This is a genomic window from Streptomyces tyrfis, from assembly GCF_037034285.1.
Taxonomy (GTDB): domain Bacteria; phylum Actinomycetota; class Actinomycetes; order Streptomycetales; family Streptomycetaceae; genus Streptomyces.
The window spans coordinates 1-110,136 of record NZ_JBAGJZ010000020.1; the positions used below are offsets into that span (position 1 = coordinate 1).

116 protein-coding genes, 1 tRNA gene and 1 pseudogene (1 of these 118 only partly in view) are annotated in these 110,136 nt (G+C 72.5%); 29 read left to right on the plus strand and 89 right to left on the minus strand.

What is annotated here, in order from left to right:
* The coding region (locus tag WA762_RS17015) for a hypothetical protein (protein WP_335936598.1) at nt 1-439 on the plus strand (439 nt) is incomplete at its 5' end.
* A gap of 278 nt (nt 440-717) precedes the next feature.
* On the opposite strand, the gene WA762_RS17020 is transcribed toward WA762_RS17015, so the two are convergent.
* The 4 genes from WA762_RS17020 to WA762_RS17035 all read right to left on the minus strand — a co-directional run bounded on the left by WA762_RS17020 (nt 718) and on the right by WA762_RS17035 (nt 3,313).
* Nucleotides 718-981, minus strand: coding sequence for a hypothetical protein (locus WA762_RS17020; RefSeq protein ID WP_335936599.1), 264 nt, complete (start codon nt 979-981; stop codon nt 718-720).
* Nucleotides 982-1,218: 237 nt separating this feature from the next.
* Entirely contained in the window at nt 1,219-1,434 is a 216-nt protein-coding gene (locus WA762_RS17025) for a hypothetical protein (protein ID WP_335936600.1), read from the minus strand.
* A gap of 336 nt (nt 1,435-1,770) precedes the next feature.
* Nucleotides 1,771-1,980, minus strand: a complete 210-nt coding sequence (locus WA762_RS17030) for a hypothetical protein (protein ID WP_335936601.1) — start codon at nt 1,978-1,980, stop codon at nt 1,771-1,773.
* A gap of 100 nt (nt 1,981-2,080) precedes the next feature.
* Nucleotides 2,081-3,313, minus strand: coding sequence for a helix-turn-helix domain-containing protein (locus WA762_RS17035; protein WP_335936602.1), 1,233 nt, complete (start codon nt 3,311-3,313; stop codon nt 2,081-2,083).
* Between the two features lie 1,023 nt (nt 3,314-4,336).
* Between WA762_RS17035 and WA762_RS17040 the strand changes: the two genes are divergently transcribed.
* Together WA762_RS17040 and WA762_RS17045 are read left to right on the plus strand one after the other, a co-directional pair.
* A complete protein-coding gene (locus WA762_RS17040) occupies nt 4,337-4,846 on the plus strand; it encodes a hypothetical protein (protein ID WP_335936603.1) in 510 nt (169 codons plus the stop codon).
* Between the two features lie 161 nt (nt 4,847-5,007).
* Nucleotides 5,008-5,436 (plus strand): hypothetical protein, encoded by a 429-nt coding sequence (locus WA762_RS17045; RefSeq protein WP_335936604.1) that lies wholly within the window; start codon nt 5,008-5,010, stop codon nt 5,434-5,436.
* Between the two features lie 59 nt (nt 5,437-5,495).
* Here the strand turns inward: WA762_RS17045 and WA762_RS17050 are convergent, their stop codons facing one another.
* The 31 genes from WA762_RS17050 to WA762_RS17200 all read right to left on the minus strand — a co-directional run bounded on the left by WA762_RS17050 (nt 5,496) and on the right by WA762_RS17200 (nt 31,395).
* Nucleotides 5,496-5,915, minus strand: coding sequence for a hypothetical protein (locus WA762_RS17050; protein ID WP_335936605.1), 420 nt, complete (start codon nt 5,913-5,915; stop codon nt 5,496-5,498).
* Nucleotides 5,902-6,372: a hypothetical protein gene (locus WA762_RS17055; protein WP_335936606.1), complete on the minus strand. Its 471-nt coding sequence runs from the start codon at nt 6,370-6,372 to the stop codon at nt 5,902-5,904. The genes WA762_RS17050 and WA762_RS17055 overlap by 14 nt, the downstream gene beginning before the upstream one ends.
* A 589-nt stretch (nt 6,373-6,961) precedes the next feature.
* A complete protein-coding gene (locus WA762_RS17060) occupies nt 6,962-7,321 on the minus strand; it encodes a hypothetical protein (RefSeq protein ID WP_335936607.1) in 360 nt (119 codons plus the stop codon).
* Nucleotides 7,321-7,554 (minus strand): hypothetical protein, encoded by a 234-nt coding sequence (locus WA762_RS17065; protein ID WP_335936608.1) that lies wholly within the window; start codon nt 7,552-7,554, stop codon nt 7,321-7,323. Before WA762_RS17065 ends, WA762_RS17060 begins: the two co-directional genes overlap by 1 nt.
* Nucleotides 7,555-7,560: 6 nt before the next feature.
* The gene (locus WA762_RS17070; protein WP_335936609.1) at nt 7,561-8,523 is read right to left on the minus strand and encodes an N-acetylmuramoyl-L-alanine amidase; all 963 of its coding nucleotides are present in this window, start codon (nt 8,521-8,523) and stop codon (nt 7,561-7,563) included.
* Between the two features lie 68 nt (nt 8,524-8,591).
* Nucleotides 8,592-9,983, minus strand: a complete 1,392-nt coding sequence (locus WA762_RS17075) for a type 2 periplasmic-binding domain-containing protein (RefSeq protein ID WP_335936610.1) — start codon at nt 9,981-9,983, stop codon at nt 8,592-8,594.
* On the minus strand, nt 9,983-10,921 hold the full coding sequence (locus WA762_RS17080; protein WP_335936611.1) for a hypothetical protein: 939 nt from the start codon (nt 10,919-10,921) through the stop codon (nt 9,983-9,985). Before WA762_RS17080 ends, WA762_RS17075 begins: the two co-directional genes overlap by 1 nt.
* 14 nt (nt 10,922-10,935) lie before the next feature.
* Nucleotides 10,936-12,099, minus strand: coding sequence for a siphovirus ReqiPepy6 Gp37-like family protein (locus WA762_RS17085; RefSeq protein WP_335936612.1), 1,164 nt, complete (start codon nt 12,097-12,099; stop codon nt 10,936-10,938).
* Nucleotides 12,100-12,124: 25 nt separating this feature from the next.
* Nucleotides 12,125-13,117, minus strand: coding sequence for a phage tail family protein (locus WA762_RS17090; protein ID WP_335936613.1), 993 nt, complete (start codon nt 13,115-13,117; stop codon nt 12,125-12,127).
* Nucleotides 13,118-16,990: a phage tail tape measure protein gene (locus WA762_RS17095; protein WP_335936614.1), complete on the minus strand. Its 3,873-nt coding sequence runs from the start codon at nt 16,988-16,990 to the stop codon at nt 13,118-13,120. It lies immediately after the preceding gene.
* Between the two features lie 119 nt (nt 16,991-17,109).
* On the minus strand, nt 17,110-17,523 hold the full coding sequence (locus WA762_RS17100) for a hypothetical protein (RefSeq protein ID WP_335936615.1): 414 nt from the start codon (nt 17,521-17,523) through the stop codon (nt 17,110-17,112).
* Nucleotides 17,524-17,549: 26 nt separating this feature from the next.
* Nucleotides 17,550-17,822: a hypothetical protein gene (locus WA762_RS17105; RefSeq protein ID WP_335936616.1), complete on the minus strand. Its 273-nt coding sequence runs from the start codon at nt 17,820-17,822 to the stop codon at nt 17,550-17,552.
* A complete protein-coding gene (locus WA762_RS17110) occupies nt 17,819-18,502 on the minus strand; it encodes a hypothetical protein (RefSeq protein WP_335936617.1) in 684 nt (227 codons plus the stop codon). The genes WA762_RS17105 and WA762_RS17110 overlap by 4 nt, the downstream gene beginning before the upstream one ends.
* A gap of 105 nt (nt 18,503-18,607) precedes the next feature.
* On the minus strand, nt 18,608-18,793 hold the full coding sequence (locus WA762_RS17115) for a hypothetical protein (RefSeq protein ID WP_335936618.1): 186 nt from the start codon (nt 18,791-18,793) through the stop codon (nt 18,608-18,610).
* 85 nt (nt 18,794-18,878) lie between these two features.
* Nucleotides 18,879-19,529, minus strand: coding sequence for a phage tail tube protein (locus WA762_RS17120; RefSeq protein ID WP_335936619.1), 651 nt, complete (start codon nt 19,527-19,529; stop codon nt 18,879-18,881).
* A 66-nt stretch (nt 19,530-19,595) separates the two neighbouring features.
* On the minus strand, nt 19,596-19,973 hold the full coding sequence (locus WA762_RS17125; protein ID WP_335936620.1) for a hypothetical protein: 378 nt from the start codon (nt 19,971-19,973) through the stop codon (nt 19,596-19,598).
* A 28-nt stretch (nt 19,974-20,001) separates the two neighbouring features.
* Nucleotides 20,002-20,328 (minus strand): hypothetical protein, encoded by a 327-nt coding sequence (locus WA762_RS17130; protein ID WP_335936621.1) that lies wholly within the window; start codon nt 20,326-20,328, stop codon nt 20,002-20,004.
* On the minus strand, nt 20,328-20,882 hold the full coding sequence (locus tag WA762_RS17135; RefSeq protein WP_335936622.1) for a hypothetical protein: 555 nt from the start codon (nt 20,880-20,882) through the stop codon (nt 20,328-20,330). The genes WA762_RS17130 and WA762_RS17135 overlap by 1 nt, the downstream gene beginning before the upstream one ends.
* A 45-nt stretch (nt 20,883-20,927) precedes the next feature.
* Complete coding sequence (locus WA762_RS17140; RefSeq protein ID WP_335936623.1) at nt 20,928-21,194, minus strand: hypothetical protein; 267 nt, start codon at nt 21,192-21,194, stop codon at nt 20,928-20,930.
* Nucleotides 21,195-21,282: 88 nt separating this feature from the next.
* A complete protein-coding gene (locus WA762_RS17145; protein ID WP_335936624.1) occupies nt 21,283-22,512 on the minus strand; it encodes a phage major capsid protein in 1,230 nt (409 codons plus the stop codon).
* 194 nt (nt 22,513-22,706) lie between these two features.
* Nucleotides 22,707-23,570 carry an HK97 family phage prohead protease gene (locus WA762_RS17150; protein ID WP_335936625.1) on the minus strand — a complete coding sequence of 288 codons (864 nt, stop codon included), beginning with the start codon at nt 23,568-23,570 and terminating at the stop codon, nt 22,707-22,709.
* 22 nt (nt 23,571-23,592) lie between these two features.
* The gene (locus WA762_RS17155) at nt 23,593-24,288 is read right to left on the minus strand and encodes a hypothetical protein (RefSeq protein WP_335936626.1); all 696 of its coding nucleotides are present in this window, start codon (nt 24,286-24,288) and stop codon (nt 23,593-23,595) included.
* 3 nt (nt 24,289-24,291) lie between these two features.
* Nucleotides 24,292-25,659 carry a phage portal protein gene (locus tag WA762_RS17160; RefSeq protein WP_335936627.1) on the minus strand — a complete coding sequence of 456 codons (1,368 nt, stop codon included), beginning with the start codon at nt 25,657-25,659 and terminating at the stop codon, nt 24,292-24,294.
* A complete protein-coding gene (locus WA762_RS17165) occupies nt 25,659-25,985 on the minus strand; it encodes a hypothetical protein (RefSeq protein WP_335936628.1) in 327 nt (108 codons plus the stop codon). Before WA762_RS17165 ends, WA762_RS17160 begins: the two co-directional genes overlap by 1 nt.
* An 11-nt stretch (nt 25,986-25,996) precedes the next feature.
* The gene (locus tag WA762_RS17170; RefSeq protein ID WP_335936629.1) at nt 25,997-27,808 is read right to left on the minus strand and encodes a terminase large subunit; all 1,812 of its coding nucleotides are present in this window, start codon (nt 27,806-27,808) and stop codon (nt 25,997-25,999) included.
* A 21-nt stretch (nt 27,809-27,829) separates the two neighbouring features.
* Nucleotides 27,830-28,312: a phage terminase small subunit P27 family gene (locus tag WA762_RS17175; protein WP_335936630.1), complete on the minus strand. Its 483-nt coding sequence runs from the start codon at nt 28,310-28,312 to the stop codon at nt 27,830-27,832.
* Nucleotides 28,313-28,337: 25 nt separating this feature from the next.
* Complete coding sequence (locus tag WA762_RS17180; protein WP_335936631.1) at nt 28,338-28,754, minus strand: hypothetical protein; 417 nt, start codon at nt 28,752-28,754, stop codon at nt 28,338-28,340.
* Nucleotides 28,755-29,147: 393 nt separating this feature from the next.
* Nucleotides 29,148-29,345 carry a hypothetical protein gene (locus tag WA762_RS17185; protein WP_335936632.1) on the minus strand — a complete coding sequence of 66 codons (198 nt, stop codon included), beginning with the start codon at nt 29,343-29,345 and terminating at the stop codon, nt 29,148-29,150.
* Nucleotides 29,346-29,360: 15 nt separating this feature from the next.
* A complete protein-coding gene (locus WA762_RS17190; protein ID WP_335936633.1) occupies nt 29,361-29,798 on the minus strand; it encodes a hypothetical protein in 438 nt (145 codons plus the stop codon).
* Between the two features lie 69 nt (nt 29,799-29,867).
* Nucleotides 29,868-30,113 carry a MerR family transcriptional regulator gene (locus WA762_RS17195; protein ID WP_335936634.1) on the minus strand — a complete coding sequence of 82 codons (246 nt, stop codon included), beginning with the start codon at nt 30,111-30,113 and terminating at the stop codon, nt 29,868-29,870.
* A gap of 319 nt (nt 30,114-30,432) precedes the next feature.
* A complete protein-coding gene (locus WA762_RS17200; protein ID WP_335936635.1) occupies nt 30,433-31,395 on the minus strand; it encodes an Lrp/AsnC family transcriptional regulator in 963 nt (320 codons plus the stop codon).
* Between the two features lie 129 nt (nt 31,396-31,524).
* Here WA762_RS17200 and WA762_RS17205 point away from each other — a divergent pair, with 129 nt between their 5' ends.
* Nucleotides 31,525-32,559, plus strand: coding sequence for an MDR family NADP-dependent oxidoreductase (locus tag WA762_RS17205; protein ID WP_335936636.1), 1,035 nt, complete (start codon nt 31,525-31,527; stop codon nt 32,557-32,559).
* A 102-nt stretch (nt 32,560-32,661) separates the two neighbouring features.
* Nucleotides 32,662-33,111, plus strand: coding sequence for a cupin domain-containing protein (locus WA762_RS17210; protein WP_335936637.1), 450 nt, complete (start codon nt 32,662-32,664; stop codon nt 33,109-33,111).
* A 399-nt stretch (nt 33,112-33,510) separates the two neighbouring features.
* Here the strand turns inward: WA762_RS17210 and WA762_RS17215 are convergent, their stop codons facing one another.
* Nucleotides 33,511-33,828, minus strand: a complete 318-nt coding sequence (locus tag WA762_RS17215; protein ID WP_335936638.1) for a hypothetical protein — start codon at nt 33,826-33,828, stop codon at nt 33,511-33,513.
* Between the two features lie 332 nt (nt 33,829-34,160).
* Between WA762_RS17215 and WA762_RS17220 the strand changes: the two genes are divergently transcribed.
* Nucleotides 34,161-34,535, plus strand: a complete 375-nt coding sequence (locus WA762_RS17220) for a hypothetical protein (RefSeq protein ID WP_335936639.1) — start codon at nt 34,161-34,163, stop codon at nt 34,533-34,535.
* Between the two features lie 161 nt (nt 34,536-34,696).
* Here WA762_RS17220 and WA762_RS17225 read toward each other — a convergent pair whose 3' ends face one another.
* The 4 genes from WA762_RS17225 to WA762_RS17240 all read right to left on the minus strand — a co-directional run bounded on the left by WA762_RS17225 (nt 34,697) and on the right by WA762_RS17240 (nt 38,126).
* A complete protein-coding gene (locus WA762_RS17225; protein ID WP_335936640.1) occupies nt 34,697-35,470 on the minus strand; it encodes a hypothetical protein in 774 nt (257 codons plus the stop codon).
* Nucleotides 35,471-35,753: 283 nt separating this feature from the next.
* Nucleotides 35,754-35,966, minus strand: a complete 213-nt coding sequence (locus tag WA762_RS17230; RefSeq protein ID WP_335936641.1) for a hypothetical protein — start codon at nt 35,964-35,966, stop codon at nt 35,754-35,756.
* Nucleotides 35,967-36,089: 123 nt separating this feature from the next.
* Nucleotides 36,090-37,571: a hypothetical protein gene (locus tag WA762_RS17235; protein WP_335936642.1), complete on the minus strand. Its 1,482-nt coding sequence runs from the start codon at nt 37,569-37,571 to the stop codon at nt 36,090-36,092.
* Between the two features lie 63 nt (nt 37,572-37,634).
* Nucleotides 37,635-38,126 (minus strand): hypothetical protein, encoded by a 492-nt coding sequence (locus WA762_RS17240; RefSeq protein ID WP_335936643.1) that lies wholly within the window; start codon nt 38,124-38,126, stop codon nt 37,635-37,637.
* 136 nt (nt 38,127-38,262) lie between these two features.
* Here WA762_RS17240 and WA762_RS17245 point away from each other — a divergent pair, with 136 nt between their 5' ends.
* Nucleotides 38,263-38,523 carry a hypothetical protein gene (locus tag WA762_RS17245; protein ID WP_335936645.1) on the plus strand — a complete coding sequence of 87 codons (261 nt, stop codon included), beginning with the start codon at nt 38,263-38,265 and terminating at the stop codon, nt 38,521-38,523.
* A gap of 48 nt (nt 38,524-38,571) precedes the next feature.
* On the opposite strand, the gene WA762_RS17250 is transcribed toward WA762_RS17245, so the two are convergent.
* From WA762_RS17250 to WA762_RS17340, 19 genes are all read right to left on the minus strand, one after another.
* Nucleotides 38,572-39,291, minus strand: coding sequence for a DNA-methyltransferase (locus tag WA762_RS17250; protein ID WP_335936647.1), 720 nt, complete (start codon nt 39,289-39,291; stop codon nt 38,572-38,574).
* Between the two features lie 80 nt (nt 39,292-39,371).
* Nucleotides 39,372-40,118: a hypothetical protein gene (locus WA762_RS17255; RefSeq protein ID WP_335936649.1), complete on the minus strand. Its 747-nt coding sequence runs from the start codon at nt 40,116-40,118 to the stop codon at nt 39,372-39,374.
* A 69-nt stretch (nt 40,119-40,187) separates the two neighbouring features.
* On the minus strand, nt 40,188-40,355 hold the full coding sequence (locus WA762_RS17260) for a zinc finger domain-containing protein (protein ID WP_335936650.1): 168 nt from the start codon (nt 40,353-40,355) through the stop codon (nt 40,188-40,190).
* Nucleotides 40,355-40,492 carry a hypothetical protein gene (locus tag WA762_RS17265; RefSeq protein ID WP_335936651.1) on the minus strand — a complete coding sequence of 46 codons (138 nt, stop codon included), beginning with the start codon at nt 40,490-40,492 and terminating at the stop codon, nt 40,355-40,357. Before WA762_RS17265 ends, WA762_RS17260 begins: the two co-directional genes overlap by 1 nt.
* Before the next feature lie 11 nt (nt 40,493-40,503).
* Nucleotides 40,504-40,908: a hypothetical protein gene (locus WA762_RS17270; RefSeq protein ID WP_335936652.1), complete on the minus strand. Its 405-nt coding sequence runs from the start codon at nt 40,906-40,908 to the stop codon at nt 40,504-40,506.
* Nucleotides 40,905-42,101 (minus strand): hypothetical protein, encoded by a 1,197-nt coding sequence (locus WA762_RS17275; protein WP_335936653.1) that lies wholly within the window; start codon nt 42,099-42,101, stop codon nt 40,905-40,907. Before WA762_RS17275 ends, WA762_RS17270 begins: the two co-directional genes overlap by 4 nt.
* Nucleotides 42,098-42,313 carry a hypothetical protein gene (locus WA762_RS17280; RefSeq protein ID WP_335936654.1) on the minus strand — a complete coding sequence of 72 codons (216 nt, stop codon included), beginning with the start codon at nt 42,311-42,313 and terminating at the stop codon, nt 42,098-42,100. The genes WA762_RS17275 and WA762_RS17280 overlap by 4 nt, the downstream gene beginning before the upstream one ends.
* Complete coding sequence (locus tag WA762_RS17285; RefSeq protein ID WP_335936655.1) at nt 42,310-42,642, minus strand: helix-turn-helix domain-containing protein; 333 nt, start codon at nt 42,640-42,642, stop codon at nt 42,310-42,312. The genes WA762_RS17280 and WA762_RS17285 overlap by 4 nt, the downstream gene beginning before the upstream one ends.
* Entirely contained in the window at nt 42,639-42,941 is a 303-nt protein-coding gene (locus tag WA762_RS17290; protein ID WP_335936656.1) for a hypothetical protein, read from the minus strand. The genes WA762_RS17285 and WA762_RS17290 overlap by 4 nt, the downstream gene beginning before the upstream one ends.
* Nucleotides 42,938-44,563 (minus strand): hypothetical protein, encoded by a 1,626-nt coding sequence (locus tag WA762_RS17295; protein WP_335936657.1) that lies wholly within the window; start codon nt 44,561-44,563, stop codon nt 42,938-42,940. Before WA762_RS17295 ends, WA762_RS17290 begins: the two co-directional genes overlap by 4 nt.
* Nucleotides 44,563-45,306, minus strand: a complete 744-nt coding sequence (locus WA762_RS17300) for a hypothetical protein (RefSeq protein ID WP_335936658.1) — start codon at nt 45,304-45,306, stop codon at nt 44,563-44,565. The genes WA762_RS17295 and WA762_RS17300 overlap by 1 nt, the downstream gene beginning before the upstream one ends.
* Nucleotides 45,299-45,757 (minus strand): hypothetical protein, encoded by a 459-nt coding sequence (locus WA762_RS17305; RefSeq protein WP_335936659.1) that lies wholly within the window; start codon nt 45,755-45,757, stop codon nt 45,299-45,301. Before WA762_RS17305 ends, WA762_RS17300 begins: the two co-directional genes overlap by 8 nt.
* A 213-nt stretch (nt 45,758-45,970) precedes the next feature.
* Entirely contained in the window at nt 45,971-46,195 is a 225-nt protein-coding gene (locus WA762_RS17310; protein ID WP_335936660.1) for a hypothetical protein, read from the minus strand.
* A gap of 83 nt (nt 46,196-46,278) precedes the next feature.
* Complete coding sequence (locus WA762_RS17315) at nt 46,279-46,686, minus strand: hypothetical protein (RefSeq protein ID WP_335936661.1); 408 nt, start codon at nt 46,684-46,686, stop codon at nt 46,279-46,281.
* Complete coding sequence (locus WA762_RS17320; RefSeq protein ID WP_335936663.1) at nt 46,683-46,814, minus strand: hypothetical protein; 132 nt, start codon at nt 46,812-46,814, stop codon at nt 46,683-46,685. The genes WA762_RS17315 and WA762_RS17320 overlap by 4 nt, the downstream gene beginning before the upstream one ends.
* A complete protein-coding gene (locus WA762_RS17325) occupies nt 46,811-47,290 on the minus strand; it encodes a hypothetical protein (protein ID WP_335936664.1) in 480 nt (159 codons plus the stop codon). Before WA762_RS17325 ends, WA762_RS17320 begins: the two co-directional genes overlap by 4 nt.
* Complete coding sequence (locus WA762_RS17330) at nt 47,287-47,820, minus strand: hypothetical protein (RefSeq protein ID WP_335936665.1); 534 nt, start codon at nt 47,818-47,820, stop codon at nt 47,287-47,289. Before WA762_RS17330 ends, WA762_RS17325 begins: the two co-directional genes overlap by 4 nt.
* A 79-nt stretch (nt 47,821-47,899) precedes the next feature.
* Nucleotides 47,900-48,160 carry a DNA-binding protein gene (locus tag WA762_RS17335; protein ID WP_335936666.1) on the minus strand — a complete coding sequence of 87 codons (261 nt, stop codon included), beginning with the start codon at nt 48,158-48,160 and terminating at the stop codon, nt 47,900-47,902.
* Complete coding sequence (locus tag WA762_RS17340) at nt 48,157-48,492, minus strand: helix-turn-helix domain-containing protein (protein WP_335936667.1); 336 nt, start codon at nt 48,490-48,492, stop codon at nt 48,157-48,159. Before WA762_RS17340 ends, WA762_RS17335 begins: the two co-directional genes overlap by 4 nt.
* A 220-nt stretch (nt 48,493-48,712) precedes the next feature.
* Between WA762_RS17340 and WA762_RS17345 the strand changes: the two genes are divergently transcribed.
* Both WA762_RS17345 and WA762_RS17350 read left to right on the plus strand, forming a co-directional pair.
* Complete coding sequence (locus WA762_RS17345) at nt 48,713-49,120, plus strand: hypothetical protein (protein WP_335936668.1); 408 nt, start codon at nt 48,713-48,715, stop codon at nt 49,118-49,120.
* Nucleotides 49,121-49,303: 183 nt separating this feature from the next.
* On the plus strand, nt 49,304-49,558 hold the full coding sequence (locus WA762_RS17350) for a hypothetical protein (RefSeq protein WP_335936669.1): 255 nt from the start codon (nt 49,304-49,306) through the stop codon (nt 49,556-49,558).
* Here the strand turns inward: WA762_RS17350 and WA762_RS17355 are convergent.
* The 4 genes from WA762_RS17355 to WA762_RS17370 form a co-directional block, all read right to left on the minus strand.
* Nucleotides 49,555-50,811 (minus strand): tyrosine-type recombinase/integrase, encoded by a 1,257-nt coding sequence (locus WA762_RS17355; RefSeq protein ID WP_335936670.1) that lies wholly within the window; start codon nt 50,809-50,811, stop codon nt 49,555-49,557. The two genes, WA762_RS17350 and WA762_RS17355, sit on opposite strands and share 4 nt — an antisense overlap.
* Nucleotides 50,812-50,921: 110 nt before the next feature.
* Nucleotides 50,922-50,994 (minus strand) — tRNA-His (locus tag WA762_RS17360).
* A 207-nt stretch (nt 50,995-51,201) separates the two neighbouring features.
* Nucleotides 51,202-51,804 (minus strand): oligoribonuclease, encoded by a 603-nt coding sequence (orn, locus tag WA762_RS17365; protein ID WP_335936671.1) that lies wholly within the window; start codon nt 51,802-51,804, stop codon nt 51,202-51,204.
* A gap of 9 nt (nt 51,805-51,813) precedes the next feature.
* Nucleotides 51,814-53,043: a helix-turn-helix domain-containing protein gene (locus WA762_RS17370; RefSeq protein WP_335936672.1), complete on the minus strand. Its 1,230-nt coding sequence runs from the start codon at nt 53,041-53,043 to the stop codon at nt 51,814-51,816.
* A 950-nt stretch (nt 53,044-53,993) separates the two neighbouring features.
* On the opposite strand from WA762_RS17370, the gene WA762_RS17375 reads away from it, so the two are divergent.
* Entirely contained in the window at nt 53,994-54,515 is a 522-nt protein-coding gene (locus WA762_RS17375; RefSeq protein WP_335936673.1) for a universal stress protein, read from the plus strand.
* Between the two features lie 1,021 nt (nt 54,516-55,536).
* Here WA762_RS17375 and glmS read toward each other — a convergent pair.
* From glmS to WA762_RS17395, 4 genes are all read right to left on the minus strand, one after another.
* The gene (gene glmS / locus WA762_RS17380) at nt 55,537-57,366 is read right to left on the minus strand and encodes a glutamine--fructose-6-phosphate transaminase (isomerizing) (protein ID WP_335936674.1); all 1,830 of its coding nucleotides are present in this window, start codon (nt 57,364-57,366) and stop codon (nt 55,537-55,539) included.
* A 125-nt stretch (nt 57,367-57,491) separates the two neighbouring features.
* A complete protein-coding gene (locus WA762_RS17385; protein ID WP_335936675.1) occupies nt 57,492-57,767 on the minus strand; it encodes a hypothetical protein in 276 nt (91 codons plus the stop codon).
* A gap of 109 nt (nt 57,768-57,876) precedes the next feature.
* On the minus strand, nt 57,877-58,968 hold the full coding sequence (locus WA762_RS17390; protein WP_335936676.1) for a DUF4429 domain-containing protein: 1,092 nt from the start codon (nt 58,966-58,968) through the stop codon (nt 57,877-57,879).
* Nucleotides 58,969-59,162: 194 nt separating this feature from the next.
* Entirely contained in the window at nt 59,163-59,504 is a 342-nt protein-coding gene (locus tag WA762_RS17395) for a winged helix-turn-helix transcriptional regulator (RefSeq protein ID WP_335936678.1), read from the minus strand.
* A 96-nt stretch (nt 59,505-59,600) separates the two neighbouring features.
* Between WA762_RS17395 and WA762_RS17400 the strand changes: the two genes are divergently transcribed.
* Together WA762_RS17400 and WA762_RS17405 are read left to right on the plus strand one after the other, a co-directional pair.
* Nucleotides 59,601-60,497, plus strand: coding sequence for an NAD(P)-dependent oxidoreductase (locus tag WA762_RS17400; protein WP_335936679.1), 897 nt, complete (start codon nt 59,601-59,603; stop codon nt 60,495-60,497).
* Between the two features lie 78 nt (nt 60,498-60,575).
* Nucleotides 60,576-61,130, plus strand: a complete 555-nt coding sequence (locus tag WA762_RS17405; protein WP_335936680.1) for a GNAT family N-acetyltransferase — start codon at nt 60,576-60,578, stop codon at nt 61,128-61,130.
* Nucleotides 61,131-61,190: 60 nt separating this feature from the next.
* Here WA762_RS17405 and WA762_RS17410 read toward each other — a convergent pair whose 3' ends face one another.
* Entirely contained in the window at nt 61,191-61,340 is a 150-nt protein-coding gene (locus WA762_RS17410; RefSeq protein WP_335936681.1) for a hypothetical protein, read from the minus strand.
* Nucleotides 61,341-61,392: 52 nt separating this feature from the next.
* Here WA762_RS17410 and WA762_RS17415 point away from each other — a divergent pair.
* A pseudogene (locus tag WA762_RS17415) lies at nt 61,393-61,743 on the plus strand (aminoglycoside phosphotransferase family protein); the annotation flags it as partial.
* 65 nt (nt 61,744-61,808) lie between these two features.
* On the opposite strand, the gene WA762_RS17420 reads toward WA762_RS17415, so the two are convergent.
* From WA762_RS17420 to WA762_RS17435, 4 genes are all read right to left on the minus strand, one after another.
* Nucleotides 61,809-62,978, minus strand: coding sequence for an acyl-CoA dehydrogenase family protein (locus WA762_RS17420; protein WP_335936682.1), 1,170 nt, complete (start codon nt 62,976-62,978; stop codon nt 61,809-61,811).
* Between the two features lie 70 nt (nt 62,979-63,048).
* On the minus strand, nt 63,049-63,987 hold the full coding sequence (locus WA762_RS17425; RefSeq protein WP_335936683.1) for a hydroxymethylglutaryl-CoA lyase: 939 nt from the start codon (nt 63,985-63,987) through the stop codon (nt 63,049-63,051).
* Between the two features lie 76 nt (nt 63,988-64,063).
* Nucleotides 64,064-66,169, minus strand: a complete 2,106-nt coding sequence (locus WA762_RS17430) for an ATP-binding protein (RefSeq protein ID WP_335936684.1) — start codon at nt 66,167-66,169, stop codon at nt 64,064-64,066.
* Nucleotides 66,170-66,176: 7 nt separating this feature from the next.
* Nucleotides 66,177-67,799 (minus strand): carboxyl transferase domain-containing protein, encoded by a 1,623-nt coding sequence (locus WA762_RS17435; RefSeq protein ID WP_335936685.1) that lies wholly within the window; start codon nt 67,797-67,799, stop codon nt 66,177-66,179.
* Between the two features lie 182 nt (nt 67,800-67,981).
* Here WA762_RS17435 and WA762_RS17440 point away from each other — a divergent pair, with 182 nt between their 5' ends.
* The 4 genes from WA762_RS17440 to WA762_RS17455 all read left to right on the plus strand — a co-directional run bounded on the left by WA762_RS17440 (nt 67,982) and on the right by WA762_RS17455 (nt 73,110).
* Entirely contained in the window at nt 67,982-68,599 is a 618-nt protein-coding gene (locus tag WA762_RS17440) for an SACE_7040 family transcriptional regulator (protein ID WP_335936686.1), read from the plus strand.
* A 473-nt stretch (nt 68,600-69,072) separates the two neighbouring features.
* Nucleotides 69,073-70,602, plus strand: a complete 1,530-nt coding sequence (locus tag WA762_RS17445; protein WP_335936687.1) for a glycosyltransferase — start codon at nt 69,073-69,075, stop codon at nt 70,600-70,602.
* Nucleotides 70,599-72,158 carry a DUF6056 family protein gene (locus WA762_RS17450; RefSeq protein ID WP_335936688.1) on the plus strand — a complete coding sequence of 520 codons (1,560 nt, stop codon included), beginning with the start codon at nt 70,599-70,601 and terminating at the stop codon, nt 72,156-72,158. The genes WA762_RS17445 and WA762_RS17450 overlap by 4 nt, the downstream gene beginning before the upstream one ends.
* A gap of 172 nt (nt 72,159-72,330) precedes the next feature.
* Complete coding sequence (locus WA762_RS17455; protein WP_335936689.1) at nt 72,331-73,110, plus strand: phosphatase; 780 nt, start codon at nt 72,331-72,333, stop codon at nt 73,108-73,110.
* Nucleotides 73,111-73,279: 169 nt separating this feature from the next.
* Here the strand turns inward: WA762_RS17455 and WA762_RS17460 are convergent, their stop codons facing one another.
* The 4 genes from WA762_RS17460 to WA762_RS17475 form a co-directional block, all read right to left on the minus strand.
* Nucleotides 73,280-74,017, minus strand: a complete 738-nt coding sequence (locus WA762_RS17460) for an SAM-dependent methyltransferase (protein WP_335936690.1) — start codon at nt 74,015-74,017, stop codon at nt 73,280-73,282.
* A gap of 112 nt (nt 74,018-74,129) precedes the next feature.
* Nucleotides 74,130-75,050, minus strand: a complete 921-nt coding sequence (locus WA762_RS17465) for an acyl-CoA thioesterase (RefSeq protein WP_335936691.1) — start codon at nt 75,048-75,050, stop codon at nt 74,130-74,132.
* A gap of 18 nt (nt 75,051-75,068) precedes the next feature.
* Nucleotides 75,069-76,226 carry an acyl-CoA dehydrogenase family protein gene (locus WA762_RS17470; protein ID WP_335936692.1) on the minus strand — a complete coding sequence of 386 codons (1,158 nt, stop codon included), beginning with the start codon at nt 76,224-76,226 and terminating at the stop codon, nt 75,069-75,071.
* A 243-nt stretch (nt 76,227-76,469) separates the two neighbouring features.
* Complete coding sequence (locus WA762_RS17475) at nt 76,470-76,865, minus strand: peptidase inhibitor family I36 protein (protein WP_335936693.1); 396 nt, start codon at nt 76,863-76,865, stop codon at nt 76,470-76,472.
* Between the two features lie 757 nt (nt 76,866-77,622).
* Here WA762_RS17475 and WA762_RS17480 point away from each other — a divergent pair.
* Complete coding sequence (locus WA762_RS17480) at nt 77,623-79,107, plus strand: lanthionine synthetase LanC family protein (RefSeq protein WP_335936694.1); 1,485 nt, start codon at nt 77,623-77,625, stop codon at nt 79,105-79,107.
* 107 nt (nt 79,108-79,214) lie between these two features.
* Here WA762_RS17480 and WA762_RS17485 read toward each other — a convergent pair whose 3' ends face one another.
* Complete coding sequence (locus WA762_RS17485) at nt 79,215-80,687, minus strand: PucR family transcriptional regulator (protein WP_443080613.1); 1,473 nt, start codon at nt 80,685-80,687, stop codon at nt 79,215-79,217.
* Between the two features lie 338 nt (nt 80,688-81,025).
* On the opposite strand from WA762_RS17485, the gene WA762_RS17490 reads away from it, so the two are divergent.
* The 3 genes from WA762_RS17490 to WA762_RS17500 all read left to right on the plus strand — a co-directional run bounded on the left by WA762_RS17490 (nt 81,026) and on the right by WA762_RS17500 (nt 85,371).
* The gene (locus tag WA762_RS17490; RefSeq protein ID WP_335936696.1) at nt 81,026-82,567 is read left to right on the plus strand and encodes a sodium:solute symporter family protein; all 1,542 of its coding nucleotides are present in this window, start codon (nt 81,026-81,028) and stop codon (nt 82,565-82,567) included.
* A 132-nt stretch (nt 82,568-82,699) separates the two neighbouring features.
* Nucleotides 82,700-83,689, plus strand: coding sequence for an agmatinase (speB, locus tag WA762_RS17495; protein WP_335936697.1), 990 nt, complete (start codon nt 82,700-82,702; stop codon nt 83,687-83,689).
* Nucleotides 83,686-85,371 carry a thiamine pyrophosphate-binding protein gene (locus WA762_RS17500; protein WP_335936698.1) on the plus strand — a complete coding sequence of 562 codons (1,686 nt, stop codon included), beginning with the start codon at nt 83,686-83,688 and terminating at the stop codon, nt 85,369-85,371. Before speB ends, WA762_RS17500 begins: the two co-directional genes overlap by 4 nt.
* A gap of 187 nt (nt 85,372-85,558) precedes the next feature.
* Here WA762_RS17500 and WA762_RS17505 read toward each other — a convergent pair whose 3' ends face one another.
* Complete coding sequence (locus tag WA762_RS17505) at nt 85,559-85,942, minus strand: hypothetical protein (protein WP_335936699.1); 384 nt, start codon at nt 85,940-85,942, stop codon at nt 85,559-85,561.
* Between the two features lie 287 nt (nt 85,943-86,229).
* On the opposite strand from WA762_RS17505, the gene WA762_RS17510 reads away from it, so the two are divergent.
* Nucleotides 86,230-87,162 carry a serine hydrolase gene (locus WA762_RS17510; protein WP_443080615.1) on the plus strand — a complete coding sequence of 311 codons (933 nt, stop codon included), beginning with the start codon at nt 86,230-86,232 and terminating at the stop codon, nt 87,160-87,162.
* A gap of 165 nt (nt 87,163-87,327) precedes the next feature.
* Here WA762_RS17510 and WA762_RS17515 read toward each other — a convergent pair whose 3' ends face one another.
* Nucleotides 87,328-87,795, minus strand: a complete 468-nt coding sequence (locus WA762_RS17515) for a helix-turn-helix domain-containing protein (RefSeq protein ID WP_335936700.1) — start codon at nt 87,793-87,795, stop codon at nt 87,328-87,330.
* A gap of 371 nt (nt 87,796-88,166) precedes the next feature.
* Here WA762_RS17515 and WA762_RS17520 point away from each other — a divergent pair, with 371 nt between their 5' ends.
* Nucleotides 88,167-92,039: an ABC transporter ATP-binding protein gene (locus WA762_RS17520; RefSeq protein ID WP_443080614.1), complete on the plus strand. Its 3,873-nt coding sequence runs from the start codon at nt 88,167-88,169 to the stop codon at nt 92,037-92,039.
* A gap of 76 nt (nt 92,040-92,115) precedes the next feature.
* Here the strand turns inward: WA762_RS17520 and WA762_RS17525 are convergent, their stop codons facing one another.
* Nucleotides 92,116-92,616, minus strand: a complete 501-nt coding sequence (locus WA762_RS17525) for a hypothetical protein (protein ID WP_335936701.1) — start codon at nt 92,614-92,616, stop codon at nt 92,116-92,118.
* Nucleotides 92,617-92,830: 214 nt separating this feature from the next.
* On the opposite strand from WA762_RS17525, the gene WA762_RS17530 reads away from it, so the two are divergent.
* Nucleotides 92,831-93,247 carry a hypothetical protein gene (locus WA762_RS17530; RefSeq protein ID WP_335936702.1) on the plus strand — a complete coding sequence of 139 codons (417 nt, stop codon included), beginning with the start codon at nt 92,831-92,833 and terminating at the stop codon, nt 93,245-93,247.
* Nucleotides 93,248-93,358: 111 nt separating this feature from the next.
* Complete coding sequence (locus WA762_RS17535; protein ID WP_335936703.1) at nt 93,359-94,831, plus strand: S28 family serine protease; 1,473 nt, start codon at nt 93,359-93,361, stop codon at nt 94,829-94,831.
* A 165-nt stretch (nt 94,832-94,996) separates the two neighbouring features.
* On the opposite strand, the gene WA762_RS17540 is transcribed toward WA762_RS17535, so the two are convergent.
* Both WA762_RS17540 and WA762_RS17545 read right to left on the minus strand, forming a co-directional pair.
* The gene (locus tag WA762_RS17540) at nt 94,997-96,871 is read right to left on the minus strand and encodes a glycoside hydrolase family 3 protein (RefSeq protein ID WP_335936704.1); all 1,875 of its coding nucleotides are present in this window, start codon (nt 96,869-96,871) and stop codon (nt 94,997-94,999) included.
* A 225-nt stretch (nt 96,872-97,096) separates the two neighbouring features.
* The gene (locus WA762_RS17545) at nt 97,097-98,005 is read right to left on the minus strand and encodes a LysR family transcriptional regulator (protein WP_335936706.1); all 909 of its coding nucleotides are present in this window, start codon (nt 98,003-98,005) and stop codon (nt 97,097-97,099) included.
* A 181-nt stretch (nt 98,006-98,186) separates the two neighbouring features.
* Between WA762_RS17545 and WA762_RS17550 the strand changes: the two genes are divergently transcribed.
* Together WA762_RS17550 and WA762_RS17555 are read left to right on the plus strand one after the other, a co-directional pair.
* A complete protein-coding gene (locus WA762_RS17550) occupies nt 98,187-99,209 on the plus strand; it encodes an EamA family transporter (RefSeq protein WP_335936707.1) in 1,023 nt (340 codons plus the stop codon).
* A gap of 263 nt (nt 99,210-99,472) precedes the next feature.
* Nucleotides 99,473-100,006 carry a TerD family protein gene (locus WA762_RS17555; RefSeq protein ID WP_335936708.1) on the plus strand — a complete coding sequence of 178 codons (534 nt, stop codon included), beginning with the start codon at nt 99,473-99,475 and terminating at the stop codon, nt 100,004-100,006.
* 140 nt (nt 100,007-100,146) lie between these two features.
* Here WA762_RS17555 and WA762_RS17560 read toward each other — a convergent pair whose 3' ends face one another.
* The 7 genes from WA762_RS17560 to WA762_RS17590 all read right to left on the minus strand — a co-directional run bounded on the left by WA762_RS17560 (nt 100,147) and on the right by WA762_RS17590 (nt 108,496).
* Complete coding sequence (locus WA762_RS17560) at nt 100,147-100,944, minus strand: sugar phosphate isomerase/epimerase family protein (protein WP_335936709.1); 798 nt, start codon at nt 100,942-100,944, stop codon at nt 100,147-100,149.
* Nucleotides 100,945-101,022: 78 nt separating this feature from the next.
* Nucleotides 101,023-101,625, minus strand: a complete 603-nt coding sequence (locus tag WA762_RS17565; protein ID WP_335936748.1) for a GAF domain-containing protein — start codon at nt 101,623-101,625, stop codon at nt 101,023-101,025.
* A 44-nt stretch (nt 101,626-101,669) separates the two neighbouring features.
* Nucleotides 101,670-102,605, minus strand: coding sequence for a S8 family peptidase (locus WA762_RS17570; protein ID WP_335936710.1), 936 nt, complete (start codon nt 102,603-102,605; stop codon nt 101,670-101,672).
* Between the two features lie 2 nt (nt 102,606-102,607).
* Nucleotides 102,608-106,063 carry an adenylate/guanylate cyclase domain-containing protein gene (locus WA762_RS17575; RefSeq protein WP_335936750.1) on the minus strand — a complete coding sequence of 1,152 codons (3,456 nt, stop codon included), beginning with the start codon at nt 106,061-106,063 and terminating at the stop codon, nt 102,608-102,610.
* Nucleotides 106,064-106,212: 149 nt separating this feature from the next.
* Entirely contained in the window at nt 106,213-106,413 is a 201-nt protein-coding gene (locus WA762_RS17580) for an aroma-sacti cluster domain-containing protein (RefSeq protein ID WP_335936711.1), read from the minus strand.
* Entirely contained in the window at nt 106,410-107,153 is a 744-nt protein-coding gene (locus WA762_RS17585) for an iron-containing redox enzyme family protein (RefSeq protein ID WP_335936752.1), read from the minus strand. Before WA762_RS17585 ends, WA762_RS17580 begins: the two co-directional genes overlap by 4 nt.
* 104 nt (nt 107,154-107,257) lie before the next feature.
* Nucleotides 107,258-108,496 carry a radical SAM protein gene (locus tag WA762_RS17590; RefSeq protein ID WP_335936712.1) on the minus strand — a complete coding sequence of 413 codons (1,239 nt, stop codon included), beginning with the start codon at nt 108,494-108,496 and terminating at the stop codon, nt 107,258-107,260.
* Between the two features lie 447 nt (nt 108,497-108,943).
* On the opposite strand from WA762_RS17590, the gene WA762_RS17595 reads away from it, so the two are divergent.
* Together WA762_RS17595 and WA762_RS17600 are read left to right on the plus strand one after the other, a co-directional pair.
* Nucleotides 108,944-109,102: a hypothetical protein gene (locus WA762_RS17595; protein WP_335936713.1), complete on the plus strand. Its 159-nt coding sequence runs from the start codon at nt 108,944-108,946 to the stop codon at nt 109,100-109,102.
* Nucleotides 109,103-109,533: 431 nt separating this feature from the next.
* On the plus strand, nt 109,534-110,136 hold the 5' end (the start) of the coding sequence (locus WA762_RS17600) for an MFS transporter (protein WP_335936714.1). Its footprint extends 840 nt past the window's final position; only the first 603 of its 1,443 coding nucleotides appear in the window; its start codon is at nt 109,534-109,536; its stop codon lies beyond the right edge, outside the window.

Consider the following 110,136-nt stretch of genomic DNA (forward strand, 5'->3'; position numbering starts at 1 on the left):
TGCTGTTGGCATCGCCATGACCGTGGTGGTTCTTTCCGGCTGCAGAGATAACCAGCCGGCACAGCCGGCACAGCCAACCCACAAGATCGTCAGTCATACCTTTTACGGTTATGACCCTGCTGCCTCTGGCATGCGCGAGGTTCTCAGATGGACGTCTCAAGATGACAACGGTCCCATCGACGGGACCTACACGGTGCAGCAGCGGAAGACGGACTCGTCCCCGTGGGAGGATACGTTGACCGACCCTAAGCCGTTCCAGGGCACGCAGCACGGCAACGAGATCAGCGTGCCGGGAGAGCAGCTGGGGCTGACGGGTAGCGACTTGCATTGCACCATCCAGCAAAACAGCCACCGACTTCACTGCAATACCGACCTTGGGATCGAGACGTACGACCTGTACGACTCCCCGTCGACAGGATCGTCCGCCGATAGCCGGTGATCCGTGGCCCTGACGGAAGCAGTTCTCCGGAAGCTGCTGGCCGCTCAGCGGCTGAGAAAGAGGGCCCCCCATCACCGCCGAGATCGGCCGGGACCTGGAGCTGCTGGAGGACGCACGCTGCCGTCAAGGGCGTGGGTCCTCCTCAGTGCAGGGCGTCGCCAGGCGCGAGCAGGCTGGTCAGCTCTGTCCAGCAGGGCGTTGACCGGTGCGAGGCGTACCGCCTGCGTGTTGAGGTCGCCGGCGATGCCGCGTGGGGTGAGGCGGCCCCGGGGGCGCGTTCACGGTGCGGCCCAGGGCCACCCGGGCACGGCCGGGCGGGGGCCCGCCTCCCGCACGTATTCGATCAGGCCGTCGAGGCGGTCCCAGTCCTCCAGGTTGCCCTCGATGTAGCGGCCATCCTGGGCATCGCACAGCTCGGCCAGCAGGGCGGGGGCGATCTCGCCCGTGGCCACGAACCGGCGGATCGGGTCGGCGGTGCCGGGCGGCCCCTGGTGCGGGCGGGCGATCTCGCGCGCCCGCCACGTCGTCATCTCCTGGGGCATGGGGTCCTCTCGCTCGTGGCGGATCGGCGGCCCCGGCTGGCACACGGGGGTGGGTGCTCGGCCGGGGCCGCCGTGCGCACTCCCTCACCGCCGACCGCAGCAGGGGGATGCGCGCCTCGCCGTGCGCGCGGCGAGGGGGTGGTGCCGGCCTCCCCCGCGCGGTGACGGGCAGCGCGGGGGAGGCCGGGTCGGGCCCGCTCCGGTGATGAGCCCCCACCGGGCACCGGAGCGGGAGTCTCAGGACTGCGGGGCGTCCGCCCCGCCGTCCGCGCAGCAGGGTCCGGTCCACACCTCTGTGTCGAGGATGTGGGCGCCGAGCCGGTCGCGGATGATCCCGACCCGGACCGTGCCGGTGGTGAGGGGCTTCTTGCACCAGACGCAGGCCCGGCCCGCGGCCTGGTCCCACGTCAGCGAGCCCGGATCCGGGAGCGGTCGGGTGGCCGGCGCGGTCACCGCTGCTCGCCGTACGGGCGGAGGCCGCGTTGCTCCCGGCACGGGGCGCACGCGTAGCGGGCGTGGCCCGGGCCCGAGCCCTGCTCGACGACCTCGATCAGCACCGCGGTTCCGGACGGGCCAGCGTGCCAGTGGCACCAGCCGGAGCCCACAGGGTCCGGGACCGGCCTCGGGCGGGCGGTCACCGCGGCCCACCCTGGCACCGGGCGCACTCACACGGCGGGAGCGCACTCGACTGGGACACGGTCTTCGCCGGAACCACCTCGGCCTTCGGCCGGATGACCCGCGTCCGCCCGTACCGGTCCACCTCGTACACCTTGAGCGTCATCGACGACATCACGCCACCACGAGGGACGGGCCGGTGAGCAGCATGATCAGGGCGTCGCGGAGCGCCTCGGCCTCCGCCCTGGACAAGACGAGCGGCACTTCGGCTTGCAGCTCGTCGAGGGAGTACAGCGCGACCGGAACGCGCACCTCGCCCGTACTCGGATCGCTGTGCGGCATCGCGGCGCGCTGCGGTGAGGCGTGCCAGGACGTGACGGACATGCAGGAGCCCCCTACGTCGACCGGTTGGTGGGCGATCACGGTAGAGGGCTCGCGGAGGAGGTAGGGGGACAGATTGTCCCCCTGTCCCAGGGCGTCCCCCTCACCCAGTGGCGATGCCGACGGCGGCGGCAAGGCGGCTGGCCTCGCCGCGGAGGGCCCGCGGTGCTGTGCGCCACAGGTCCGATGCGACCGTACGGGCGGACGGGGTGAACGCCACGGTCTCGGCTCCGATCTCGTGCGCGAGCTTCATGACGTGCAGTGCTGCCGTGCGGTCCCCGCGCTGAAGATGCCCACGGGCGACCTCCACCCAGAGTCTGGCCCGCCGCTCGCGGGACGGCATGGCGTCCGGGTCGATATCGTCGGCGGCACCGAGCGCGCGCCCAGCCTTGCGCAAGTCAACATCGACCGACACCGCGTGGAAGTCGACGTTCGCCCGGCCGAAGACCGTGGACGGATGCACGTAGCTGGCCGGCAGCGACTTCGCGACCTGGTCGCCCTTCCCCCAGTACCGCCAAGCATCGCCCTCCCTCCCCTCACGCGCGGCCGTCACCGCGGCGTGAAGCTGAAGCGCCCCGTAGATGCCGCGCCAGTCGTCCGGCGCGCCGTCGAGGTGGGGGCGGATCAGATCGGCGGCTTCGTCGACGACGCGCAGCGCCTCCTCCGGGTATGACGTCTCTCTCAAGATGTTGCCCATGTTCCAGGCGCTCGCCGCGATGGCCGCGGGCTGGTCGGCATCCTGTGCAGCTGACAGCGCGCGGTCGGCCACCACCCACGCCAGCTCGGCCGGGGCGATGTACGCGGTCGCCTGCCCGGTCAGGCGGTAGATGTCGGACAGCGCGACCAGCGCGTCCCGGCGCTCGGCGCCATCGAGCGTGCGCACGGCGGTCTCGCCGTCGCGGATCAGCGTGGGGAGCAGGGACCCGACCTCGGTTCGATTCCGGGCGGAGGCGTGCCACAGCCGCCACGTCTGATCCGCCCGCCCCTGGAGCACGGCGGGAGAGGTGGGCCCCGCGGCCGGAGCCGCGAGGCTCCGTGTCATGACCGCAGCCCAGATGTCCGGCATGACAGGGTGAGAGAGGCGGCCGAGCGGTACCGGCTGCGAGGGGCCGGTCTCAGTGCCGGTGATGACCGACAGGTCGGATACCTGAAGCGCGGCGGCGAGCTTGAGCAGCAGGGTGTGGGAGCGAAGCTCTCGTTCGCCGGTCTCGATCTTCTTGAGCCAGTCCGGGCCCCGGCCGCACAGCTCCGCCAGGACAGGCCGGGTCATGCCTCGTGACTCACGTAGGACCCGGATTCGCTCGCCAGTACTCAGGTCTGATACGGGGTGGTTCATGGTGCCCCTCCGTCTGCCGTCGCGGTTCCGCCAGCGTACGGGCGGGCGACGCATTGAGGGGAGGCCGTGCAACGGCCGGAAGATGGCGGGCTGACTCTGGACGCACGAAACCGCCCCTCCCCGTGCGGTGCGGGCAGGAGCAGCTCAGCAAACGCGGGATTAGGAATCGCTGACGACAGCCCCTCGTCCGCGATCCGATTCGCTCCGCCGAACCAGACAGAGACCACCAAAACGGCATGGGACGCTTTCACCCACGAGATGCCTCGCCGGTCGTGCGTGAAGAAGCCTTCGACAAACCCATCATCACAGGTCACGAGGCAGCTCTTACGTTCCCGCCACACACCTCCCGAGTATCAGACCGGTGGATCGAGGCTTAGAGGCAGTGAGGGGCACCCTTTCTGCATAGGGGCTGTCCCAACCTTGATCCGGCCTTGCCGCCTTGTGGATCAGTGTGTGTGGACCAGGCGTGGACCAAAGGCGAGGCGAAGCAGCAGCTAGCCGCCGCTTCGGGGCTTGGGTGGCGTCCCGGTCCGCGACGCTGATGAATGAAGGGCCGGGCGGGTGGACGGGCCTATGGTTGGCCAATGCCATCACATCCTCAATATGCCTGTCCGCCATCAGTTGCCGTTCCGGCCCGTCGCTGGTAAGGAATTGGCGCCGCGCTGACACGGTCCATCCTGTATCAGAACCATCAACGGGCCAGGTGTCAGCGGCCACGGTAGCGTCAAAATCAATACTGAGATTGACCATTCAACCGCTCAGAATAATCGAACCTTCACCCGCGTGGTCGTCCGAGGTGAGGGTCAGACGCCAAGAGATGTGGGCCCTCTGGGCCGGTACTCCATAGGCGTTGAGTGCTGGGCTTCAAGGTGTGCCCAGCGCCAGATGGTGTGAAGGTGGCGAATATGTCGGGGTGAAGTTCCCCTGACCAACGAACCCGTATATCGCCACACCGAAAGGGTCACTATGACTGCGGTGTCAGAATCCCCTACGCGCGAGCAGGAAGTCGGCGAGGAGGGTGGCGTGAGCCCCCTCATGCTGGCCGCCCTGATGTCTCGCCGCGAAGGGCGCCACGAACCTCCCATCACTCCGCTGCTGCTGGCGGCGCTCGCCCGCGGTCGCAAGGAGCAGGGCGAGGGCCCCATCAGCCCGCTGCTGCTGGCGGCGCTCGGCGGTCCTGCTGCGGCTCCGCCGCCTCCGCCCGCGCCTCCCATCAGCCCGCTGCTGCTGGCGGCGCTCACGGCTGGTCCTGCTGCGGCTCCGCCGCCCCCGCCGGCGCCTCCCATCAACCCGCTGCTCCTGGCGGCGCTCGGCGGTCCTGCTGCGGCTCCGCCGCCTCCGCCCGCGCCTCCCATCAGCCCGCTGCTGCTGGCGGCGCTCGCCCGCGGTCGCAAGGAGCAGGGCGAGGGCCCCATCAGCCCGCTGCTGCTGGCGGCGCTCACGGCTGGTCCTGCTGCGGCTCCGCCGCCCCCGCCGCCCCCGCCGGCGCCTCCCATCAACCCCCTGCTCCTGGCGGCGCTCATGCACCGTTGACACCCCGGCGCCTTTCCGCTCTGACTTCGACATCCTGCTTACGCGGTGAAGTTGCCGGGGAAGAGTCACCGGTAAGGCCGCCAAAAGAGTGTCAATGCTCTGGCAGAAAGGCTTGCCCTCCGCTTGCACCAACAGGCGGAGGGCAGGCTGACTGTCGCCCAATGAACAACCTGACCGCTGAGGAAAGTACCATGACAGCCGATTCTGGAAACGAAGCACACCGAGACCCATTGCAAGAATTCATCGATGATCTCTTCGAGGAGATGGTGCGAGAAACGGATCTCCCGCACAAGACAGCAAGCGAGTACGGGAAAGATCCAGTTGTAATGGCTCTGCTCGAAATGACCACAGCTTCGTTGTCGACGCCGACGCGCATGTCAGAAGTCGAACGACTCCTCTTCAATCAGGCGCTTGCGACTGCGCTGGCAAACGCTCTTGCTCCCGCCCTGGCCAATGCCCTGGCGGCAGAAATCACGAAGGTTCTGCAGGTTCCTTCGGGGTCCGGCAGCAAGGAGTCGGTCAGCACTTCCGGTTCTCAGCCGCATAGTGGATCGGGCGATGGTCCGCACACCTCGGGGAGGAAAAAGTAAGTAGCATAGGAGGCGGGCCACTCCCGGCATCCAGAAGTGGCCCGCCCTACTCGGCGACTTCATCGAGCCTTGTCATCGGCCTCCATGCGGGCCAGCCGCGCATCGAGGACCGTGTACTCCGCCTCTTCGATGGCGGCCAACGCGAATTCGACCGCGGCAACCGCATCCGCCTCAGCCCGGTCGGCCTCGCGGGCCGCGCGAGCCGTGTCGTGTTCGCGCTTGCGGGCCTCGATGTCGCTGCTCACCTTGGCCGTGTGGTCGCGCCAATTCTGCTGCATCTCGGCCCACCACTGCGAGATCTTCGCTTCCGCGCCGCGCGCCGACTCTTGGAGTTTGGCGGCTTGGGCCTGGGCGTCTTCGCGGGCTCTTTCAACCTCGGCTTGCAACTGCTCGCGGCTTTGGGTGGCGGCCTGGGAAGCGTGATCTTCCGCAGCCTTGGCCCGCTCAGCGAGGGTAGTGAGGGTGTCAGACAGGGCCATTGGCTGTCTCCTTCCTGGGACAATCCCCTACTAAAGACGATCCCTTCCGGGTGTCCGCCATGCAACTTCGGTTCAGTGCTGTGCTTTCCTGAGCAAGGTGATTGTTGCTGTCCGGAACGGTCACGCTGTGAGTGACTGGCGCGCACAAGCAGTGATCTGTCCCCGCCGGGGCACGGACCCCTTCGAACACGGTCGGCATCGCACCGTGGCGCAGGACGTCGAGGTCGTCGATGCTGTCCGCCGCTGCGGCCATGCCGCCCACGATGCCGGTGACCTTGGCGTCCGCCGAGGCACCCGCGCCGTTCTTCGTCCCGGTCAGCCTTACCTTCTCCCTCACCAGCCGGGACAGACCGCACTGCTCGGCCAGCCGCATCACCGGAACCAGCCCGGCATGCGCGATCAGGTTCGCGTCATCGAAGACAGCGGAGACCGCCGCCCGCGTGTGGGAAACTTGCATCTCGGAAGTGCCTTGCTGATTGTGCGTGCTGGAAGCCTGAAGAACTCCCAACATCGCAGGTCACAAGGCACTTCTTCGTTCTCCGAGACGTTATCCACAAGGCACGGGTCGGTGGATCGAGGCTTAGGCGCGCCCCCCGGCTAGTGGGTGGACCCCGAGTACGGATCCCGTGCTAGTGCCTGAGCAGTTCGAGGGTAAGTCGAGCTGCGTTCGTCAGGAACGAGCACAAAGCGAGGACCCAACTCGGGGTCCGACGCTTCCACCACGGCGGTTTGGCCTCTTCATCCACCACGCATCTACCTCCTGATCTGGTTGCTGATGAACCAGGGGCAGACGTACATGGGGTGACGCGTCACCACCTGATGGTGAGACTAGGCCGCGTCGCGTGTTCGTGTCCGGAGAATCCGTGCATTCACTCAGGAATGGCATTGGCATATGACAGAGGCTAGTTGGCTGCCCAAGCACTTGAAATGCTTGGGCAGTGGCCCTCCCAGACAGATGCCGCGCTGACTGGGAGGCGGCTTCCTTCGTTCGGTCCAGCACGACGAAGCGCCCCGCCGCCCGGTTGATCGGGCGGCGGGGCGTGGGGTCAGTTGTCGTGGCTGTCTGCTGCGAGGCGCTGCGTGGCGGCGTCGACGCGGTCGACGGCGTCCCGGAGCGACGACCCGCTGTTCGGATGCAGCTCGTGGTCGATGCGGGCGAGGTGGGCGGCGTGCTCGTCGCCCTGCTGCTCGATGCGGGCAAGGCGGGTCATGACGCCGGGCCGCTCCGGCACACCGGGCCGTGAGGGCACCCCGGTCCAGTCGTCCACGAACTCGTCCAGGCGGACGGCGAGACGGCGCGCGCTGCGGGTAGCCCGCCACACCAGGCCCGCCCCGCCCGCGATCGCCGCCGCGGCGACCGCCCACACCACCGCCGTGTCGACGGCCGGCACGCCGGTTTCGCCCATCACACCCCCCGGCTGTGCGACGCCGGGTCGGCGGTGGCCGGCAGCGTGGACGCCGTCCCCTCCCGGCCGAGCCGGGAAGCCACCCAGCCCTTCGCGGAGGCGAGGGCGAGCGCGGCCGGGGCCGCCCACCACGCCGGGAGATCGGCCAGCTCGACCACGACCAGGCCGAGGGCGGCCTGAGCACCGGTCCAGCCCGCGCGCTCGACGAGGTCCAGCAGCAGTCGATTCGTCATCGTCGGTCAGCCCTTCACGTCGAAGCCGTGGGCCTTGCCCAGTCGGGCGAGGCTGGTCTTGCCGGGTATGCCGTCGGCGTCCCGGCCGGTGTAGCCGAGACGCCGCTGCCAGCCGGCATACGCGGTCACGGTCGCGCTGCCGAAGTGCCCGTCTGCGTACTTCTTCGCGAGCAGCCCTTCGGCCGCGAGCGCGTCTTCGACGACCCGAGTGCCCGCGTAGCTCACCGGTGTGCCGGCCTGCGCGGGGTCACGGCGGGCTGCGGCGACCAGCTTCGCCAGGTCGACGACCGGCCGGGCCGGGGCCGGGGACGGCTTCGCCGGGGCCGCCGGAGTGGTCTGGCCCGGGCTCCAGCTCGCGGGGCGCCGCAGCCGCTCGGCGACGTCGGCCCGGAGGTCCGGCATGGTGAAGCCGCGCGGGTCGATCTTGTCGGCGCTCCACTCCAGATGGCCAATCACGGACTTCGCCGTCCAGCCGTGCGCCCGGCAGATCGCGGCCTGCACGCGGACGATGGCGTCGTACTGGGCCTTGGGCCACGGGTCCTTGCTGTCGCCGAGGTTCTCGCACTCCCAGCCGTAGAACCGGGCGTTGCCGTCGACCCCGTTCGCGTTGCCCTTCGTCGGCGGCGTCGGCCGCTCCCCGTAGGACTCGGCGATCACCTGGTCCAGGACGCGGAGGTCGCCGCCCCCGGCGTGGTTCGCGCGGCCCCAGCCAACCAGGTGGACCCGGCCGTCCTTCGCGATCATCCCGTGGCAGAGCGGGCCCGGCAGGGACGCGTACCCGTCACGGACCATGGCCACGGTGGACGCCGTGCCCTTGGTGACCGTGTGGTGCACGATCGAGCCGTTGACCGGGCCCCAGGGCCCCTTCGAATGGCGGTTGTGCGTCCGCCAGTTGCCGACCTCGACCACGGTGACGCCCTCCGCTTTGAGGGCGGTGAGGATGGCGGCGGCGGACAGGGGGGTGGCCATAGGTACCTCCAGGCATAGAGAAAGCCCCGGCCAGGTGCGGCGCGGGGCGGTCGGTGTAGCGGGCGATCTCAGGCCAGAGCGAGAGCCATGATCGGAATGTCGTGGTCGGTGAGCACCCCGGCCGCGGCCTGGTTGAGGCTGCCCGGGGTGTTCGACTGCGAGGTGAGGTACCAGGCACGGGCGAACGGCGGCGTCCCGAAGAAGAAGTTCGCGGCGGCGACCGGCGCTTCGTTCTGGACGTGGTAGAAGCTGTAGTCCGTCGCGGCCCCCGTGGTGAGGACCCACGTCACCCAGTACCGGCCGGGCGACAGGGTGACGGTCGACGGCATCGCGATCGCCGTCGACCCGATGTGGCTGCTGATCATCTGCGGCGGGCTGCCCGCGGTCTGCCCGGCCCCGCCGAGACTCACGGGCGACGCAGTGCTGGTCACCTTCGTTCCGTCCTCGCGGTAGATGCCCGCCGCGAACCGTGCGGCCGAGACGCCGCCGTACCCGCGAGCGAACATGACCACCCTGTTGACCGCCGTCGGTTCCGTGATGTTGATGCCGCACACATACAGCCGCTGCGGCGCCAAGAACTTCGCGACCGGGTTCGCCACCGTGTACGGGTCGCACGTCCACGCCTGAAACCCCAAGCTCTGCGGGGTCCAGGTGTTCCTGGTGACGGCGGCCGGCATCTGCGCGACGGGCAGGCGCGTCGAGCCGTCGAGCGTCGCGACACCGTTCGCCGCGCCCCGCGTGGACATGGCAACCGCGCTGACGTCGGCGGCGACCAGGGCGACGTTCCCAGCCCCGTCCGGAGCCTTGCCGTTGACGGTTTGGACCCCGCCCCCGCTCGTCGCGGGCAGCTGCGCGGCCGGTACCCGGCCGGTGCTGTCGAGGGTCGCGACACCGGATGGTGAACCTGCCGCCGTGGTGGGGATCGCGCCCAGGTCGGCCGCAGCCAGGTCGACGTTCCCGGTTTCGTCCGCGCCCTTGCCGTTGACCGTCTGGAGCCCGGACGATCCGGCCGGTCCGCGCAGGTTCGTCTGGAGGGACCACGTGGCCCCGTCGTAGAAGTACAGGTCGCCGTCATCGGTGTTGAGGTAGAGGTCGCCCGCCACCGGCGTCAACCCGGCGTCCTCCGGCTGGCTGCTGCCGAAGTACCAGTGTGCGCCCGGATTGCCGGGTTCGCCTTTGCCACCGGTGTGCGCGTACAGCCAGGCGCGGCGTCCGCCCCCGGCGTCCGCCCACATGCCGTCCACCCCGTCGGGGCCGGAGAAGCGCGGGAGTTGCCCGTGCTCGTCGCTGGTGACGGAGGTGATCGGGGTCCCGTCAGCGTCGAGGAGGTCGAGGTGCTGGACGCCGTCGAGGGGGGCGTCCCAGAAGGTAATCGGGGCATTGGGGGCGACCATCCAGATGCCGTCCGCCGGCGTTGTCACGAAGTCGGCGATGCCCTGCCCGTAGTCGAAGCGTGCCATCAGGCCACCACCCATGAGATTCCGGAGGTCAGGACCGACGTGTTGGTCGGGATGTCGGGGTGCTGGGTCAGCCACACCTGCCCGGGCCGGTCGGACGCGGCGGACCCGATCGTCAGGCGGCAGACCTGGAGCCCGGACACGTACCCGGTGACGTACTGGTCGCGCACGGGGTGCCGGTACTGGGCGGGGATCAGGACCGGCATGCGGCTCTGCGTCGATCCGTCGAGACGGCCGGCCGTGCGGGTCCAGCTGCCGAGGCGCAGGTGCACCGTCCCGGCCTTGGCCTCCAGCACGGACTGCGTCCCGATGCTCCACCCGGACAGCGTGGCATCGACGTTGACCGAGCGGCGCGGTTCCCATACCTGCTGCCAGGAGGCCCCGTTCCACACGGACAGCACAGCAGCGTCGACCTGGTAGACCAGGTCCCCGCGGGCCGGGGTCGGCGGGAGCGCGTCGGAGAGGGCCGCCCGAACCCGTGTGCCAACGTACAGCTCGCGGCGCTGGACCGTCACGGCCGTCGCACCGTTGGCCACGGCGACCTCCGCCAGCGGGATCTCGTAGACGCCGGTCGCGGCGGTGCTCTGGACCAGGGGCGGAAGCCCGGCGCCGGGGGTGCCCTGGCTTACCACGGCGCGGACGGTCCAGTCGGTGCGGTCGAGCCGCAGGACCACCCGGTCCGTACGCGCCGACCCGCTGCTGTTCGGGGCGATGGTGAGGGAGTCGCCGGTCGTGCCGGACGTCCAGGCGTGCCCCCGCAGCGACGCGATCGTGTTCGCCCGGATTGCCACGGTCAGCCCGACTCCGGCCGTCACCACGGGTACGTCTCTCGGGGTCCCGTACACCCCGTCGTCGGAGAACCGGGCAGCGAGCTGCTCGTACTCCGCGTCGTTGACCGCACGCCCGTTGTGGGCCGGGGACGGCCACGATTCCTGAGCCACGAATCCTCGTCCTCCTATCTGGTTTCGAGCCGGCCGAGTCGGCGGCTGAGGGTACGAATGAGCTGCACGGTCTGCGGGTCGGTGGTGGCCTCCGGCGACCCGATCAGCGTGCTGACGTACTCGCCGCTGTCCGGGCTGGCCTGAAGGTGAATGGACCGCACCAGGTCGGTGACCTCAAGGCCGGTGGGCAGCGCCACAGTTACGCGGTCACCGAGCCCGAAGTCCCGGCCCGCTCGTAGGTCGGGGGTGTCGATCGTGATCGTCGACAGCTCGATCGGGGCGGCACCGTCGGCCAGCTCGACCTTCCCCGCGTTGGTGAGTTCCCCGCTGGTGTCGTCGGCCTCGGAGCTGTCAACGTACTTCTCGACCCGCCACCAGGCCCCGGCCGCCGGGGCGTCGGCGACCTCGACGAACTTCCTGGCCGGTCCCCCGGTGTCGGGCTCCGACCCGGCAACCAGGGCATGCGTCACCGTCGGCGCCGACTGCTTGAACCCCAGGTAGCGCAAGTTCCCGAGCCCCTGGGAGAAACGCGCGGTCGCCGTACGGTCCGCCGGCGCGTAGCAGCCGAACCGGATCTGCCCGCCGTCGCGCCAGGTGCGGAACCCGATGCCGCCACCGGCGAGCGCGACGCGGCGGCAGGTGTCCAGCAGCGGTTCGAACCGGGTGGACACGTTCGTCGACGTCCCGGCCCCCGTCACGCCGTCGAGGACGAGGTTCGGGATGCGCCGGTCGGCGCGCGCGCCCGGGCCACAGTTCTCGGTGACCAGCTGCCGGATGATGCTCTCGCTCGTGGCGGGCCCGAGCGTCCGCCACGCGTTGGGCTGGGCCGTCCAGGCGCTCGCCGGGGCCGGCCACGTGATGTACCCGGCGACGGTGGCGAGGTCGTCGCTGAAGTTGATGGTGACGCGGCCGGGGTCCGGCTCTCCTTCGTCGGAGATCGACCACGTGTAGTCGGTCGGGATCTCCATCGGCCCGCCCATCCAATACGCGCCGTCGCGGATCACCTCCAGCCGGTTGCCGGGCTGCAGCTGCGCCATCACGTTCGGATACGCCGTCAGCGTCACGCTGCCGCTCCCGGGCTGGTTGAACCGCGCGGTCGCGTCGAGGTCGCGCCAGCCGGTGAGCGGGTCTCCCTGCACGACCAGGTTCCGGTTGGTGATCAGGAGCTGTACGGCCACCGAGCACCACCCCCTCTCTGCATGGTCAGGCGGTCTCGTGCCGGGGGTAGAACGTCAGGTCGACCGCCGAGCCGGGCCCGGAGCCGTCGAGCTGGAACGTCACCTGGTTCGGCCCGGGCGCGAGCCCCCACAGCACCGCCGAGGGCCAGTTCAGGGCACCGACCCAGTTCGCACCGTCGGGGCCGCGAACCGTGGGCGGGTCAGTGGACACCGTGACGGTCTCGCCCTCCAGCAGCGCGCCGTGACCGACGGCGGCCGGGCTCAGGCTGAACGCCTCACCGGTCCCGGCGTGCGTGAACGTGATCAGCGACGCCGGACCCGTGATCACCCACGTCGGCCACACCACCACGTCGCCTGGATTGGCCACGGTGGTCGCCCCGAGGACCTGTGAGCTTGACACCGTCGGGTACGGGACGAGGAAGTCGTCGAGGACGCCGGTCTCCCGGTGCACGCCGACGGGGACGGGATCGGTCCAGTACGGGTCCTCGCACCACAGCGTGATCACCGCGGAGTCCGAGGTGATCCCGTACCCCTGCTTGCCCTGCCCCTCGAACCCCTCCTGGTAGAACACCCGGGTCTGGCGGCGGGTGCCGTCCGGCCGGGAGATCTCCAGCACCCCCGGCGCCCGGACCCCGTCCGGGCCCGGACGCAGGGTGCGGGTGAACGCGGTGGCGAGCGCCCGCCACCGCTTCACGAACTCCATGTGCGTGTCGCCGTACACGTACAGCGGCCACACGATCGTGCGCGGCTGCGCCTGGGCGTGCCGCAGCCGGGCACCGCCGCGCGGCTGCGCGTCGCTGGTCAGCACGTACTCCGCAGCACCGAGGCCGGTGACGCCATCGGCGAGGGTGAACCACCCGGCCTCGGTGTCGGTGAGCGGCCACACCGTCCCCGACGGGTCGGTGTAGGTGGCGGTGGCGAACCCGATCTCCGGGAACGGGACCGGTTTACCTCCGCCGCCCCCGCCGGGCCCTCCGAGGTCCGGCGGGGTGGTGGCCGGTGCCGTGATCAGGGGCATTTACCATGGCCTCCCTACTCTGGCCAGGGCGTCCTGGCGGCGCTGCAGCAGCTCCAGGTCGCGGACGGTGAAATCAGCGGTGCGGGCGTTGATCGTGTAACTGGTGGCGGCGCCACCGCTGTTGGTGTTCGCGGTAATGGCGTCCCACTGCCGATCGGTCAGGACCCGCTCCGGCTTGCTCGTGCCGTTGTAGACGGTGCTCAGCCCGGGCGGCAGCAGCCCGCCGGAGTCGTAGCCGCCCGGCCGGGTCATCACCCGGGTCCAGTTGGCCCCGTACCGGTGCATCGCGTAGTTCAGGCCCGCGTAGATGTTGGCGAGCGGGTCCCAGATGCCCCGGCCCCGCATCGGCCCGGCGTAGGCGTTGAACGTGGGGTCGATGACCTGCATCAGCCCCTTGGACGGGATGCCGTTCTTGGCGTTGATGTCCCACAGGTTGATGGCCTTCGGGTTGCCGCCGGACTCCATGTTCATGCGGGTGAGGACCGCGCCGAGGGCGGAGGCCGGGGCGCCGAGCATGGCCAGGACCTGGGAGACGAGCGGTGCCCACCGCTTCACCCCGGACCCGACCGGCCCCGCACCGCCGCCACCGCTGCCGAACAGTCTGGCGGCGGCCTTCTTCACCGTGTCCTTCAAGCCCTTGATCATCATCGTGGGCAGGCCGAGGGCCATCTTCCCGAACGCCGTGCCGCCCAGGTGCTCTCTGGCCTTGCCGAGCAGCGGGTTGAGGAGCTTGGCGGCCGACCCGAGCGGGTCCGACAGGAAGTCGGCAGCACCCTTGATGCCGCCGAGGACCTTACCTCCGGCCTTTTTCAGCCCGCCGATGGCGCTACCGATGATGCCGCCGTCGGCCAGGAGCTGGCCGCCGGCCGCCCGCCACAGCGCCAGGGCGCGGCCCCGGAACTTCGGGTCGGTCGGGATGACGAACTCGGGGTGCGCCGGGTTGCCTTCGCCGACGATCGCCGTGGGCCGGTTGTAGACGCCGGGGGTGGCGGGCTGGCCGAAGCCATCGCCCACCGTGCCGCCGGCGGCAAGCATCTTGAGCTTGCCGAGCTTGGGCACGCCCGGGATCCACCCGGTGATCTTGTCCCAGACCGAGACGATGCCCTCGTTCCAGACAACCCTGAGCACCCAGTTGATCGGCGACTTGGTGGCGTCCTTGATCTTGTCCCAGGCTTTGCCGATGGCGTCCTTCGCGATACGGAACGCGTCGGCCACCCGGCCGATCGCGGCCCGCAGCGCGTCGAACGCGGGCCTGATGGCACCCGTCCACACGGTGCTGATCGTGGTCTTGATCCCGTTCCATACGGGCTTGATCACGCTGTCGTACAGCCACTTGAACGCCGGCCCGAGGGTGGTCCTCACGAACGACACGACTGCGGCGAAAATGATCTTGTTGCCATTCCACCACAGGGAAACCGCTGTGCCGATCCGCGCGAACACGGGCTTGATCACGCTGTCGTACAGCCACTGGAACGCGGCCCCGAGGACCTGCAAGGCTGCCTTGACCGCGTCGAACGCGGGCTTGAACGCCGTGGTCCACAGCCACTTCGCGAGTGCGCCGATCGCCGAGAACACCGGGCTGAGGACGGACTGCCAAAGCCAGGTCGCAACCGCCGCGACGGCCTTGAACAGCAGGATGATCGGCCCGAACACGGTGATCGCGAGGATGATCCCGAGGACCTTGGCCGCCTGCCCGATGAAGCCGAAGACTGGCGACAGGACGTTCTGCCACAACCAGGTGGCGGCCGCCGCGACGGCCTGCAGCACGGCAACGAACCCGTCGAACACCGGCTTCAGCACGTTGTTCCACAGGAACAGGGCACCGGTCTGAATCCCCGACCACACGGCCTGGACCACGGCCCGGAACGTTTCGCTCTTCTGGTAGGCGACGACGAGGGCGGCGCCGAGGGCCACGATCGCCGTGATGATCAGCATGATCGGGTTGGCGGTCGTCACGGCGTTGAACGCGGCCTGGGCGATCGTCGCTCCGCGCTGGACCGCGGTCCACGCGAGGATCGCCGTCCTATAGGCGCTGAACACCCCGGTGACGAGAGTGGCCTGGATGCGCTGTGCCGTGAGCGCCAGGGTGAGCCCGGCGACCGCGACGCCGACAGGCACGAGCCAGGTGCCCATGCCCTGTAGCCAGGACAGGACGGCGGCGCCCGCGGTGACCACGCCGAGCAGTGCGTTGAGCAGCACGCCGCCCACGGTCTGCGTCACGGTCAGCAGGGGCGGGATGACGTAGGACAGCAGCGCGCCGCCGATGGACGCCAGGACGGGCAGGACGGCACCGGTGAGCGTCACCGCGAGGGCCCGGAAGATGCCCAGCACCGGCGGCAAGACGGTTGCGGCCAGGCTGGACAGGGCCGGGAGCACCTTCGTCGTGAATGCATCCCACAGGCCCGTGAGGGCGGGCATCAGCCGCGTGGTGACGGCCTGCTGCACGGCGTCGAACGCCCAGACCAGGCCAGACCGCAGGCTGCCGACGAGGCCGTTGACGAACTCCCGGAACGGCTGGCTGGTGGCGTAGGCGATGCCGATTGCCGCGCCGAGGAGCGTGACGCCGGCGACGACGGCGCCGACCGGGGAGAGCAGGGCCCCGAGCGCGGTGCCGATGCCGCTGATCCCGAACCCGAGCGCGGCCAGCGCCGGGCCCGCCGTGGCGGCCACGAGGGCGACCACGGTCCCGATCCTGAACAGCGCCGGGTCCGCGGCGGACAGCTTCGAGACCAGGCCGGTCAGACCGGCGGTGAGCTGGGTGGCCCAGGCGAGGATCCCGGAGTCCGCGATGGCCAGGGCCAGGCCCTCGGCCGCGGACTGCAGGCCCTTGAGGGAACCGTTGAGGCCCTCCATCTGCACCTTCGCGATCCGCTCGGCTGTCCCGCCGGAGTTCTCCAGGTCCTTCGTCAGCTGGGCCAGGGCGCTGGATCCCTGGGAGACGAGAGCCTGCATGCCCGGGCCCGCCTCGACGCCGAAGATGCTCATCATCTGCGCGGTGTCCGCGCCGGTCTTCTCGAGCTGTCCGACAATGTCGACCAGGGGCCGCATCTTGCCCTCGGAGTCGACGACCGACACGCCGAGCGCCTGCAGGGCCTTCTGTGCCTCCTTGGGAGGCTTGGCCAGGCGGGCGATGGCCATACGCAGCGTGGTACCGGCCTGGGAGCCCTGGATACCCGCGTTGCCGAGCAGGCCGATCGCCGCGCTGGTCTCCTCGAACTGCAAGCCGGCGGACTTCGCGACGGGGCCGACGTACTTGAACGACTCCCCGAGCATCTGCATGTCGGTGTTCGTCGACGTGAACGTCTTGGCCAGGATGTCGTTGACGCGGCCCAGGTCCTCCGCCTGAAACCCATATCCGCTGAGGACGTTGGAGGCGATGTCGGCGGCGTCGGCCAGGCCGATCGCGCCGGCCGCGGCCAGGTCCAGCACCCCGGGCAGCGCCGAGGTGATGTCCTTGGCCTTGAACCCCGACATGGCAAGAAAGCCCATGGCGTCGGCGGCCTCGGACGCACTGAACTGCGTCGTCGCGCCCAACTGTTTGGCCTGGTCACGCAGCTGGTCGAACTCGGTCCCCGTCGCGCCGCTTACGGCCTTGACCTTGTTCATCCCGGCTTCGAAGTCACCGGCGGTCTTCAGTACTCCGATGCCGAGCGCGGCGACCGGTGCGGTGACGAACGTGGTCAGGCTGGTACCGGCGTTCTTGACCTTGCTGCCGGCACCGGACAGGCCGGACGCGAAGCTGTCGCCGGTCTGTCGTCCGGCGGTGGTGGCGGCCTGCCGGACCGCGGGCGCGGCGAGCTGCCGGCGGATCGCGGCGTCCATGCCGCGCATGGACGGGATGATCTGCAGTACGCCGTAGCCGACGGTGGACATGCGCCCTCATCCCCTTTCGTGTGCGGGTCGAGCGCCAGGTCACCGGCCAGGCGCACGAAGAAGAGGGGGCGGGGCGGGGGCGGCGGCCGCAGACTGGTTCGCCTGCGGCCGCCGGGCTGTCAGGCGGCGTTGTCGTCGGCGTCCTCGTCGCTGATGGGGGTGCCGTCCTCGTTCAGCCCGCAATGCCGCTGCCAGGCCGTGAACAGGGCCTTGAGCTTGTACTGAGGCATCCCGACCTTGCGGAAGTCCTCGTACTGGTCGCCGAGCCCGGCCTTGAACGCGCCGAGCATGGCCCCGACTTCGCCCTCGCGGGCGGAGTCGAGGAGCGCCCAGGAGTCCAGTTCGTGCAGTTCGGCAAAGCTCCACCGGGTGCCGCCGAACTGGACCACGAACGGGCGCAGTTCCCGTTCCGGTTCGACCGCATCGAGGTTGAAGTCGAACGGCTGGTTGTCCGGCCGATGGTGGCGCTGGGCGTCGGGCCGACGCCGGTTGCTCCCAGACGGCCTGTTCGACTGGCGGGGGTTGTTGCTCACGGGCGGACTTCCTCTCTGAGGTGGGATTACTGGGGCGGGTACTCGTGGACCTCGAGGCCCACGGCGCGCGCGGACTGGATGAGCACGGCGGCCGGGCTCGGGCGGGCACCGTGGACGATGACGCTGGCCCGCTGCCGGTCGGTGATGTGCGGGCGGAAGGTGACCGTCGCGCGCGGCGGGAGCCGGGTCCGTGCGTTCGCGGCGACCTCGACGGCCAGGCCGTTGACCGCGTCGAGCATCTCGTTGCTCTTCAGGACGGCGGCGATACCGGCGCGGTCCAGCCGGAAGTTCGTGATCACGAGGTACCTCCTCGGTGGCGGGGGCGTATGCCCGTATGGGTGGCGTCGGCGGCATGCGCGGCGTCGGCCATGCTGGGGCGTCCGGCAGTGCGCGCCGCCGTGAGCCGGTCCTTGATCAGCTGGTGCCGGGCACGCCGCCGCTGCTGCCGGATGCGGTCCCGGGCCGTCTGCGGGCGCGGCAGCGGGCGCGGCGGCCGGGCCGGCTTCTTCGCGACGGTGTTGTGGACGGCGGCGATCAGGTCTCCGATCCGGTCGGCGATCAGCGCCAGGTGCTCGACCTCCGGCGTCCACGACGCCAGGGGCGGAGGCCCCGGCTCGGGCTCCGGCAGGGACGCGATGAGGTCGTCATCGTCGGCCATCGCCAGCATCGTGCGGCTGGCGGCGGGTAGTTGCTCGACCAGGTTGAGCAGGAACCGCCACCGCCGCTTGCGCCACAGCCGGGCGAGGTCCCATTGCCGGTCGGCCAGGTCCGCCTCGATCGCCGTGCCGTACCGCTCCAGCAACGCGACCAGGCGGGCCGCGTCCCCGAGCCCGTAGTGCGCCACCCACTCGGCGACCAGGCGGCGCAGCTTCCACACCGGCACCGGGTGCCGGCGGAAAGCGGCGGCCTGGTCTCCGAGCAGGGTGCGCACGTCGCGGTCGATGTCGCCGCCCAGGGCGACGATGTCGCGCCAGGGCACCGTCCGAGGGTCGGCCAAGGCGTAGCGGGCCCCCGCCACGGTCACAGCGAACGGCGGCGCGGCGCCGTCCCGCTCGAGAGCGTCGAGGCTCAACGACATGGCCGATCAGGACTTGGCGGTGCCGCGCGGCGTAGCGGCCACGGCCGCGGGCGCGGGCGCGGGCGGGGTGTTCGCGCGGGTGATCTCCGCGCGCGGCCGCCATCCGGCGGCGCGCAGCCGCACGGCGAGCACCGGCGTGGTCACCACCTGCCGACTGCTGCCGGACGGGCTGACGTATTCAACAGGTTCCATCAGATCTCCCGAGGGTGGTCATGGGCGGGTGAGGGTGGAACCGTGGCGGCCGGCGCCCGCCCATGGTCTGCCGGCCGCCACGGGGTCAGGAGGCGAATCCCGCCTTGGCCAGGAGCGCGGACCAGCCCGGGCCGCCGAAGAAGAACCGCTCGCTGTAGCCGAGGGTGCTGTCCAGGTAGCCAGTGAGGGTGACCGGGTACACCGTCGGGTCGTCGCCGTTGTTGAATGCCTGGTCGCCCTTGTCGGTCACGGACGCGCGGGGCAGGAACCGGGCGGTGTAGATCTCGCCCTCGTCGCCCATGTCCACGCCGATCGTCAGCACCCGCCAGAAGCGCAGCGGCGGCCGGTCGGGCTTGGAGATGGCGACCTCGCCGGACTCCTCGTCGGGCTCCACCGCGCTCATGTCGACCCCGGTGTACAGGCCGAGCGTGTGCTTGTTGGTCTCCTGCAGGGTGACCTGCAGCGTGGTCACGTCCGCGGTGATGTCCCGGCGGGTCGGCTCGACCGCGCCCCAGCTGGTGACGTCGGACGTGGTCACGTCGCCGGAGAACTGCGCGCCGTCGTCGCTGAGCCAGCCGAGGTCGTTGTACCCCTCGGGCAGGGCGAGCAGCGACTTGTCCGGGCCGGTGAGCGTGGTGATCGCGGAGGCGGTAATCGGCGCGATGAACACGCTGCCTTCGAGCTGCTTGCGGATGAGCTCGTTCTGGTGCTTCTTGAGGGTCTCCCACGCGGGCATACCCGTCTCCTTCTTCGTGCGGGGAACGGCGCCCCGCCGTGTGCGGGGCCGGAAAGGGGCGGGCGGTCAGCGGCGGGCGCTGACCCGGTACGTCGCGAGCACGCACCGCACCGCCGGGTTGTCGTGCAGCACACCCCGGAGGCCGACGTCGGTGACGGCGCGGTCCATCACGCCGGCCCCGGGCACACGGAGCGGGCCGGAGATGAGCCGCTGCTGTACCTGCCGGGCCACCTGCCACGCCTGCGCGCGGGTGGCGGCTGCGGTCTCCACCTCGACGAGGGCGGTGTCGGTGCGGCGGTCGTCGCCGCCCCCGATCCGACGAACCCGGGTGAACGGCAACCGGCCCTCCAGGCCGGGTGGGTAGACGGTGCCGGTCCGGCTGAGATCGGCGAGGGCTTGGACCAGGAGGTCCTCGATGTCCGGGAACAGGGCGAGGTCCGCCATGGCTCACCTCCCTCGGTGTCGGGTCGGGTCAGCCGGTGACGCGGCGCAGCTGCACTTCGAGGTGGTGGGGTCGGCCGTTCTCGTCGTCCCACGGCTGCGGTGCGCCGTCGACCTCGTACAGCTCGCCGCGGAACCGGACCTGGTCGGTCGGGCGGATGTCCGTGCCCGGAGGGACGAACCACGCCCAGTCGGCGGTGACGGTGTCGCGGTCATCGAGCCGCTCGCTGGTCGTCCCGGGCTGCATGGACGTGCCCGACACGGTCGTCTCGGTGCCGGGGCCGGGCAGCGGGTCCCCGAACTGGTCCTGGCCGGGCGGCCGGATGATGGTGGCGGTGTGTCCGCCGAGCCGCGCCATCAGAACCCCTCCGGGAGCCGGTAGACGTCCAGGCGCGGGTCGTCGATCGGCCCCACGGCCGCCCGGGCGTCCGCGTACGTGAGAGCGACGCGGCCGACCGTTCGCGACTTCAGCCCTCCGGCGGGGTTGTCCCACGCGCGGCCAACCGTCTCCAGCGTCACGGCGCGGAATGCTCCCGGCACCGCGCCGTCGGCGTAGCCGTGGTCGAACGTCACGGTGACGCCTTGCGGGCGGCACGTCCAGTCGATCGGGAACCCGGACACGACCCGGGTGAGGTAGCCGGTCCGGTAGACGAGGTAGTCGTCCCCGGACAGCTCCCGATGGTCCTCGCGCACCGAGGACACCGCCGTCAGGTAGCGGGTGGGCAGCAACAGCTTCTCGTCGCCGCTGCCGTCCACCACCACGGTGACGTCCTTCTGCTCGGTGATGTGCCAGCCGAGCGCGGAGCGGATCTCGTCGGAGACCACGTCCAGCAGCAGCTGGGCGCGGGCGTCGTCGAGGTCGGGGTCACCGAGGTAGGTACGTAGCTCGTCGACGGTGGCGAACGCATCCACGGGTCCCCCTTACCTGTTCGGTGCGGGTGGCCGGGTCGACGTACATCACGTCTCCTTCTGCGGGGTGTCCTTGGCCACCGTCTTGCTGCGGCGGCCGCGCGGGGCCCGGGCCGGTGGCGCGGGCTGCGCGGCCGGGGCGGGCTCGGGCCCGGCGGCCGCCGGGGGCGGGGGCGTCGGGGCGGTGCCGGAGTCGTTGGGCTCGGGTTCGGCGAGGCCGCGGTCGATGTAGCCGCGGGCCGCCTCGTCCGGGATGTCGTAGCTGCGGCCAGCACGGTGGCCCGTGCCGACGTTGCGGATCATCCGCACACGCATCGGGTGGTCCTCCTTGGGCAGGGTTAGGGGTCGCGGCCGGTCCGCAGGACACCGGGCAGCCGGTGCCCTGCGGACCGAGGAGGCCCGGTCAGACCTCGTAGAAGGCGAACGCGCGGGGGCGGATGACGCCGCCGCCGACGCGGTGGCGGAACAGGAGTCCGACCTTGCCCTCGGTCGCGTACCGCTCCTCGAGGCGCTGCACGGTCAGGCGGCGCCGGTCGGCGACCATGTAGCCCTGCCGCCAGTCGCCGAACACGGCGGCCTTCGCCGGGGTGGTGCCGTCGCTCACGTCGGGCATGCCGTCGCAGGTGTACCAGCGGTACCCGAAGAGCGTCGGCGGCTCCCCGGCGGCGGCGTTGGGCTGCAGGAGGTAGCGGCCCTCCGCGTCCTTCAGGAGCGCGATCTCCCGTTCGGCGGAGGTGGACCCGACGTACACGCCGTTCTTGCGGGCCCACTGCGGCACCTCGTACTGAAGTGCCTTCAGCTCGTCGGGCGTCATCACGCCCGGCTGAGCGGCGGTGATCGACTGGGTGATGGAGGTGTCCGCCGTGACGCCGGTGGGCTGCTTGCTCGCGTCCCCGAGCCCGGCGGCGAACGCGAAGTCCTCCATCTCCGCGATCCGCGCGGAGAGCGCGTTGCGGATGACGGCCTCCAGGTCCCCGTCCGCGTCGTCGAGCTCGTCCACGCCGATCTTCACCAGGGCGTTCAGGTCCCAGACGCGGATGGTCTCCTTCTCCGGGGCACCTCCGAGCCCGTCGGCCACCGTGTCGCCGGTCTCCAGCTTCCCCCAGCCCGCTGAGGCGACCTGGACGACGCCGACCTCGGCCCGGTTGGAGCTGGTCGGCCGGATGAACGCCAGCGGGCGCAGCACGGCGGTGTTCGGCAGGTCCTGAAGGATGGTGCCCACGTAGTCCGCCGGCACCAGCAGCTCGCCGTCACCGTTCTCCACGAGGTCGGCCTTCTGCTCCGCCGGTACGTACCCCTTGCGGACGTACGTCAGGAACGCCTTCTGCTGCGCTTCCTTGCGTTCGCGGTCGGTGGTGAACACCTTCTCGACCCCCGCCGCGGAGAGCGCGCCCGCGCCGTCGCCGGTGGACATGTCGTGCTTGTAGTCCGGTTCGTGCAGGTAGGCGTCGAGGTCCTTCATCTTGGCCTCGCGGTCGACCTGCTTCCGGCAGGACGCGGCCTCACCGAGGAGCACGTCGATGCGCTTGGCGACCTCCGCCGGCATCTTCGTCTTGTCCTCGAACTCGTCGTTCAGCGCGCGGGCCTGCTCGATGCACTTCGCGGCCCTGACGAGCAGGGGGTGGGCTGCCATGGTTCCTCCTGGTGATCAACTGCCCCGGGGTGGGGCTCGGGTGGGGGCCGGAGCGGGGCCGTACAGGGTTCGTCGCCCGTACGCGGCAGGTGTCTCCGGTGGCCGGCCGACTGCTCGTCACAGATCGGTGCGCTCGCGCGGTGGTTCGGAGGCTCGTCGCCGTCCGGGCCCCGCACGGGGTGGTTCGGGTGGGCTCAGCTCGTCGCTGCGCCGGTGGTCGTGAGGTTGTCGGACCAGGTGGTCGCCAGGTCCAGGCGGGCGAGGAGGCCCGCGACCTTCGCGGGGTCGGCAACCGCGTCCGGGTCCAGGCCGGCGAGGAGGTTTTCGGACTGGTGCATAAGCCGTTTGATCTTGTCGGGCCCGTGCTCCTCGGCGGCCTTGGTGTCCTTCGCGGCCGCCGCCTGGTCGTCGCCGTCGTTCGGGGCACGGCCGTCGTTCTTGTCGTCGTCGAGGGTGGCGGCCTGGTCGAGGTCGGTAAGGGCGGCGCGCAGCAGCGCGGCTTTCAGCTCTCGGCTATCCCCGCCGCTGCCCGCCACCGCACCGGCGACCACCAGGTCGACGGTGTCCCGCACGGCGGCCTTCACCGTGCCGACGAGGGCCTCCGGGTTGGCCGGGAACACCACCACGGACCCTTCCAGCAGCTCGACTTCCTTCAGGACCCGCACGCTGGTGCCGTCTGCTTCCTCGCGGTAGGCCCAGTCACGGGGCCGGTACCCGATGGACATCGCCTTGAGGTGCCCGTCGAGAAGCTTCTGCCGGATCGCCTGCGAGTCGGCGTCTGAGGCGAATCGGGCCTTGATCCGCAGGCCGTGGGCGTCCTCGGCCGCCTGCACGATCGTGCCGAGCACGTCCCGCACGGACGGCCGGTGATCGGCCAGCAGCGGAACGCCCGTCTTGTTCAGACGGTTGATCGTCTTCGCGAACGCGCCGCGCTCGATCACGTCGCCTACGAGGTCGACGTTCCCGAACGTGGACAGGTAGCCCTCAAGGGTGCCCGTGTCCGTGCCGTCGTCGGCGGCCTTCCACTCCACGGACGTGATGAGCCGCTGAATGGACATGTGGTCTCTCCTCTTCCTCGGCTCACGCCTCGTTGATGGTCATGGAGCAGTTGCAGCGGGCCCGCTCCCGGGTCGGCAGGATCGAATCCCCCGGCCACCGCGCCCCGTTGGAGAACTTCGAGCGCAGGGGCACGGTCTGGAGGTTCTGCCGGGCGTGGGACGTGCGCGGGTTACGGCCCGTGCGCCACGTCTTCGTGAGTCGCTTCCCGGACTGGCGGCCGGCCTCGTGCGTGCCGAACCCCTGCGCCGCGGTCACCTCGGTCTGTGCGATCTGCGGGGCCCGCTCGACCGCGTAGGAGTCGAACAGCTCCCGCACCTTGCCCGGCTCAACGCCCGCCGCCAGGGCGTCGCGGACCGCGTAGCGGGTGGTCCCGTTGATACCGGCCGCCACCCCGGAGGCGTGCACCTCCAGCCATGCCCGGGTGCGGTCGCTGTCGTACTCGTCGGGGTCCACACCGAGGCCCTTCAGGACCGAGCGGCCGGCCGTCTCGGAGACGGCCAGGGCGATGGTCAGGATCTCCAGCGCCAGGACGCGGTCCCACCGCTGCTGGTCGAACACCTCGTCCAACGTCGCCTTCCGCGCGCGGGGCACCACCGACGTCCGGGTGGCAGCGTCCTCAAGGTGCGCGGCGATGGCGGCACCCTGTACGCGGAAGAACCCGGCCAGGGCCTCCGTGGCGTCGTCCAGCAGCCGTTTGGGCACTTTGGGCGCGGCCATGGATCACCCCGTCAGAAGGTCGGTGAGCAGCCGGTCGGTGATCTCCGCGTCGGTCTCCCCGCCGTCGCGCCTGGCCGAATGGGTGTGCTTGCCGCCCTGGGGCGGGGCGGCGGTGGCACCGTCGGCGGGGGTGCCGTCGGCGTGGGCCGGGAGGACACCGGCCGGCCGCAGGAACACGTCTCCGCCGTCCACGAGCGGCAGGCGGACGATGCGCCGGAAATCGTTGACGGTGATCGCCCCCGCGCGCAGGGCCTGATTCGCACGCTCCCAGACGGCCTGTTCGCTCTCTCGCAGGGCCAGGACCTCGGAGCGGTCCCACTTCACCGTCACCCGCCGCGGCGTGGTGAACGAGGTCTCGTTGACCATGGGCAGCAGCTGCCGCACGATCACGTCGCCGATGCGCCGCTGCAGCGGCATGAGGGTCTCTTCCCAGAACGATCGCCGCGCTTCGCTGTAGTTCGCGAACGTCGACCGGTCGAGGCCGGCCTTCGCGCCGACCAGGATCGGCGGCACCCCGAACACCGAGCAGATCCGCGTCTCGCTGATGGTCCGCAGGTCCGGGAATTCGAGCTTGGTGAGGTCCAGGCCGAGCGTCTTGACGTCCATCCCGGCCTGCAGCACGGCAGGCTCACCCCGCTTGTTCCCGCCGAACTTCTGCTTCCACTTCGCGGTCAGCCGGTCGGACACCTCCTGGTCGACCTTGCGCTGGGTGGTGATGACCACGCCCGGAACGGCATGGTTCTGCAGCAACACCTTCACGAAGTCGGTCGCCTCGTTGTCCAGCGCGACGGCGCGCACCGCCGGCCGCAGCGGCGGCTGGCCGATCAGCGGGTCGACCGGGTTCGGGTACCGGAACGCGAGCACGTCCGTGCCGAGGTCGACCAGGGCTCCACTGCCGGGCAGGGCGTACCAGTACCGCAGCCGCCCGTCGCGCTGCCGGGCGAACCGGACCAGGTCCGGGCGCAGCGGCCACAGCTGGGAGGGGCGGCCGGCGCGGTCGCGGACGATCTCCCAGAACGCGATCCCGGCCAGGTCCATGTGGATGACCAGGAGCTCGAACATCTCGTACTCGGTGAGCAGCGGGTTCGGGTCGGCGAGGAGCTGCCGCAGCGGGTGATTGTCCCGCGGTTCGCCGAGCCCGTCCGGCCCGTACACCCTGAGCGGGGCTTCCGGCAGGCTGGTGGCCTTCTCCATGATGCAGGAGTAGACGAGCTCGTTCCGGCTGAACCCGGCGTTGGAGTACGACAGGAACCCGCGGCCCGGGTAGTCCGGCTCCATGGTGCCGTTCCCGAAGACGCCGAAAGCCTGCGGCCCAACCGACGCCTTGCTCTCCGGGGCGGCCGAACTCCCGGTCCCGTTGAGCCAGCCCATCAGGCGTTCCAGCCGACGAGGAGCGCCACGCCGATGAGCGCGGCCGCCCCGGCGAGCACCGCGGGCCCGGTCCCGGCCATGAGCGCCACCCCGACCGGAATACCGACGGTGCCGGCCGTCATCGCCGTCACGGCGACGAACCATCGCGGCGCCTGGCGCACGGCCTGCCACCGCTCGCGCAGGCTCTCACCGGCCCCGGCGAGCGGGGACCGCTCCCTCGGCGCCAGGGCCCACACCACCGCGCCCAGGGCGAGCACGCCCCAGGCCGGTGACGTCAGCATCCACACGCCCGCTGCGACGCAGCAGGCAGCAGCCGCACGATGCACGGCAAACCTCCTCAGAAGATGTCGGCGGCCGCCCCTGCCTCGTCGTCGATGGCCATCCGGCCGTCGATCGCGAAACACAGGGCGGGCATGCCGTCGATGCGCTTGCCGGTCTTGTGCCGCTCCGGCTTCACCGGCCGGACACGGTCCGGATCGTCCCTCGGCCTCTTGGCCTCCAAGTTGTCCGCCATCCACCGCGCCACCGGGTTCCCGCCATGGCGGAGCTCACGGCCCTTGAGCATCCGCATGAGCTCGGTCATGGGCGCCGTCATGTGCGTGTACGTGGTGCCGGACTCGACCATCTCCAGCCCGGTGCGCTCCTCGATCTCCTGCCGCACCGGCTCACCGGACCACCGGTCATAGGTCACCGAGACGATCTGGTACCGGTCGTTGTCGGTCTCGATGTTCTCGTAGACGGCGTCGTAGTCGATGACCTCGCCGTCCGTGGCACGCACCCACCCGGCGCTCACCCACTCCCCGAACTTCCCGTCCGTGGCCTTGTCCAGCTCGGGGATGACGGCCTCGGGAGCCCAGAACCGCCACACAACCCAGCCGTCCTCGAACAGCAGGCACCAGGCGGTCAGGTCGAACTTCGCGGACAGGTCCAGGCCCGCGTGGCAAACCTGGCCGGCGAGCTGGTCGGTGAGCCAGTCGGGGTTGGCGGCGATCTCGCCGGCGTTCTCGTCCCACAGGTCCATCGCGATCCACCGCGACGTCTGCGACACGCGTTGGTTCAGGCGGAACTGCCGGAACGCGTTCTCTCCGGAGGCGCTTTCGCGGGCCTCGGTGGCGTCCTCACGCAGCGACTGCAGCGACAGGAAGGTGCCGAGGGCCGGGTTGGGCCAAGCCCAGTTCGCTTCGTCCCACGGGTCCGTGGAGACAGGCAGCTCGGGCCGCGCCGGGAACAGCCGCCGGATCCGTTCGAGTTCCTCGACGGTGCGGGGCATTTTCCGCACGAACGCGAAGTGGTGCGGGGCCCGGGACGGGTCCTCCATGACCCGGTCGGCCTCGTCGATGAAATCCGCCCCGAAGCTGTCCGTTCCGGACGTCTCGGTCGTGATCGCCAGCATGAGCGGCTGCGTCCGCGCACCCGCACCGGTCACCATCGCCCGCCACAGCGAGTCATCCGGCTGCGAAAGCACCTCGTCCAGGATGAAGCAGTGCGGCGAGTGCCCGAGCTCGGCCTCGGCGTCCGCGGTGATGATCTCGTAGTGGCTGGACGTCTTCTCATCGACTATGCGCCGCGCGTTCTTGATGTGCCGCAGCCGTCGCGCCAGCAGCGGCGACTTCCGCATCATCTTGACCGTCGGCTCGAACACCTTCCCGGCCTGGCGGGTGTTCTTCGCCGCGCCGTAGACCTCTGCGGACTCCTCACCGTCCGCGCACAGCATGTACAGCGCGATCCCGGACAGCAGCGCCGACTTCCCGTTCTTCCGGGCCATGACGATCGTGGCCCGGGTGTACCGGCGCACGTACCGGCCCCACTGATCAGACCAGTGAACCTCGCCGAACAGCGGCCGGATGATGTCGTTTTCCTGCCACGCCGCCAGGACGAACTTCGTGTTGGCGAGCGCTCCAGCCGGATGGACGAGCAGCTCGGCGAAGAACTTGACGACCTTGTCCGCGCGCGGCTCACAGTAGTGCGCCCCGCGCTTGGTGCACGTCTTGCCGTCGAGGGTGTACCCGCACGCCCCGCCGCGCCGACTGGCCGGCCGCCACCGCTTGTTGTGGTCGACGCGCAGGACCCGCCGTCGCGTCGGACGCCCCGCCGGACGGGTCGATGCCTTGTTGCGGGCCGGCCGCCTGGACGTGGTCGCGGTCGCCATGGCACCTCCCGCGTCACGGCGTCAGGACAGCAGTCGTTCCGCCCCCAGCCCGCCGTCGTCGCCGCCGATCTTCAGCGCGGCGCGGTCGGACGGCGTCAGGCCGAACCGGGCACCGTAGCGTTGGACTTGGGCGTCGGCCTCGGCCAGGACCAGGAGCCACGGGTTCTTGCCGCGGCGGGAACCGGTCACGTCGCCGTTCTTGTTGAACACGTCCGAGTCGACGATCTCGCCTTCGTCCTCGACGGCCTGGGCGGCGCGGCGGCGGCGGGCGACGGCGTCGCACCAGTTCGCGAACGCCTCAACGTCCCACGGCGTGAGGACACCCTTGGTCTCCAGGTCGTCGGCGAGGGCATCCCAGACCGCGAGGGCTTCGTCGCCGAGCCAGTCAGGCGGCTGGACGTCCTCCGTGTCGGGGCGCGGTTCGTCGGTGTTGATCCGGTCCTTCCGGTCGCCGTGCAGCACGCGCAGCGCGGTCGGCTTCCCGGCGGGTCCACGCTTCCCCATGATCACCTCCCGTGGTCACGCTCGGTCACGATGGGGTCACCCCGGTACGGCGAAAGTGAAAACCTGTCCAGGAGAGCAGAGAGTCACCCTGGCGCTCCGGGTGAGATCGTTTCAGCTCGGTGACCCCCTCCCCCTCCCCGAGCAGGGGGCCGGGAAGGGGCCTGTCCGCCCGCCAGCGGCCCCAGCAGAGGTCAGGAGGAGTGATCCCCGGGGGAACCGGCTGATCCTTCTCTCGGGGCGGCAGGGGGATTACGAGTGCGCCGCCCTTGTTCAGGTATTCACCGGCCGCAGTGAGTAGTTCGCCGAGCGCCTTGTGCATCTCGCGCAGGTCGAGGTTGCCGGGCTCGGTGAGGTCGAAGCTGATGGTGCCGATGGTTCCCGTGACCGGTCCGTTCGGCGTGTGCATGGTGATGTCGACGGGGCTGGTGATCTGTGCGGGCATGGTCGTTACCTCTGGTTCCAGCCGCCGGGTTGGTGGCGTGCGGTTTCGCGGCTGTGGCAGGGCTTGCACAGGCCGCGGCCGTAGCGGGGGTCGAGGGGGTCGAGGCCTGCGGCGAGGAGCTGTTTGCGGGAGTGGGGCCAGTGGTCGGCCTCGGTGCTGGGTGCTTGCCCGCAGACGACGCACGTGGGGTCGCGGGCGAGGACGGGTGCACGGAACTTTTCGCGGTGTTCCTGGCCGTAGCCCTGCCGGGTTGCGCTGCCGCGGGCGCGGTTGCTGCGTTCGCGGGAGCGGCGTGCGCAGTGTGGGGAGCAGCGGCCTTGTGCGTCGCGGGGGCGGTGGCAGCGGGAGCAGCGGCGTGCGGCGCGGGTGGGCATGGGCACCTCCGGTCGTACGTCAGGTGTGCCGCCGTCGGGTGCACCAGGTGTGGCCGCAGTCGATCAGGTCGGCGTCGGCGTACTGGTCGACGAAGTGGCCGGCCGGTGGGCTGGGTGTGATGCCCAGCTGGTGTTCGAGCGCGCGGGTTTTTGCCTGGGAGTGGGTGTCGTGGGTGTCGCAGCGTCGGGCGATGCGGCGCAGGATCGCGGTCAGCATGGGCGCGATGCCCGGTCAGGGGGTTTCGAGGGCGGCGATGCGGGCCGCGAGTTCGGCCAAGATGCCCTGGACGTTGGTGGCGGTGCCGGGGCCGATGGCGGTGGCGGTGGTCGAGGTCGCGGTGTGGGTGTGGGTTCCTGCGGCGGCGGTTGTTGCGGTGGTGCCGAGGGTGAGCGACGAGGTGCCGGCGCCGATCGCGGTGCGGGCGGCGGCCTGGTCGGTGGCGGTGAGGACGCTGCGGCCGGTTGTAGTGGCGTCGGTCAGGTCGGCGGCGGTGTGGGTGTGCGCGGCGGGCGGGTACGTGCTGGGCTTGCCGGTGATGTCGGCCCACGCGATCGGCTGTGCACCGCCGTTGCCGAGGCCGTTTTCGATGACGGTGATGTCGACGACGGCCTGGTGCGGATCGTCGTGGGTGCCGGCGGTCAGGCGGGCGTACTTGGGCATCTGCGTCATGGGTGGTGGCTCCTGGCGTGCCGAGGTCCGGCAACGCGGTGCGCGCGGCCGGGTGTGGGTGGTGTGTGGTCAGCCTTCGGGGATGCCGACGAGGCGTAGCGCGCGGGCGCGGGTGGTGCGTTCGGCGGTGGCGACGTCGGCGAGGCGGTAGAGGGGTCGGTCGTTGGGGTCGAGGCCGGTGGGGGTGAGGTGGCCTCGGGTGGCCCAGGAGCGGATGGTGGCTGGTCGGATGCGTGCGGCGCCTGCGCTGAGCAGCTGGCGGGCGCGGTCGGCGTGGGCGGCGGCCTGGGCGGTGGTGAGGAGGTCGGTGTTCACGTAGCGTCGCCTCCGTCCGGGCATGCAAAAACCCCCGACTTGTGGGCGGGGGTTGGTTGTGGGCATATGTGTGGTGCTGGCACCAGTGTTGCGCTACGTGGCGATCTTGTCCAGTCCGGTCTTCAGGGCAGCGGCGGCCGCCAAGGCCTCGACCTCGTCGAGGAGATTCCCGAAATGCCCGAAGACCCACTGAGGTTTTCTCAATGAAGATCACTTCCAGTGCCCGTTGAGCACGAGAGCTGCGCGGGCGACATCGCCAATCCGGCTCGGGCTGAGCGCATGCCCGCGGTGCCAGCGAACCGAGCACGCAGGGGCCGCCTCACTTGCTCATCGAACCCACACGTTTGACGGTTCGGAGGATCGGCGCGCTGTCGATGTCGCGGATGCCGGGAAGGGCGGCGACCCTGTTCGCGATGTAGTCGTAGAGGGCGTAAACGTCCGGGCAGTGGACTGAGGCGAGCAGGTTGGTCGGGCCGGTGGTGGCGGCCGCAAAGGCGATCTCAGGGTGTTGGGCAAGTGCCTGTCCGACAGCGTCCAGTTTGGGGGGAGCGACGGAGATCCACAGGAGCGCCGGGCTGGCGTAACCGAGGAGCCGGTCGTCGACGTCGATGTCAAAGTACAGCGCTCCGCTCGCACGTAGGGACGCGATCCTGCGGCGGACGGTCGCTTCGTGCCATCCAGTGGCCGCTGCGAGTGCCACATGGGTGGCGCGACCGTCATATGCCAGCTCGCCCAGCAGTGCGCGGTCGCCCTCGTCCAGCTCGATCGGCTCGGGCTCCGTACCGAGTGCGGCGAGCGACGGTGCGAGTTGGGCGGCCTGCTGTTCTGTCAGGGCCGAGGCGACCGCTTGCCAACCGGTCGGGCCGCCTTGGAAGGTGTGGATGAAGCAGTGCGCCCTGATTGCGGTCACTGGGCGAGTCGCAGGGAGCTTCTTCAGAAAGAGCGCGTCGCGATTCCGCTCGCTGCCGGTGTGGACATTGCAAACGACCTCGGTGCCACCCGAGGCCAGGCGGACCCAGTGCGTGTCGTCACGCTTGGCAAGCGCCTCGGCGATGGCACTCGAGGCACCCGGTGCGCACTGCAGGCGGATGACCCATTCGACGTGTCCGAGACGGCGAGCATCAAGGCGGCCGAGCACGCGTAGCGCGCCGGTCTGACGCAGCCGGCGGTAGCGGCGGGCGATCGTCTGGTCGGACACGCCGAGCACGTCGGCGATCTGGTTGAACGACGCTCGGCCGTCTATGTGCAGGGCATGAACAAGCTGGTGGTCGAGTGAATCCATGCACGATCACCCTACGCGTGTCGAAAAGCGGCGCAGCTCTGTGGCTGCCTGGAACGACCGAGTTGCCTGATCAATCGTGGACGTAGCCCCTCCGCCTTGCGATGTTCCACCCGATTTGAGGAGCAAGCCATGTCCGACCTTCCGCTGACCTGCCGCGAAGTCCGGCTCGTCGCACACCCCGACGGCCTGCCCGGCCGCCAGCACCTGGAGATCGCTGAGATCCCGCTGCCGGACCCGGGCGCCGATCGGGTGCTGATCCGAAATCGCTTCTTCCGCGTCTCGGCCTCGCTTCGCATGATGATCAGTCAGAGCGCCCCGGCCGTGGAGGGCGTGCCGTTTCCCCCGCTGCGCCCGGGCGACACACTGGCCGACGAGGCTGTTGGCGAGGTCGTCGTGGCACCAGTCGACAGCGGGCTGTGTCCCGGCGACCTGGTCTCACACTTCCTGGGGTGGCGCGAGTACGCGGTCGTGGCCGCGGCGGCCTGCACACGACTGGACGGAGGGCTGCCGGACCCAGTCGCATACCTGGGACACGGGGGGACGGCTTACGCGGCACTGACCCGGGGGGTACACCTCCGGCCCGGCGACACCGTGTTCGTCTCGGCCGGTGGCAGCGCCATCGGCTCGATGGCCGGGCAGATCGCCCGCCTGCTGGGCGCCGGCCGGGTGATCGGCAGCACCGGCTCGTGGAGCAAGGCCGAACGGCTGGTCCGGGAACTCGGCTACGACGCGGCGGTGGTCCGCGGCACCAACGAACCGATGGTCGAGCAGCTGGCCAAGGCCGCGCCCGGCGGTATCGATGTCTTCCTGGACAATGTCGGCGGTGACCAGCTGCGCGCGGCGGTGACGACTGCCCGTGAGGGGGCACGGTTCGTCCTGGTTGGAGCTCTGTCGGGGCAGCTGGCAGCACGCGGTACCGGTAGGACGGCCCCGGTGGAGCTGGACTCCTTCCAGCTCCTCATGAAGAAGATCACCATGCGCGGCTACAGCGCGGACGACAACTCCGAGGTGCATGCGGAGTGGATCCAGCGATTCGGCGACTGGCTGCGCTCCGGCGATATCACCTTCCCCCATGTACGTGTTACCGGCATCGCCCATGCTCCCGACGCATTGCTCGAGGTCATCGAAGGACGCCACCTGGGAGCCGTCATCGTCGAGCTCTAGCCTCGCGTTCTCAAGAGGCGGACTGTCCGGTTCTTGATCGAAAACGCGAGAAGTGTTCTTGAACCGTCTTGAACTGCAACGAAAACCAAGGGAGCTTCCGAGATGGCCGACGATATCCGTGAACCTGTGATGCTGCCGCCCGGAGAGGGCGGTCGCTTCCACGTGCCGGGCCCGTACGTGATCAAGCTCGCGGGCGAACAGACCGCCGGATCATTGGCGGTGCTTGAGTCCACCTTCCCCCCGGGGCAAGGCGCTCCACTCCATCGCCACTGCGGCCATGACGAAACGTTCTACGTGGTGAGCGGCCGGTTCCGCTTCCAGTGCGGGGACCGGGTCGCCGAGGAGGGTCCGGGTGGGTTCTTCCACGTGCCGCGCACCTACCCACATGCGTTTACGAGCGTCGGCGACGAGCCGAGCACAATCCTCGTGATGCTCACACCAGCCGGCTTCGAGAGGTTCTTCATCGAGGCCGCCCGTCTGTCGGCGTCCGGCCGCCCGGATCGGATCGCCATGCAGTCGATCCTGGCAAAGTACGACCAGGAACTGCTCTGACGGGGCGCTTTGTCCCCGGCTTCGGGGTCAGGTTCCGCGCCAGGTTGGGGCGGCTTCGCCGCCGACGTCAGCAGCCGCTGCCGGGAACACCAATGAGGAAGTTTCGTCTTGAAATTACTAGTTACGGAGCTGGTGTGGGTGGTGACTGAGGTTTTCTCAGCGAAATGATCTCCGCGAAGCGGGCTGATCGGCGCATGTCCGGGTGGACCGGGCCGGGCGGATGTGTGCGGCGCCTGCGCTGAGCAGTTGGCGGGCGCGGTCGGCGTGGGCTGCGGCCTGGGCGGTGGTGAGCAGGTCGGTGTCCACGTGGCGTCGCCTCCGTCCGGGCACGCAAAAACCCCCGACCTGTGGGCGGGGGTTGGCTATAGACACACGTGTGCTGCTGGCACCAGTGTTGCGCTACTTGCCGATCTTGTCCAGCGCTGGCGAGAAGCGTTGCCCCTCCCTTACCGGCACGAGCTTGCCGGTAAAAGGATCAGCGATGTAGCCCTGCTGCCCTGCAGAGAGCGGCATCACTCGGCCGTCTGGGCGTACGAACCCCAGAGGGAGGTAGCGCCCTGTCTTGGGGTCCGCCTCATAGGCCAGCGGCCAGCCGGCCGCTGCGGCCTCGGTTGCGGTGGGCTCGGTATCCGTCGGGGTTGAGGCAACGACGGGAGCGGCGCCTGCTGCCATCCATAAGACAGCGGTCGTAGCCGCGATGTGATGCAGGAACTTCATGAGGACCTCGCGTCAGCGCTGGGAAATGCCCCTAAGCATAGGGGGGGCAAACCCGTTGGCCGCGCAACGACCGAAAGGGGCCGCCGCAACCAATAATGTCCGAAAGTGATGATGTGATCACCTTACGTATGGCAAGTGCCGCAGGTAAGTTTCGATCGCCGTGACGACCGTGAGGGACACGGTTCGAGAGGTGGGGGTTTCCAGTGAAGTTACGTGGAATGGCAGTTGTGGTAAGCGCCTTGGTCGCCGGAGGTCTCCTCTCGGGTACCGCGCAGGCGTCGGTGGCGGACACGCCTGCTACTGCGGAGCCGTTGACCTGGATTGGGCAGCCAGTGCCCAGCGAGTCCGCGCCGGCGGGGAAGGTGGCTCACTACCAGGCCGACCCCACGAAGGGCACCATCGAGTTCCTCGGCTTCGTCGACCCCGAGCCCGAGATCACGCCAACGATCGTGCAGCACAATCCCCCGCAGTCCGGAGACTGTGTCCTCTCCCCGTGGAGCACTCCGTATGCCGCCTACGGCTTCCGTGGAGCGGGCACGATGAACGGGTCCTGGGACAACCGGAAGCGGATCACCGGAGGCACGGAGTGGTGCGCCGCCACCTACCACGCACAGAGCGGAGGCCCCAGCTTCAACACTCCCATCCTCGCTACTGGCGGCTACATCGACTTCACTTCTGCCGCCGTGATCACACAGGTCCGCATCTGACCTCGCGCCCCGGGGCGCGCCGGGATTGCCCTTGTGCGCCGAAGTGCTGATTCCGCCGAGTCTTCGCCGCCCCTCCGGGCATACCCGCAGCCCCTGGGCGCGTGCCGCAATGGTGCGTGCCCAGGGGCCGTTCTCCCGCGCGGGGTTGCGGGGCGGCGCGGTTACTCCTGCTCGAAGGTGATGGCGGCGGTGTTCCCGGCGGTGTCCATGCTGAGGGACGCCGTGCCGAGTTCGAGGTTCTCGATCTGCATGTCGTTCTTGGCGAGCATGGCGGGCAGCTTGGTCTTGATCCAGTTGCGGACCTTGGCGTTGTCGATGTCGAGGTCGGCGGCGGTGATGCAGTCGGTGAAGAGGGCGACCTGACCGGCGCTGTTGCCCTTGGGGATGCCGGCGGCGTTGCAGGAGAGGCTGAGGACCCGGCGGTTGGTGTCGGTGATGGCGTTGGCGGTGAAGGAGGTGGCGCCCTTCGTCTCGCCGAACCAGTTGAGGGTGGGCGGCAGGCCGGGGATGGTCTCCTTCGTGCCCTTCTTTACCCAGGTGGCACCGTGGCCGGTCATCGTGCTGACCCAGCTTGCTACGTCGCCGCCGGGGGCGGGGGCGTCGGGCGTGGGGGGCTTGGATGCGGTGGGTTTCGGGGCCGTGGTGGTCGGCGCGGTGGTGGGCGTGCTCTTGTCGTCGTCGTTCTTCGGCGTGTAGGTGTTCACGGCGGTCGGCTCCGGTGACGCGGTGGCGGCCGGGGCGTTCTTGGTGTCTCCGCGGTCGGCGATTACGCCGATGAGGCCGATGAGGAAGAGGAGGCCGAAGGCTCCGAGGCAGCCGAACCCGACGATCTTGCCCGCGCGCTTCTTCGGCGGTTGGGGCGTGGGCGCTCCGGGCGTGGGCGGGCCGCCGTGCCATCCGGGCTGTTGGGGCTGGTGCGGGTACTGCTGGCTCACTACTCCCCCTGAGACGGTTCTGTGTGCTTCCCGTGTATGACTGGTGATGAAAGCGTGCAGTTGCATTGAAGTGGTGGAGGTCACTTTGTGACCAAGGTCGCCGGTACAGAACGGGCGAGGCCCCGTCCTGGGTGGGCGGGGCCTCGTCGGATCCGTGCAGCGCCGCAGCCAACAGCGCGGATGGGATGGCGTCAAAGGTACGGCGTAGCACTGACACCGGCAGGGGTTACACGTACGCGGACAGGTCCCGGGCCGTCTCCTCGTCGACCCCGTCTTCAGGGTGTCAGGCGTGCTTCGGGGCCCAGCGGCCGCCGTCGAGGTCGTTGAGCTCGTCGAGGTACGCGTCGGCCGCGGCGCCCATGTTCTCGGCGAGCCGGTGCTGGCCGGCGTCCTGCAGCTTGTGCTGGGCGTTCCGGGCGGCGGTGATGTCCTCCTGGATCTCCTGGCGGGTCTCGGCGGGGGTCTGGGTGACGCGGAAGTGGCGACTGGCAGACATGGGCTCGGTTCCTCTCGATGTGGTGGTCCGGGCTGTCCGGCTCCCCTCGACTCCGCCCGCAGCCGGGGCGGACGGAGCGGGCAGCCGTCCGCGGTTGGCGGTTGGCGAATGGGGCGTGGTGGGTCATGGGCGTACTGCGGCCGGCGTGAGGGCGTCGCGGATGCGCTGGGCGCGGGCCTGGCCGATGCCGTACCCGGCTTTCAGCGCGCGTACTCCGGGTACCTGGGTGCCGTACTCGGTACGGGCCCGCGCGATCAGCGGGTCCGGGTCGGGTACGTCGCGGTCGCCCTCGGGTACCTCCTCGTCGGGTACCTCGGGTACGGGTACCTGCTGCTCGTCGGGTAGAGGTACCTCGGCGTGCGCGATGGAGCGGGTACGGGTACCTGCGGCGGCGGGTACGGGTACCTCGGGATGTACCTGCGCGGGGTTCCCCGGGTCAGCGGCGGGTGCCTGCTCGTGCACGGGCGCGGGCTCCTTGGGGGCCGCACCCGGTGCGGGCCGCCCGGGTACGGGTACCTCGGAAGCCGGCGGCGCCGGGTTGCCCGCGCCGATGGCTACCCGGGCCTGCGTCTCCGAGACGGGTACCCCGTACCCCGTGCACAGGGCGGCGAGCTCGGCTGGGGTGACGTCCGGGTGCGCCGCCCGCACCTGCCGCACCGTGGTCAGTGGGTCGAGACGGCGCAGCACGGCCCCCGTCACGCCGAGCGGGGTCTGCGGGTACGGGGTACCGGGTACAGGGGTACCCGCCCACGGGGAGTCCAGGACGATGGTGGCGAGCTGGCCGGAGGTACGCCGGGCGGCGAGCTGCTGGAGCAGCCGGTGCCGCTGCTCGCCATCGGTCCCGGCCCCGGATCGGGCGACGGCGGCCGCGAGACGGCGGCGACGGTACGGGGCGAGGAGCCCGCCTGGGCGGAGTTCGAGGAGCGCGGCCAGGCGCACGGCGCGGGCGGTCGCCCGGTCGCGGCTGATCTGGTCCGCGGTCCGGTCCCGGGCCGTGAGTCCGAGCCGGGACAGCAGCCGCTCGCGTAACTCCCGGCCGATGACCGCGGGCAGCCCGGTGGACAGAGCGCCGGGGCGCGCCACGCGGATCTCCAGGCCCATGGCGAGGTGCCAGAGAAGGCCGGCCGCCACGGGGCCGAAGCACGCGCGGACGGTGCCGCCGAGCAGCCCGGATTCGGAGTAGGCCGGGACGATCTGCACGCCGGTGATGCACCAGACGAGCACGCCGGGCACGCCCGCGGTGCCGGCGGCGCCGCCGGTGGCGGTCGCGGCCTTCGTGGCACGGGCCATGACGGCGCAGGCGAGGAGCGCGAGCTCCCCGGCGGCGAACATGACGATGCGTTCGGTGGTGTCGGTCATGCCGAGGTGGTGCTCGGCGAACATCCAGCTCGTGTCTGCGCTGTACGCGGTACAGACGGCGGCGCTGAGCCCGGCGACGACGACGGAACCGGGCGGGAAGGTGAGCTTGCAGATTGCGCGCGCGACCTGCCGCACGGCGCGGGCGGTGAGCCAGATGGCTGTGATGGCGGCGGCCACGGCGAGCGCGGTGATGCCCGTGGCCGGCCACGGGTGGGTGACCGCCCAGGTGAGCGGATCTTGAGGCACGGTGCTCCTCCAGGAGCGGGAAGAGGTGGCCGGGCCCGCAGCGGACGGGCCCGGCGGGGCAAGTCAGCCGAGACCGGGGCAGCGGTTGCTGTGGGCCCGGCGCAGGGCCTCGGCGGACTCGTAGTCGCGGAGATCCTGCGCGCGCGCCGCGTGCCGGTCGCGGCCAAGGACGACGCGGCCGTCGTGGACCCGCCGCTGCGCCTCGGGCGCGGTGGTGTGGCCGGCCTTCGCGCGGAGCAACCGGGCGTAGTCGCCGCGGGTGATAGCCCGGCCGTCGTCGGTGCGGGGCATGTGCCGGAGGAGGAGCTGCAGCGCGGCGGTGGTCCGTGCGGTGCCGAGGCCGTGCTGCTCGGTGGCGTAGCGGGAGGCGTACGCGAGGCGGGTGACCTCGCGCATGCTCATGTCGGGGTTCGTGGTGGCGAGCTTCTCGGCGATGCGGTCCATGAGGTCGCGGGTGGGGGCGTCCAGGGCGGTCCGGGCGCGGCGGAGGGCCTCGTCGGCGTCGGAGCTGGGCGGGGCTGCCAGTGCGGCAGTGGCGCGGATACGATCGCGCATAGGTCATTCCTCCTGGTGGATCAGGTGGGGTGACTGGCCCCGGCCAATGGCGTTGCGAGCGCCGGCCGGGGCCGCTTTCCGTTGCAGGCCCCACCGTAGGGAACCTGCTTTACAGTGTCAATGAGGTTAGGGCAGGATGACGCCTATGCCGGACAAGAAGGAGCCGGGACCGGACGAGGGAGAGCTGGTGAACCTGTCGCAGTTGGCTGCGGAGCTCGGTGTCACACGCCAGTGGCTGCACACTCTGCGGACCAAAGACCCTGCCTTTCCTCAGTCGCGCCGACGACCGGGCAGCACGCGGGAGTTCTGGGACCTAGGCGAGGCCCGCGCCTACTACGAGGCGCGGGAGCTCCGGCCCGGCGAACGGACCGACCTCAAGCCGCCGGCCGAACGGTAGCCCGGCTGCGCCCCACCCGGAAAGGTGGGGCGCAGCCGGGTCCGGCGCCTACGGCCGGGCGGCGGTCAGGCGGTCCTCGGCGGCCGCCGCGTAGGTAGCCGACTGTTCGATACCGATGAAGCGCCGGCCTTCCAGCAGGGCGGCCACGCCGGTGGTGCCGGATCCGGCGAACGGGTCCAGCACGTACCCGCCCTCCGGGGCGATGCGTACCAGCTGGCGCATCACGTCGACCGGCTTCTGCGTGATGTGGACGCGGACCTTGCCCCGTGGCTGGGATCCTTCCAGCCAGCCGGGCAGGTAGATCGTCGGGGCGTGCCGCAGGGGATCACCGCGGGATCCCCACAGGACGTATTCGCACTCGCGGCGGAAGCCGTTCTTCACCGGTCTGCTGATCGGTTTTCGCCAGGGGATGATGCCGCGCCAGGTCCATCCGGCGGCCTGGAGCGCGTCGCTGGTCGCGGGGAGCTGCGCCCAGTCCGTGAAGACGAGCGCGCTGCCGCCGGGCCGGGTGAGGCGGTAGGCGTCGGCGAGGACCAGGCCGAGCCAGTGCGTGTAGCCGCGCTGGTCTCGGGTGTCGCCGTCGAAGTCGGCCAGGTCGTGCCGCGCGTCCCCGCTGACGTACTTGTCTCGTGCGCCCTGGCTGCGGCGTTCGGCGTTGGTCCGCCCGCCGCTGTTGTACGGCGGGTCGCAGATCACGGCGTCCACGAGGTCGGTCAAGGTCGGCAGCACCGTGAGCGCGTCGCCCTGACGCATAGTCCAATCGGACATTTGAGCCTCCTATGCATGATTGGGACATCGCCGATGATGCACAGGAACACGCGTTCGAATCCAGGTCTATATGGACGCTTTCACGCAGCAGCCTGCCGGGCCTTCTCCGCCCGCGCCGCCACCAGGAGCGCCGTGCGGGCGAGGGCCGGCATCACCTGGGCGCGGTGCGCGAGGTACTCATCCGGCAAGAGCCGACGGCCGCACGCCTCACAGGAGATGTGCAGCTCGTCTTCCCGCTCCACCAGGGCGAACGCGGCGCATCTGGGGCAGGGGGCGTCTTTCGAGGTACGGCGCGCGGTGGTGTGGGTGATCCGCCGTATCCGGCCCACCAGGTCCTCGACCTGGGTGTACATCTCGGCAGCCCACGGCCGGGTCGCCGCGTACGGGAGGTACCCGGACAGCCACGTGCACCAGGCGGTGATGCCCGTGCCGGCCCGCGGCCAGGCGTCCGTGCACCGGTCGATCCGCACAGTGCCGTGGGCGTCACGGCGCACGGCCGGGGCCTCCGACGCGATGTACCGCGCCCACCCGGCGAGCAGCGCGCCGACGGGGACCCCGCCGGTCTGGTCGCCGTGCGGGTCCTCGACCGGAACGGCGTGCCCCGGGCCGAGAAGGTCCAGGACCCGGAGGTCGACGGGGAGCGGAGAGTGCGCGCGACCGCTCCCGCCGCGCTGCGCCGGGCCGATCTCCGGGCGCAGGCAGACCTGCAGGAGCGCGGCCAGGCGGGGCAAGGTGCGCAGCCAGGTATGCAGCCGATACGTGCACGCCTCGCACAGGTACCGGTCGTCAGGTGCGGTGTGCTGGCAGATCAGGCAGGCGGTGGTCACCGTGTCCTCCTGGGTGGTGCGAGTGTGGGGGCCGCCCCGGGACGGGCGGGGCGGCCGGGCGGGGCGGGGTCAGGTGGTGGGCTGGGTGCGTGCGCGGTGTGCGGCGGCACGGTCGCGGTGGACGCGCCCGTCGGGGAGGCGGCTGCCGCGCGGGGTGTAGCACCAGGCGCCGGGGACGCTTCCGCAGCGGGGGCAGGTGATCATGAGGGCGGGGTGGTGGACGGTGGGCTCGCGCATCAGCTGGTCTCCTCGGTGGTGGGCTGGCCGCCGCCGAGGGCGGCCCGGATGCGGTCGGCCACGGACGGCGCGGTGGGCTGCTGCGCCTCGTCGGCCATGCGGCGAAGCTCGTTCGCGGCGGCGTGCACGTCGCGCATGTGGTCGTCGGTCAGGTCGCGCAGCGTCTCGGACTCGTCCAGGGCGTCGGCGGCTTCGCGCAGGATCGCGGCCCGGTCGGCGGGGCCGCGGTCGTCGCGATGGTGAGGTCGGCGTACAGGGCCGCGAATCGGGCCGCCTCGTCCAGCCACTCGGCGAGGGCGAGGCCGGTCGCGGGGTTCATCAGGGTGATGTGTGCGGCGTCCTCCTCCGTGTATACGTGGGCAATCGGGTTGCACTCCTCGGTGTGAGGCCGCTCCGGGCTGAGCACACCGGCAGCGTCGCCCACGGTGATGAAGCCCCGGTGGTCAAGGTCTCGCCAGAGCGCCCAGGGGCCCTCGGTAGCGCTCCCGGCGGTAGTCCGCAGGGAAGCTGCGGCGGCACGGAGGTCGTCGGTGGGTGTGGGTGTGGTGGTCACGACTGCGGCTCCAGGGGCGTGGTGGGCGGTTCGTCGAGGGCGGTGAGGGTGGGGCAGGGCCAGGCCCCGCACCCGGCGGTGCAAGACGCCCCGGCCTCGGTGGTTCCGGCGTAGGCGTCGCGGTGCATCTGCCGCATGCGGGCGATGGCGGCCTCGGCCTGCTCGGCACGCCGTTCGGCTGCCGTCGCGCGGTCGTGGAGGGCGGCGTCCCAGCGCGTGCGCGCCTCCAGTTCAAGGACACGGTTCCCGTCTCGCTCGGCGCGGTCGCGCCATCCCTCGGCCTGCTCGGCGAGCTGGGCAACGGAGATACCGGCGCCGGCCACGCGGCGCAGGTGCTCGGCGAAGTCGGCGCTGCTGGGCAGTGCGGTGGCGAGGATGCGTCCGGCTTGGACGGCGGGGAGTTCGGCGGCCATGGCGGCGCGGTCGGCCTTGCGGTCACGGCGGGCGGCGAGCCATGCGAGGCGGTACCGGTTGGCGTGGTGCTCGGCGGCGCGCAGCTCCTCGCGGTGCGCGCGACGCTGGGCGAACGCCTCGCGGACGGCCTGGTTGATGCCGTCGTGCATCGCCTGTACGTCGCGGGCCAGGCGATCGCGGACGGCCTCGGCCTGCTCGGCGCGGTGACGCATCGTGGTAGTGCGCCGAGCCAGCAGACGCTTCGTCTCGGCGGTGACCGTGTCGGCCGTCTCCGCGTCCTGCTCGGCCTCGCGGATCGCGTCGTGCGCGGCGTCGAGCTGGGCGGCCTGGCGCTCAGCCTGCGTCATGGTGTCCGTGACGATGAAGTCGCCGCGGAACCCGGTGCCGCACGTGTCGCAGACGACGCCGAGCCCGCACGGGTACTTCTGGCCGGTCGGGTGGTCGGGCACGGCGGTCGGGGCGTCGGGGGCGGTGATGTCGAGGGCCGCCAGTACGGCGGCCAGGATGGTGCCCGGGTCGGCGCCCGGTTCCCCGGCTGCGCCCTCGATGGCGTGCCATGCCCGGTGGTGTTCGGCCTCGGTGAGGGTGCGGCGGGCGGCGGGGCGTTCGATGCGGGAGTCGGGGTATCCGGCCTGGAGGACCTCGATGGTGCGGGCGGCGCTGCACAGGCCCCATTCCGGGTCGTCCATGACGATGGCCCGGCCGCCTGGGAACTCGGCACCTTCCAGTACCAGGCCGTGGCGGAGGTGGAGGCGGAAGCCGCGGGCGTAGGTGTTCATCGGTTCGGTGTCTCCTTGCGACGAAGGCGGATCGGGTGGCGGGTGGGGCGGTAGCTGTGGGCAGGGCAGAAGTCCGGGCCGCGGATGTCCCATCCGGCGTGCTCGGCGACCGCGTAGGCGTCGGCCACGGTGCTGGCCCCGGTATGGAGCACGGCGGCGCAGGTGCCGTACGGGACGGAGCGCTCGCAGCGCACGACGATTCCGATTCTCACGGCTCGGTTCCTTCCTGCTGGGCGCGGCGGTTGCGACGCCAGCGGGTGACCGTGCGCGGAGAGACCCGGGTGATGCGGGCGACCTCGGAGGCCGGCAACCCCCGGTCGGTCAGCACCAAACCGAGCAGCACGCGTTCGCGGCGGGTCATGCCGGGCAGCAGTTCCCGGACGGCGGCCGCGGTCTCCACGTCGTCGAGGTCCGCGGTGGTCCACTCGTTGTGGTCGAAGTCCCGGTGGTGCCGCCACCGTTCGCAGTGGGTCCAGCACAGACGCCCCCGGCCGATCGGACGGGCGCAGCCCGGTACGCGGCACTGCGCGGCCGCGGTCACGGCCGTACTCCAGGGTTCTGGCGCTGTGCCCGGCTGTTGCTGCGCCTGGGCAACGGCGGGGCGGTGCAGGTGGCGTGGTGCGGCATTGCCCGCCACTCGCCCGGCCTCGGTTCCGGGTGGGCCCGGGTGAGGCTCCGTACGTACAGCTGGCCGTCCGCGCCGTTGGTGACGGCGAGGTTGCCGTCGGCGGTAGGTGCGGCGTCGACGGGCTGGCGCCGGCCGTTCGCCGTGGTGAGTGCCCAGCAGATCGGGGCGCGGCAGCGACGGCATGCGGTGACGTGATGGGCGGCGGGCTTCATGCCGGGGCTCCTTCGGTGTCGAGCGCGGCGAGGTGCGGGAGGACGAGGGCGTGGCCGTAGAGGTAGGTCGCGCCGGACCGGCCGTGTTCGGCGATGGCCTGACGGACGAGCTGGGGGGTGGCGGCCGCGCGCAGCTGCTCCCGTTCAGCCCGGGGCAGAGCCGGCCACGTCCCACCGGCCGGGGCCGGAAGAGCTGTCGGGCCCGGCCGCGGGGCCGCTGGGGCCGGCGGGGTTGCCGGGGGCCGGGGTGGCTGTGCGGGCGGCACGGGCTGCTGCGGCCGGTCCGCGGGCTGTTGCTGCGCCCGGACGGCTTCCTCCTGGAGGCGGTGCATGGCGTTGTCGTGGCAGACGGGGCACGGGGCGCCGGTGTGCCAGGTGGTTCCGGACTCGCAGGATGGGAGCCCACAGCCGCGGCGGACCAGGCCCGCGCCGAGGATCCACCGGCCCACGTCACCGCGACGGGGCGCCTCGGTGGACGCCCAGCGCGCCGTCAACCGGGCGGTCAGCCGCTCAGTACCGGCACCCTGCGACAACTGGCGGCCGATCTCGTGAGCGATACGGCGCAGCACGTACGGCCGGATGCCGGGCAGCTCATGGCGTACCGGCTCGAGGACGTGCCAGACCCGAGGCGAGAGCTGCAGCCCGGGGCCGGTGTAACCCGAATCCGTGCCGCCGCCGTTGTTGCTGCGCTTTTCGTCTTGACCCGCACCCCGGAACGTCGCCGGGGCCGAGACCGGGTTTTCCACAGGGCGGACGGTCTTACTACCGGTACCTCGCCTACGGCGGATCCCAGAACCGGCCTGCGCGACAACGTCAGGAGTAAGGCTGGTGTCTTCCCTAGACGCGAGGGACCCGTCGTGATTGTCCGGGGCCACCCCGTCATGGTTGTCCGCACCGGGCTGCCCGGTCGTAGGGGCGAGGTGCAGCGGGTGGGTGTTGACGGTGACGGCGTGACGGCCGCGCTGCCCGCCGCGGCGGTCGAGGGTGAGCCAGCCCAGGGCATCGAGCTCGTTCAGGAGCCGGTAGCCGGTCTTCTGGCTGAGCGGCTGCCCGGCGTTCTTGCCGGTGTGGTGGAACAGCTCTCCGGCGAGCTCGGCGCCGGTGACAGGCAGGCCCTTAGCGGTAGCCCGGGCCAGATGGAGGTAGGCGCGCAGGCGGCGAGGTGTCAGGGCCTCGGCCACACGCACGGGGACTTCGAGAGCCGCCTCGGTACGGGGGACCAGGCGGGCGTAGCGCTTCGCTGAGCGGCCGCGGCCGCCGGTGTGGGTGCGCTGCTTGGTGTGCAGCCACGGCTCGGCGCCGTCGGGGCCGGGCCGGTTCAGGTGGGTCAGGCCACGTTCCACGGCGGAAGGCGATATGCCGCAGGCGGTGGCGAGTTCAGCGACGGACGCCGTGCACGGGTCGGTGTCCAGGGACGCCCCGGGGAATGAGCGGCGGGCGTCCAGGGCCGCGACCTTCGCGTACACGGTGACGGCCTCGTCGTTGAAGTGGGCGCCGACAAAAAGCGCTTCGGGGATCCACACGGTCTGCTCGCTGCGCCGGCGCGGCCGGTTGAAGCGCACGCCACCGGCCCCGCCGCGGGTGCGGCGGGGCTCGGTGGCAGCGAGCAGACCAGCAGACATCAGGCCGACGGCTCCGAAGGCGTCGTGTGCGTGCTCTGCTGTGCGGCAGCCCGGGCAATGGCGAGTTCGCGTTCCCGGGCCCGGCGCGGCTCCAGGAGCACGAAGTTCACGGCGCGTTGGGCGAGAAGGCCGTAGGCGAACGCGGCATCGGCCAGGCCCGCGGCGGCGTCGCCCGCGCGGAACATCTCGCCGGCCTCGTGGTCGGTGACGTAGTCCCGGCCGGCCACGTCCTCGGCGTAGTCGGCGGCCGCCATGCAGTCCCGGACCGTCTTGTACGCGGCGTCGAGGGCGGGCCCCTCCGCGTAGGTGTCGAGGCCGGGTATGTGCAGCCGGTGAGGCACCGGGGCCCCGGTGCCGTCGGTGTTGAACTCGACCACGGCCGGAGTGTGGCCGTTCTGGACTGTGGCGATCGTCCAGGCCGCGCCGGACGCGTACAGGAGGGCCGCGTCCTCGTAGCGGTGGTGCATGTCGGCCGTGGCCTGGCGGTACAGGGTGCCGAGGTCGAACACGGCCTTCTCGTGCGGGGCCGTGCGCCGCGTGCGGTAGTAGCTGTCGCCGGTCCGGCCGGACTGTCCGCGCAGGGCGACGCGGCCGGGGTGCAGCTTCCGGCGGTCCAGGTTCACCGTCTGCTCGGCGACCTGGGCGGCGCGGTGGGCGGTCCGGTACTCGTGGGCGGTCTCGTACAGGGCGTACACGCTGTCGAACAGGGTGTCGGTCCAGTGCGGGATCCTCGGGTCAGGCATGGTCGGTCCGTTCCGTGGTGGGTCGGGCGGGGTGGAGGGTGCGCAGGCGCGGCATGGCGTGGGCCGGGATGCTCGGCTGCAGGACCGCGTCCTCGTACCGGGCGGGGCCAGTGCGCTGCATCCAGCCGCGGGTCTCGAGGGCCCGCAGCGCGACGACGACCTGTCCGGCGGACAAGCCGGTCGCGGCCGCGATGCGGTGCAGGCCGGGCTGCTCCGGCAGGCGGCCGGTCCGCGAGTTACCGAACGAGGCCAGGATGAGCGCGACGAGCCGGGTGTGCGGGTTCATCCCGGACTCGCGGATCGCGGCGTCGTACAGGGGCCGGAACCGCTCACCGCGGCCCAGGACGGCCGGGGCCAGGAGCTCGGCGTGCCGGGCGGCCGCCCGCTGTCGGGCGGACGTGTTCGCCGCGAGGTCGGCCGGGGACGGGCGCCGGGGCGGGGCGGTGGTCATGACGGCGGCTCCTGTTCTGCGGGTGGTTCGGGTGTGTCAGGGGGCTGGTGGATATAGGCGCCGGGCGGCCAGCCGGGGCCCGGCGCGGGCTCCGGCCGGCCCGCCCACGCGGCGGGAGTGTGCCGGTCGCACTTCCAACCGGTCACGTACCGGCGGGCGTAGGCGAGGCCGTGCACCGGATCGATGTCCGAGCACGGCCTCGGCCGCCTGCGTCTACGGCTGCCCGACACGGAGCTCGGCCAGGGCGATGCCGTACGCCGCGCAGAGGCCGGAGCAGTACACCCGGTCGGGCTCGCTCGACCCGTACACACCGGCCCGCGTCCACCCAGTCAGGAACGGCGCGCGCTCGTCGAGGTCGTCCGCAACGTGGCCGCACCGTTCCGTGGTGCAGGACCCCGGCGCCTCGACGAGCCGCCCGGGCGTGGGCAGGCCGTCCATGCCACCGTTCCACTGCTTCTGCGCGGAACTCGCCCGCCGAGAACCGCTGGTGGCCCTCTTCCGAGGTGCCCTGGTGGCGGCCATCAGCGCACCCCGGCCTTGTGGAGGGCGTCGGCCAGGCCAAGCAGGTTGCCGATGCGGGTCTCGTCGCAGGTGCCGCACCGGGGGCAGGCCGTCCGAAGGGTGAACCAGACCTGGCCCTCGCAGTGAGCGGTGTAGATAAGGTCGGCGCCCGGGGCAATGGTGACAACGGCCTGCAAACAGTCCTCGTCCATCACCGACACGGGCAGCCACGTACCCAGAGCGGCCGCAGCCGCCTCCCCGAACGTAGCGACCGCCCCCCGCTCCGCGTACCGGACGGCGTCCGCGTCGGCCTGGCGGTCCTGCTCCCGGATGGCCTCGTGCCGCTCGGCGATCTGTGCCGCGCACAGATCCAGAAGCGCGCCCATGTCCGTGGCGCGGGCAGGTACGTCGTGCTGAATGGTCATCATGAGTCCGTCTCCGTGCTGCGGGGGTCGTCGGTGATACGGCGGTCGGCGTGCCACGCGACCGCGAACACGGCCAGGACGAGCAGGCCGATGGCGATGAGGGCCAGGAGGGCCCAGGCCGCGGCGGTCACTCGTCGGCGTCCGGGTCGTAGGCGGTCGCGACCTCGAGCGGAGTGACGGTGTAGCCGGTGGAGAGGCGGTCGCCGTCCACGCAGATGTCGAGCTCGAGGCCGGCCGGGTCCGCGTCGTCGACGCACCACTCGAAGAACAGGGCCACGGTGTCCGGGTACTCGCGGGACACGAGCGCCTCGCAGTGCTGCTGCGCGGCCTCGGCCGTGGTGTAGAGACCAGCCACGATCGCGTCGTGCTCGGCCCGGTACACCGTGAGCCCGGCCCGTGCTTCCTCGCTGGTCTCGGCGGTGCCGTGCAGCGTGATGAGGATGCGGTCGGCGAGCGCCCGGGCGCTTCCCTGCCACGAGTGTCGAACCTGGTGATCTACGGCCTCGGTGACCTTCACCCGCATCGACACGATGGACGCGCCGGGGATGAGCCCCTGAACGGCGGCGCTGATGGCCTGCCGCGCCGCTTGGCAGCTGCGCGCCATCATGCCGCGACCTGCCCGGCGGCCGTGTCGACCAGGGTGTATGCGACGACCCGGACGCCGTTCACGGCGCCGATCGCGGAGACATAGGTGCGGGCGCTTCCGTCGCCGTTCGGGGCCTCGGTCACCGGGGCGGCGACGTGGGCGGCGAACGACCGCACAGCGGCGGCGTCCCTGCTGAAAAACCAGGTGATCAGCGGCCCGTCGTGCCATTCGGCCATCTCCACCACGACGCTGGTGGGCAGGACGGGGGTGGTACTCACCATCTGTTCGCTGACGGACAGGGCCGCCATGTAGGCGTCGCGGCGCGCCAGGTCGTTGATGATCCGGGCGCGTGACGCCTCGGCCCGGGCGGTCGGTTCATCGATGCCGGCGAGTTCCCGGGAGCCGGGGTTCCGCCCGAGGGCGATCCGCTGCCGCGCCTCGGTGTACGTCGCGGGCGGCTTGGTCAGGAGCAGCGCCCACGGGCGTTCACCGGCGGGCTGAGTCGCCGCGGCGAGCGCGGCCGCGATACGGGACTGGGTAAGGTACTGCACGGTTACCTCGATTTCTGAAGTGGTTGAGGTGCCGAGGGGTCGCACACGGACCGGCCAGTCCGGGCGGCCCCGCTTTCGTTCAGGCGCGCTGGGGGCTGCGTGAGGGCAGCGGCTTCAGATGTGCCATCGGGTGCGCGCCGATGGCCGGCGCGGAGACGGCCAAGGGGCCCGCCGTCGGTTCGTGGTGGTGCATCTGGTCGATGCGGTCCAGGTCCGCGTCCGTGAAGGTCACGGAGCGGCCGAGCTTGGAGTGCGGCAATCGGGCGATGTTCCGCCGAAGCCACCGTTCCTCGACCCGGAGGGCGTCCGCTGCTTCGGCGTACGTGTACCGGCGGCTCATGCCGACCTCATGTGGTCGGGCACTGCTGCAAGTTCGACACTGCGGCCAACCGGCGCGAAGAGGATCAGGGTGTCCACGCCGATGGCTCGGGCGATCGCATGGGCGGTCTGCTCTTGGACAGACTGCTGCGCTCCGGTGAGCAGGTTGCCGATGGTGCTCCGCGACGTACCGGACTGCTGGGCCAGCTCGCGAACGGTGACGCGGGCGCCGGTGCCGGTGCGCCCCATCAGCTCTCGCAGCAGGCCGGGTTTGACGATCTTGTACTGGGGGGCGTGAGTAGCCACATCCACCTCGTGCAGTAAGTCATTGCATTGCTTGGATGATCTGAGCATTGCATAGCTTGGACGGCGCGTCCAGTTGCTTGGATGTTGCGTGGGGATTTAGTCAAAGACTCCGTGCGCCCTGGCATGCCTCGCTTCACGGCATGGACAATCTGTCCAGCGCGCGGGATGACTGGCCCGTCGCAGCCAGGGGGGAGTCGCCATACGCCTCGCTGGTCACATGGACACCCTTGGCCCATGACATGACACACGGAGTGGCAAGATGAGCCTCATGGCTGCTGACCAGGACGCACCCCCCGGCCCCGCCGGGCGGGCCCAGCTCAGAAACCTTGTGAGAGAGCGCAAGGCCGCCCTCGGGCTCAGCTTCGAAAAGCTCGCACAGCGATGCGTCGACCCCGAGTCGGGCGAGCAGGTGATCAAGTCGTCGTGGCTCCACCGACTGGCCACCGACCTCAGCGTCCAGGCGCCAGATCTTCCCCAGCTTCGCGGCCTTGCCGTCGGCCTGCAGGTACCGCTGTACCGAGTGCAGGACGCGGCCGGCGCCGAGTTTTTCGGTATTGACACCGAGTGGTCGGCGTCGGGTGATGCGCGAGCTTTCCTTGAAGGTGCCGATCGGTTGACCCCCGAGCAGCGCGAGCAGATCCGCCGTCTCATGGATGCAATGGCCCCGCCGGAGTAGGTCGCGGGCGTACCTCGCTGGCCAGGGGCGTCATGCAAGGTAGCTTCCGCGCGCTCACCGTAGGCAAGATCGGTGCGGGGTGGCAGCATGGCTCTTCCGCCTGGGGGGCGCAAGGGCTATAGCCTGCCTATGCTCTTTGAATCGAACACACGATCGAGGAGCGGGCCACGCACTGGGGGTCAAATGGCTGACACACAAGGATCGGCGAGCGAAGGATCGGCGAGCGTTCGGTTCGAGATCGTCTCGAACACGGACATGCCCACCGAGCGCAACCTCGTACCCGTTGAACGCTGCGGTGAGCTCACCTGGTTCGTTCGTGAGGGGCACATGAGCCCGGCACTCTGCACGGAACTCAACCGCGCCCTCACCCACGTCACCCGCACCGGCCGGTGGACGCAGAACTGGGATGGCCCCGGCAAGCCGCCCCGGCACAGCTAGGCCGAGTGCACAGATCTGAGCGCGATACGGGGAGCGGGTACCCCCATTGCGGCCTCGACGGCGGCCATGATGTCGTCGTCGAGACCGCGCACCAGATGCCCGTACCGGTCCACTGTCGTCTGAATCGACTCGTGACCGAGCCGCAGTTGGATCGCGGGCAGCGGCACGTTCGCCCCGATCAACCATGCGACGTGCGTGTGCCGCAGATCATGTATGCGCGGCCGTTTCGGCAACCCCTTCGCGACCGCGGCCTTGACCGCAGGCTGCCATTTCCGGTTGTAGAAGTTCGCATGCCGCCACTCCCCACCCATCGCCGCCCGGAACACGAAATCGTCGGGGCGACGGCCAGCAACCTGCTTGCGCACGAGATCGACCTGCACGGGGGAGAGCGCGATCAGACGCCGGGCCCGCTTTGTCTTCGGCGGCCCCAGGTAGAACGCCCCGCCTGGGCTCCCCTTCTTCGCCTTCTTCCATGCGCGCTGCACGGAAGCGGTCGGCCGATCGGAGGTGAGGTTGATGTCCCTGACCTGGAGGGCAGTGGCCTCGCCCCAGCGCATGCCCGTGCTGACGAGCCAGTCCGCGAGGGCACGTGCACCAGGGTCGGTGATCTCGACGGCGATCCGCTGGTACTCGTCCCGCTCCAAGAACGTCATCTCCTCCTCGACGTGGTCATCAACGCGGGGGAGTCGGGTCTTCTTGCAGCAGTTCGTGGTGCGGAGCTGGGGCGTCGCGTCAACGGCGGCCTGCACGATGCAGAAGAGCAGCCCATGCCGATTCGCGATGCTCTTCGGGTCAGCCGGCCGCCGGAGCCAGGCGTCGGGCTTCGTCGGGTCCGGCTCGCCTTTCTCCTCGGCGCGTACCCAGTCGGCGATGTCGTCCTGGGTGAGGTTGCCGATGGTGGCCAGGTGCTCCCGACCGGCCGGGCCGGTATGCCGGAGGAGGGACAGGTGGATGCGGAGGTCGCGGTGGTAGTCCTCGCGGGTCCGCTCGTCGATGCCGGTGAGACGGTCGATGTACCGCGCGGCCCACGTCTCGAACGGGACGTCGCCAGGTATCGGGGTCTCCTCGACGAAGCCCTCGCCGCGCACCCAGCCGTGTGGCCACTGGCCACCGTGGGCCTCGACGAGATTCTTGAACTGCTTGGCGCTGTCGGAGTCGCCGAACTTCTCGCTCTGCCACTCGCCGTCCTGGCGCCACTTCACCTGGTAGGTGGTGGTGCCGTCCTTTTTGGGTCGTTCCACGATGCTCGCCATGTGGGGACGATATGGCACAGGTCCGACACCTGTGTTCCCGTGATGTTCCCAAGTTGGGGGATATGAAGAAGGGCTGACCCGTTTTCACAGGTCAGCCCTTGATCATTGAGGGTGAGTAACGGGACTCGAACCCGCGACATCCTGGACCACAACCAGGTGCTCTACCAGCTGAGCTATACCCACCATGTCCGCTCGTTTCCGACCGGCCGAGAAAAAGTGTACAGGGTCCGGGAGGGTGCTCGCGCCTCCATTGTGCGCTCGCCGCCCGGGCCCCCCGAAAGGCCCACCACCAGTGCCTTCGGCTCGAGGCCGGGGCGGATGCGCGAAGCCCCGCCGTACCGCCCGTACGCGTGCGGGGCGGGCGATACGGCGGGGTTCCGTCGAGGCGGCCTACGGCGCGGGCGGCGCGAGGCGTGTCGCGATGGCCCTGGCGTGCTCCGAGTCGGGGCCGGGCCGCGGGACGAAGATCGCCTCGCGGTAGTAGCGGAGCTCCGTGATGGAGTCGCGGATGTCCGCGAGCGCCCGGTGCGTGCCGTTCTTCTCCGGGCTGCTGAAGTACGCCTTCGGGTACCAGCGGCGCGCCAGCTCCTTGATCGAGGACACGTCGACGATCCGGTAGTGGAGGTAGCCCTCCAGCGCCGCCATGTCCCGGGCGAGGAACCCGCGGTCGGTGGAGACCGAGTTCCCGCACAGCGGGGCCTTGCCGGGCTCCTTCACATGCTCGCGGACATAGGCCAGCACCTGGGCCTCGGCGTCGGCCAGGGTGGTGCCCCGGGCCAGCTCGTCGAGGAGGCCCGAGGCGGTGTGCATCCGGCGCACCACCTCGGGCATCGTCTCCAGGGCCGCGTCCGGCGGGCGGATCACGATGTCCACCCCTTCGCCGAGCACGTTCAGCTCCGAGTCGGTGACCAGCGCGGCCACCTCGATGAGTGCGTCTTCCGTCAGCGAGAGCCCGGTCATCTCGCAGTCGATCCACACCATGCGGTCGTTCATGACCCCACCCTACGGGGCGCTCCGTTGACCCGGCAGGGTCGGGCGGCCGGGCACATAGGCGTCGGGCCCCGGCTTCCCGAGCTCCGACGCCGCCCCTATCGCCGCCGGCGCCGCCACGACGTGCGGCCCCGGCGGGGCCACCGCGACGCGACGGCCCGCCGAACCGGTCTGGGCGGGCACGATCGTCTCGATCACGTCCCCGGCCCCTTCGCCGCCACCGCCCTGCGGACGCCGGGCCCGGTACGCGGCCCGGTACGCGGCGGGGGAGGAGCCCAGCTGACGCCGGAAGTGCCCGCGCAGCGCGACCGGAGAGCGGAAGCCGCAGCGGCCCGCGACCTCGTCGACCGAGTACTCGGACGTCTCCAGCAGCCGCTGCGCCTGGAGCACCCGCTGGGTGATCAGCCACTGGAGCGGCGCGCTTCCGGTGAGCGAGCGGAACCTGCGGTCGAAGGTCCGCCTGCTCATGTAGGCGCGCGCGGCCAGCGTCTCCACGTCGAACTGCTCGTGGAGGTGCTCCAGCGCCCAGGCCACGACCTCGGCGAGCGGGTCGGAGCCGATCTCCTCAGGTAAAGACCTGTCGAGGTAGCGCTCCTGACCGCCGCTGCGCCGCGGCGGCACGACGAGCCGGCGGGCCAGTGCCCCGGCGGCCTCCGTGCCGTGGTCCGTGCGGACTATGTGGAGACAGAGGTCGATTCCGGCGGCGGTCCCGGCCGAGGTGAGCACATCGCCGTCGTCGACGAAGAGTTCGCGCGGATCGACGTGGACCGACGGGTAGCGCTTGGCCAGCGTCGGCGCGTACATCCAGTGCGTGGTGGCCGGGCGGCCGTCCAGCAGGCCGGCGGCGGCGAGCACGAACGCGCCGGTGCACAGCCCGACGATGCGGGCGCCCTCCTCATGGGCGCGGCGCAGCGCGTCCAGCGCCTCGGCGGGCGGCGGCGAGGTGATCGAACGCCAGGCGGGCACCACCACGGTGCCGGCCCTGCCGATCGCCTCCAGCCCGTAGGGCGCGGTGAGTTCGAGTCCCCCGGTGGTCCGCAGCGGCCCCTCTTCCCCGCCGCAGACGAGGAGCCGGTAGCGCGGAACTCCCGCGTCCTGTCGGTCGATTCCGAACACGGAGAGCGGGATCGAGCTCTCGAAGATGGGGCCGCCGCTGAACAGCAGCACGGCGACGACTTCCCGTCGTCGTCGGCCGCTGAGCTTCCGTACGGCCTCCGTTGCGGTGGCGGAGTCCTGGCTCATGACGCTAAGCCCCCCTCGGTGTTCGTGTCTTCCTGGTCCTTGCGGGCCTGTCGCTCCTGCACTTTTCCCCTCGGTCCTGCACGAGTCCCCGGTCTCGATACCCAAGATCGAATCTACTGCGTCCCGTGGCACCGTCGTGACAAGTTCACCAACCGGCGTTATGTCGACAAGGCAACTTGGCGGGAAGCGTTCGCTCACGAAGCGTTTCACTCAGCGGCCGCACAGGGAAGTGCGCCTCGCCTTGATGGCCCGTCCCTGTCCCGTCTTCGGCGGAGAGAATCGTACCGCGCGGTCTCTTCCTTCCTGGTGGCAAGGGGGTTGATCGGCCATTTCGGCAAGGAGGCGGCAGGGGTATGAAGTTGGCTGAAAATAGATGGTTGTGCATACGTGATTCAGTCAGTAGACCGGCGCACAACCTCGGTGCGCGGGTGCTTCTTTGCGCCCCCTGGGCAGGCCGGACGGCCGATCCCCCCGGAACGCCGGCGCGGGGCCGGCGGGCGATCGGATTCTGACCGGTGGGCCGGTATCGCTCCGTCGCCGGGCGGAGGGCTCCCGTGCGGGGCCGTGGGGCGGGTGGGGCGAGACGGGTCCGGGAGGCGGGCGGCCGTCGCGGCGGGCGCTCCGGGCGTGTTGATCCACTCCGGGCGGAGGCCGGGGTTCCGGTGCGGGCCCCCGGCGGGCCGTACGAGGCCCGGCCGCCACGGGGCGGCGCCCTCCGGGCCCCCGGTCGTCCGTGTACGGCGCAACCGGCATTGCCAGGACGGGGCCGCCTCGGGCATGCTCCCTGGAACGTCGCGCGTGCTTTGCGCGGGTCTGGGCAGTGGAGGAATGCCGCCGTACCCTTGGGGGTAAGGGGTTGGGAAGATGATTCCCGGACACCGCTACACCGCCCGCTGACGCACCTTCCCCCAGTCGCTCTCCTCACGAGGACTCTCTTCGCCGAGACACCGATGGCCGGTCACGAAATCCCCGAACCCGCCGACCGCAAGCGGGTAGCCGACCCCATGTCGGACCCGCGGACGGTCGAAGAGACACGTCATTCCTGCGATCCCGCCTTCCAGCACGGGGTCGTCGTCGGCTTCGACGGCTCCACCTCCAGCGAGCGCGCCCTCGCGTACGCCATCGGCATGGCCCGGAGATCGGGCTCCGGCCTGATCATCGTCCATGTCGCCAACCGGCTGCCGACCACCGTCTGGGCGGGCTGCGAACCGCCCGTCTTCGTCGATGTGCCCGACCACCGCACCGAGGTGCTCGGCCTGGAGCTCGCCTGCGCGGACTACCTCGCCGAGGTGCCCTGGGTGCTCGTCGAGCGGGGCGGGGACATCTGCCACGAGCTGGAGGAGGTCGGCCGGGAGTACTCGGCGGACGCCATCGTCGTCGGCTCCACGCACGGCGTCGTCGGCCGCATCTTCGGCTCCGTGGCGGGACGCCTCGCGCGGCGCGCGCAGCGGCCGGTCGTCGTCATCCCCTGAGCGTTCCCCGGCCTGCGGCGGCCGGGGACGGGCTCCCGCCCGGGGGAGGGGGCGGTTCTTGCCCCCGGACCGCGCGCCCTGCCGGCTCTCATGCCCGGCTGACCCCCGTGACAGCCCGGCCCCCTGCCCGCCTGGCGCGCCTGCCTGGCCCCCTGCCTGCCTGGCCCCCTGCCCGCCTGGCGGGCCTGCCCTCCCGGCGCGCCTGCCCGCCCGACCCGCGTGCCCGCCTGGTCCTCGTGCCCCCGGCCGGGAGCGCTTCCGGCCCCGGCGCGCTCCTGGCCCCTGTGCTCCCGGTTCCCGCGCTCCTGGGCCCCTGATCCGGGGCCTGCCCGGGGCGTCCCCGGCCCGTGCGCTGCCGTCCCGGTCCGCCGGGCCCGAGTGTTCCCCGTCACCTTCCGAATGATCGCTGTCTTTTACGGGGCGCCCGCCGACGGCCGCGGAACGCCTTCCGCCGCCGTCCGAGCGATCACCTCCCGGGCTCCGCCCCCTCCGGCCGGTCGGCCCGTTTCGGCGGGGAGGCCGGTTCGTTCGCCCGACGTGGCGTCAAGTCGACTGCGGAAACCGGCGGTCCACCGACCGGCGGTCATGGATCGCGCTCTCAGGAATGGGGCGTAACGGTCAACGGGTGGAGGGGCGGCGTGCGCCGGGGCGCTCCCGGCGCGGATCGTTCGCGCCCCGCAGGAATCCTCGGGCCGCCGGCCCCCGGGTGCGCCCCGGTGCCGACCGTCCCGCAGGCGCTTGGTATCGGTCACCCGCGCACTTGTGCGAAGGGCTGACAACCGCCGGTACGGGAACGGCCTCCGATACGGGAACAACCCGGTACGGGAAAGGCCCCGTACCCGCCGGGGAGGCGGATACGGGGCCGGTTCGGCCGGAGCTGGGGCCGGGCGGGACGGGCCCGCCCGGCGGCGTGGCTCCGTCCGACCGCTCGACGGTCCCGACGGGTCCCGACGGTCCCCGACCGGTCCCGACGGATCCCGACTGACCTCGACCGATCTCGACCGGTCCCGTCTCCTCGCGCCTACTCGACGGTGACGGACTTCGCCAGGTTGCGCGGCTTGTCGATGTCCCGGCCCATGGCCAGCGCCGTGTGGTACGCGAGGAGCTGGAGCGGGATGCCCATCAGGATCGGGTCCAGCTCGTTCTCGTTCTTCGGCACGACGATGGTGTGGTCGGCCTTGTCCTGCTCCTGGTGCGCGACGGCGAGGATGCGCCCGCTGCGGGCCTTGATCTCCTCCATCGCGGCCCGGTTCTTCTCCAGCAGGTCGTCGTCCGGCACGATCGCGACCGTCGGCATCGCGGGCTCGATCAGCGCCAGCGGCCCGTGCTTCAGCTCGGAGGCGGGGTACGCCTCCGCGTGGATGTACGAGACCTCCTTGAGCTTCAGCGACGCCTCGCGGGCGACGGGGTAGCCGCGCACCCGGCCGATGAACATCATCGACCTGGCGTCCGCGTACTCGGCCGCCAGCCGCTTGATCTCGTCCTCGTTCGCCAGGATCTCGCTGATCTGGGCGGGCAGCCTGCGCAGCCCGTCGATGATCCGCTTCCCGTCCGCGACCGACAGGTCCCGGATCCGGCCCAGGTGCAGGGCGAGCAGCGCGAACGCGACGACCGTGTTGGTGAAGCACTTGGTGGACACGACGCAGACCTCGGGCCCGGCGTGCACGTACATGCCGCCGTCGGCCTCCCGGGCGATGGCGGAGCCCACCACGTTGACGACGCCCAGCACCCGGGCGCCCTTGCGCTTCAGCTCCTGGACGGCGGCCAGCACGTCGTACGTCTCACCGGACTGGGAGACCGCGATGTACAGGGTGTCCGGGTCGACGACCGGGTTGCGGTAGCGGAACTCGGAGGCCGGCTCGGCGTCCGAGGGGATCCGGGCCAGCTCCTCGATGAGCTGCGCGCCGATCTGCCCCGCGTGGTACGAGGTGCCGCAGCCCAGGATCTTGATCCGGCGCACCCCGCGCGCCTCACGGGCGTCCAGGTTGAGCCCGCCCAGGTGCACGGTGGCGAACCGGTCGTCGATCCGGCCGCGCAGCACGCGGTCGACGGCGTCCGCCTGCTCCGAGATCTCCTTGTGCATGTACGTGTCGTGGCCGCCCATGTCGTACGACTCGGCCTCCCACTCCACGGTGGTGGGCGTGGCGGTCGTGGACGAGCCCTCCGTCGTGTACGTACGGAAGTCGTCGGCCCTCAGCGTGGCCATCTCGCCGTCGTCGAGGGTGACGACCTGGCGGGTGTGGGCGACGAGCGCGGCGACGTCGGAGGCGACGAACATCTCCTTCTCGCCGATGCCGAGGACGACCGGGGAGCCGTTGCGGGCGACCACGATCCGGTCGTTGAAGTCGGCGTGCAGCACGGCGATGCCGTACGTGCCCTCGACCGAGCGCAGCGCCTCGCGGACCTTCTCCTCCAGGCTGTCCGCCTGGGCGCGGGCGATCAGGTGGACCAGCACCTCGGTGTCGGTCTCGGAGAGGAACTCGACGCCGTCCGCGACGAGCTTCGCACGGAGCTCGGCGGCGTTGTCGATGATGCCGTTGTGGACGACGGCGACCTTGTTGTCGGCGTCCAGGTGCGGGTGCGCGTTCTCGTCGCTCGGGGCGCCGTGGGTGGCCCAGCGGGTGTGGGCTATGCCGGTGGTGCCGCTGAAGCGCTTGGGGATACGGGCCTCCAGCTCGCGGACCCGGCCCTTCGCCTTCACCATCTTCAGGGCGGCGGGCTTCCCGGCCGGCGCCTTGCCGGTGACGACGATGCCCGCGGAGTCGTAACCCCGGTACTCCAGCCGCTGCAGCCCTTCCAGCAGCAGCGGGGCCACATCGCGCTTCCCGATATATCCGACGATTCCGCACATAGAGTCTCTGCCCCTCCATCGATGTACTGGTGGTGCCCGGCCTTCGACGGGCCGGCGCTCCGGTCGCCCCGGCCGTCGCGGCCGGGCGCGGCGGCCTCGGGTTCCCCCCGGCCGCCCCGGTCGCGTCAGCCGTAGACGATGCGGCGCAACTGACGGAGCGAGAACTCCGGTGGCGCGACCGCGCGGTGCGGCAGCTCGGCCGCGATCCGCTCGAAGATCTCCGCGTTCACCAGGCCACCGGACTGCAGTTCCCGGTGGCGGCGGCGGACGAAGTCCTCGGCCGTCTCGTCGAAGTACGCCAGCACGTCGAGCACCACCCGGGCGGCCTCACCGCGCGGGAGCGCGGTGCTGCGGACCAGGTGGTCGATGAGGTCGTCATGCGACGGGCGGCGTTCGAGCACTCGTTGATATTGCGGTCGGAGGAGCGTTGGCGCAACAATTCTGCCCGATATCGGGCAGGAGTAGGTGTGATTGCGCTCTCGGGCGGGCCTGGAACCGGACAGGAGGCGGTCAGAGGCGCTTCAGCACGGCCTGCTTGGCCGCGCTGAACTCGTCGTCGGTGAGCACCCCGGCCCGGTGCAGATCGCCGAGCTCGCGGAGCCGCCGCAGCAGCACGTCGTGATCGTCGGCGGGCGGGGCGTCCGGCGAGGGGACGGGGGCCGGGGCCTTGCGCAGGGCCTGCGCGGGACCCGGCCCCTCGCCCGCGCCGCCCGTGCCGCCCGTGCCGCCCGTGCCGCCCGTGCCGCCCGTGCCGCTCGCGCCGCCCGCGCCGCCCGCCTCGCCCGCCGGGTCCGTCCCGGGGCCCGCCCCCGGCCCGGTCGCCGCCGCAGCCGCGGACGCGGCCGCGGGGATCGCCGCCGGCCCCCGGTCCGCGCGCGCCTTCGATCCCGTCGCGCCCGGCAGCCTGACCAGCACCGCCGCCGCGACCAGCACCGCCGTGTACTCCTTCTTGGACAGTCCCCACAGGTCCAGTGCGTACGGGTCGAACTCGGCCGCCGGCGCCGGTGCGGAGCTCAGACCGGGCACGCCCCGGACGAAGCGCAGATGCCCGTTCGCCAGGCCGATGGAGGGCATCCAGTGCACCTCGGTCACCTCCGAGACGGGGAAGGCGACCGGGCCGCCCGAGCTCTTGACCTCCTCGGCCTTCCAGTTCCAGGTGAGCCGGACGGTCTGCCCGTCGAACGAGGCCGTGCCGTCCCCGCCGCCCCCGGCGACCGGAACCGCGGGCCCCGGCAGCAGAAAGCCGTCCGTGGGGCCGGTCGGCACCTGCTCCAGCAGCAGGGCGTTGCGCACCTCCTCGACGAAGTACTCCGCCACTCCGCCGCGGTCCTTCTCCACCGCCAGCTGGTACGGGTCCGCGCCGTCCTTGAGCCGGCCGTTCGCGGCGCGCAGGATCGGGCAGGCCCCGTCGCGCAGCCGCAAGCGCAGCCGCCCGCCCTTGCGATGGGGTTCGAAGGAGATGCCCGCCAGCGCCCGCAGCGGGACGACGAGTTCGCCCAGCTCACGACGGAGGGGGTGCACCCCTCTCCCCTGGCCGGGCACGATCCGTACCGTCTCGCCGTCGAAGGTCCACGCGCCGTCCTGCTGGGTTATCTCCGCCATGGGCCGGATTCTCTCAGGCGCCCCGAGGGGAGCGCTCGACGCCTTGGCCGTCCGTGGGGCGAGGGACGCGCAGGGTGACGGTCCGGTCGGGCATCCGTATCGGCCGGGACATCCACAGCGCATCCACAGGGCATCCACCGGTGGGAAACGGCTGGGCGACCGGGGGCCGAGGGCGCTCCCGGGCCCGTTGCCGATCAGCGAGCGGCCGACCGCTCGCGCCCCCAGGCGGCCAGCGGCCGGAGCGCGTCGTTGAGGCGCGCGCCGTCCTCGGTCAGCGAATACTCGACGCGGGGCGGCACCTCGTCGTACGAGACGCGGCGCACGATGCCGTCCGCCTCCATCTCGCGCAGATGGGAGGTCAGCACCTTCTCGGTGACCCCCGGGAGCAGGCGGCGCAGCCGGCCGAAGCGGAGGCAGGGGTTCTCGTGGAGCGCCCAGAGGACCAGCACCTTCCACTTGCCGCCGATCACCTCCATCGCGGTGTCGATCCCGCAGATGTGTCCCTCCGGTGTGCTCGGCCGGTTCAGCGTCGTCATGCCCCACCCCTCCGACGTGCTCGCTCACCTCAGAGTAACCACCCACTCCGAAGTGCGTACTTGATCACTTCCGGCCCTGTGACCAGGCTCATGGGCATGCCACAGAACACCGCTGACGTCGTCGGCATCGAGAAAGCTCCCGTCACACTGCTGGGCCTCGGCGCGATGGGCACGGCGCTGGCCCGAGCCTGGCTCGCCGCCGGCCACCCGCTCACCGTCTGGAACCGCACCCCGGCCCGCGCCGCCGCGCTCGCCGCCGAGGGGGCGTCGGTCGCCGCCGGCGCCGCCGAGGCGGTCGCGGCGAACTCACTGGTCGTCGTCTGCCTGTTGGACGACGCCTCCGTCGACCAGGTGCTGGCCGACGCCGACCTGACCGGCAAGGACCTGGTCAACCTGACCACCAGCACCCCCGCCGAGGCGCGCGCCCGCGCCGCGTGGGCCCGCGAGCGCGGCGTCCGCTACCTGGACGGCGGGATCATGGCCGTCCCTCCGATGATCGGCGTCCCGGAAGCCGGAGGGTACGTCTTCTACAGCGGCTCGCGAGAGCTGTTCGAGCGTCACCGGGAGACCCTGGGCGTTCCGGCCGGAACCACCTACGCCGGCGAGGACGCGGGCTTCGCGTCCCTGTACGACATGGCCCTGCTCGCCGGGATGTACGGGATGTTCGCCGGGGCCGCGCACGCCTTCGCCCTGATCCGCAAGGAGGACGTCGACCCCGCGGCGCTCGCTCCGCTGCTCTCCGACTGGCTCGTCGCGATGGCCCCGGCGGTCCACCAGACCGCCGACCATCTGCGGAGCGGCGACTACACCAAGGACGTCGTCTCCAACCTCGCCATGCAGGTGGCCGGCGTGCCGACCTTCCTGAGCACCGCCGAACAGCAGGGCGTCAGCCCCGAACTGCTCAACCCCTACTTCGCGTTGATGCGCCGCCGCCTGGCGGAGGGCAGCGGCGACGAGGGCCTGACGGGCGTGATCGACCTGCTGGTGCGCTGACCCGCCGATGTGCCGGCTCCGGGCCCGACCTCGGAATAGAGATCGCTGTCGAGTTCCGCTCCGGAATACGATCGGCGCATGTACGAGGGCGAATTGGTCAGGCTTCGCGCGCTGCGCGCGGAGGACGCGGAGCACCACATCCGGTGGCGCAACGATCCGGAGGTGGTGCACTGGGCCACGGGCGGCGATCCGTGCTTCGGCCCGGTCACGGCGGAGGCCGTCGGGCTCGCCTTCGAGACCATGCTGCGGCTGAGCCCGAGGGAGTCGGCCGTCCTCACCGTCGAGGACCTGGCCGACGGCACGGTGATCGGCATGGCGGACTACCGCGACCTGGACCCGTTCGCCGGGTGCGCCACGGTCGGCATCACCATCGGCGAGCGGGACCGCTGGGGCCGCGGCCACGGCTCGGACGCGCTGCGCCTGCTGGTGGGGCACCTCTTCGGGGCGTACGGGCTGCACCGGATCGAGCTCGACACCTGGAGCGGCAACGAGCGCGCCGTCCGCGCCTTCACCCGGGCCGGGTTCCGCGAGGAGGGCCGCCGCCGGGACGCCGTACTGGTGGCGGGCAGGCGGTACGACACCGTGCTGTTCGGGATGCTCCGCGAGGAGTGGCCGGGAACGCCGTCGGACTGACCGGGCCGCCCGACGTCGACCGGCCCGGTGCTCTTCGTTCGCGTACTCCGTCTGCTCCGCCTACTCCGTCACGAGTCGGCTCGTGAAGCCCGCGCGGCACAGCCGCTCGTACGCCGCGATCACGTCACCGGGGACGGGATCGGCGGCCATGAGACCGCGCTCCGGGCAGATCACCAGGCGCGGCAGCGTGCCGACGAGCATGTCGGTCACGAGCCGGTCGTCGTCGACGGAGGCCACGTACTCCTCGAACGTCATCGGGCTCGATTTCCACCCGACGAGCGTTCACATCGGGGAGGGCGGCTGGTACCTCCTCGACTTCGCCCGGGCCTTCACCGGGCCCGGCCTGATCGACCTCGCCTCGTACCACGGCGCCACCGGCGCGCCGGACCCCGTTCGGCTGAGGGTGTTCCTGGAGCAGTACGTCAGGGCGGGCGGGACCGTCCGGGGCGGCCTGGCCGCCGAGGCGTGGGCGCTGGGCCGGCACCGCGTGTGGGCCGTGGAGTGGTTCATGGAACAGGCCGTCTGCTGGGTCAACGACCCCGCCGGGGACTCTGCCCGCATTCCCGCGGTGCGCCGCCGCCTCGACGACGCGGTCCGGCTGCTGGGGGGCTGAACGCGCCCCGCCGCGTCCGGGGCGAACCGGACGCGGCGGAGCGTGGCATGCGGGGCGCCGTGGCGTCAGGCCGTCGGGAGGCCCAGTTCCCGGGCGATCAGCATGCGCTGGACCTCGCTCGTGCCCTCGCCGATCTCCAGGATCTTGGAGTCGCGCCACATCCGGGCCACCGGGTACTCGTTCATGAAGCCGTAGCCGCCGTGGATCTGCGTCGCGTCGCGGGCGTTGTCCACCGCGACCGTCGACGAGTACAGCTTCGCGATCGCCGCCTCCTTCTTGAACGGCTCGTCGGCGACCAGGCGGGACGCCGCGTCGCGCCAGCCGACGCGGGACATGTGGGCCCGGGTCTCCATGTCGGCGATCTTGAACTGGAGGGCCTGGTTGGCGCCGATCGGACGGCCGAACGCGTGGCGCTCGTGCGCGTACTTCACCGACTCGTCCACGCAGCCCTGCGCCAGGCCCGTGGCCAGGGCGGCGATGGCGATCCGGCCCTCGTCGAGGATGCGCAGGAACTGCGCGTAGCCCCGGCCCTCCTCGCCCAGCAGGTTGCCCAGCGGGACGCGGACGTCGGTGAAGGACAGCTCGCGGGTGTCCGACGCGTTCCAGCCGACCTTGGAGTACGGGGCGGCGACGGTGAAGCCGGGGGTGCCGGACGGGACGATGATCGAGGAGATGAGCGGGGCGCCGTTCTCCTTGCGGCCGGTGACGGCCGTGACCGTGACCAGGTCCGTGATGTCGGTGCCGGAGTTGGTGATGAAGCACTTCGAGCCGTTGATCACCCACTCGCCGGCGGCCTCGTCGCGCACCGCCGTCGTACGGGTGCCGCCCGCGTCCGAGCCGGCCTCGGGCTCGGTCAGACCGAACGCGCCGAGCGCCTCGCCCGCGCACAGCCTCGGCAGCCACGTCCGCTTCTGCTCCTCCGTGCCGAAGCGGAAGACGGGCATCGCGCCCAGCGACACCCCGGCCTCCAGGGTGATCGCCACGGACGAGTCGACCCGGGCCAGCTCCTCCAGGGCGATCCCGAGGGCGAGGTAGTCCCCGCCCATGCCGCCGTACTCCTCCGGGAACGGCAGACCGAACAGTCCCATCCGTCCCATCTCCCGCACGATCTCGTACGGGAACTCATGGCGCTCGTAGAAGTCACCGATCTTCGGGGCGATCACATCATGCGCGAACTCCTCGACGGTACGCCGCAGTTCCTCGTGTTCGGCGGTCAGCCGGTGGTCCAGGGACATGGCAGGTCACTCCTTGTGGGCGACTGGGACGGGGAGGGGGACGGGCACGCACGGCGCCGCATGACGGTGGTCACCGGCCCGCGAGCGCGCGGACGGTACGGGACGGGCTGGGGCGGCCCAGCCGCTCGGCGAGCCACACGCTGGTGGCGGTGAGCGCGTCGAGGTCGACCCCGGTCTCGATGCCGAGACCGTCGAGCATCCACACGAGGTCCTCGGTGGCGAGGTTCCCGGTCGCGCTCTTCGCGTACGGGCAGCCGCCGAGGCCGCCCGCCGAGGCGTCCACGGTGGTCACCCCGTGCTGGAGCGCGGCGAGGGTGTTGGCGAGGGCCTGGCCGTAGGTGTCGTGGAAGTGCACCCCGATGGTGTGGGTGCGCACGCCCTCCTCGTTCAGCTCGGAGAGCAGGTCCAGGACGTGGCCGGGCGTGGCGACGCCGATGGTGTCGCCCAGGGACAGCTCGTCGCAGCCGAGGTCCATCAGCGCCTTCGCGACCCGGACGACCTGGTGGACCGGGACGGGTCCCTCCCACGGGTCGCCGAAGCACATCGACAGATAGCCCCGGACGTGCACCTTGTCGTCCTTGGCGCGGGCGACGACCGGCTCGAACATGGCGAGCGACTCGGCGATCGTGCGGTTGAGGTTGCGGGAGGCGAACGTCTCGGTGGCCGAGCCGAACACGGCGATGCGGCGGGCCCCGAGCGCCAGGGCCCGGTCCAGGCCGCGTTCGTTCGGCACGAGGACCGGCAGGGCGACTGCGCCGATGTCGTGGAGCCGGGGGAACAGCTCCTCCGCGTCGGCCAGTTGGGGCACCCACTTGGGATGCACGAAGCTGGTCGCCTCGATCGTGGTCAGTCCGGCCGCGGCGAGGCGGTGGATGAACTCCGCCTTCACCTCCGTCGGCACGACGGCCTTCTCGTTCTGCAGCCCGTCGCGGGCGCCGACCTCGTGGATGCGCACCCGGGGCGGGAGGTCCTGGGCGGGCACGGTCATGGGCAGGGTGCGGGGTGTCATGCGGTCCTCCCCGGATGCGTGGTGGTGGGGTCCTCGCCGGGGCACGTGGTCGTGCGGTCCTCGCCGGGGCGCGTGGTCACGCGTCCTCCCCGGGTCCGGCGGAGGCGGCGGCTTCGGCGGGGGCGACGACGGCCAGGATCTGGTCCATGGCGACCGTGGCCCCGGCGGTCACGTCCAGCTCGGTCACCGTCCCGGCGTGCGGGGCGGAGATGACGTGCTCCATCTTCATCGCCTCGACGACGAGCAGGCTCTGACCGGCCGCGACCTCGTCCCCGACGGCCACCTTCACCACGGTGACGGTGCCCGGCATCGGGGCGGCGAGGGTGTCCGCGCCGGACCGGGCGGCCCCGGCCAGCGCCGCCTCCACCGGGTCGTGGTCCCGCACGTGCCAGGTGTCGCCGTCCCGGCCCAGCCACACCCCGTCCGGGGCGGTGGCGTAGGCGAACGCGTGGGTGACGCCGGAGAGCTCGATGACGAGGCGGTCCTCGGACCGCTCGACCGTGCGGGCCGTCTCCCGGCCGCCGGGCGTCGGGGCCGCCGGGCCGCAGGCGCCCGTCTCGGGCGCGGGCGGCTCCGCGCCCTCCCCGACATGGCCGAACGCCAGCTCGACGTCCGTCGCGCGGGGGCGCAGCGAGACCTGCACCGGGTCGCGGCCCGGCAGCCGGAAGTCGTACACCGTGCGGGCCGGGGTGCCGCCCAGCCGCCAGCCGCTGGGCACCGAGAACGGGTCCACCCAGCCGGAGGACGTCTCCGGGGCGTCGGCCCCGGCGGACCGCCGCAGCAGCGCCGCCGCCGCGTACACCTCCTCCGGCACGCCCTCGGGGACCAGCCCGTCGGCCTCGCGCTCCACCAGACCGGTGTCCAGGTCGCCCGCCGCCACCGCCGGGTGGGCCAGCAGCCGGCGCAGGAAGCCGGCGTTCGTCGGCACGCCGAGGATCACCGTGCCCGCGAGCGCGGCACGCAGCCCGCGCAGCGCGGAGGCCCGGTCGGGGCCGTACGCGATGACCTTGGACAGCATCGGGTCGTACAGGCTGCCGACCTCGCCGCCCGCGCGCAGCCCGGAGTCGGTGCGCACGCCGTGGCCCTGCGGCTCGCGCAGCGCGAGCACCGTGCCGCCGGACGGCAGGAAGCCGCGGGCGGGGTCCTCGGCGCAGATCCGGGCCTCGACGGCGTGCCCGGTGAGCGTGATGTCCCGCTGCGCGTACGGCAGCCGCTCGCCCGCCGCGACCCGCAGCTGCCACTCGACCAGGTCCAGGCCGGTGATCAGCTCGGTGACCGGGTGCTCGACCTGGAGGCGGGTGTTCATCTCCATGAAGAAGTACGACGCCGGGTCGTTGCCCGGGACGATGAACTCCACCGTGCCCGCGCCGACGTAGCCGCAGGAGCGGGCCGCCTGCACGGCGGCCTCGCCCATCGCCGCCCGGGTCTCCTCGTCGAGCAGGACCGACGGCGCCTCCTCGATGATCTTCTGGTGGCGGCGCTGGAGCGAGCACTCGCGCTCCCCGAGGTGGACCACGCCGCCGTGGGCGTCGGCCAGCACCTGGATCTCGATGTGCCGGGGCCGGTCGATCCACCGCTCCACCAGCAGGGTGTCGTCGCCGAAGGAGGCGCGGGCCTCGCGCCGGGCGGCGGCGATCTCGTCCGCGAGGAGGGTCTCGTCGCGCACCAGCCGCATGCCCTTGCCGCCGCCGCCCGCGGAGGGCTTCAGCAGGACGGGGGCGCCGATCTCGCGCGCCGCTTCGGTCAGCTGGGCGTCGGTGAGCCCGGTCCCGGAGGAGCCCGGCACCACCGGGACGCCGGCCGCCGCGACCGTCTCCTTGGCCCGGATCTTGTCGCCCATCAGCGCGATGGCGTCGGCGGGCGGGCCGATGAAGACCAGGCCCGCCTCCGCGCAGGACCGGGCGAAGCCCGCGTTCTCGGCGAGGAAGCCGTAACCGGGGTGGACGGCCTGCGCCCCGGCGCGGCGGGCCGCGTCCAGCAGCGCGGGCACGTTCAGATAGCTCAGCGCGGCGGGCGCGGGCCCGATCCGCACCGCGGCGTCGGCCTCCCGCACGTGCCGGGCGTCCGCGTCCGCGTCGCTGAACACGGCGACCGAGCGGACGCCGAGCGCGCGCAGCGTACGGATGACCCGTACGGCGATCTCGCCCCGGTTGGCGACCAGAACGGTGTCGAACATCGTCATCTGTTCCTCACATCCGGAAGACGCCGAAGCCGGGCGCCGCAGGGTCCTTGTGGGGGAGCGGGGCGTTCGCGCACGCGGTCAGGGCGAGTCCCAGGACCTGCCGGGTCTCCGTGGGGTCGATCACGCCGTCGTCCCAGAGCCGTGCCGTGGCGTAGTAGGCGTTGCCCTGGGTCTCGTACTGCCGGCGGATCGGGGCCTTGAACGCCTCCTCGTCCGCCGCGCTCCAGTCGTCGCCCAGCTGGTCGCGCTTGACCGTCGCGAGGACGGAGGCGGCCTGCTCGCCGCCCATGACGGAGATCTTCGCGTTGGGCCACATCCACAGGAAGCGGGGGGAGTAGGCCCGGCCGCACATGGAGTAGTTGCCCGCGCCGTACGAGCCGCCGACCACCACCGTCAGCTTCGGCACGCGGGTGCAGGCGACGGCCGTCACCATCTTCGCGCCGTGCTTGGCGATGCCGCCGGCCTCGTAGTCGCGGCCCACCATGAAGCCCGAGATGTTCTGGAGGAAGACCAGCGGGATGCCGCGCTGGTCGCACAGCTCGATGAAGTGCGCGCCCTTCTGGGCGGACTCGGAGAACAGGATGCCGTTGTTGGCGACGATCCCGACCGGGTGGCCGTGGACGTGGGCGAAGCCGGTGACCAGCGTCGTGCCGTACTCCGCCTTGAACTCCGCGAACCGCGAGCCGTCCACCACCCGGGCGATCACCTCGCGCACGTCGTACGGCGTACGCGAGTCGACGGGGACGGCCCCGTACAGCCCGGCGGGGTCGGCCTTCGGCTCCTCGACCGGGCGCACCGTCCACGGCGGCGCCCCGCGCTCCGGCAGCGTGGCGACGATGTTCCGCACGATCCGCAGCGCGTGCGCGTCGTCCTCGGCGAGGTGGTCGGTCACGCCGGAGGTGCGGGAGTGCACCTCGCCGCCGCCCAGCTCCTCCGCCGTCACGACCTCGCCGGTCGCCGCCTTCACCAGCGGCGGGCCGCCCAGGAAGATCGTGCCCTGGTTCCGGACGATGACGGCCTCGTCGCTCATCGCGGGGACGTACGCCCCGCCGGCCGTGCACGAGCCCATGACGGCGGCGATCTGCGGGATGCCCGCGCCGGACATCCGGGCCTGGTTGTAGAAGATCCGGCCGAAGTGCTCCCGGTCGGGGAAGACCTCGTCCTGCATCGGCAGGAAGGCGCCGCCGGAGTCGACCAGGTAGAGGCAGGGGAGCCGGTTCTCCAGCGCCACCTCCTGGGCGCGCAGGTGCTTCTTCACCGTCATCGGGTAGTACGTGCCGCCCTTGACGGTGGCGTCGTTGGCGACGATCACGCACTCGCGGCCGCCGACCCGGCCGATGCCCGCGATCACCCCGGCCGCCGGGGCGGCGCCCCCGTACAGCCCCTCGGCCGCCAGCGGGGCCAGCTCCAGGAACGGGGAACCCGGGTCGAGCAGGGTGTCCACCCGGTCGCGCGGCAGCAGCTTGCCGCGCGCCACATGCCGGGCGCGGGCCCGCTCGCCCCCGCCCAGCCTGGCCGCGGCGAGCCGCGCGCGCAGCTCGTCGGCGAGCGCCAGATGCGCCGCCTCGTTGGCCTGCCAGGCGGCGGAGGCGGGATCCGCCGCGCTCACCAGCACCGGTGCCTGCTGCATCGTGTCGAGCCCCCTTGCCCGTAGCGCCGTTCCTGCCGCCGTCCGTGCCGCTGTCCCGCCGCCGTCCGTGCCGCGCGGCCGCTGCTCGCGGTCGTCGTCGCCCGACGGCGTGGTTAGTGAGCGTTAACGACTCTCGCCTTCAGGTTAACGAGCGCTAACAGGGTTGTCTAGAATGAATCCCCATGAGCACCAACGCCGCCGCCCGCGTCGCGGCCACCACCCGCCGCGAGCAGATCCTCAAGGAGGCCGCCCGCCTCTTCGCCGAGCGCGGTTTCCACGGCGTCGGCGTCGACGAGATAGGCGCCGCGGTCGGCATCAGCGGCCCCGGGCTCTACCGGCACTTCCCCGGCAAGGACGCGATGCTCGCCGAACTGCTGGTCGGCATCAGCGAGCGGCTGCTGGCCGGCGGGCGGCTGCGGGTGTCGGAGGACGCGGCCCGCCCGGACGGCTCGCCGCAGGCCCTGCTGGACGCGCTCATCGAGGGGCACATCGACTTCGCCCTCGACGACCGCCCGCTGATCACCCTCCACGACCGCGAGCTGGACCGCCTCCGGGACGACGACCGCAAGCGGGTCCGCCAGCTCCAGCGGCAGTACGTCGAGGTGTGGGTGGACGTCGTCCGCGAGCTCTACGCCGACCTGCCCGAGCACGAGGCGCGCGCCGCGGTCCACGCCGTCTTCGGGCTGCTGAACTCGACCCCGCACCTGGGCCGCCCCGACGCCCGGCCGGACCGCGCGGACACGGCGGCGCTGCTGCACCGGCTGGCGCGGGGCGCGTTCGAGGCGGCGGCCCGCCGCTGAGGGTGGCCCGCCGGTGAGGGCGGCCCGTCAGTGAGGGGGGCTGCCGGTGAGGGGGCCGCAACGGATCGCGGGACCGCCCTCGGGGGAGCTGTTCCCCGCTTCCGGCCGCGCCCGCGGGCGCGTGTCCGGTTCCGCGGGCGGGCGTCCGCCCCCGCGCCGAATGCGCGCCGAACGCGTTCGGTCGGCAGTCGACGCGCGTGCGGAACGCGTTCCGAATGCTTTCCGTGCGCTTTCCGAATGGGTTCCGTATGCATGCGGAAAGCGCGCTGATCGTGTCCGTCGATGAACGAACGCGTACCGGCTCCGCCCCGGGCTTATGAATGATGGGCGGATATACGGACGACCGGTCCGGTGAAGAGGCCGTTCCCGGGATTCCTTTCTCTTTTCCTCCATGCGCACCGCCGGTCGGAGTGTCGCGGTGATTCCCAGGCATATGGTTTGAGTCGTCCCGCCATGCCTGAGGGGGAATTCGAATGAAAACATGTCAGGTCTCGGTCGTCGTCCCCTGTTTCAATGAGGACGAGGTGATCGACGCGTTTCACGGTGAACTGCTCTCCGCCCTCGAAGCGACCCGCCGGACCTTCGAAATCTGTTATGTCGACGACGGCAGCAGCGACCGGACCAGGACCAGAATCGGTTCGCTCGCCACCGCGGACCGGCGGGTCCGCTACACCTCCTTCAGCCGCAACTTCGGCAAGGAGGCCGCCATGCTCGCGGGCCTGCGCATGTCCCGCGGCGACTGCGTGGTCCTCATGGACGCCGACCTCCAGCACCCGCCCGAGCTGCTGCCCCGCATGCTGGAACTGCGCCACCGCGGCTACGACCAGGTCGTCGCGCGCCGGGACCGCACGGGCGAGGGGGCCCTGCGCACCCTCCTCAGCTCCGCCTACTACCGGGCCGTGGGTCGGTGCATGGACGTCGAGGTGGTGGACGGCGAGGGCGACTTCAGGCTGCTGTCCCGCAGCGCCGTGGACGCCGTGCTCGCGCTGCCCGAGACGAACCGGTTCTCCAAGGGCATCTTCTCGTGGATCGGCTTCGACACCGTCAGCTTCACCTACCGGAACATCCAGCGCGCGGCGGGCCGCTCGAAGTGGGGCGGCAGACGGCTGCTCAACTACGGCATCGACGGCCTGATCTCCTTCAACAGCCGCCCGCTGCGCCTGGCCATCCACGCCGGTCTCGCGCTCGCCCTCACGGCGCTGGGGTACGCCCTGTGGATCATCACCGAGGTGACCCTGCACGGCGTCGTCGTGCCCGGCTACACCACCCTGCTGACCACCGTCGTCGCCCTCGGCGGAATCCAGCTCGCGACGCTCGGCGTCATCGGCGAATACGTGGGGCGCATCTATTCCGAGGCGAAACGCCGCCCGCACTACGTGGTACGGGAAACGAACGAATCCGCGAAGGCGGCCGCACGCGCCGCGAAATCGGCGGAGGGCCGGAACCGCGGGGAACCGCCCGCCCCCGGGACCGTCCGGCCGCGCGCGCAACGGGCCGGGGCCACCGCGATCGGGGCGTCCAGATTCCGCACCGCGCGCCAGTTCATCGCGTTCGCGGTCATCGGCGTCGTCAACACGGCGGTATATCTGGCGGTCTACGCCTCGCTGAACCGCTGGATTCCCTATCTGGCCGCGCACGTCATCGGATACACGGTCAGCGTTCTGGGATCGTTCCTGCTCAACTCGTACATCACCTGCCGCACGAGACCGACCTGGCAGGCCCTCTTCCGGTATCCGCTGTCGAGCCTGGTCAATCTCGTGCTCACCGGCGTCCTGCTCTATCTCGGCGTCAGCCGGCTGGGCCTGGGCAAGAACGTCGCGGCCCTCGCCGCCGGCGTTCTCGCCACGCCCTTCTCGTTCCTGCTCGCCCGCTGGGCCATCGACTCCGGCGCCGACCTGAGCCGCCGACGCGCCGCCCCGGGCGCCGCCCCCGCCGCGTCCCCGGACGCGCACCTCGTGACCACGCACGACGCGAGCACCGTACGGAAGGCCCAGCGCACATGACCGCCGAGACGCCGAAGACCGCCGGCGAACGGTCCCGGGGCGGCCGGCGGCCGGGCCCGGGAGAGTCCCGCCCGGGCCCCGATCCCGTCCGGCGCCGCGTCGCGCGCGGGGCGGCGGCCCACGCCCTGCCGCCGCTCGCCGCCCTGCCGCTGGCCCTGCTCGGCGCGGCCTTCTGGATCGGCCGCCTGGTCCGTCCGGGCGCGGACGACTGGTGCTTCCTCCCGGTCGTGCGCGACGAGGGCGCCGCCGGGATGATCGCGAAGTTCTACCTCCAGGACAACGGGCGGATCGCCAACGCGCTGCTGGTCGTCGCGTACGGAGCCTTCGGCGTGGCCGGCCATCAGTGGTTCGCCCTGGTCAGCGGCGTGGTCATGCTGGCCATCCTGTGGGCGCTGATCGTCTCCGCGCTGGGCCGGGCGCGGCTGAGCGCCCCGCGCGGCCTCCCGCTGCTGGTGGCGGCGACGGCGGCGGCGGTCTTCTTCCTGGCCACGTCGAACCCGTACAAGGTGTTCTACTGGCCCGCCTCCTCCGTCTCGCACACCGTTTCCCCGGTCCTGGCCTGCGCCGCCGTGATCCCGCTGCTGCGGGCGCGGACCCGCCGGGGCCGGGCGTTCGCGCCGGCCGTCGCGTTCGTGACGGGGGTCTTCATCGGCACGCTGTCGGAGGAGACTGCGGTGGTCGCCCTGGTGCTGCTCGTGACCGTCCTGCTGCTCAGCCGCCGGGCCGCCCCCGGGCCGGGCCGGACCCGCACCCGCGTCTGGTGCGCGGTCGCCTTCGCCGGGGTCGTGATCGGGGCGGCCATCCTGTACCTGTCACCGGGCGCCCGCACCCGGCGTGAGCGGTTCGGGGCCGACTCCACCGCCGTGCTCGCCCCGCGGGCGCTGGGCGATGCGCTGCGGGCCTTCGGGGACATCCTGATCACGGTCCTCACGACCTGGCAGTACCTGGGGGCGGTCGCCGTCGGCGTGCTCCTGGGTCTGCTGGTGCGCCGCGACCGGCCGCGACCGGACGACGCGCGGCCGGAGGCGGGGGAGGAGGGCGCGGGGCCGGGGTGTCGCCCGCTCGCCCTGCTCCTCGCCGGGGTCCTGGCCTTCCTGGTCTCCGGCTACCTCTGCACCGTCGTCGCCTACCCGGCCTTCGGGGCGAGCGTGGTGGTCGCGCCGCGGGTCTGGGGCGACTTCCTGCTGCTGTACGTGCTGCTGCTGGTCTGCGCCGGGGCCCTGCTGGGACGCGCGCTGCGCGCCCGGGGGCGGGTGGCGCGCACGGCGACGGCGGCGGTCGCGGCGAGCCTGTGCGTCCTGACCTGCGTCGGTCTGGCGGCCCCGCTGTTGGCGCTGGAGGAGCGGATGGACGTACGCGCCCGGCTCTGGGACCGCCAGGACCGCGCGCTCCGGGCGGGGGCCGCGCGCGGCGCCCAGGTGCTCCCGTACACGCCGGTGTCGGTCAGCGGGATGGGGGAGCCGTTCGGCGGCAACGGGACGAGGCCGTGGCCCGCCTCGTGCGTCGCCCGCTACTACCACCTGAAGAAGATCACGTACGCGACCCGGCTGCCCTGAGCGGCCGACCGGGGCGACCGGGCCGCCGGGCCGCTGAACCGCCGCACCGCCGTTCCCGGAGGGCGCGGCCGGTCGCCCGGGGCCCCGCCCCCCGCCCCGCTCCCGCTGCGGTCCCCGCCCGGTCGTGGCAAGAGCCGGGCACACTGCGCACACCTGACGGCACAATGGGTTCATGCCGATACCCAGCCGCGCCGCCCTCGTCGAACACCTCGTCCGCACGCGCATCGCCGGTGACGTCGCCACACCCCGGGACAACAACCTCGCCCACTACCGGCACCTCGCCAACGGCGACCGCCATTACTGGCTGGGGCTGGAGCTCGGCGACCGGTGGCGCGACGAGCAGGACGTGCTGGCGGTGATGGCCGAGCGCTGCGGGGTCAACGACGACCCGGAGCACCGGTTCGGGCAGGACACCATCGACCCGGAGCTGACGGTCGACGCCCTGGAACGGATGGCGGCGCGGCTGCGGAAGGCGGCGGAGGGCTCGGAACGGGTCCTGTTCGCGACCGGACACCCGGGCGGTCTCCTCGACGTGCACCGGCGGACGGCGCAGGCGCTGCGCGAGGCCGGATGCGAGATCGTGCGGATCCCCTCGGGGCTGATGGCCGACGAGGGGATGGTGTTCCAGGTCGCGGACGTGGCGGTGCAGGAGCGGGGCGCGACGCTCTGGCACACCCACTCGCCCGCCCCGATGGCCGCGATCCTGGACGGTCTGGAACGGGAGGGCCGCCCGCAGCCCGAACTGGTGGTGGCCGACCACGGCTGGGCGGGCTGCGCCGGGCAACGCGGGCTGGACGCGGTGGGGTACGCGGACTGCAACGACCCGGCGCTGTTCCTCGGGGAGGCGGAGGGGACGCTCCAGGCGGTCGTGCCGCTGGACGACCATGTGCTGGACCCCCGCTTCTACGAGCCGCTCACCGACTACCTGCTGGCGGCGGCGGGCCTGCTCTGACCCGGCCCGCCGGGGCCCGTACACCGGGAAGCGCCGCCGGAGCCCGTACGGGGGCCGGACCCGTACGGAGGACCCGGCGGCGCGGGCGTCGGCCGACGCGGGCGGGAAGACCGGCCGCCCGTCCGGCGCGGGACCGGGGGCAGCCGCCCGGCCGACGCGGGCGGGAAGGTCAGCCGTCCGTCCGGCGCAGGACCAGGGAGACGAATCCCCAGGTGTCCCGGTAGACGCGCAGCCATTCGGAGCGGCGGACGTGGGCCGTGTCGAGCACCTGGGCGTGGTCCGGGTGGTCCGGGTGGTCCAGGGCCCACGACGCGAGCGTGCCCCAGCACGCCCACTCGTAGGCGTCCAGTTCGGCGCGGGAGCTGACATGGCCTTGCACCGGGATCCAGCCGTCGGCGACGACCCGGTCCACGGTGGTCGCCAGGTCGGCGAAGTCCCCCAGCATCTCGACGGCCTCCGGGGAGGGCGCGCGGTCCCAGAAGCCGTCGCCGACGAGCACCCTCCCACCGGGGGCCAGATGCCCGCGGGCCGCGGCCAGGGTGGGCAGCAGCCCGCCGAAGACATGCGCGGCCCCGACGCTGAGCACCAGGTCGAAGCCGTGCGGGGAGGCGAAGTCCTCGGCGTCGCGGTGGTGGAGGGTCAGACGGTCCTCGACGCCGAGGCGCAGCGCGTTCCGGCGGGCCAGGTCCAGCGCCTCCGGGGAGACGTCGACCCCCTCCGCCCGCAGCCGGGGGTTCGCCGCCAGGGCGCGCAGCAGCCATTCCCCGCTGCCGCACCCGAGGTCGAGCACCCGCCCGTCGCCGCGCGGCAGCCCCTGTTCCAGCAGGCGGCGCACGGACTCGTCGTCGAGCGGGGACTTGATCGGGTGGTGGGTGTGGGCGATCCCGGAGATCTGTTCGCGATTCATCGGCGCAGCGTGCCAGGGTCGTGCCCGGAACGCACCAGGATTTCGCCGCCGCCGCCGCCGTCCGCCCGGCTCCGGCCGGCCGCCGTTCGACTCGCCGTCGGGGCCGTGCCGTTCAGCGGCGGGGGACGCGGACCACGCCCTCCTGGATGACGGTGATCGCCAGCCGTCCGTCCTGCGTGTAGATGCGGGCCTGGCCGAGCCCGCGTCCGCCGGACGCGGACGGCGACTCCTGGTCGTACAGCAGCCATTCGTCGGCCCGGAACGGCCGGTGGAACCACATGGCGTGGTCCAGGCTCGCCCCGACCACGTCACCGACCGCCCAGCCGCCGCGCCCATGGGCCAGCAGCACCGAGTCGAGCAGCGTCATGTCCGAGACGTACGTGGCCATGCAGACGTGCAGCAGCGGGTCGTCGGCGAGCTTGCCGCGGGTGCGGAACCACACCTGGGACCGCGGCTCGCGGGCCTCCCCGACCGTGGCGAACGGCGGGGCGTCCACATACCGCAGATCGACCGCGGCCCGCGCCTCGATCAGCCGGTCCAGCATTCCCGGATCGCTGAACCGGTCCGCGTACCGGGGCAGCGACTCCTCGGCCGTCGGCAGCGTCTCCGGGTCCGGGGCGGGCGGCATCGCCGCCTGGTGCTCCAGCCCCTCCTCGTACGTCTGGAAGGACGCCGAGAGGTGGAAGACCGGCTGACCGTGCTGGACGGCGACGACCCGGCGGGTGGTGAAGGAACGGCCGTCCCGGATGCGGTCGACGTCGTAGACGATCGGCGCGCCCGGGTCGCCGGGCCGCAGGAAGTACGCGTGCAGGGAGTGGGCCGCCGGGATCGCGAGCCCCGGACCGGAGGCCGGGCCGGAGCCGTTCGTTCCGGCGCCGGGGACGGTGCGGCCCGCGGCGACCAGCGCCTGGGCCGCGACCTGACCGCCGAACACCCGGGGGATGACCGCGGGACGGCTGGTCCCCCGGAAGATGTCCTGCTCGATCCGCTCCAGGTCGAGCAGATCGAGCAGGGAGTCGAGTGCCGTGCTCATGGAAGGAACGCGCCCGTCCTACAGGCCCATGGACTTGGCGATGATCGACTTCATGACCTCGTTGGTGCCGCCGTAGATGCGGTTGACCCGGTTGTCCGCGTAGAGGCGGGCGATCGGGTACTCGTTCATGTAGCCGTAGCCGCCGTGCAGCTGGAGGCAGCGGTCGATGACGCGGTGCGCGACCTCGGTGCAGAACAGCTTGGCGGACGCGGCCTCGGCGGCGGTCAGCTCGCCGGCGTCCAGGGCCTCCAGCGCGCGGTCGGCGACGGCCTCGGCGGCGTCCACCTCGGCCTGGCAGGCGGCCAGTTCGAACTTGGTGTTCTGGAAGGACGCGACCGTCTTGCCGAAGACCGTGCGCTCCTGGACGTACTGCTTGGCGAACGCCACGGCGGCCCGGGCCTGCGCGTACGCGCCGTAGGCGATGCCCCAGCGCTCGGACGGCAGGTTCTGGCCGAGGTAGTAGAAGCCCTTGTTCTCCTCGCCGAGCAGGTCCGCGGCGGGCACCTTCACGTCGACGAACGCCAGCTCGGCGGTGTCGGACGTGCGCAGGCCGAGCTTGTCGAGCTTCCGGCCGACCGAGTAGCCCTCGGACGCGGCGTCGACGGCGAACAGGGAGATGCCGAAGCGGCGGTCCTCGGCGGTCGGCGCGGAGGTGCGGGCGCAGACGATCACGCGGTCGGCGTGGACGCCGCCGGTGATGAAGGTCTTGGCGCCGTTGAGCACGTAGTGGGAGCCGTCGTCCGAGAGCTTGGCGGTGGTCTTCATGCCCGCGAGGTCGGAACCGGTGCCCGGCTCGGTCATCGCCAGCGCCCACATCTCCTCGCCGGAGACGAACTTCGGCAGATAGCGCTTCTTCTGCTCCTCCGTGGCGAGCATCTTGATGTACGGCAGGGCCAGCAGCACATGCACCCCGGAGCCGCCGAAGTTGACGCCCGCGCGGGCGGTCTCCTCGTACTGGATGGCCTCGAACTTGTGCGTCTCCAGGCCCGCGCCGCCGAACTCCTCGGGCACGTTGATGCCGAACAGGCCCAGCTCGGCGAGCTTGCCGTAGAACTCGCGCGGCACGATGCCCTGCTGGAACCACTCGTCGTAGTGGGGGACGACCTCGGCCTCGATGAAGGCGCGTATGGTCTCCCGGAACGCCTCGTGGTCCTCGTCGAATACCGTACGGCGCACGGGTGCCTCCTGATCAGCTTCGGGCGGGTTCGACCGGCTTCGCTCTTCTGCTGCGAGCCGCTCCTGCCGGACTGGCTAAGCGCTTGCTCAGACCATGTCAGAAGTTACCCGGCGGTCACCGCCGCTGTCCAGGGTCGTCCGCCCGGGGTGACGAGCGGCACCCGGCCCGGGCGGTTCCGAAGCCGCATCCGCCCGAGCCGGGGCCGGGCGCGGGCGCGCGCCGGCCCCGGCCTCCGCTCCCGGTCACTGCGGCTGGAAGGAGCGGATCTGGTAGTTGCCCTGGAGGTTGCCGCCCTTGCCGGCGGCCGTGGAACCGACGCGGTTGTTGTAGTTGGTCTTCGTGTAGTACTGCACGCGATGGCCCGTCGAGTTCCATACGGAGCGGACGTTCGTGCCGCGCTGGATGAAGGAGCAGTCGTCGGCGGTGTTCGCCCGCTTCTTGTCCGACCACTGACAGCGCGTGCCGCCGCCGTTCCAGTCGCTGTAGATGCAGAAGTACCCGGCGCTGCAGTTGTAGGCGGCGGCGGTCCTCGGAGCCGGGGCGGACGCGGTCCCGTCGGCCGAGGCGGCGGCAGGCCCGGTGGCGAGACCGAAGGTCATGGCGATCGAGGTGACGGCGAGCGCGGTGAAGCGGTTCATGGCGGATGCCTCTTTCCTGTTTCCTGGCGTCTCCCGCTGGTACTGGCGATCAGGGCCGCGGCCCCGGTCGTCGGCAGCGTGACACGGCCGTGACCTGCGCGGACAGGCGCGGAAAGGGGCGCTCGAAGCGCGCTGGGCCCGCCGGGCGACCCGTGGCGCCGGGCCGCGCCCCGGCGCATGACGCGGGCGGCTCCGGATCGCGGTCGACGCCCCCCGAGGGGTGGTTTCCTGCGACGGCGCGCAGGCGCGGGCGCGTTCCCGAGGGCTGCGCCAAGCGCACAACCGTCCAAAATACGAGTAATCGCCAGATCTCTTTCAGCTGGCGTCGGAGCGGGAAACTGGTTGCTCGAAGGGCCCGGAGCAGGACGGAACGGGCCGAAGCGAGCGGGCGGAACCGGCCCCGGTCCCATCCGGCGCGCCCGCCCCCCACGACGACGCCGCGGACGGCTCGAAGCGCGCCGCGAACGCGCGGACGACGAGGCACGAACCCGGCCGCCGGTGTCGGCAGGCCCGTGCCGCGGGCGTTCCCGCACACCGCGGCGCCCCCGGGCCGGCGGAGGCGACCCCCCGGCCGGCCGCCCGGGATCCGGATACGCGCGGCTGCTCGCCCTCTCGCCCGCCGCCGACCGGACGCGGGCCGGCGGCGACGACCGGAACGCGGGGCGGCGGCGACCTCCCGGACGACTGTCCACCGACGAGTTGAGCTGAACGGAGTCACCCGGGCCCGTTCCCGGTGGCTCCCCGACGAGGAGCTTCGATGCAGCCAGGGAGCCAGGCACCGCCGCACCGCGCGACCCCCGACGCCTCCGTACTCGACACCTCCGCATCCGTGCTCGACGGCGCCCTCCTCGACGCCGCCGTCCGGTTGCTCGACGACTTCACCGAGGCCGGGAAGGCCGACCCCGACCCCGGCGTTCCCGTACTGGCCCATCTGGTCGCGGAGGTGTGCGGCCCGGCGGCGGAACGGGAATCCGGCGCGGCGGCCTCCGCCCCGGGCGCGGCCCGCGGCCCCGGCCCGGCCCGTGACTCCAGTGGGGCCCGTGACTTCAGCGGGGCCTGTGGTTCCGGTCGGGCCCTCGGCTCCGGGGCGGTTCCCGGGCGTGGGGGGATTCCCGGCTCCCGGGCGGCCGCGGCGAGCGCCGGGCGCGCGGTGGCGGCCTGGGCGCGGACCATCGGCCGCGGCCCCGGCCACTGCGGCCTGTACGACGGGGGCCTGGCCGGAACGCTCGTCGGGCTCAGACTCGGCGCCCGCATCCACCCGCCCCTGCACCGGGCCGCCGACCGACTGCGCGACCATCTGCTGGACAAGGCGTGGGAGCGTCCCTGGCGGACGGCGGACGTCGGCCTGCCCGACTACGACCTCATCAGCGGGCCGTCCGGCACCCTGCTGGCGCTCTGCGTCGGCACGGCACAGCCGAAACGCAGCCAACTCATGCCCTATACGGCGCACTTGACGGAACTGTGCGACAGCGGCGACCTGCGCCGGCTGCACATCGGGCAGTACTCCGGCCACCCGCGCCTGGGCCGGCTCCGTGGCCGGGTGAACACGGGCATGGGGCACGGCGTCGCCGGGCTGGTCACCGCGCTCACCGCCGCCGTCCGCCATGTGGGGCCGTGGCCGGAGATGCTGGACGCCCTGCGCTGCGCCACGCGCTGGCTGGTGCGGCAGTCCTTCGACGACGCCCGGTCCGTCCGGAGCTGGGACGGCGCCGGGCTCGACGGGCCGCCGCCCGCCGGGGTGCGGGCCCGTCAGGCGTGGTGCTACGGCAACCCCGGCGTCACCTGGGCCCTCTGGGACGCGGCGGACGCCCTGGGCGACCGGAGCCTGGCCGACTGGGCGCTGGAGGCGTTCGGCACCCTCGCGGAACGGTACGACGAGGACGTCCACCTCTTCGGCGATCCGCTGACCGACCGACTCGGGCTGTGCCACGGCGCGGCGGGCGTGCTGGTGGTGGCCGACGCGTTCCACCGGCACGCCCGCCTCCCGGCCGCAGGACCGCTCGGCGCCCGTCTCGCGGAGCACCTCGGCCGAGAGCTTCCCGCCGCGCTGGCCCGTGCCGCGCTCGGCGCCCCCGCGCCCGGCGCCCCCACATCCGGCGTATCCGGCGCCTCCGCTTCGGGCGTCTTCGCCCCCGGTGAAGCGCGGTCGCTGCTCGTCGGCGTCCCCGGGGCCCTGAGCGCGCTGCTCACCGCCGCCCACGACGCCCCGCGCGACTGGCTGGGCTGCCTCGGGCTGCGTTAGCGGACGAGGAGGGCAGGGGAGACAGGGGACGCGGGGACGGCAGGAAGGGCAGGGACGGCGGGGGCGGCGGGGAGGAGACGGGCGCGGGGAGATTCCCGGCCGGTCGTTCACCGGGTCCGCAGCGCGAACCACAGCTCCGTCCGGACGTCCATGTCGTCCAGGTCCGCGTCCAGCAGCGCGGCGCACCGGGCGATGCGCTGGCGGACCGTGTTGCGGTGGACCCGGAGGGCGGCGGCGGTGCGGTCCCAGCTGCCGTGCAGGCTGAGCCAGCAGCGCAGGGTCTCGGCCAGGGGCTCGGTGAGCGGGGCGAGCAGGGCGCGGGCGTGGGCCTCGGCCCGCTCGGGCGGGACCAGTGCGGCCAGACCGGCCCCGGTGTCGGCGTGGTGGGCCAGCGGGGTGCGGGTCGCGACGGCCCGGCCCAGGGCGCGGGACGCCTGGCCGTCCGCGAGTTCCAGCGCGGCGAGCGCGGCGGGGGCGGAGGCGCCGAGCGTCCAGCCCGGCTGCGGGGTGACCCGCTCGTCGCCGGGGACCAGCACCCGTACGGCGTCACGGCCCCGGCCCGCGTCCACCAGGGCCGAGCCCAGCGCGGCGCCCAACGCGCCCGCGGTGAGCGGGTCGACGGGGGCGGCGTCGGCGCGCCGGGCGTGCACCACCGTCCACCGCTCCGCGCCGCCGAGAAGCGGCACGACGTCTTCCGGGGCCGCGCCCAGCAGCAGCCGTACCAGCGCGGCGGACCGGCCCGCCGCGTCGGCCCCCTGGTGCGGGGCGGCCAGCAGCGACAGCAGGACGACCGCGATCCCGGCGATGGTGTGATCGCCCTCGGCGCGGCGGTCCGTGGCCAGCGCCAGGACCAGTCCCTGGCCGCCGCCCAGCGCGTACGCGGACAGATGCGCCCCGCGCACCGTGTCGGTGGCGGACGCCGGGGCGGGGCGGGTCGCGGCGGACACCACCCGGGTCAGCCGGGTCAGGGCCGCACCGACGTCGGGCGCCGGGCGGCGGCCCGCCGCGTGCAGCTCCTCGCCGTCCGCGGCGAACAGCACCGCCCGGCCCTCCAGCTGCACCGCCAGTTGATGCAGCACCGTGGGCACCGGATCCGGCCGGGCCGCCGCCGCGGCCAGGGCCTGCTGGGCGCGGGTCACCCGGCGCAGCTCACGGTGCCGGGCCTCGGCCATCAGCCGCCACACCGCCCGCGCGATCGCCGTGAACCGGGTCTCCGGCCCCACCTCCAGCAGCGGCAGCCCCCGCCGGTCGCACGCCTCGATCAGCGCCCGCGGCACGGTGTCGAACACCGGGGTCACCCCGAAGCCCAGCGCCGCCGCCCCCGCCTCCCTCAGCCGGGACACATAGGCGTCCGGGTCCCTGAGCTGCACCCCGGCGCTCAGCACCAGCTCGCCGCCGAGCAGATACGGGTACGGGTCGGCCATCTCCGAGGTGTGCACCCACGACAGCTCCGCCTCGGCCGGGCCCGCGATCCGGCGCAGCCCGAGCTCCTCACGGGCGAGCAGCTCGGTGAGCGGAACCGGGGGAGTGGGCGGCGGGGCGGCCCCTGCCACGACCTTCGGCATGGACGAACCATCCATCGATGACGGCGATGATGGATAAAACGTACACTTCAGCGCCGCTTGCGGGCCACCTACCGTCTTCTCCACGCACGACGCGACCGCGACGCGCCGCCGCGACCCGGCACCCCCGGCGCACGGCTCGGCCGCGACGCACGCACCGCCGAGCCCGGCACCCCCGGCGCGCGGCTCGAACGCGAGGTACGGCACGACCCCCGGCGTACGACGCGACACGCGATGCACGGCGCACCACCCGGCGCACGGCACGACCCGCGTGTGGCGTACCGGCGACGGCGTGCGTGTCGTCCCGCGCGTCCGGCACATCCGGCGTGCGCATCCGAACGGAACGGAGGAAGCCCATGGCCGTCGACTACGCGGTGATCATCGTCTACCTGGCCGGCATGCTCGCCATGGGCTGGTGGGGCATGCGCCGCGCCAAGTCCAAGAGCGAATTCCTGGTGGCGGGCCGCCGCCTCGGCCCCTGGATGTACTCCGGCACGATGGCCGCCATCGTGCTCGGCGGCGCCTCCACCATCGGCGGCGTCGGCCTCGGGTACAAGTACGGGCTCTCCGGCGCCTGGATGGTGTTCACCATCGGCCTCGGGATACTCGCCCTGTCGGTCTTCTTCTCCGCCCGGATCGCGCGGCTGAAGGTCTACACCGTCTCCGAGATGCTCGACCTGCGCTACGGCGGGCGGGCCGGGGTCGTCTCCGGGGTCGTCATGTGGGCGTACACCCTGATGCTCGCGGTCACCTCGACCATCGCGTACGCCACCATCTTCGACGTCCTCTTCGACCTGAACCGGACCGTCGCGATCATCATCGGCGGCTCCATCGTCGTCGCGTACTCGACGCTCGGCGGCATGTGGTCCATCACCCTCACCGACATGGTGCAGTTCGTCGTCAAGACCATCGGCGTGCTGCTGCTCCTGCTGCCCGTCGCGGTGGTCAAGGCGGGCGGCTTCAGCGAGATGAAGGCCAAGCTGCCCACCGAGTACTTCGACCCGCTGGGCATCGGCGGCGAGACGATCTTCACCTATGTGCTGATCTACACCTTCGGCATGCTGATCGGCCAGGACATCTGGCAGCGGGTGTTCACCGCGCGGAGCGACCGGACGGCCCGCTGGGGCGGCACGGTCGCCGGCACGTACTGCCTGGTGTACGCGCTCGCCGGCGCGGTCATCGGCACCGCCGCGAAGGTCATGTACCCGAAGCTGTCCGACGCGGACGCCGCGTTCGCCACCATCGTCAAGGACGAACTCCCCGTCGGCGTAAGGGGACTGGTGCTGGCCGCCGCGCTCGCCGCGGTGATGTCCACCTCCTCCGGCGCGCTGATCGCCTGTGCCACCGTCGCCAACAACGACATCTGGTCGCGGCTGCGCGGCGTGGTCGTACGGGGCGGCGCGACGGACGACACACCGCACGACGAGGTGAAGGGCAACCGGGCCTTCATCCTCATCATGGGCGTCGCCGTCATCGCCGTCGCCATCGCGCTCAACGACGTGGTCCAGGCCCTGACCGTCGCCTACAACCTGCTGGTCGGCGGGCTGCTGGTGCCGATCCTCGGCGGCCTGGTGTGGCGCCGGGGCACCGCGACCGGCGCCCTGGCCGCGGTGGCGGCCGGCGGGCTCGCGGTGGTCGGCCTGATGGCCGGGTACGGCATCCTCGCCAACGAACCGGTCTACTACGGGCTGCTCACCTCGCTCGTGGTGTACGTCGTCGTCTCCCTGGCGACGGAGCCCACCGACGCCGAGGTCCTGGCGGCGTGGCGGGAACGGCTCGCGGGACGCGGCGCGCCGGCGGACCGGGCGACCGGGGACCCGGCCGGACCGGCCGCCGGAGGCCGGGTCGCCGTCGCCGCGGGCAACCCTCCCGCCACCGCCCACGGAACCGTCGAATAACGTACAAACACGTACAACCCGCGTTCGGGCAACGTGCGATCCACGTACCGGACAACGCACCGCCCACGCACGCCCCACGCGCGAACAGCGCGTCGCCATGCACCGTCATCGTCAGGAGAAAGGCACCCCACCATGAGCAGCAACGAGACGCCGCGCGGCCCCGTCGACTCCTCCCGCGTCCCCCGGTACGCCGGCCCCGCGACGTTCGCCCGGCTGCCCCGCCTCGACGAGGTGCGCGCCGCCGACGTCGCCGTCGTCGGCGTGCCCTTCGACACGGGTGTCTCCTACCGCCCCGGCGCCCGCTTCGGCGGCAACGCGATCCGTGAGGCCTCGCGCCTGCTGCGCCCGTACAACCCGGCACAGGACGCCTCGCCGTTCGCGCTGGCGCAGGTCGCGGACGGCGGCGACATCGCCGTGAACCCGTTCGACATCAACGAGGCCGTCGAGACGATCGAGGCCGCCGCCGACGACCTCCTCTCCACCGGCGCCCGGCTGATGACGCTCGGCGGCGACCACACCATCGCGCTGCCGCTGCTGCGTTCCGTCGCGAAGAAGCACGGACCGGTCGCGCTGCTCCACTTCGACGCCCACCTCGACACCTGGGACACCTACTTCGGCGCCGAATACACCCACGGCACCCCGTTCCGCCGGGCCGTCGAGGAGGGCATCCTCGACACCTCCGCGCTCTCCCACGTCGGCACCCGGGGCCCGCTCTACGGCAAGCAGGACCTCGACGACGACGCGAAGATGGGCTTCGGCATCGTGACCTCCGCCGACGTGATGCGGCGCGGCGTCGACGAGATCACCGACCAGCTCCGTCAGCGCATCGGCGACCGGCCGCTCTACATCTCCGTCGACATCGACGTGCTGGACCCGGCCCACGCCCCCGGCACCGGCACCCCCGAGGCAGGCGGCCTCACCTCCCGCGAACTCCTCGAAATCATCCGGGGACTGGCCTCCTGCAACCTGGTCTCCGCCGACCTGGTCGAGGTCGCCCCGGCGTACGACCACGCCGAGATCACCTCCGTCGCCGCCTCGCACACGGCGTACGAGCTGACCACGGTCATGTCCCGGCAGATCGCGGCGGCCCGCACGCGGGGCGCGGAGACCGAGGCGAAGTGAGCCACGAGCACCACGACGAACGCCCCCGGCTCACCCCCGCGCAGATCGCGGCCGCCCTGGCCCCGCCGCCCGGGCGCAACGGCGGCGACCTCGTCGTCGAGACCCTCCAGGGTCTCGGCGCGACCACCGTCTTCGGCCTGCCCGGCCAGCACGCGCTGGGCATGTTCGACGCGCTGCGCCGCTCGTCCCTGACGTACGTCGGGCTGCGCGTCGAGAACAACGCGGGCTTCGCCGCCGACGCGTACGGCCGGATCACCGGCGAGGCGGCGCCGCTGCTGCTCTCCACCGGGCCGGGCGCGCTCACCTCGCTGGCCGCGCTCCAGGAGGCGGCGGCGGCCTCCGCGCCGGTGCTGGCGATCTCCAGCCAGATCCCGGTCGCCGGCCTGGGCGGCGGACGCCACGGCTATCTGCACGAACTGCGGGACCAGCAGGCGTCGTTCCGGGACGTGGTGAAGTCGGTGCACACCGTGCGCACGGCCTCCCAGATCCCGTCCGCGATCGCCGCCGCCTGGGAATCCGCGCTGACCGCCCCGCACGGGCCGGTCTGGGTGGAGATCCCGCAGGACGTGCTCCTCGCGGAGACCGCCCTGCCGGTGGTCACGGCGATGGACGCCACCCCGCGCGCGCTGCACGCCCGCCCCGAACTGATCGCCGTGGCGGCCGACGCGCTGGCGAGGGCCGAACGCCCGGCGATCATCGCGGGCGGCGGAGTCGTGCGCTCCGACGCCTCCGGCAAGCTGCTCGCGCTCGCGGAACGGCTCGACGCGCCCGTCGTCACCACCTTCGGCGGCAAGGGCGCCTTTCCCTGGGAACACCCGCTCTCGCTCCAGTCCTGGCTGGAGGACCGGCACACGACCGACTTCCTGGAAGCCGCCGACGTGCTGCTGGTCGTCGGCTCCGGACTCGGCGAACTCTCCTCGAACTACCACACGTTCCGCCCGCGCGGCCGGGTGATCCAGATCGAGGCCGACGCCGGGAAGCTGGAGTCCAACCACCCAGCGCTCGGCATCCACGCCGACGCCCGCGACGCCCTCTCCGACCTCCTGGAGGCGGTCGGCCGCCGCGAGGACCCGTCGGCCGCGGACCGCGTCCGGACCGTGCTCGAAGCGGTACGGGAACGGCTCGCCGGCCAGGACCTCGCCCTGGAACAGCGGCTCGTCGCCGCCGTGCGGAAGGCCCTGCCCGACACGTCCCCCAGCTTCTGGGACATGACGATCCTCGCCTACTGGGCGTGGTCCGCGTTCGACGCCCGCCGCCCGAACACGATGCACTCGGCGCAGGGCGCGGGCGGCCTCGGCTACGGATTCCCGGCCGCCCTCGGCGCGGCGGTCGCGGACCCCGGCCGGCCGGTCCTGGCGGTCTCCGGCGACGGGGGCGCGATGTACTCGATCGCGGAGCTCGCCACCGCCCGGCAGTACGACCTCCCGGTCACCTGGCTGATCGTCGACGACGGCGGCTACGGCATCCTGCGCGAGTACATGACGGGCGCCTTCGGCGAGGCCACGGCGACGGAGCTCTCCCGCCCGGACTTCGTCGCCCTCGCCGAGTCCTTCGGCGTCCCGGCGGTCCGCACGACCCCGGAGTCGCTCGCGGACGACCTGGCGCGCTCCCTCGCGGCGCCCGGCCCTTCGGTGGTCGTGCTGCCCGCGCTGCTGAAGATGTTCGAGCCGACACATCTGTAGGGGCCGGCACCTCTGCGGGGGCCGACGCATCTCTGGGCGGGGGCGCGGCGTCACCGCCCGGGGGCCGTCGCCGTCGGGCGGTCGCCGCCGTCGGCCGGCCGCCACGGCCGGTGGTCATGGCCGCCACCGTCCGGTGACGGTGGTCGTGGTCGTGACCGCATCCGTGTCCGTTACCGTCCGGCGGCGGTCACTGCCCGGTGGCCGCCCCTCCGGAGGGCGTGAGCTTCTCGATGGCTTCGAGCCCCGCCAGCCTGCCCCGGAGGAACTCCCGCTGCTGATCCGGGTTCAGGGAGCCCGGCAGATCCCTGCCGGACGGCATCAGATCCGGGATCGTCCGGAACACGGCGCTCGCGGCGACGCCGTTGCCCCGCATCCGGGCCCAGTACAGCGACTTGCCGACCGTGTGCAGCGGCGTGGTCATCTCCGTACGGGGCCGCTTCGAGGCCCTGAGCCTCGTGCTCTCCCGGCCCAGCGCGCGGAAGTCGATGTCGCCCAGACGCTGGAGCACCTCCAGGGCGGCGTACAGCCGCCCGCAGAGGTGGGCATCGGTCGGCGGCCGGTCGTCCGGCATGTCTCTCCCCGTTCCGTCGGCGAACGAGCAGCATCTCTACCCCGGCCCGCCGGGCGGGGAACACGGCCGGATGGTGTACAACTTTTCCAGCCGCCGGAAGTCATCAGTGACGGGTGTGCCCCGGTGCACACCGCACATGACCACCCAGGGGGAGACACCACATGAACCGGCCCCGGATACCCGGAACACTCCGAATACCTCGCACCTCCGAGAATCCCCGAACTGCTCGGATACTCCCCGCAGTTCGGGCCGTGCTCCGCCCGGGCCGCGCCCGTCGCGCCCACGCCGTGCTCGCCGCCGCGCTCGCCGCGGGCCTGCTCGCGCCCGCGCTCCTCGGCGCCGCGCCCGCCGCCGCGGCGACGCCGACGGCGGGCTGCACATCCGACAAGGCGGGACTGGCGGCCAAGCTGGCCAAGGACATCACCGCCGCGCTCAAGGGACGCAAGTCGACGGCGGCGGTGGCGCTCTACGACCGGACCACCGGGACGAGCTGCACCCTGCGGGGGACGACCACGTACGACTCGGCCAGCGTGGTGAAGGCGACCGTGCTGGCGACGCTGCTCTGGGACAGCCAGAAGCACAACCGCTTCCTCACCGCCCGCGAGACCGAACTCGCCACCGCCATGATCACCAAGTCCGACAACGACGCGACCACCGCCCTGTGGAAGCAGCTCGGGGTGACCAAGGTCAAGGCGTTCCTCAAGGCCGCGGGGATGACCCGCACCGTGCCCGGCTCGGGCGGCTACTGGGGGCTGACCCAGATCACCGCCCAGGACGAGCTGCGGTTGCTGACCCTGCTGTCGGCCAAGAACTCCGTGCTGAGCGACAACGCGCGGTCGTACGAGCTGGGGCTGATGCGCAAGGTCGTCTCCTCGCAGCGCTGGGGCACTCCCGCCGGGGCCCCGGCCGGGGTGACCGTCCAGGTCAAGAACGGCTGGCTGCCGCGCGCCACCCATGGCTGGCGGGTGCACAGCGTCGGCGCCTTCACCGGCAAGGGGCACGACTACGCGATCACCGTGCTCACCCATGACAACAAGACGATGAACGACGGCGTCAACACCATCCAGGCCGTCGCCCGCGCCGTCCACAAGGACCTGAGCCCGGCCGTCGCCGCGCGGACCACCTCCACGATCGCCCCGCCCGCCGCCCCGCAGGAGGCGGTGCCCGCGGTGCCGGAGGCCCCGGCGGTACGCATGCTCACCGCGACCCCGCGCCCGTAGCCGCGCCCGCGCGCGCGGGCGGTCGCCGGTCATTGGCCGCCGGCCACCGATCGCGTGCCGGTGGCCACCGGCACGCACGGACCGTCGCCCCGGCTCCCGCGGCCGCCCCCGCGCGGCCGCCCCGCGCATGGCCCGGCCGCGTCCGGCCGGACCCGGGCGGGGCGATCAGCCGCCGACCGCCCGGGCGCCGGCCCCCGCCTCCGATGCCGCCTCCGCCTCCGTGGTCGTCCCCGGCTCCGCCTCCGTCGCCGCCGTCCCTCTCTCCGCCGACTCCGCCTCCGCACCTGCCTGGGCGGTGAACGCCACCCGCAGGGTCTCGCCGTCGAACTCCATGCTGAACGTGGAGTCCATGGCCCGTGCCAGGCGGACCAGCAGCGGCACCGTGGACATGGTGCCGCCGAGCTCCAGCTTGGAGACCTGCGGCTGCGTCATCCTGGCGCGGCGCGCCAGCTCGGTCTGCGCGATGCCGAGCTCGGTCCGGCGGTCGTAGACGGCCTGGCCGAGGTCCCAGGCCAGGTCGAGCTCCTGGCGCCGCCGCACGCGTTCGGCGCTCTCCGCGCGGTCTTTTCCCGCCGAGATGCTCTCTGCGACCTTCCGGTCCCGGGCGAGCTTCCACTCCGCGTGACTGACCACGTTGCTCTTCCTTCCTGGTGTCGCTAGATGTCGCGGCTGAACACGTCATGCGCTGGGTTTGTGCTCCGTTTCGCAGACGGCCTTCGCCCGCAGGGCGCGCTCGACCTCGGCATTCTCGCGCTGAAAAGGTCATCCATATGAAGCAACGTATATATATCCCAGCGTATATGTTCTCGAATCGGTGGCGAAGTCAGCAAGACGAGTGGGTGTGTCCCGTCGCGTTGACGTCGTCGGCCGTGGGCCGAACGGCAGGCTCACCGAAGAGGCGCCCCCGAAGTCCCCCGAAGCCCCGCGTTTGTTACGACGGGATGAAATCCGCTGCCCACGGCGTTGGTGCCTTCCGGCAGAGCAGGTCGATCGGGAGGGCACCGGTGACGGACGCAGAGGACGCGGAGCGCGCGGGAGGCGTCGCGGTGGGCGCGGCACGGGCCCAGGGGTGGGTGCGGCGGCTGAGCGGCTACGCGTGGCGCTACCGGCGCGATGTGCTGCTGGCGCTCGGGTCGTCGCTGGCCGGCATGGCGGTGATGGCCGTCGTCCCGCTGATCACCAAGGTGATCATCGACGACGTGGTCGGCGACCGCACCGGGTCCCTCGCCGTCTGGACCGGGCTGCTGCTGGTCGCCGCCGTCCTCGTGTACGTCGCCACCTACATCCGGCGGTACTACGGCGGACGCCTCGCGCTGGACGTGCAGCACGACCTGCGGACCGAGATGTACGAGACGATCACCCGGCTCGACGGGAGACGGCAGGACGAACTGTCCACCGGGCAGGTCGTCGGGCGCGCCACCAGCGACCTCCAGCTGATCCAGGGCCTGCTGTTCATGCTCCCGATGACGATCGGGAACGTCCTCCTCTTCGTCATCTCGCTGTTGATCATGGCGTGGCTCTCGCCCCTGCTCACCCTGGTCGCGATAGCCGTCGCCCCCGCCCTGTGGTTCATCGCCCGCCGCTCCCGCGCCCGGCTCTTCCCGGCCACCTGGTACGCCCAGGGGCAGGCCGCCGCCGTCGCCGGCGTGGTGGACGGGGCCGTCTCCGGCGTCCGGGTCGTCAAGGGCTTCGGGCAGGAGGAGCAGGAGACCGGCAAGCTGCGCGAGGTCGGCCGGAAGCTGTTCGCCGGGCGGCTGCGGGCGATCCGGATGAACTCCCGCTACACCCCCGCCCTCCAGGCCGTGCCCGCGCTGGGCCAGGTCGCGATGCTGGCCCTCGGCGGCTGGCTCGCCACCCGGGGCCAGATCACCCTCGGCACCTTCGTCGCGTTCTCCACGTACCTCGCCCAGCTCGTCGGCCCGGTCCGGATGCTCGCCGTGGTCCTCACCGTCGGCCAGCAGGCCCGCGCCGGCGTCGAACGCGTACTGGAGCTGATCGACACCGAGCCGACCATGCAGGACGGCACCGTGGAACTGCCCGCCGACGCCCCGGCGAGCGTCGAGTTCGACGACGTGCGGTTCGGCTACGCCCGCGAAGACGACCCCGACGGCGGGGCCGGCGCCCGCCCGGTCCTCGACGGGTTCTCGCTGACCATCGAGCCCGGCGAGACCGTCGCCGTCGTCGGCGCGTCCGGCAGCGGCAAGTCCACCGTCTCGCTGCTGCTGCCCCGCTTCTACGACGTGACGCACGGCGCCGTCCTGGTCGGCGGCCACGACGTCCGCGAGCTGACCCAGAAGTCGCTGCGCGCCGCCATCGGCCTCGTGCCGGAGGACAGCTTCCTGTTCTCCGACACCGTCCGCGCCAACATCGCCTACGGCTTCCCCGACGCCACGCGGGAGCAGATAGAGGAGGCGGCCCGCGCCGCCCAGGCCGACCGGTTCATCGCGGAGCTGCCCGAGGGCTACGACACCAAGGTCGGCGAACACGGCCTCACCCTCTCCGGCGGCCAGCGCCAGCGCATCGCGCTCGCCCGCGCCATCCTCACCGACCCCCGGCTGCTCCTGCTCGACGACGCCACCTCCGCCGTGGACGCCCGGGTCGAGCACGAGATCCACGAGGCCCTGCGGCAGGTGATGGCCGGACGCACCACCCTGCTGATCGCGCACCGCCGCTCCACCCTCGGCCTCGCGGACCGCATCGCAGTCCTGGAGAACGGCCGGCTCGCCGACATCGGCACCCATGAGGAACTGGAGCGCCGTTCCCCGCTCTACCGCCGTCTGCTCACCGACCCGGACGAACTCGGCGGCACCTCGCCCGGGCACCGGCCGGCCGTCCCCACCGACACCGCCGAGGAGGACGGCCGGGCGTTCCAGGGGGAGATCGACGCCGAACTCGACGCCGACTACGACGCCGAGCGCGGCATCAGCCCCCGCCTCTGGATCCGCGGGGACGAGCCCCGCGACAACGGGGCGGCCGGCATGCCCGCCACGCCCGAATTGCTCGCCCGCGTCGAGGCGCTGCCGCCGGCCGTCGACACCCCCGACATCGACGAGGCGCGGGCCGTCCGCGCCGAGGACGCGTACGGGCTGCGCAGGCTGCTGCGCGGCTTCGGGCTGCCGCTCCTGCTGAGCCTGCTGCTGGTCGCGGTGGACGCGGGCGCCGGGCTGCTGCTGCCGGTGCTGATCCGGCACGGCATCGACCAGGGCGTCACGCGGTTCGCGCTCGGCGCGGTCTGGGCGGCGTCCGCGCTGGCCCTGGTCGTCGTGCTCGTGCAGTGGGCCGCCCAGATCGGCGAGACCCGGATGACCGGCCGCACCGGCGAACGCGTCCTCTACTCACTGCGCCTCAAGATCTTCGCCCAGCTCCAGCGGCTGGGCCTGGACTACTACGAGCGCGAGCTGACCGGCCGCATCATGACCCGGATGACGACCGACGTGGACGCCCTGTCCACGTTCCTCCAGACCGGTCTGGTCACGGCCTTCGTCTCCGTCGTCACCTTCCTCGGCATCATGGTCGTCCTGCTGGTCCTGGACGTGCAGCTGGCCCTCGTCGTCTTCGCGACCCTGCCGGTGCTGGTGATCGGCACGTACTTCTTCCGCCGCAAGAGCGTCCAGGCGTACGAGCTCGCCCGGGAACGCATCAGCGTGGTCAACGCCGACCTCCAGGAGTCCGTCTCCGGACTGCGGATCGTGCAGGCGTTCCGCCGCGAGCACGACGGCGCGCGCCGGTTCGCGGAGCGCAGCGCCCACTACCGCCAGGCCCGGGTCCGGGGGCAGTGGCTGATATCGGTCTACTTCCCGTTCGTGCAGCTGCTGTCGTCGGTGGCCGCGGCGGCCGTGCTGATCGTCGGCGCGGGCCGGGTCGACGACGGCACCCTCACGGCGGGCGCGCTGGTCGCCTACCTGCTCTACATCGACCTGTTCTTCGCCCCGGTGCAGCAGCTCTCCCAGGTCTTCGACGGCTACCAGCAGGCCACCGTCTCGCTCCGCCGCATCCAGGAGCTGCTGCGGGAGCCGACCTCCACCGAGGAGCCGGCCGAACCGCTGGACGTGCCGTCGCTGCGCGGCGAGATCGCCTTCGAGAACGTGTCCTTCGCGTACGGGGGCGGCGCGGCCGCGGCGGACGGAGCGGGCGCGGCGGACGGCGTCGAGGCGGGGGACCTGGCGGCGGGGAACGCCGAGGAGGCGCTGAGCGGCGTCGATCTGCGGATCCCGGCCGGCCAGACGGTCGCGTTCGTGGGCGAGACGGGGGCCGGGAAGTCCACCCTGGTCAAGCTCGTGGCCCGGTTCTACGACCCGACGGGCGGGCGGGTCACGGCGGACGGCGTCGACCTGCGCCGCCTCGACCTCACCGCGTACCGGCACCGGCTCGGGGTGGTGCCGCAGGAGGCGTATCTGTTCGCCGGCACGGTCCGGGACGCCATCGCGTACGGGCGGCCGGAGGCCACCGACGCGGAGGTGGAGGCGGCGGCGCGGGCGGTCGGCGCCCACGACATGATCGCGACCCTGGACGGCGGTTACCTCCACGAGGTGGCCGAGCGGGGGCGCAACCTGTCCGCCGGGCAGCGCCAGCTGATCGCGCTCGCCCGGGCCGAACTCGTCGACCCGGACGTCCTGTTGCTGGACGAGGCGACCGCCTCCCTGGACCTGGCCAGCGAGGCCCTGGTCAACCAGGCGACCGACCGCCTCGCCGGCCGCCGCACCACCCTGGTCGTCGCCCACCGGCTGACCACGGCCGCCCGCGCCGACCGGGTCGTGGTGATGGACCACGGCCGGGTCGTCGAGGACGGCACGCACGACGAGCTCCTCGCCAGGGAAGGGCACTACGCCGGGCTGTGGCGCACCTTCATAGGGGAGGACGAGCCCGCGGGGGTGTGAGCCCGGGGCCGGGGCCGCCGTGCGTGGCGGCCCCCCGCCGGGGCGCCGGCCCCGCTCGCGCGCCGGCGGTCGAACGTCAGCCGTCGATGGCGGAGATCCTGCCGGTCGTGAGGTCCGAGCGCACGGTCAGATACGAGTGGACGGGGTGCTCGCCGCCGCTCCAGGTGAGCCGCACCTTCGACCAGGTGTGCCCGGTGGCGCTGTCGCCCGGAGTGACCCGCAAGGCGAGCGGGACGTTCTGGGCCCGCAGGACCCCGTCCGCGTGGTTGCGCTTCTCCCAGGCGGCCAGGTCGGAGCGCAGACGCGGCGTCAGATAGAAGGACCGCAGGGCGGTGGCGAGTCCGCCGCCGTCCTCGGCCGCCACGGCGTCGATGTACGCGCCGTAGAAGTGGGCGACCCGCTGGTACGCGGCGGTCGGGGTCTCGGCGCGGACCGCCGCCGGGGCCGTCCGGGCCCGCGGGGCCGCCGCGGCGGCGGCCGGGACGGCGGCGGTGGCGGTGAGGAGAGCGGCGGCGAGCAGCGCCCGGCCGGCGGCGCGTCGGCGGCCGGGGCCCTGGGCGTCACGGAGTCGGAGCATGGCAGTCCCTGCCTTTCGTATGGCTCTGCCCTGTGGGAGCCATGCTGAGGCCGCCCGGTTCCTCGCCGGGGCGGAGCACGCCGGTGCAACCTCCGGATGGGCTCCTGCGTCGTACACGTGTATGTATGCGTGTCGAGCGAGGGTTCGCCTGTTCGATCGGGTGCCGGGGCGGCCGCGGACCGGAGCGACGGGCGGGGCGGGGCCGGCGGAAAGGATGTGGGCGGTGGGGCCGACGGGGGAGGCGAGGCGGACGGGCGCCGCGCCGGCGCGTCTGGTGGCCCTGTCGCTGGCGACGGCCCTGGTCCTGGTGCTCGTGGGTACCGTGACGAGCCGGGCCGAGGCCGCGACCTCCTGCGCCGGACGGCTGGTCAAGACGGTCCCGTTCAAGACCGGTGAGCTGCGCGTCTTCAAGAGCCGGGCCTACGCCTGCGCCGTCGCGATAGCCAGGAAGCCCGGCCCGAAGCGCGCGATGTCCGTGACGATCCAGCCGCGCGGCGGCGGGCCCGTCGTCGACAGCGGAAGCTACACGCGGCAGGCCGGCCCGGTGACGGTCCACGCGCTGAACCGGTGCGTCCGGGCCTCGGCCGCGATCGCGGGACAGTCCGGCTCCACCGGCTGGATCCTCTGCTGACGCTCCGGTCCCTCCCGCTCCCCTTCCTCACCCGCCCGCCGACAGGGTCTGGCGGCACGGGAGTCGCCCCGCTAGGTTCACGACGACTGTTGTGAACTCCGGGGAGGGTGTATGCGCAAGGCGTTCAGAGGGGTCCTCTCGCTCGCGGTGCTCATCGGCACGGTGAGCGCGACCGGGGCCACGGCCGGGGCGGCCACCGCCGCGGAACCGGCCGCGATCCGGACCGCGACCAGCGGCGAGAGCGGCACGAACGCGGACATCAAGGACCGCATCCTGGCCATCCCGGGAATGAGCCTGATCGAGGAGAAGCCGTACGCGGGCTACCGCTACTTCGTCCTCTCGTACACCCAGCCGATCGACCACCGGCATCCGTCGAAGGGAACGTTCCAGCAGCGCCTCACCCTGCTGCACAAGGACACGTCCCGCCCGACGGTCTTCTACACCAGCGGCTACAACGTCTCGACGAACCCCGGCCGTTCCGAGCCCACCCGCATCATCGACGGCAACCAGGTCTCCCTGGAGTATCGGTTCTTCACGCCGTCCCGGCCGTCCCCCGCCGACTGGTCCAAGCTCGACATCCAGCAGGCCGCCGACGACCAGCACCGCGTCTTCACCGCGCTCAAGCGGATCTACACCAAGAACTGGCTGACCACCGGCGGCTCCAAGGGCGGCATGACCGCCACGTACTACAAGCGCTTCCACCCCGGGGACATGGACGGCGTGGTCGCGTACGTCGCACCCAACGACGTGGTGAACAAGGAGGATTCGGCCTACGACCGGTTCTTCGCGAACGTGGGCACCAAGGAGTGCCGCGACCGGCTGAACGGGGTGCAGCGCGAGGCGCTGGTCCGCCGCGCGCCGCTGGAGAAGAAGTACCGGCAGTACGCCGCCGCGAACGGCTACACCTTCGACACCACCGGTTCGCTGGACCGGGCCTACGAGGCCGTGGTGATGGACTACGTCTGGTCGTTCTGGCAGTACAGCCTGCTGGCCGACTGCGGCGCCATCCCGGCCGACGCCAAGTCCGCCTCCGACCAGACCATCTGGGACTCGGTCGACTCGATCGCGGGCTTCTCCGCCTACACCGACCAGGGCCTGGAGCAGTACACCCCGTACTACTACCAGGCCGGCACCCAGCTCGGCTCGCCCGACATCGAGCAGCCGTGGCTGGGCGGGCTCAGCCGCTACGGGTACCAGCCGCCGCGCAACTTCGTGCCGCGCTCCATCCCGATGAAGTTCCAGCCATGGGTGATGCGCGACGTCGACACCTGGGTGAAGCACCGCGGCGACCGCATGCTGTACGTCTACGGCCAGAACGACCCGTGGGGCTCCGAGCGCTTCCGGCCGAACACGGGCAGGCGGGACAACTACGTCATGACGGTGCCGGGCGGCAACCACGGCTCCAACGTGGCGCAGCTCGCCGAGAACGACCGGACGGAGGCCACCGCGGCCATCCTGCGCTGGGCCGGTGTCGCGCCGGCCGCGGTGCGGGAGGACGCGGCGCAGGCGAAGCCGCTCGCGAAGTTCGACGCGCGGCTCGACAAGCAGGACGACGTGATGAACGGACACGGGCTGCGCCCGTAGCCGGTTCGCGCACACTGCGCGCACGGTGCATGGCTCGTGGGCGAGGGGAGGGGCCGCGTGCGCTGCGCGGCCCCTCCCTCCGGTCGGGAGCCGGGTCGGGCCCGTACGCTCTCCGGTTCGGGACCGGGTCGGGTCCGTACGCCCTCCGGTCCGAAACCGGGTTCGTCAGTACCGCAGTCCGTGACCGACCGGGTACAGCACCCGCGCCGGGTCGTCCGCGCGCTGCACCGGCACCGGCAGGGTGCCCCGCGGCTTCGCGTGCCCGGCGATCACCCGGGCGGCGGCGCGCAGTTCGACATCGGTCCAGGAGTACGCGGCCAGGCTCGCCGCGAACCCGGTGCCGGTCAGGTGGGCGATGTCGTACGGGTTGCGGATCGCGACCGTGACCACCGGGATCCCGGTCGCCGCGAGGGCGCTCACCAGGGTGCGCTGCGAACTGGTCGCGGACACGTTGTACGTCCCCACGATCACCGCGTCCTTGCCCCGGGCGGCGGCCACCGCCTCGTCGATCTTCGCCCGGGTGGGGGCGGTGCCGGTGGACAACGCGGTCGCCGTGTGGCCGAGTTCGTCGAACGCCTTGGCCAGGGTGGTGGTCGGCGGTCCCGTGGTGCCGGACGGGGAGGCCGGATCGGCGCCGACCACGAGCAGGTTCTTGTGGGAGCGGCGGGAGAGCGGGAGCACCGCGCCGTCGTTGGCCAGCAGCGTCGTGGTCCGCTCGGCGATCCGGTCGGCGGCGGCGAGGTGGGCGCGCGTCCCCACGACCCGGTCCACGTCCTTGCGGCTGACGTAGGGGTCGTCGAACAGGCCGAGCTTCGTCTTGAGCCGCAGGATGCGCAGGATCGATTCGTCGATCCGGGCCTCGTCGAGTTCGCCGCTCCTCACGGCTGCCAGGACGGCGTTCCAGGCGACGGGGAGGTTCGGCGGGTTGAGCAACTGGTCGACGCCCGCCTTCAGGGCGAGGACCGGGACCCGTTCGTCGCCGTACTTGGTCCGTACGCCCTCCATGTCGAGCGCGTCGGTCACCACGACCCCGTCGTAGCCGAGTTCCTCGCGCAGGACGCCGGTGAGGATCGGGCGGGACAGGGTCGCCGGGTCCTCGGACGGGTCCAGCGCGGGGACCACGATGTGCGCGGTCATGATCGAGTCGATGCCCGCGGCGATCGCGGCCCGGAACGGCGGCGCGTCCAGCTCCGTCCACTGCCGCCGGTCGTGGGTGATGACCGGCAGACCGGTGTGGCTGTCGGTGCCGGTGTCGCCATGGCCCGGGAAGTGCTTGGCCGTCGACGCGACGCCGCTGCCCTGATACCCCTTCACCTGGGCGGCGACCATCCCCGCCACGGACTGCGGGTCGGAGCCGAAGGAGCGCACGCCGATCACCGGGTTGGCCGGGCTGACGTTGACGTCGGCGTCCGGGGCGTAGTTCTGGTTGATGCCGAGCGCGGCCAGTTCGGCCCCGGCGATCTGCGCGGCCCGGCGGGTGTCGGAGTGCGAACCGCCCGCGCCCAGCGCCATCGCGCCCGGCATCAGCGTCGCGGGCGCGCCGACCCGGCAGACGATGCCGTGTTCCTGGTCGGTGGCGACGAGGAGGGGCAGGGGAGTGGGTCCGGCGAGCCCGGCGCGCTGGATGCCGTTGGAGAGGTCGGCGATCTGGTGCGGGTCGCGGGTGTTGTGCGCCCAGACGAAGTAGATGATCCCGCCGACGTGGTACTCGGCGATGAGCTCGGCGGCGGTGCGGACACCGATCTCGCGCATGTTGGCGTCGATGTCGGCCTGGTCGGGCGCGGTGGCGGAGTGCCCGTACACCCGCATCACGAAGAGCTGCCCGACCTTCTCCTCCAGGCTCATCCGGGAGATGAGCCGCTTGAGGCGCCTGGTGGTGGCTGCCGACCGGTGGTGCCCGGCAAAGTGCCCGCCGTCGGCGGACCTCGGGGCGGCCGGGGCGGCGGCGGAGGCGGTGGAGGCCCCGCTCGTGATGGCGGCCGCGGCGGTGGCGGCCGCGGTGGCGGTGAGAAGCGTGCGTCTGGAGGTGCGGTGGGGCACGTGAGCTCCTTCGGCCTTGCTCGGGGACGAGGTGAAAGAAACTGCCAAGGAGCACGGATATCCAGAAAATAACTTCCGGTCAAGGGTCCGGACCGTTTTCGGCCCGGGCGGCGGGAGCCGCCTCCCGCTCCCGCCGGGTGCTCCCGCTTCCCGCCGCTCGCTTCCGCCTTCCGCCGGTCGCTCGTGGTCGCCGTCCGGGCCCTGCCGTCGCCCGGGCGCCGTTCGTCAGCCCAGTCCGACCGTCGCCCCTTGAGCCTGGAGCGCCGCCACCGCTGCCGTGATCGCGGGCCGGCGCGCGGCCCCCGTGCGCCACAGCGCGTACAGCCTGCGGACCGGGACCGGGTCGAGCGGCACCGCCACCACGCCCGCTGGCAGGGGCCCCCGGCCCAGCCGGGGGATCATCGCGACCCCGAGCCCGGCGGCGAGCAGGGCCAGCTGGGTGTGGTTCTCCTCCGCCTGGTGCCGGATGTCCGGCTCGTAACCGGCCTCGCGCAGCGTCCGCACGAGCCAGTCGTGGCAGATCCTGCCCGGTGGCTGGCAGATCCACCGCTCCTTGGCCAGCTCCTCGCGCCGCACCGCCTCCCGCCCGGCGAGCGGGTGCCCCTCGGGCACCAGCAGCTCGCACCGGTCGTCACCGATCACCGCCTGCGTCACGCCCTCGGGGGCGGGCAGCGGAGCGATGTCCCAGTCGTGGGCGACCGCGAGGTCGATCACGCCCTTGGCCACCAGGTCGACCGAGAGGTGCGGATCGACCTCGGTCATCCTGACCTCCAGGGCCGGATGGTCCCGTTCCAGCCCGGCCAGCACACCGGGCAGCAGCCCGCGCGCCGCCGACGCGAACGCGCCGATCGACAACCGGCCCGTCGGCAGCCCCCGCCGCTCCTCCAGGGTGGTCTCCGCGTGCTCCACGATCGTGAGCAGCCGCTGGGCCGTCTCGGCGAGGTGGAGCGCCTCCTCGGTCAGCGCGATGCCGCGCCCCCGGCGTTCCAGGAGGGTCGTGCGGGTCTCCCGTTCCAGCTTGGTGATCTGCTGCGAGACCGCCGACGGGGTGTAGCCGAGCGCGGCGGCGGCGCCCGCCACGGAGCCGTGGACGGACACCGCGTGCAGGGCGCGCAGCCGGGACAGGTCGAGCATCGCGGCCTCCGGGGCTCTCGTCGGATCGGCCGGCCCCGGCAGGGTGGCCGGCCTTTGCCGGACCGGGCGGATCGGCCGGGTCGGCCGTCCGCCCGGACCGGCGATTCGTTAGTGTTGCTCAATTCCACCATGAAGAAACCCGCGCTGGTGCTACATGGTCGGCGCGGGCGATCCTCGGTGCATGCGTCCCCTCCACATAGCCCTGGCCGCGCTGGTCGCCGCCGTCTGGGGTGTGAACTTCGTCGTCATCGAGGTCGGCCTCGGGCACTTCCCGCCGCTGCTCTTCTCCGCCCTGCGCTTCCTGGTGGCCGCGCTGCCCGCGGTCTTCTTCGTCGGCCGGCCCAAGGTCGCCTGGAAGTGGATCGTGGGCGTGGGACTGGTCCTCGGGGTGGCGAAGTTCGGGCTGCTCTTCATCGGCATGGACCGCGGCATGCCCGCCGGCCTCTCCTCGCTCGTGCTCCAGGTCCAGGCGGTGTTCACGGCCCTCTTCGCGGCGCTGGCGCTCGGCGAGCGGCCGGGAAGGGTGAGGGTGCTCGGCATGGGCGTGGCGCTCGCGGGCATCGGGGTGGCGGCGGCCGACGAGGGGGCGAGCGGGCCGGTGCTGGCCTTCGCCCTGGTCGTCGCGGCGGCGGCCTGCTGGGGCGTGTCCAATGTGCTGACCCGCAAGGCCGCCCCGCCCGACTCGCTCAACTTCATGGTCTGGGTGTCGACCGTGCCCGTGCTGCCGCTGCTGGGCCTCTCCCTGCTCTTCGAGGGCTGGGACCGCGACGCCGAGGCGCTGGCCGCGCTCGACTGGAGCGGCGCCGGGATCATCGTCTACGTCGCCTGGATCACCACCGTGTTCGGCTTCGGCGCCTGGGGCTATCTGCTGCGCCGGCACCCGGCGTCGTCGGTGGCCCCGTTCACCCTGCTGGTTCCCGTCTTCGGGATGTCCGCGGCCGCGCTGCTGCTGGGCGAGTCGGTCGGCCCCCTGCGGTGGTGCGCGGCGGCGCTCCTGGTGGGCGGAGTGGCGCTGGCCTCGCTCGCGGGGACGCGGCGGGGCCGTACGGCGGTCCCGGAGTCGGATCCGGCGGTGGACGCGGGGCAGGCGCAGGCGCCGAAGGCAGCGGACGCGGGGGCGACTTCGGGTTTGACTCCGACTCCGACTCCGACTCCGGGGCCGGGGCAGATGGCGGGCGCGGGGTCGGACGGCCTCCGTCCCTGACGGGGCATGCGGCTGCGCGCGCGTGCGCACCCGGCCGGGGCGGCCACGCGCCCGTCTTCGACCGCCCCGTCGCGGGAGCCGTGGAGGCGCCCGCCCTCCCGCATGGGACGGCAGGCCGCGGCGCCTGCGGGGCGGCCGGCGCCGCCGGTCGTGATCCTGCGGCGCCGCACTGGTGTGAAACCGCCGCTGACGTGCGATGATGTACGAAATCCCTTACCCAGCAGCGAGGTTGGGGCGTCAACGCATGTACAGGAGGAGGGTTGGTGAACGACACCAGGAAGGACGTTCGCAAGATCGAGGTGGCGCTGAAGTGGGCGCCGAGCCCCTTCGGCGAGCCGGCCAGCCACCTCGACATCGTCGCTGCGACCTACCTGGCGGCTGCCCCGTACGGAGACCCCTCCTACATAGTGCACTGGGACAGCCGCTCCCCGGACGGCACCATCTACCTCAACCGGGACAGCAAAGACGGCAAGGGCCTGGGCTGGGACGAGGTCATGACGCTGGAGCTCGACCGTCTCGACAGCCGGTACGCGCGTGTGGTCGTCGGCGTCGTCATCCACCAGAAGGCCTGCCGCAGAACGTTCGCCGGCGTGCTCAGCCGCGGCCTGCGCCTGCGCGAGGGCTACACCGTCCTGGCGGAGGACGACTTCGGCGGGGTCCTGGAGGCGACGGCGGCGACGGTCGGCGAGTTCGTACGGGACGACTCCGGGGCGTGGACCTTCTGCCCGGGCGTCCGCGGATACGACGAGGAGCCGGAAGCCTTCACCAGGATCATGGGCGGCGCCCCCCAGTCGTGAAACCGGGCCGACGGCCGATCCCATGCCCCGCCGCCCGGCCGGACGGAGAGCCGGGCCGAGCCGCCCGTCAGCCCGTGTGATGCCCTGGTGCCGTGATCACACCGGGCCCCGTAGCCGTGCTCGCGGTGCCGGGACAGGGCCTAACACCCCGCCGCGGCCAGGCGCAGCAGGTGGTCCCGCCCGGCGGCCAGCAGGGCCGGGAGCTCGGCCGCCGCGGGGTGCCAGCGCTTCTCGTACTCCCAGCACACCCAGCCGTCCCAGGCGTCGCCGCCCAGGGCGGCCAGGCAGGGGCCGAGCGGCAGGGCGCCGGCGCCGAGCGGAAGCGGGGTCAGGTCGTCGGGCGAGGCGACGTCCTTCACCTGGACGTAGCCCAGGTACGGGGCCAGCACGGCGTGGGTCGCGGCCGGGGACTCGTCGGCCAGCCAGGTGTGCATGACGTCCCACAGCGCGCCGATGTGGCGGTGCCCGACCGTTCCCACGACCCGGGCCGCGTCGGCGCCCGCGCGGTGCGAGTCATGGGTTTCGAGCAGGACGCGTACGTCCAGGTCGGCGGCGCGCGGCGCGGCGGCGGCCAGCCTCCGGGCGGCCGTCGCGTCGGCGGTCGCGGGGTCCTGGCCGCCGCCGCCCGGGAAGACGCGGACGTTGCTCGCGCCCAGGTCGTGGGCCAGCTCGACCAGTTCGGCGATCTCGGCCAGCACCGGGGCGTCGTCGCCCTCGGCCGCGACCCGGGCGTATCCCGCGACGGTCAGGATCTCGACGCCGCCCTCGGCGAACTCCTCGACGACGGCGGCGCGTTCGGACGCCGAGAGGCCGAGGTGGACCGGCTCCTCCGGGTGGGCGCGCAACTCCACGCCCTGGTAGCCGTGTTCGGCGGCGAGCCGGACCACGTCGGCCATCGGCATGCCGGGCACCCCGAGGGTCGAGAAAGCGAGCTTCACTGAGCGGTCCTTCCGTCGTCGCCGTTCGCCGCCGCTCCGCCGGGCTCCCGGTGGCTCGGCGCAGCTCCCGTCGGAGGCTCAGCACGGCTCCCGGAGCAGCTGCTCCAGACTACCCAGCAGCCGCAGCGCGTCCGCCCGCTGACGGGGGTCCAGCCGGCCGCCCGCGCCCGGCGTCCCGCCATCGGCCGGGGCGTACGCCACCACCCGCAGCGCCGCGGCGGCCTGCCGGGCGAACATCGCCAGCAGGTCCAGCTCCCGCAGGTCCGTACGGGCGCACGGCGACGGGTCCAGCACCTCCAGCACGCCCAGCACCCGGCCGTCGCTGATCAGCGGGGCCGCCATCAGCGCGTTCGGGACGTACTCGGTGGACTCGGCGAGCGACCGGTCGAAGGACGGGTCGGTGGTGAGGTCGTCCACCACCATCGGCTCGCCGGAGGTCGCCACCCAGCCCGCGATCCCGCGCCCGGCCGGGAAACGGCGGCCCACCAGGAACTCCTCGCCCTCGCCGGAGACCGCCTGGAACACCAGCTCGTCCGCCTCCTCGTCCAGCAGGAAGACCGAGCTCGCCGCCGCGCCGAAGATCGCCCGCGCCACGTCGACGACGGACTGGAGGAGTTCGCGCCGGGCCGCGGCCACCGCCGGGAGCGCCTCCCGGGCCGTTCCCGGGATCGTCGACGCCATGGACGTCACGGATGTCACGGACGCTGATTCGGTACCTGGAGTCATCAGACCTCTCCTGCCGGATCGGAGGGCCGCGGGCCGAACCGCACGTTCGCCGCGGAGAGATAGAGGGCGTTCTTGAGCTGGAAGGCCGTCATCCGGGGGTGCGCCGACAGAAGACGCGCGCACAGCCCGCTGATGTACGGGGTCGCGAAGCTGTTCCCGGTGGTACGGATCGACGTGCCGCCCAGCCAGGGCACCCGCACGTTCTGGCCTGGGGCGAAGAACTCCACCGGCGGGTCGGGGTTGTAGAGGTGGAGTTCCGGGTCGTCCTCCTGGTGGCTGCCCACCGAGATCACCGAGGCGAACCGCCACGGATAGCTCTCCACCGGGCTGTTGTGCGCCGACGCGACGACGACCGTGCGGTTGAAGTAGGCGTGGTCGGCCAGCGCGTGCAGCGCCTCCGCGAACCGGACCCGGGTGGTGGACAGCGACAGGTTCACCACGTCGAAGCCCTGCTCGACCGCCCACCGCAGACCCGCGAGCAGCACGTCCCCGGTGCCGGAGAACCGTTCCCCCAGCACGCGCACGCTGTACAGCTCGCACTCCGGGGCGGTCCGGCGGATGATGCCCGCGCACGCGGTGCCGTGCCCGCAGGTGTCCCCGGTGTCGGTCTCCCTGACCTCGGTGTCTCCGGTCTCCGGGTCCTTGACCACCACCCAGGAACCGGCGACCGGCCCCACCCCAGGGTGGTCGCGCTCGACCCCGGAGTCCACCACGCAGACCCGTACGCCCCGGCCGGCGCCCGGCACGGGGACGCCGTCGCCACCGCCGTCGCCGGGCCGCGGGCCGGGGTCGGCGCGCACCAGCACGTCGTCGGGGCCGCGCCCCCGCAGGCTCCAGGTCAGCCCCGCGGCGGGCGCGGGGACGAGCGCGGGGGCCGGGCGCGGTGCGGGCGCCCGTCCCGGTCCCGGGCCGGGGGCCGTCTCCGTGGTCGCCATCCTCAGCTCCTCTCCGTCGTGGCCGCCACCGGTGCGGCGGCGAGCCGCGCGGCCCACCGTTCGCCCGGCAGATGTCCCTTCTCCGCGAACCGCTCCCCGGCCTCCCGCGCCGCCGCTGCCGCCCCCCGCGGGTCGCCCAGCAGCGCCAGCGTCCGCGCCCGGTCCAGCGACGCGGTGGCCCGTACCAGCGGCGAGTCGGTGAGCAGGGCGTCCCGCACCGCGCGGTCCGCGTGGCGCAGGGCCGCGTCCCGCTCCCCGGCCTGTGCCGCCAGCCGGGCGCGCAGTCCCGCCAGGTCCACCCGGTCCGCCTGCGGCAGGGACTCGGGCGCCCCGATCCCTTCGAGCCATGGACCGGTGTCGTCCGTCCGGCCGTCGTCCAGCAGCAGCCGGGCCGCCTCCAGCGCGACGGCCGGGCGCATGGACCGGGCCCCGGCGCGGGCCGCCGCGCGGTCGGCGCGGACGAGCAGGCTCAGGGCCCGTTCGGTGTGCCCGAGCAGCGCCTCGACTGTCGCGCGGAACACCGGAAGGAAGACCTCCGCCTCCGCGTAGCCCAGGTCCTCGGCCAGTTGTTCCGCCTCGGCCAGGCACTCCCCGGCCCGGTCCGCCCGGCCGCGCAGCGCGTGGAGCACGGCCAGCGGGCAGTTCAGCGTGGTTCGCACGGCGGGACGGCCCGCGCCGTGCGCGGCCAGCAGGTCCCGGCAGCGCGCCACCGCGACCGGCACCGGCTCCGGGCCCCGCCACAGCGAGATCCCGATGGCGCCGAGCGCCGCCGCCCGCTCCGGTTCCGCCTCGGCCCGCACCGCGTGGTCCAGGGCCAGCGTCAGATCGCGGTCGGCCTCCTCGTGCCGTCCGGACCGTTGCAGCTGCTGGGCCAGCCGCAGCCGGGCCCGCGCCTGCCCGACCCAGTCCCCGGCGGACTCGAAGAGCGGGAGCGCCGCACGGGCGGCCGAGAACACGCTCATCGCGGCCGGGTCCAGCGACGCCAGCGCGAGCCGGGCGTGCGCGGCCTCCACCGGGGCGGTCCGGGCGGCCAGGACCTGCCGCAACAGGCGCTCCCCGTCCTCGGGATGACCGAGCGCCAGCCGTACCTCGCCCAGCCGCCGAAGCGCCGGCGCGGCGGCGGGGTCGCCCGGCGGATGCAGGTCCACCGCCCGCCGCAGCAGCCCCTGCGCCCAGTGCAGATCGGAACGGGCCAGCGCCTGCGCACCCGCCGAGGCGAGCGCGGCGGCGGCCCGGACCCGCAGCGCGTCGGCCCGGCCGTCGGCCATGCCGAGCTCGGCGCGGTACCGGTACGCCCGCTCCAGGTGCCCGCCGACCGCCGCCTCGCCCGCCGCCGTCACACTGGGCAGCTCCGCCGCCCAGGCGTGCCGTTCCGCCTTGGCCCGCTTGGACATCGAGGCGTACGCGACCTCCTGCACGAGTCCGCTGCTGAACCGGTGCCGGCCCGCGTCCGGACCGCCGCCCGGCACGGTCTCCACGAGGCGACGGCGGCGCAGCCGGGTCAGCGCCCGGGCCACCTGGGCCCGGTCGTCGTCCCGCCCGTCCTGCCCGTTCCGCCTGTCCTGGGCGTCCCGCCCGTCCTGGCCGTCCTGCCCGTCGCGCCCGAAGCCGTCGTCGGGGAGGCGGGGGCCGGGGCCGCCGCCCGGGGCCGGCAGGCCGTACCGGTCCAGGGCCTCCGCCTCGCGTGCGGCCCGGGTCAGCCGGACGAGTTCCGGCGCGGTGAAGTCCCGTCCGAGGACCGCGGCCAGGTCGAGGGTGGTGCGTTCGGTCCGCTCCAGCGCGCCGATCCGGGCGCCGAGCAACGCCTGGAGGGTGGGCGGCAGCGCCGGTTCGCCGGGGGTGCGCGGATCCGGCCGACGCCGTCGCCGCGATCGGTCCGCGGGTGCGGGGCGGTCCGCGGAGGCCGGGCGGGACGGATGGGGCGTCCGGGCGGTGCGGTCGGGGCCGGCCGCGATCAGCAGCTGTTCCAGGTACAGCGGGTTGCCCTCGGCGCGATCGTACAGGTCGCCGTCGTACAGGTCCCCGTCGGCCGATTTCCCGTCGTGCGAGTCGTGGACGGGCTGGTCGTGGACGGGCTGGTCGTGCCCGTCCGGGCCGTCGGCGGCCGGTGCGGTCAGGCCGGTCAGGGCGTGCACCAGCCGGGCCGCCTCGGTACGGGACAGGCCGGACAGCGGGAGGAGCTGTGCAGGGTGGGCGGGGTGCTCGGTGGCGGGCGGGGGCCCGTCCGGGCGGCCCGGGCAGACCATGAGCACGCCCGCCCGGCCGAGCGGCCCGGCCAGCCGGTCCACCGTCCGGACCAGCAGCGGCTCGGCCCAGTGCCAGTCGTCGACGACCAGCACCACGGGGAGCCGTCCCGCGGCCCGGCCCAGCACGGTGATCAGCGCGGCGCACATGTCCTCGAACGGGGCGTTGGGCGTGCCGTCGTACAGCAGACCGCCGCGCAGCACCGCCCGCGCGTCCGCCACCGCGGCCCCCGCCCGCCCGGCCGCCGCGTCCAGGGTCTCCCGGGCGTCGGGGGAGCCCAGGACCTCCCGTACCGCGTCGGCCAGCGGCGTCAGGGTGCCGTGGTCGCCGTAGCTGCGGCAGCGGCCGGTGCCGGCCACCGGCCGGCCGGGTCCGGCGAGCCCGGAAAGCCACTCGCGGACCAGCCGGGTCTTGCCGATCCCGGCGTCACCGACCAGCCGCACCAGCCCCGGGCCCGCGCCCCGGGCCGTCCGGTCCAGGGCCTCGTCCAGCGCCGCCCGCTCCGGGGACCGGCCGATGAACGGCACGTCGAAGCGGCGCAGCAGCTCGGGGTCGTCGGCGCCGAGCGCGATCAGCCGGTACGCCCGGACCGGGTCGCTCTTGCCCTTGAGAGCCAGGAGACCGGCCTCCTCGACGACCACGGTCGGCCCGGCCGCCTCCAGGGTCTGCGGACCGATGAGGATCTCCCCGGTGGCGGCGTTCTGCTCCAACCGGGCGGCCACGTTCACGGTCTCGCCGGAGATCAGCGCCTGCCGGGCGCCGGCGTCCGAACCCGCCACCACCGTCCCGGTGTTGACGCCGATCCGGACGCTGAGCCGGATGCCCAGCGCGGCCTCCAGCTCGATGTTGAGATCGGCCAGCGCCTCGCGCATGCCGAGCGCCGCGGCCAGCGCCCGCCGGGCGTCGTCCTCGCGCATCACCGGCACCCCGAACACCGCCATCACGGCATCGCCGATGAACTTCTCCGGGGTGCCGCCGTGCGCCTCGATCCGCTCGCTCATGACGGCGAAATAGCGCAGGGTCACGGTCCGCAGGGTCTCCGGGTCGAGCCGCCCGGACAACGCCGTCGAGCCCACCAGATCGCAGAAGACCGCGGTGACCAGCTTGCGTTCGTCCTCCGGCGCCGCGGCCGCGGGGGCGGGGCACGGGGTGCCGCAGGACGGGCAGAACCGTGCGCCGGCGGGCAGCTCGTGCCGGCACGAGACGCAGTTCATCGGCGCTTCCTCTCCGCTCATCGGCGCTTCCTCTCCGTTCGTCCGCTCGCCGGGGCCGATCCGTTCGTCCGCTCGCCGGGGTCGGCCCGTTCGCCCGGGGCCGCCGGTGCCGGTGCGCGCCCGGCCCGGCGGCGGTTCGAAGACAGGTCCTAGAACAAAGCGCCGCCCGCGATCTCGCCGTGCGCCTGCACCTCGGGGCCGACGGCGTCCAGCCGGGTCTTGATGTCGAGCAGCACGGCGAGTTCCTCCGGCGCCAACTCGTCCAGGACCTGGCGCTGTTCATCGGTGAGCAGATCGACGGCGAAGCCGGCTCCGTACAGCACGGCGAGCCGGTCCGGTGGTTCGGTCATGACGGGCCTCCCAACGAGACGGACCGTCCGGCCCCCCGCACCGGACGGTCCGGTGCGGTGCGCCCGAGCCGGACGAACAACTGGGTGAGCGCGTCGGTGGTGTGCAGGGCGCTGACGGCGACCGCCGCCTCCTGCCCCCGGGTCAGCGGCAACCGGTCGAGCAGCGCGTACAGCCCGGCGCAGTGGCCGCCGTCGAGATGCGCGTGCTCGTGCACGGTACGGAAGGCCGGCGCGGGCAGCCCGGTCATCCGGGCCAGCCGGGGCGCGAGCCCGGGGGCCGGGGCGTGGCCCTCCAGCACGGCGATGTAACCGAGCAGCGCCACCGGGTGGTGGTGCTCGATCCAGTAGTACTGGGCGCCCGCCAGGGAGGCGACCAGCGGATCGGGTATCCGCTCCACCGCGTCCCGGGGGTCGCCGCCCGCGGCGGCCAGATCCTCCAGCAGCCAGGCGTCGTGCTCCGCCTCCTCCCGGATGTGGCCGTCCAGATGGGCGGCCAGCGGCGCGCCCAGCGGGTCGCCGTACCGCCCCAGCAGCGCGGCCCGTTCGGCGGCCCGTTCCATCAGCGGCACGGACGCCCGGATCACGGCGTGCATGGTGCGCAGATACGCCCGATAGCGGGGCAACAGACCTTGCGGGAGCCAGAGTGCGGCGATCGCGGCTCGTAACGACGGTTCGCAGAAGGAGAGTTTGACCCGCAGCCGCTCGGAGGGCGGAAGCCCGCGCCCGCCGCCGCGCGCCATCGGCACGTGCGCGGCGGCGGGCGGGGCGGTCTCCCGGACGGTCCCGGACGGCTGCGGGGGATCGGCGGGCCCGGCGAACGCGACGGGGCCGGCGGGGGAGCGGTTCATGTCCGGACGCCTCCCGCCACGGGATACGGGGCCGGCCCGCCCGCCGGGCGCGGGGCCGGGCCCGTGGTACGGCCGCCGGACGGGCGCGCGGTGTGCTCGTCGGCCGGGCTCGGGGCGCGGTCGCCGGACGGGCGTGCCGCCGGGCGGGCGACCGGGCGCGGGGCGCGGCTGTCGGCCTGAGCCGTCACCAGATCCGCGTACGCGGCGCAGCCGTGACGCCGTACCAGCGCCACCGGGCCCGCGTCGTGCTGGCGCCGGGCCGCGGTCAGGTCGAGCAGCGCGCCCGCCGCCCCCGACGCCAGGGCCTCGGCCGCCGCGACCAGCTCCGGCCGTTCGCCCAGCGCCCGGCAGTCCCCGCAGTAGGAACCGGCTGGGGCGTCCGGCGACCAGCGCCGCCGCAGATGGGCCGGGCCGACCGTGCGGACCAGCCGCAGCAGCGGCGACCCGAGCGCCCGCGCGCGCACGGTGGCCCAGTCGTCCCGCGCGACATGGCCCAGCCGCAGATGGGGCGGGACGGGACGGCGGTCCACGACGTCCTGGTTGCAGCAGGCCAGGACCGTCCCGTCGAAGCCGACCACCGGCCAGGCGGCCATCGCGCACGGCAGCGCCGCCGCGCCGTCCGCCACCGCACGGGCCGGGCGGGCCCAGGACGCCGCCCGGCCGAACGGCCGCACCTCGTTGACCAGGCACGGCACCGTCCCGCCGAAGGTCCGGCCGATGTCCGCGGTGACGTCGGCGAGGTAGTCGTCGTCCTCCCCGGTCCCGGTGAGGTGGAAGCTGACCGCCACCCCCAGCTCGCGGATCTCGCGCACCGCCCGGAACACCGCGGCCCGCGGCACCTCCCGCTCGTGCGGCAGGTCGAGGCTGGCGGAGAAGTGGTCGAGCGTCCGCACCGCCCGCAGCACCGGCGCCGGGAGCCCGCCCGACCGGGCGAAGAACATCCCGCTGAGCAGCGCGGTCCGGGTGCCGGCGGCGCGCGCGGCACGGGCGAGCGCGCTCACCAGGCGCGGGCGCAGTAGCGGTTCGCCACCGGTCAGCATCATCACCTCCGGCCGGTCGGCGGCGGTGAACGAGGAGACGAACCGTTCCAGCGCCGCCGCCCCCGGCTCCTCGCGGACCTCCGGCGCGGAGCCGGTGGAGCAGTGGGCGCAGCGCAGCGGACAGCGTCGGGTGAGGGTGATCAGCACGCCTCCGGCCGGGACCGGCCGCAGTCCGATGAGTTCGGCGAGCTCCATCCGGCCGTCTCCTTCGGGCGTAGGGGGGGCGCGGCGGGCGGCCGCCGTGCGCGTGTGTCGTGCGCCGACGGCGCGGACGCCGCGGGTACAGCGTCCGGCGGGACGGTTCGGTGCGGGTTCGGTCCCGGTTCGGTACGGCTTCGACGGCGGTCCGGGGCCGGTACGCCCCCGGTATGGCCGCAGGCCGGACGGGGTCCGGCGGCCCGCCGGCCGGCCCTCCGCGCGGGCCGCCGATCGTGCCCGCCGTACCGCCGGCCGCTCGCGCCGCTCCGTCGACCCCCGGTGAACAGCCGCGATACCGGCCCCATACTCGCGTCGAGCCGTTTGCCAGGCCCGGCCTCCTAGCTTTCTGGTCAGCGGCGGGCACCGGCCGGCCGCACCGGAAGAACCGGGCCTCGCCCGGGACGACCGGAGACGACCGCGATAGACGAGTGGACGGAGACCACCATGTCCGAGAACACCAAGCCCGTCGCCGACGACAACAACGAGACCCCCGAGGTCGAGGCGCACTCCGTGCTGGACCTCCAGGACACGGCCGTGGCCCACGAGCGCGAGCTCGACGGCAGCTGCGTCAGCACCGTGAGCCTCGTCCTGTCCGAGCAGTAAGGCTGACGACCGGGCCGCGGCGCCATCCCGGGGAGGAGACGTCTCCCCCGGTGGCGCCCGGCCGGCCGAATCGGGGCGGCTCCGTGGCCACGGAGACCGCCCCGCCTCGATTTCCCGGGCCGGACCGCGTGGCGGGCCCGCTCCCGGCCGCGTCGCCGCCCGGTTCCGCCTCCAGCGCCGCGTCGCCGTCCTGGCGTCGTATCCGCGCACGTCGTATCCGGGCGTCGTATCCGGGCGCGTCGTCGTCCGGTTCCGCTTCCGGGCGCGTCGTCGTCCGGTTCCGCTTCTGGGCGCGTCGTCGTCCGGTTCCGCTTCCGGGCGCGTCGTCGTCCGGTCCCGTTCCCGGCCGCGTCGCCGTTCGGGCGCCGTACCCGCCCCGGCGGCCCGCCGTGCCCGTGCCCTGTCCCCGAATCACCGACCGGGAGCCGACCATGGCCGCCTCGCTTCGAACCAACCGGGACTTCCGACTGCTGTGGATGAGCGGCCTGTTCGCCGTTCTCGGCACCCAGATGACCGCGCTGGCCCTGCCGCTCCTCGTACTCCGTGAGACCGGATCGGCCGTCCAGGCCGGCGCGATCAGCACGGTGTCCGTCACCGCGGTCCTGATCACCATGCTTCCCGGCGGGGTGATGGCCGACCGGGTGGAGCGCCGCCGGCTGATGCGCCTGTGCGACCTCGGCAGCTTCTGCGTCGTCGGCGCCCTGGTCGTGGCGGTGTGGTCCGGACACGCCCCGCTGCCCCTGGTGCTGCTGGTCGCGGGCGCGGGCGCCGTCATCGGCAGCCTCTACGGGCCCGCCGCCTTCGGGCTGATGCGCAGCGTCGTGCCCCCCGAGGACATGGGGACCGCGACCGCCCGCCTCCAGGCCCGCACCGCCACCGCGCGACTGGTGGGGCCGATGGTCGGCGGCGCCCTGTTCGGCCTGCACCCGGTCCTGCCGTTCCTCGCCGAGGCCGTCGGACTGCTGCTGTCCACGATCTGCGTGGCCCTGGTGCGCACCCGGTCCAGGTCCGAAGCCAGGGCCGGATCGGCCTTC

What these genes read in the sequence shown, in the direction of transcription:
- WA762_RS17480 (WP_335936694.1), top strand. Translation starts at nt 77,623, where the DNA reads ATGCAGCCAGGGAGCCAGGCACCGCCGCACCGCGCGACCCCCGACGCC.
- WA762_RS17175 (WP_335936630.1), bottom strand. Translation starts at nt 28,312, where the DNA reads ATGGGGAAGCGTGGACCCGCCGGGAAGCCGACCGCGCTGCGCGTGCTG.
- WA762_RS17130 (WP_335936621.1), bottom strand. Translation starts at nt 20,328, where the DNA reads ATGGCGCGGCTCGGCGGACACACCGCCACCATCATCCGGCCGCCCGGC.
- WA762_RS17215 (WP_335936638.1), bottom strand. Translation starts at nt 33,828, where the DNA reads ATGAAGTTCCTGCATCACATCGCGGCTACGACCGCTGTCTTATGGATG.
- WA762_RS17545 (WP_335936706.1), bottom strand. Translation starts at nt 98,005, where the DNA reads ATGCTCGACCTGTCCCGGCTGCGCGCCCTGCACGCGGTGTCCGTCCAC.
- WA762_RS17430 (WP_335936684.1), bottom strand. Translation starts at nt 66,169, where the DNA reads ATGACGATGTTCGACACCGTTCTGGTCGCCAACCGGGGCGAGATCGCC.
- WA762_RS17450 (WP_335936688.1), top strand. Translation starts at nt 70,599, where the DNA reads ATGACCGCCGAGACGCCGAAGACCGCCGGCGAACGGTCCCGGGGCGGC.
- WA762_RS17565 (WP_335936748.1), bottom strand. Translation starts at nt 101,625, where the DNA reads ATGGCGTCGACGATCCCGGGAACGGCCCGGGAGGCGCTCCCGGCGGTG.
- WA762_RS17050 (WP_335936605.1), bottom strand. Translation starts at nt 5,915, where the DNA reads ATGGCCCTGTCTGACACCCTCACTACCCTCGCTGAGCGGGCCAAGGCT.
- WA762_RS17030 (WP_335936601.1), bottom strand. Translation starts at nt 1,980, where the DNA reads ATGTCCGTCACGTCCTGGCACGCCTCACCGCAGCGCGCCGCGATGCCG.
- WA762_RS17350 (WP_335936669.1), top strand. Translation starts at nt 49,304, where the DNA reads ATGGCTGACACACAAGGATCGGCGAGCGAAGGATCGGCGAGCGTTCGG.
- WA762_RS17245 (WP_335936645.1), top strand. Translation starts at nt 38,263, where the DNA reads ATGACGCCTATGCCGGACAAGAAGGAGCCGGGACCGGACGAGGGAGAG.
- orn (WP_335936671.1), bottom strand. Translation starts at nt 51,804, where the DNA reads ATGAACGACCGCATGGTGTGGATCGACTGCGAGATGACCGGGCTCTCG.
- WA762_RS17145 (WP_335936624.1), bottom strand. Translation starts at nt 22,512, where the DNA reads ATGGCAGCCCACCCCCTGCTCGTCAGGGCCGCGAAGTGCATCGAGCAG.
- WA762_RS17590 (WP_335936712.1), bottom strand. Translation starts at nt 108,496, where the DNA reads ATGGAGCTCGCCGAACTCATCGGACTGCGGCCGGTCCCGGCCGGAGGC.
- WA762_RS17200 (WP_335936635.1), bottom strand. Translation starts at nt 31,395, where the DNA reads ATGGATTCACTCGACCACCAGCTTGTTCATGCCCTGCACATAGACGGC.
- WA762_RS17065 (WP_335936608.1), bottom strand. Translation starts at nt 7,554, where the DNA reads ATGACGAATCGACTGCTGCTGGACCTCGTCGAGCGCGCGGGCTGGACC.
- WA762_RS17210 (WP_335936637.1), top strand. Translation starts at nt 32,662, where the DNA reads ATGGCCGACGATATCCGTGAACCTGTGATGCTGCCGCCCGGAGAGGGC.
- WA762_RS17345 (WP_335936668.1), top strand. Translation starts at nt 48,713, where the DNA reads ATGGCTGCTGACCAGGACGCACCCCCCGGCCCCGCCGGGCGGGCCCAG.
- WA762_RS17390 (WP_335936676.1), bottom strand. Translation starts at nt 58,968, where the DNA reads ATGGCGGAGATAACCCAGCAGGACGGCGCGTGGACCTTCGACGGCGAG.
- WA762_RS17120 (WP_335936619.1), bottom strand. Translation starts at nt 19,529, where the DNA reads ATGCCCGCGTGGGAGACCCTCAAGAAGCACCAGAACGAGCTCATCCGC.
- WA762_RS17275 (WP_335936653.1), bottom strand. Translation starts at nt 42,101, where the DNA reads ATGAACACCTACGCCCGCGGCTTCCGCCTCCACCTCCGCCACGGCCTG.
- WA762_RS17465 (WP_335936691.1), bottom strand. Translation starts at nt 75,050, where the DNA reads ATGAGCACGGCACTCGACTCCCTGCTCGATCTGCTCGACCTGGAGCGG.
- WA762_RS17440 (WP_335936686.1), top strand. Translation starts at nt 67,982, where the DNA reads ATGAGCACCAACGCCGCCGCCCGCGTCGCGGCCACCACCCGCCGCGAG.
- WA762_RS17260 (WP_335936650.1), bottom strand. Translation starts at nt 40,355, where the DNA reads ATGCGCGAGCCCACCGTCCACCACCCCGCCCTCATGATCACCTGCCCC.
- WA762_RS17335 (WP_335936666.1), bottom strand. Translation starts at nt 48,160, where the DNA reads ATGAGCCGCCGGTACACGTACGCCGAAGCAGCGGACGCCCTCCGGGTC.
- WA762_RS17295 (WP_335936657.1), bottom strand. Translation starts at nt 44,563, where the DNA reads ATGTCTGCTGGTCTGCTCGCTGCCACCGAGCCCCGCCGCACCCGCGGC.
- WA762_RS17090 (WP_335936613.1), bottom strand. Translation starts at nt 13,117, where the DNA reads ATGCCCCTGATCACGGCACCGGCCACCACCCCGCCGGACCTCGGAGGG.
- WA762_RS17575 (WP_335936750.1), bottom strand. Translation starts at nt 106,063, where the DNA reads ATGAACTGCGTCTCGTGCCGGCACGAGCTGCCCGCCGGCGCACGGTTC.
- WA762_RS17075 (WP_335936610.1), bottom strand. Translation starts at nt 9,983, where the DNA reads ATGGCACGCTTCGACTACGGGCAGGGCATCGCCGACTTCGTGACAACG.
- WA762_RS17405 (WP_335936680.1), top strand. Translation starts at nt 60,576, where the DNA reads ATGTACGAGGGCGAATTGGTCAGGCTTCGCGCGCTGCGCGCGGAGGAC.
- WA762_RS17505 (WP_335936699.1), bottom strand. Translation starts at nt 85,942, where the DNA reads ATGCCGGACGACCGGCCGCCGACCGATGCCCACCTCTGCGGGCGGCTG.
- WA762_RS17595 (WP_335936713.1), top strand. Translation starts at nt 108,944, where the DNA reads ATGTCCGAGAACACCAAGCCCGTCGCCGACGACAACAACGAGACCCCC.
- WA762_RS17300 (WP_335936658.1), bottom strand. Translation starts at nt 45,306, where the DNA reads ATGCCTGACCCGAGGATCCCGCACTGGACCGACACCCTGTTCGACAGC.
- WA762_RS17375 (WP_335936673.1), top strand. Translation starts at nt 53,994, where the DNA reads ATGGCCGGTCACGAAATCCCCGAACCCGCCGACCGCAAGCGGGTAGCC.
- WA762_RS17400 (WP_335936679.1), top strand. Translation starts at nt 59,601, where the DNA reads ATGCCACAGAACACCGCTGACGTCGTCGGCATCGAGAAAGCTCCCGTC.
- WA762_RS17185 (WP_335936632.1), bottom strand. Translation starts at nt 29,345, where the DNA reads ATGCTGACCGCGATCCTGCGCCGCATCGCCCGACGCTGCGACACCCAC.
- WA762_RS17395 (WP_335936678.1), bottom strand. Translation starts at nt 59,504, where the DNA reads ATGACGACGCTGAACCGGCCGAGCACACCGGAGGGACACATCTGCGGG.
- WA762_RS17140 (WP_335936623.1), bottom strand. Translation starts at nt 21,194, where the DNA reads ATGCGTGTGCGGATGATCCGCAACGTCGGCACGGGCCACCGTGCTGGC.
- WA762_RS17340 (WP_335936667.1), bottom strand. Translation starts at nt 48,492, where the DNA reads ATGCTCAGATCATCCAAGCAATGCAATGACTTACTGCACGAGGTGGAT.
- WA762_RS17070 (WP_335936609.1), bottom strand. Translation starts at nt 8,523, where the DNA reads ATGGCCACCCCCCTGTCCGCCGCCGCCATCCTCACCGCCCTCAAAGCG.
- WA762_RS17035 (WP_335936602.1), bottom strand. Translation starts at nt 3,313, where the DNA reads ATGAACCACCCCGTATCAGACCTGAGTACTGGCGAGCGAATCCGGGTC.
- WA762_RS17550 (WP_335936707.1), top strand. Translation starts at nt 98,187, where the DNA reads ATGCGTCCCCTCCACATAGCCCTGGCCGCGCTGGTCGCCGCCGTCTGG.
- WA762_RS17205 (WP_335936636.1), top strand. Translation starts at nt 31,525, where the DNA reads ATGTCCGACCTTCCGCTGACCTGCCGCGAAGTCCGGCTCGTCGCACAC.
- WA762_RS17355 (WP_335936670.1), bottom strand. Translation starts at nt 50,811, where the DNA reads ATGGCGAGCATCGTGGAACGACCCAAAAAGGACGGCACCACCACCTAC.
- WA762_RS17045 (WP_335936604.1), top strand. Translation starts at nt 5,008, where the DNA reads ATGAACAACCTGACCGCTGAGGAAAGTACCATGACAGCCGATTCTGGA.
- WA762_RS17325 (WP_335936664.1), bottom strand. Translation starts at nt 47,290, where the DNA reads ATGATGGCGCGCAGCTGCCAAGCGGCGCGGCAGGCCATCAGCGCCGCC.
- WA762_RS17150 (WP_335936625.1), bottom strand. Translation starts at nt 23,570, where the DNA reads ATGTCCATTCAGCGGCTCATCACGTCCGTGGAGTGGAAGGCCGCCGAC.
- WA762_RS17525 (WP_335936701.1), bottom strand. Translation starts at nt 92,616, where the DNA reads ATGCTCCGACTCCGTGACGCCCAGGGCCCCGGCCGCCGACGCGCCGCC.
- WA762_RS17060 (WP_335936607.1), bottom strand. Translation starts at nt 7,321, where the DNA reads ATGGGCGAAACCGGCGTGCCGGCCGTCGACACGGCGGTGGTGTGGGCG.
- WA762_RS17160 (WP_335936627.1), bottom strand. Translation starts at nt 25,659, where the DNA reads ATGGGCTGGCTCAACGGGACCGGGAGTTCGGCCGCCCCGGAGAGCAAG.
- WA762_RS17055 (WP_335936606.1), bottom strand. Translation starts at nt 6,372, where the DNA reads ATGCAAGTTTCCCACACGCGGGCGGCGGTCTCCGCTGTCTTCGATGAC.
- glmS (WP_335936674.1), bottom strand. Translation starts at nt 57,366, where the DNA reads ATGTGCGGAATCGTCGGATATATCGGGAAGCGCGATGTGGCCCCGCTG.
- WA762_RS17230 (WP_335936641.1), bottom strand. Translation starts at nt 35,966, where the DNA reads ATGTCTGCCAGTCGCCACTTCCGCGTCACCCAGACCCCCGCCGAGACC.
- WA762_RS17115 (WP_335936618.1), bottom strand. Translation starts at nt 18,793, where the DNA reads ATGGAACCTGTTGAATACGTCAGCCCGTCCGGCAGCAGTCGGCAGGTG.
- WA762_RS17095 (WP_335936614.1), bottom strand. Translation starts at nt 16,990, where the DNA reads ATGTCCACCGTCGGCTACGGCGTACTGCAGATCATCCCGTCCATGCGC.
- WA762_RS17530 (WP_335936702.1), top strand. Translation starts at nt 92,831, where the DNA reads ATGTGGGCGGTGGGGCCGACGGGGGAGGCGAGGCGGACGGGCGCCGCG.
- WA762_RS17265 (WP_335936651.1), bottom strand. Translation starts at nt 40,492, where the DNA reads ATGCGCGACGTGCACGCCGCCGCGAACGAGCTTCGCCGCATGGCCGAC.
- WA762_RS17190 (WP_335936633.1), bottom strand. Translation starts at nt 29,798, where the DNA reads ATGACGCAGATGCCCAAGTACGCCCGCCTGACCGCCGGCACCCACGAC.
- WA762_RS17155 (WP_335936626.1), bottom strand. Translation starts at nt 24,288, where the DNA reads ATGGCCGCGCCCAAAGTGCCCAAACGGCTGCTGGACGACGCCACGGAG.
- WA762_RS17310 (WP_335936660.1), bottom strand. Translation starts at nt 46,195, where the DNA reads ATGGACGGCCTGCCCACGCCCGGGCGGCTCGTCGAGGCGCCGGGGTCC.
- WA762_RS17125 (WP_335936620.1), bottom strand. Translation starts at nt 19,973, where the DNA reads ATGGCGGACCTCGCCCTGTTCCCGGACATCGAGGACCTCCTGGTCCAA.
- WA762_RS17485 (WP_443080613.1), bottom strand. Translation starts at nt 80,687, where the DNA reads ATGGATGGTTCGTCCATGCCGAAGGTCGTGGCAGGGGCCGCCCCGCCG.
- WA762_RS17240 (WP_335936643.1), bottom strand. Translation starts at nt 38,126, where the DNA reads ATGCGCGATCGTATCCGCGCCACTGCCGCACTGGCAGCCCCGCCCAGC.
- WA762_RS17460 (WP_335936690.1), bottom strand. Translation starts at nt 74,017, where the DNA reads ATGAATCGCGAACAGATCTCCGGGATCGCCCACACCCACCACCCGATC.
- WA762_RS17435 (WP_335936685.1), bottom strand. Translation starts at nt 67,799, where the DNA reads ATGCAGCAGGCACCGGTGCTGGTGAGCGCGGCGGATCCCGCCTCCGCC.
- WA762_RS17535 (WP_335936703.1), top strand. Translation starts at nt 93,359, where the DNA reads ATGCGCAAGGCGTTCAGAGGGGTCCTCTCGCTCGCGGTGCTCATCGGC.
- WA762_RS17315 (WP_335936661.1), bottom strand. Translation starts at nt 46,686, where the DNA reads ATGATGACCATTCAGCACGACGTACCTGCCCGCGCCACGGACATGGGC.
- WA762_RS17020 (WP_335936599.1), bottom strand. Translation starts at nt 981, where the DNA reads ATGCCCCAGGAGATGACGACGTGGCGGGCGCGCGAGATCGCCCGCCCG.
- WA762_RS17580 (WP_335936711.1), bottom strand. Translation starts at nt 106,413, where the DNA reads ATGACCGAACCACCGGACCGGCTCGCCGTGCTGTACGGAGCCGGCTTC.
- WA762_RS17370 (WP_335936672.1), bottom strand. Translation starts at nt 53,043, where the DNA reads ATGAGCCAGGACTCCGCCACCGCAACGGAGGCCGTACGGAAGCTCAGC.
- WA762_RS17180 (WP_335936631.1), bottom strand. Translation starts at nt 28,754, where the DNA reads ATGCCCGCACAGATCACCAGCCCCGTCGACATCACCATGCACACGCCG.
- WA762_RS17570 (WP_335936710.1), bottom strand. Translation starts at nt 102,605, where the DNA reads ATGGCGACCACGGAGACGGCCCCCGGCCCGGGACCGGGACGGGCGCCC.
- WA762_RS17455 (WP_335936689.1), top strand. Translation starts at nt 72,331, where the DNA reads ATGCCGATACCCAGCCGCGCCGCCCTCGTCGAACACCTCGTCCGCACG.
- speB (WP_335936697.1), top strand. Translation starts at nt 82,700, where the DNA reads ATGAGCAGCAACGAGACGCCGCGCGGCCCCGTCGACTCCTCCCGCGTC.
- WA762_RS17170 (WP_335936629.1), bottom strand. Translation starts at nt 27,808, where the DNA reads ATGGCGACCGCGACCACGTCCAGGCGGCCGGCCCGCAACAAGGCATCG.
- WA762_RS17290 (WP_335936656.1), bottom strand. Translation starts at nt 42,941, where the DNA reads ATGAAGCCCGCCGCCCATCACGTCACCGCATGCCGTCGCTGCCGCGCC.
- WA762_RS17475 (WP_335936693.1), bottom strand. Translation starts at nt 76,865, where the DNA reads ATGAACCGCTTCACCGCGCTCGCCGTCACCTCGATCGCCATGACCTTC.
- WA762_RS17490 (WP_335936696.1), top strand. Translation starts at nt 81,026, where the DNA reads ATGGCCGTCGACTACGCGGTGATCATCGTCTACCTGGCCGGCATGCTC.
- WA762_RS17420 (WP_335936682.1), bottom strand. Translation starts at nt 62,978, where the DNA reads ATGTCCCTGGACCACCGGCTGACCGCCGAACACGAGGAACTGCGGCGT.
- WA762_RS17425 (WP_335936683.1), bottom strand. Translation starts at nt 63,987, where the DNA reads ATGACACCCCGCACCCTGCCCATGACCGTGCCCGCCCAGGACCTCCCG.
- WA762_RS17585 (WP_335936752.1), bottom strand. Translation starts at nt 107,153, where the DNA reads ATGGCGCGCGGCGGCGGGCGCGGGCTTCCGCCCTCCGAGCGGCTGCGG.
- WA762_RS17445 (WP_335936687.1), top strand. Translation starts at nt 69,073, where the DNA reads ATGAAAACATGTCAGGTCTCGGTCGTCGTCCCCTGTTTCAATGAGGAC.
- WA762_RS17305 (WP_335936659.1), bottom strand. Translation starts at nt 45,757, where the DNA reads ATGACCACCGCCCCGCCCCGGCGCCCGTCCCCGGCCGACCTCGCGGCG.
- WA762_RS17250 (WP_335936647.1), bottom strand. Translation starts at nt 39,291, where the DNA reads ATGTCCGATTGGACTATGCGTCAGGGCGACGCGCTCACGGTGCTGCCG.